The 84,087-nt window shown below is 46.5% G+C and carries 78 protein-coding genes and 1 tRNA gene; 42 read left to right on the top strand and 37 right to left on the bottom strand.

Features of this window, described 5'->3' with window-relative positions; translation table 11 throughout:
- Window positions 1-10: 10 nt before the first annotated feature.
- The 7 genes from LRP50_RS18860 to LRP50_RS18830 all read right to left on the bottom strand — a co-directional run bounded on the left by LRP50_RS18860 (window position 11) and on the right by LRP50_RS18830 (window position 5,021).
- A complete protein-coding gene (locus LRP50_RS18860) occupies window positions 11-484 on the bottom strand; it encodes a DUF3617 domain-containing protein (RefSeq protein ID WP_274166000.1) in 474 nt (157 codons plus the stop codon).
- Between the two features lie 692 nt (window positions 485-1,176).
- Window positions 1,177-1,764, bottom strand: a complete 588-nt coding sequence (locus LRP50_RS18855; protein ID WP_274165999.1) for a hypothetical protein — start codon at window positions 1,762-1,764, stop codon at window positions 1,177-1,179.
- A gap of 148 nt (window positions 1,765-1,912) precedes the next feature.
- On the bottom strand, window positions 1,913-2,248 hold the full coding sequence (locus LRP50_RS18850; protein ID WP_274165998.1) for a hypothetical protein: 336 nt from the start codon (window positions 2,246-2,248) through the stop codon (window positions 1,913-1,915).
- A gap of 462 nt (window positions 2,249-2,710) precedes the next feature.
- The gene (locus LRP50_RS18845) at window positions 2,711-3,280 is read right to left on the bottom strand and encodes a GNAT family N-acetyltransferase (protein ID WP_274165997.1); all 570 of its coding nucleotides are present in this window, start codon (window positions 3,278-3,280) and stop codon (window positions 2,711-2,713) included.
- Window positions 3,281-3,364: 84 nt separating this feature from the next.
- Window positions 3,365-3,697 (bottom strand): DUF7716 domain-containing protein, encoded by a 333-nt coding sequence (locus LRP50_RS18840; protein ID WP_274165996.1) that lies wholly within the window; start codon window positions 3,695-3,697, stop codon window positions 3,365-3,367.
- A 156-nt stretch (window positions 3,698-3,853) separates the two neighbouring features.
- Window positions 3,854-4,306, bottom strand: a complete 453-nt coding sequence (locus LRP50_RS18835) for a GNAT family N-acetyltransferase (RefSeq protein ID WP_274165995.1) — start codon at window positions 4,304-4,306, stop codon at window positions 3,854-3,856.
- 328 nt (window positions 4,307-4,634) lie between these two features.
- Window positions 4,635-5,021, bottom strand: a complete 387-nt coding sequence (locus LRP50_RS18830; RefSeq protein WP_274165994.1) for a DUF2306 domain-containing protein — start codon at window positions 5,019-5,021, stop codon at window positions 4,635-4,637.
- A gap of 761 nt (window positions 5,022-5,782) precedes the next feature.
- On the opposite strand from LRP50_RS18830, the gene LRP50_RS18825 reads away from it, so the two are divergent.
- Window positions 5,783-7,867 (top strand): hypothetical protein, encoded by a 2,085-nt coding sequence (locus tag LRP50_RS18825; protein ID WP_274165993.1) that lies wholly within the window; start codon window positions 5,783-5,785, stop codon window positions 7,865-7,867.
- Between the two features lie 175 nt (window positions 7,868-8,042).
- Here LRP50_RS18825 and LRP50_RS18820 read toward each other — a convergent pair whose 3' ends face one another.
- Window positions 8,043-8,981 carry a hypothetical protein gene (locus LRP50_RS18820; protein WP_274165992.1) on the bottom strand — a complete coding sequence of 313 codons (939 nt, stop codon included), beginning with the start codon at window positions 8,979-8,981 and terminating at the stop codon, window positions 8,043-8,045.
- Between the two features lie 54 nt (window positions 8,982-9,035).
- Complete coding sequence (locus LRP50_RS18815) at window positions 9,036-9,587, bottom strand: luciferase domain-containing protein (protein WP_274165991.1); 552 nt, start codon at window positions 9,585-9,587, stop codon at window positions 9,036-9,038.
- A 114-nt stretch (window positions 9,588-9,701) separates the two neighbouring features.
- Between LRP50_RS18815 and LRP50_RS18810 the strand changes: the two genes are divergently transcribed.
- From LRP50_RS18810 to LRP50_RS18785, 6 genes are all read left to right on the top strand, one after another.
- Window positions 9,702-10,607, top strand: a complete 906-nt coding sequence (locus LRP50_RS18810; RefSeq protein WP_274165990.1) for a LysR family transcriptional regulator — start codon at window positions 9,702-9,704, stop codon at window positions 10,605-10,607.
- Window positions 10,608-10,881: 274 nt separating this feature from the next.
- Complete coding sequence (locus LRP50_RS18805; RefSeq protein ID WP_274165989.1) at window positions 10,882-11,976, top strand: TRAP transporter substrate-binding protein; 1,095 nt, start codon at window positions 10,882-10,884, stop codon at window positions 11,974-11,976.
- Between the two features lie 58 nt (window positions 11,977-12,034).
- Window positions 12,035-12,562, top strand: coding sequence for a TRAP transporter small permease subunit (locus LRP50_RS18800; protein ID WP_017007125.1), 528 nt, complete (start codon window positions 12,035-12,037; stop codon window positions 12,560-12,562).
- Entirely contained in the window at window positions 12,559-13,842 is a 1,284-nt protein-coding gene (locus tag LRP50_RS18795) for a TRAP transporter large permease (protein WP_274165988.1), read from the top strand. Before LRP50_RS18800 ends, LRP50_RS18795 begins: the two co-directional genes overlap by 4 nt.
- Window positions 13,843-14,060: 218 nt before the next feature.
- Complete coding sequence (locus LRP50_RS18790) at window positions 14,061-15,428, top strand: cache domain-containing protein (protein ID WP_274165987.1); 1,368 nt, start codon at window positions 14,061-14,063, stop codon at window positions 15,426-15,428.
- A 53-nt stretch (window positions 15,429-15,481) separates the two neighbouring features.
- Window positions 15,482-16,144, top strand: a complete 663-nt coding sequence (locus tag LRP50_RS18785; RefSeq protein WP_274165986.1) for a response regulator transcription factor — start codon at window positions 15,482-15,484, stop codon at window positions 16,142-16,144.
- 212 nt (window positions 16,145-16,356) lie between these two features.
- On the opposite strand, the gene LRP50_RS18780 is transcribed toward LRP50_RS18785, so the two are convergent.
- On the bottom strand, window positions 16,357-16,992 hold the full coding sequence (locus LRP50_RS18780; protein WP_274165985.1) for a LysE family translocator: 636 nt from the start codon (window positions 16,990-16,992) through the stop codon (window positions 16,357-16,359).
- 272 nt (window positions 16,993-17,264) lie between these two features.
- Window positions 17,265-18,473 carry a NupC/NupG family nucleoside CNT transporter gene (locus tag LRP50_RS18775; protein ID WP_274165984.1) on the bottom strand — a complete coding sequence of 403 codons (1,209 nt, stop codon included), beginning with the start codon at window positions 18,471-18,473 and terminating at the stop codon, window positions 17,265-17,267.
- A gap of 538 nt (window positions 18,474-19,011) precedes the next feature.
- On the opposite strand from LRP50_RS18775, the gene LRP50_RS18770 reads away from it, so the two are divergent.
- From LRP50_RS18770 to LRP50_RS18750, 5 genes are all read left to right on the top strand, one after another.
- Entirely contained in the window at window positions 19,012-19,899 is an 888-nt protein-coding gene (locus tag LRP50_RS18770; protein ID WP_274165983.1) for a contractile injection system protein, VgrG/Pvc8 family, read from the top strand.
- Window positions 19,815-21,008, top strand: coding sequence for a type VI secretion system Vgr family protein (locus tag LRP50_RS18765; RefSeq protein WP_274166003.1), 1,194 nt, complete (start codon window positions 19,815-19,817; stop codon window positions 21,006-21,008). Before LRP50_RS18770 ends, LRP50_RS18765 begins: the two co-directional genes overlap by 85 nt.
- Window positions 21,008-21,583 (top strand): DUF6931 family protein, encoded by a 576-nt coding sequence (locus LRP50_RS18760; protein ID WP_274165982.1) that lies wholly within the window; start codon window positions 21,008-21,010, stop codon window positions 21,581-21,583. Before LRP50_RS18765 ends, LRP50_RS18760 begins: the two co-directional genes overlap by 1 nt.
- Window positions 21,580-21,879: a PAAR domain-containing protein gene (locus tag LRP50_RS18755; RefSeq protein WP_028023329.1), complete on the top strand. Its 300-nt coding sequence runs from the start codon at window positions 21,580-21,582 to the stop codon at window positions 21,877-21,879. Before LRP50_RS18760 ends, LRP50_RS18755 begins: the two co-directional genes overlap by 4 nt.
- Window positions 21,880-21,952: 73 nt before the next feature.
- Window positions 21,953-22,573, top strand: coding sequence for a LysE family translocator (locus LRP50_RS18750; protein ID WP_274165981.1), 621 nt, complete (start codon window positions 21,953-21,955; stop codon window positions 22,571-22,573).
- Between the two features lie 89 nt (window positions 22,574-22,662).
- Here the strand turns inward: LRP50_RS18750 and LRP50_RS18745 are convergent, their stop codons facing one another.
- The 4 genes from LRP50_RS18745 to LRP50_RS18730 all read right to left on the bottom strand — a co-directional run bounded on the left by LRP50_RS18745 (window position 22,663) and on the right by LRP50_RS18730 (window position 26,091).
- A complete protein-coding gene (locus tag LRP50_RS18745) occupies window positions 22,663-23,373 on the bottom strand; it encodes a protein kinase domain-containing protein (RefSeq protein ID WP_274165980.1) in 711 nt (236 codons plus the stop codon).
- 388 nt (window positions 23,374-23,761) lie between these two features.
- Window positions 23,762-24,928: a diaminopropionate ammonia-lyase gene (locus LRP50_RS18740; RefSeq protein WP_274165979.1), complete on the bottom strand. Its 1,167-nt coding sequence runs from the start codon at window positions 24,926-24,928 to the stop codon at window positions 23,762-23,764.
- 75 nt (window positions 24,929-25,003) lie between these two features.
- Window positions 25,004-25,396, bottom strand: coding sequence for a RidA family protein (locus tag LRP50_RS18735; protein WP_274165978.1), 393 nt, complete (start codon window positions 25,394-25,396; stop codon window positions 25,004-25,006).
- Window positions 25,397-25,419: 23 nt separating this feature from the next.
- Window positions 25,420-26,091: a helix-turn-helix transcriptional regulator gene (locus LRP50_RS18730; protein WP_274165977.1), complete on the bottom strand. Its 672-nt coding sequence runs from the start codon at window positions 26,089-26,091 to the stop codon at window positions 25,420-25,422.
- Window positions 26,092-26,431: 340 nt separating this feature from the next.
- Here LRP50_RS18730 and LRP50_RS18725 point away from each other — a divergent pair, with 340 nt between their 5' ends.
- The 4 genes from LRP50_RS18725 to LRP50_RS18710 all read left to right on the top strand — a co-directional run bounded on the left by LRP50_RS18725 (window position 26,432) and on the right by LRP50_RS18710 (window position 30,820).
- Window positions 26,432-27,598: a M24 family metallopeptidase gene (locus LRP50_RS18725; RefSeq protein ID WP_274165976.1), complete on the top strand. Its 1,167-nt coding sequence runs from the start codon at window positions 26,432-26,434 to the stop codon at window positions 27,596-27,598.
- 70 nt (window positions 27,599-27,668) lie between these two features.
- The gene (locus LRP50_RS18720; protein ID WP_274165975.1) at window positions 27,669-28,508 is read left to right on the top strand and encodes a maleate cis-trans isomerase family protein; all 840 of its coding nucleotides are present in this window, start codon (window positions 27,669-27,671) and stop codon (window positions 28,506-28,508) included.
- A 129-nt stretch (window positions 28,509-28,637) separates the two neighbouring features.
- Entirely contained in the window at window positions 28,638-29,612 is a 975-nt protein-coding gene (locus LRP50_RS18715; RefSeq protein ID WP_274165974.1) for a DMT family transporter, read from the top strand.
- Window positions 29,613-29,668: 56 nt separating this feature from the next.
- Entirely contained in the window at window positions 29,669-30,820 is a 1,152-nt protein-coding gene (locus LRP50_RS18710; RefSeq protein WP_274165973.1) for a M20 aminoacylase family protein, read from the top strand.
- Between the two features lie 117 nt (window positions 30,821-30,937).
- Here LRP50_RS18710 and LRP50_RS18705 read toward each other — a convergent pair whose 3' ends face one another.
- A complete protein-coding gene (locus LRP50_RS18705; RefSeq protein ID WP_274165972.1) occupies window positions 30,938-31,825 on the bottom strand; it encodes a helix-turn-helix domain-containing protein in 888 nt (295 codons plus the stop codon).
- A gap of 169 nt (window positions 31,826-31,994) precedes the next feature.
- On the opposite strand from LRP50_RS18705, the gene LRP50_RS18700 reads away from it, so the two are divergent.
- Window positions 31,995-34,769, top strand: coding sequence for a glycoside hydrolase family 3 protein (locus LRP50_RS18700; protein WP_274165971.1), 2,775 nt, complete (start codon window positions 31,995-31,997; stop codon window positions 34,767-34,769).
- Between the two features lie 165 nt (window positions 34,770-34,934).
- Here the strand turns inward: LRP50_RS18700 and LRP50_RS18695 are convergent, their stop codons facing one another.
- From LRP50_RS18695 to LRP50_RS18675, 5 genes are all read right to left on the bottom strand, one after another.
- A complete protein-coding gene (locus LRP50_RS18695) occupies window positions 34,935-36,173 on the bottom strand; it encodes an ISL3 family transposase (RefSeq protein ID WP_274165970.1) in 1,239 nt (412 codons plus the stop codon).
- A gap of 215 nt (window positions 36,174-36,388) precedes the next feature.
- Entirely contained in the window at window positions 36,389-37,873 is a 1,485-nt protein-coding gene (locus LRP50_RS18690) for a caspase family protein (protein WP_274165969.1), read from the bottom strand.
- A gap of 386 nt (window positions 37,874-38,259) precedes the next feature.
- Window positions 38,260-38,955, bottom strand: a complete 696-nt coding sequence (locus LRP50_RS18685) for a hypothetical protein (protein ID WP_274165968.1) — start codon at window positions 38,953-38,955, stop codon at window positions 38,260-38,262.
- An 856-nt stretch (window positions 38,956-39,811) separates the two neighbouring features.
- Window positions 39,812-40,195 carry a hypothetical protein gene (locus tag LRP50_RS18680; protein ID WP_274165967.1) on the bottom strand — a complete coding sequence of 128 codons (384 nt, stop codon included), beginning with the start codon at window positions 40,193-40,195 and terminating at the stop codon, window positions 39,812-39,814.
- An 88-nt stretch (window positions 40,196-40,283) separates the two neighbouring features.
- Entirely contained in the window at window positions 40,284-40,961 is a 678-nt protein-coding gene (locus LRP50_RS18675) for a hypothetical protein (RefSeq protein ID WP_274165966.1), read from the bottom strand.
- Window positions 40,962-41,477: 516 nt separating this feature from the next.
- Between LRP50_RS18675 and LRP50_RS18670 the strand changes: the two genes are divergently transcribed.
- Window positions 41,478-41,669, top strand: coding sequence for a hypothetical protein (locus LRP50_RS18670; protein ID WP_274165965.1), 192 nt, complete (start codon window positions 41,478-41,480; stop codon window positions 41,667-41,669).
- Here the strand turns inward: LRP50_RS18670 and LRP50_RS18665 are convergent.
- Window positions 41,656-41,746, bottom strand: a tRNA-Ser gene (locus LRP50_RS18665). The genes LRP50_RS18670 and LRP50_RS18665 overlap by 14 nt on opposite strands.
- Window positions 41,747-42,300: 554 nt before the next feature.
- Between LRP50_RS18665 and LRP50_RS18660 the strand changes: the two genes are divergently transcribed.
- The 6 genes from LRP50_RS18660 (at window position 42,301) to LRP50_RS18635 (ending at window position 47,857) form a co-directional block, all read left to right on the top strand.
- On the top strand, window positions 42,301-43,329 hold the full coding sequence (locus LRP50_RS18660; protein WP_274165964.1) for an amino acid ABC transporter substrate-binding protein: 1,029 nt from the start codon (window positions 42,301-42,303) through the stop codon (window positions 43,327-43,329).
- An 82-nt stretch (window positions 43,330-43,411) separates the two neighbouring features.
- Complete coding sequence (locus tag LRP50_RS18655; protein ID WP_274165963.1) at window positions 43,412-44,617, top strand: amino acid ABC transporter permease; 1,206 nt, start codon at window positions 43,412-43,414, stop codon at window positions 44,615-44,617.
- Window positions 44,618-44,620: 3 nt separating this feature from the next.
- Window positions 44,621-45,721 (top strand): amino acid ABC transporter permease, encoded by a 1,101-nt coding sequence (locus tag LRP50_RS18650; protein WP_274165962.1) that lies wholly within the window; start codon window positions 44,621-44,623, stop codon window positions 45,719-45,721.
- A gap of 18 nt (window positions 45,722-45,739) precedes the next feature.
- Window positions 45,740-46,489 carry an amino acid ABC transporter ATP-binding protein gene (locus LRP50_RS18645; protein ID WP_274165961.1) on the top strand — a complete coding sequence of 250 codons (750 nt, stop codon included), beginning with the start codon at window positions 45,740-45,742 and terminating at the stop codon, window positions 46,487-46,489.
- Between the two features lie 208 nt (window positions 46,490-46,697).
- The gene (locus LRP50_RS18640; RefSeq protein ID WP_274165960.1) at window positions 46,698-47,363 is read left to right on the top strand and encodes a Bax inhibitor-1/YccA family protein; all 666 of its coding nucleotides are present in this window, start codon (window positions 46,698-46,700) and stop codon (window positions 47,361-47,363) included.
- Window positions 47,364-47,527: 164 nt separating this feature from the next.
- The gene (locus LRP50_RS18635) at window positions 47,528-47,857 is read left to right on the top strand and encodes a TusE/DsrC/DsvC family sulfur relay protein (protein ID WP_274165959.1); all 330 of its coding nucleotides are present in this window, start codon (window positions 47,528-47,530) and stop codon (window positions 47,855-47,857) included.
- Window positions 47,858-47,964: 107 nt separating this feature from the next.
- Here the strand turns inward: LRP50_RS18635 and yccX are convergent, their stop codons facing one another.
- Window positions 47,965-48,237: an acylphosphatase gene (yccX, locus tag LRP50_RS18630; protein ID WP_274165958.1), complete on the bottom strand. Its 273-nt coding sequence runs from the start codon at window positions 48,235-48,237 to the stop codon at window positions 47,965-47,967.
- 130 nt (window positions 48,238-48,367) lie between these two features.
- Between yccX and LRP50_RS18625 the strand changes: the two genes are divergently transcribed.
- The 3 genes from LRP50_RS18625 to LRP50_RS18615 all read left to right on the top strand — a co-directional run bounded on the left by LRP50_RS18625 (window position 48,368) and on the right by LRP50_RS18615 (window position 51,821).
- Entirely contained in the window at window positions 48,368-49,765 is a 1,398-nt protein-coding gene (locus LRP50_RS18625) for a methyl-accepting chemotaxis protein (RefSeq protein ID WP_274166002.1), read from the top strand.
- A 144-nt stretch (window positions 49,766-49,909) separates the two neighbouring features.
- Entirely contained in the window at window positions 49,910-51,097 is a 1,188-nt protein-coding gene (locus LRP50_RS18620) for a class I SAM-dependent methyltransferase (RefSeq protein WP_274165957.1), read from the top strand.
- Window positions 51,098-51,167: 70 nt separating this feature from the next.
- Window positions 51,168-51,821 carry a YccT family protein gene (locus LRP50_RS18615; RefSeq protein WP_274165956.1) on the top strand — a complete coding sequence of 218 codons (654 nt, stop codon included), beginning with the start codon at window positions 51,168-51,170 and terminating at the stop codon, window positions 51,819-51,821.
- A gap of 87 nt (window positions 51,822-51,908) precedes the next feature.
- On the opposite strand, the gene LRP50_RS18610 is transcribed toward LRP50_RS18615, so the two are convergent.
- The 5 genes from LRP50_RS18610 to LRP50_RS18590 form a co-directional block, all read right to left on the bottom strand.
- The gene (locus LRP50_RS18610) at window positions 51,909-53,792 is read right to left on the bottom strand and encodes a propionyl-CoA synthetase (RefSeq protein WP_274165955.1); all 1,884 of its coding nucleotides are present in this window, start codon (window positions 53,790-53,792) and stop codon (window positions 51,909-51,911) included.
- A 155-nt stretch (window positions 53,793-53,947) separates the two neighbouring features.
- Window positions 53,948-55,399 (bottom strand): bifunctional 2-methylcitrate dehydratase/aconitate hydratase, encoded by a 1,452-nt coding sequence (locus LRP50_RS18605; protein WP_274165954.1) that lies wholly within the window; start codon window positions 55,397-55,399, stop codon window positions 53,948-53,950.
- 24 nt (window positions 55,400-55,423) lie between these two features.
- A complete protein-coding gene (gene prpC / locus LRP50_RS18600; protein ID WP_274165953.1) occupies window positions 55,424-56,560 on the bottom strand; it encodes a bifunctional 2-methylcitrate synthase/citrate synthase in 1,137 nt (378 codons plus the stop codon).
- A gap of 88 nt (window positions 56,561-56,648) precedes the next feature.
- Window positions 56,649-57,521, bottom strand: a complete 873-nt coding sequence (gene prpB, locus LRP50_RS18595; RefSeq protein WP_274165952.1) for a methylisocitrate lyase — start codon at window positions 57,519-57,521, stop codon at window positions 56,649-56,651.
- A complete protein-coding gene (locus LRP50_RS18590; protein ID WP_274165951.1) occupies window positions 57,518-58,186 on the bottom strand; it encodes a GntR family transcriptional regulator in 669 nt (222 codons plus the stop codon). The genes prpB and LRP50_RS18590 overlap by 4 nt, the downstream gene beginning before the upstream one ends.
- Before the next feature lie 402 nt (window positions 58,187-58,588).
- On the opposite strand from LRP50_RS18590, the gene LRP50_RS18585 reads away from it, so the two are divergent.
- The 5 genes from LRP50_RS18585 to LRP50_RS18565 all read left to right on the top strand — a co-directional run bounded on the left by LRP50_RS18585 (window position 58,589) and on the right by LRP50_RS18565 (window position 65,109).
- A complete protein-coding gene (locus LRP50_RS18585; protein ID WP_420791239.1) occupies window positions 58,589-61,759 on the top strand; it encodes a chitinase C-terminal domain-containing protein in 3,171 nt (1,056 codons plus the stop codon).
- 310 nt (window positions 61,760-62,069) lie between these two features.
- The gene (locus LRP50_RS18580) at window positions 62,070-63,899 is read left to right on the top strand and encodes an ABC transporter ATP-binding protein (RefSeq protein ID WP_274165950.1); all 1,830 of its coding nucleotides are present in this window, start codon (window positions 62,070-62,072) and stop codon (window positions 63,897-63,899) included.
- 138 nt (window positions 63,900-64,037) lie between these two features.
- Window positions 64,038-64,289 carry a hypothetical protein gene (locus LRP50_RS18575; RefSeq protein WP_274165949.1) on the top strand — a complete coding sequence of 84 codons (252 nt, stop codon included), beginning with the start codon at window positions 64,038-64,040 and terminating at the stop codon, window positions 64,287-64,289.
- Between the two features lie 49 nt (window positions 64,290-64,338).
- Entirely contained in the window at window positions 64,339-64,596 is a 258-nt protein-coding gene (locus LRP50_RS18570; protein WP_274165948.1) for a hypothetical protein, read from the top strand.
- An 87-nt stretch (window positions 64,597-64,683) separates the two neighbouring features.
- Window positions 64,684-65,109 (top strand): GFA family protein, encoded by a 426-nt coding sequence (locus LRP50_RS18565; RefSeq protein ID WP_274165947.1) that lies wholly within the window; start codon window positions 64,684-64,686, stop codon window positions 65,107-65,109.
- Window positions 65,110-65,177: 68 nt separating this feature from the next.
- Here the strand turns inward: LRP50_RS18565 and LRP50_RS18560 are convergent, their stop codons facing one another.
- Both LRP50_RS18560 and LRP50_RS18555 read right to left on the bottom strand, forming a co-directional pair.
- Complete coding sequence (locus LRP50_RS18560; protein WP_274165946.1) at window positions 65,178-65,606, bottom strand: MarR family winged helix-turn-helix transcriptional regulator; 429 nt, start codon at window positions 65,604-65,606, stop codon at window positions 65,178-65,180.
- A gap of 17 nt (window positions 65,607-65,623) precedes the next feature.
- Window positions 65,624-66,247, bottom strand: coding sequence for a cytochrome b/b6 domain-containing protein (locus tag LRP50_RS18555; protein WP_274165945.1), 624 nt, complete (start codon window positions 66,245-66,247; stop codon window positions 65,624-65,626).
- A gap of 147 nt (window positions 66,248-66,394) precedes the next feature.
- On the opposite strand from LRP50_RS18555, the gene LRP50_RS18550 reads away from it, so the two are divergent.
- The 4 genes from LRP50_RS18550 (at window position 66,395) to LRP50_RS18535 (ending at window position 70,347) form a co-directional block, all read left to right on the top strand.
- Entirely contained in the window at window positions 66,395-66,826 is a 432-nt protein-coding gene (locus LRP50_RS18550; protein WP_274165944.1) for a c-type cytochrome, read from the top strand.
- A 249-nt stretch (window positions 66,827-67,075) separates the two neighbouring features.
- Window positions 67,076-67,450 (top strand): hypothetical protein, encoded by a 375-nt coding sequence (locus tag LRP50_RS18545; RefSeq protein ID WP_274165943.1) that lies wholly within the window; start codon window positions 67,076-67,078, stop codon window positions 67,448-67,450.
- A 504-nt stretch (window positions 67,451-67,954) separates the two neighbouring features.
- Window positions 67,955-69,331: a hemolysin family protein gene (locus LRP50_RS18540; protein WP_274165942.1), complete on the top strand. Its 1,377-nt coding sequence runs from the start codon at window positions 67,955-67,957 to the stop codon at window positions 69,329-69,331.
- Window positions 69,331-70,347: a hemolysin family protein gene (locus tag LRP50_RS18535; protein ID WP_337992923.1), complete on the top strand. Its 1,017-nt coding sequence runs from the start codon at window positions 69,331-69,333 to the stop codon at window positions 70,345-70,347. Before LRP50_RS18540 ends, LRP50_RS18535 begins: the two co-directional genes overlap by 1 nt.
- A gap of 111 nt (window positions 70,348-70,458) precedes the next feature.
- On the opposite strand, the gene LRP50_RS18530 is transcribed toward LRP50_RS18535, so the two are convergent.
- The 6 genes from LRP50_RS18530 to LRP50_RS18505 all read right to left on the bottom strand — a co-directional run bounded on the left by LRP50_RS18530 (window position 70,459) and on the right by LRP50_RS18505 (window position 77,274).
- Complete coding sequence (locus LRP50_RS18530; RefSeq protein ID WP_274165940.1) at window positions 70,459-71,433, bottom strand: ABC transporter permease; 975 nt, start codon at window positions 71,431-71,433, stop codon at window positions 70,459-70,461.
- On the bottom strand, window positions 71,420-72,553 hold the full coding sequence (locus LRP50_RS18525; protein WP_274165939.1) for an ABC transporter permease: 1,134 nt from the start codon (window positions 72,551-72,553) through the stop codon (window positions 71,420-71,422). Before LRP50_RS18525 ends, LRP50_RS18530 begins: the two co-directional genes overlap by 14 nt.
- A complete protein-coding gene (locus tag LRP50_RS18520) occupies window positions 72,550-74,094 on the bottom strand; it encodes an ABC transporter ATP-binding protein (RefSeq protein WP_274165938.1) in 1,545 nt (514 codons plus the stop codon). The genes LRP50_RS18525 and LRP50_RS18520 overlap by 4 nt, the downstream gene beginning before the upstream one ends.
- Before the next feature lie 262 nt (window positions 74,095-74,356).
- Entirely contained in the window at window positions 74,357-75,355 is a 999-nt protein-coding gene (locus tag LRP50_RS18515) for a BMP family lipoprotein (RefSeq protein ID WP_274165937.1), read from the bottom strand.
- A 167-nt stretch (window positions 75,356-75,522) separates the two neighbouring features.
- Entirely contained in the window at window positions 75,523-76,611 is a 1,089-nt protein-coding gene (locus LRP50_RS18510; protein WP_274165936.1) for an endonuclease/exonuclease/phosphatase family protein, read from the bottom strand.
- Between the two features lie 150 nt (window positions 76,612-76,761).
- Window positions 76,762-77,274 (bottom strand): hypothetical protein, encoded by a 513-nt coding sequence (locus LRP50_RS18505; RefSeq protein WP_274165935.1) that lies wholly within the window; start codon window positions 77,272-77,274, stop codon window positions 76,762-76,764.
- A 260-nt stretch (window positions 77,275-77,534) separates the two neighbouring features.
- On the opposite strand from LRP50_RS18505, the gene mobB reads away from it, so the two are divergent.
- From mobB to fabV, 3 genes are all read left to right on the top strand, one after another.
- Complete coding sequence (gene mobB, locus LRP50_RS18500; protein WP_274165934.1) at window positions 77,535-78,137, top strand: molybdopterin-guanine dinucleotide biosynthesis protein B; 603 nt, start codon at window positions 77,535-77,537, stop codon at window positions 78,135-78,137.
- A gap of 153 nt (window positions 78,138-78,290) precedes the next feature.
- Window positions 78,291-78,746, top strand: a complete 456-nt coding sequence (locus LRP50_RS18495) for a methylglyoxal synthase (protein WP_274165933.1) — start codon at window positions 78,291-78,293, stop codon at window positions 78,744-78,746.
- A 2-nt stretch (window positions 78,747-78,748) separates the two neighbouring features.
- Complete coding sequence (gene fabV / locus LRP50_RS18490; protein WP_274165932.1) at window positions 78,749-79,942, top strand: enoyl-ACP reductase FabV; 1,194 nt, start codon at window positions 78,749-78,751, stop codon at window positions 79,940-79,942.
- An 87-nt stretch (window positions 79,943-80,029) separates the two neighbouring features.
- Here fabV and LRP50_RS18485 read toward each other — a convergent pair whose 3' ends face one another.
- Window positions 80,030-80,326, bottom strand: coding sequence for a winged helix-turn-helix domain-containing protein (locus LRP50_RS18485; RefSeq protein WP_274165931.1), 297 nt, complete (start codon window positions 80,324-80,326; stop codon window positions 80,030-80,032).
- Window positions 80,327-80,592: 266 nt separating this feature from the next.
- On the opposite strand from LRP50_RS18485, the gene LRP50_RS18480 reads away from it, so the two are divergent.
- From LRP50_RS18480 to LRP50_RS18470, 3 genes are all read left to right on the top strand, one after another.
- Window positions 80,593-80,841: a hypothetical protein gene (locus tag LRP50_RS18480; RefSeq protein ID WP_274165930.1), complete on the top strand. Its 249-nt coding sequence runs from the start codon at window positions 80,593-80,595 to the stop codon at window positions 80,839-80,841.
- A gap of 158 nt (window positions 80,842-80,999) precedes the next feature.
- Window positions 81,000-82,361, top strand: a complete 1,362-nt coding sequence (locus LRP50_RS18475; protein WP_274165929.1) for a permease — start codon at window positions 81,000-81,002, stop codon at window positions 82,359-82,361.
- 196 nt (window positions 82,362-82,557) lie between these two features.
- The gene (locus tag LRP50_RS18470; RefSeq protein ID WP_274165928.1) at window positions 82,558-84,042 is read left to right on the top strand and encodes a carbon starvation CstA family protein; all 1,485 of its coding nucleotides are present in this window, start codon (window positions 82,558-82,560) and stop codon (window positions 84,040-84,042) included.
- Window positions 84,043-84,087: the final 45 nt, after the last annotated feature.

Here is an 84,087-nt window from a genome sequence, read left to right as displayed (position 1 = left end):
TGTTAGGCGATTAATTGCAAGCTCCAATATATTTCCCACTCGAAACCACTTTCAATTTAATTTTAATTGGTCCGTCATGGAATGGCGTTTCAAATTCAGATATTGAGGTTGAGGTTAAGGTTTTCCCATTTAAATTCACTTCACCAACCGTTTTAGATTTCATATCTGTTCCAGTACATGACTCTTCTAATTCCATCTTGTTGGCACTAATACGTTTTATTTCTTTTTTACATACAAATTCTTGATCTGCATCAAGTTCCAATAAATAATCTAAGCTTTTATAACATACTGTTTCTGTCTCCATTCCCCTTTCAAACGTACTCCTCATCATTGTTTCAGCTTCAGGAGGTGCGTCTATTTCTATTATTTCGATTGTAGATGAATTTTCCCATAAGCCTGGTTTGAAGTCATAACTATCAGCACGAAGATGACTTGACGCCAAGATGAGAGCAGTAAAAACACTTATATTCATTAAACTGGTCATTATTGATTCCTTGATATTAAATTTTTAGCGCCTAACCCTGAAATAACACGTGCGAAAGACTGACTTAAAAAACCAATCATACTCTAATTGCTTTGTTATACGAGCCTTGCTTTCGCTCTGAGAAACTTGCTAAAAAACTGATTTACCGATATCTTCTGTAAACTGAGTTTAATTAGGCTAACTCAATTAAGCGAGAAAAATATCATTTTAACGGCAATAAATGCGAAACGAAACAATCCCTTTATCTTGCGCCATTTGTAACACTTGGTTTCAGCCAGCTTGGAACTGATAAACAAAATATCATTGCCACAATTGGGATTAAAAATACTGAGAGGAAAACACAGATGCAGGCTAAAATGAGGAATAACCAAAGAAAAGTTGAAGCGTCAATTAGTTTCTGAAACGCATGAATCTGGGGCAATATTAGTTCAATGCCGAATCTGATAAACGGACACCAAAAGGGAACAAAGAAAAAGTGAAACGCCCTACTTTCACACCAAAAATCTAATGATTCAATCGCTGAACTGAACAAAAAAACTGCACTCGCAGAGTTCGAATAACGGGCGTTTACTATTCCAAACTGATTGAAGCACCTGAATAACAGCGTTTCTATGAAAATATGCGCCACGAGTAAACGTCCCATTTTCATTCGCTTGTTATATGCTTGTCACAGTAGTATCTACTGTCAACATTCATACTCTATGGATATCAACTAGACAATTTTCTTTTTCATGTAAGTGACTTGTAACTTCAGTTTTATAATAACCAAGCATGACATTTAATCCGACCAAAGGAGCGAATAACTTATCAAAACTCCCTCGATAACACCTTGGTTTGTAAAAATTCTGATTCACCTTCCAATTTAAATCTATGAAGATTAAAACTTCATCACCAATATTCAGATAATGAATACGCCAAAGTTGGCCGGGCTTATCTTTTTCAAATATATTACCTTCCCATATTTCATCAACATAGTGATGTCCTTGAACCAGTCCGGAAATATGTATAACGCTTTCATAATTGTCCAAATCCTTATAGTTTACATATTCGTATTTTCGGATTTGAAATTCATTAGGAATTGGAATGAACATAGCAACAGCAAAAACAAAAATGGTTGGCAACTGAAAATGCCCCTTATTTACCTTTCCTTCTAAATATCTACCGTAAAAAAAATTCAAGAATATATAGAAAGCAAGAATAATCAGGACTCTCCCGCTAATTATGTCATATAGCTCGTGAAAAAAATTGAAGGTTTGAGCTGGTGAGTAAATCACTTCCATCCTTGAAGCCTCGCTTGAATCCATCTTGCCATATAACGCCGCGCTCAGCCGCTGACAAAAATGGCGCTGGTTTTGCGGTACGCAAAACGAGGGACAGTTTTGGCAGTCGCTTGTAGCGCCTCAATAGGGCTGTGACTTGACGATGCCATCACCCCCATGATTGAAACTCCAGGCTGAACCTCTCAATCAAATACGGAATTTCTCCAGCCTCTTTTACAATTAACATGCAATCCTCTAGCCTATATACGCCAAGATAAGAGCCGCCTTTACTTTCTATTGGTATATCCAGAAGGATCGTTTTATCTTCATTAACCATAAACTGAAGCGTATTATTTTCTTCGTCAATGATTCCAAAAAAGTTTCTTGGCATGTGTAATACACAATCCATGCTGTGTAGTATTTCTTCTAAGCTAGATTTTCTAGCATCTTTTGATTCTAGAATTTTATCTTCACAGTAGTCACAGAAGAAAACTCTATATTTCATTCTTAATCTCCCTAAACGCCCTAACGTCGTTTTAAGAGGCGAAAAACATTAGCTTCACGCAATAAAACCACCGTAAACGCCATACGTTGATATAACAAAATTTGCGGAGATGTTTTGCGTCCGCCTTCAAAACCTTTGTTATAAAGCTACTATCCAATCTGTTTGAATTGCCGAACCTCGCCTTTTGCCTTTGCAAGCAGCCCTTGGGACACTTGGTCTTTCGGGGCCATTGATGGCTTGTTTGCAACACTTTCAATGGTGAGCGGCGATCCAAAACCAAACCGCTTTTTTTTGAAAAAACAGCAGTGGTTTGGCGCTCAAAGTCGCTGCTTACATGTAAGTACAATTACAGCGTATAACGTCACAATAAAGGACATTTACTAGCCAAAAGTGATTGAAAAGCCTGAATCACAGTGTTTCTATGAAAAAGTGCACCACGAGTAAACGTCCACGTTTTTTTTGTTAATTGTTTATGCGCAATAATGGAAGGTTACTTTCCCATACGTAAAGCAGATCATTCACCGTTTCATTACCGCCTGGTGGTTGCCATAAATTTGTTTCTTGGTGTTTGGCACCTAAACGATGATAGAAGCCACGCGCAGCCGAGTTATCTTCTAAAACCTCAAGATAAACACCTTTATTTTCGAATGCTTCATCTGCCCACTTTGCTGTTAAGTGCAATAATTGTTTACCAACGCCTTTGCCTTTATTCGACTTTGCCACATGAAGGTTATCAATAAATGTTCCCCATTTAGAACTTTCATTGCCAAAAGCACAAATAAAACCGCAGACTTCATCTTTCTCGATGGCAAGCAAAACGTATTGATTACTTTTGGGAGATGCTAGACGCTTAGCCCAAGAGATTTTACGTTCTTCCCAAACATCATTATCAATGAAATCATCAGGAAAGATCCCTCGATATGACTCACGCCAACTTTCAGCGTGTAACTTAGCTAAACTTTCTAAGTCATTAATGTTGGCAACTCTATATTGCATATATTGGTAACCTCCAATGACAACTAACGCTGCCATAAACGGCGAGCGCGTTTTTGCTAGTCCAGCGCCCGAATGGCGCGATGTTTTATGGCTTTGCTATGTGCGACTTCAACAAGCCACCTATTTCTTCTTTCGATAGCAGATGAATGCATCATGCTCAAAGAAATAGACCAACGCCTCAATGAAGCGCTTTGATGAAACCTCTTGGTTTTGTCGGATTATATTGCTCATAACATCCTGAGCATTAGCGACACTTAGAAAATGATTAAAACCTCTTTCTTTAGGGTAAAGTGGCTCATCATTAGCATCACGTAACTCTTCGTCTTCGTCGTTTATAACAAGGAAGCTAGAATTTTCATCTAATGGCTGATCAGATCTAAAGTAGAGCTCTAGCTCCCAGTCGAGACTTTCAACGTTACCTAACAACTCGTTGACACTAACTTTTTCTCTCATGACATTTTCACTTGAAGCATATAACGTCGTTTTAAGGGGCGAAAAACGCTAACTTCATGCAAAAGTGCCACCTTAAACGCCATAAATTCTTTTAACAAAAATTGCCGAGCGTTTTTTGTCCACTTTTAAGACCTTGTTAGCATGACGCCGATCACGTCAAAGTTGGATTTTCGCCAGTATGTCACCGCAGTCATCTTTACCATACTCAACGAATCCTAAACTATCGTATAGATTCTTTGCAGCAGTGTTTTTTGCGCAATAGACGATATGAATAGCTCTAGGGTTTTTCTCTTTTATTTCATCTAAGAGCAATTCCATTAGTGATCGTCCATAGCCTTTACCCTGATACGACTTATCTATCATTACCCTTGGTATATAATACTCACTAGGTTTTTGCTCTTTCATCCACACCGCATTGACCCACTCGGTATACATTGCGAATCCAACCACTTCACCTTCCATCACTGCTGCCCTAGGTTGATAGTCTGGGTTTACAGCCGATTCCGCCATTGAAAATGCATTCGTAGAAACGAATTTTTGTTGTTGTTCACTTAGGCTTAACTTGATGACTTTATATATATTTTGTTTCGTGATTTGTTCTAGATTCATATTGGGTAGAAGGTTTCCTTTTTTTAATGCTAACAGTGTATTAGACCCAAAAATAGTGTGTTTAAACACGCCATTTAGTCCCACAACAACAAACTGCCATTGTACCACCTAACGTAACATTCTGTTTTATATAACTAAGATCCGAGTTCCAAAAGTTACCTTGTTAAATAAAGACAAGTCGGTGTAATTGAAGATTAAGCACCGTCTCCGTCAGTCCTGAGTATTAATCCAGTGTTGAGCCCCTCTGTAGGTTCGCTATTGAGCGTCAGCTAAGGTTTCGCTTAAACGAGTTACCTCAACAACGACCAAGCTCTCCCTTCCCAATTGCCTAAACAAAAAACCACGTATGCAATAGCCGACCCGGCATAAACGCAAACGCGCCTGCAACCAACAAAGCCATCACGTAAAGAATCACCATGGCATTACGGTGTTTCTTTATATCGCCTTTTCTTATGGCGAAGATTGCTTCCGGTACCGTATACAAGGTAACAACGCTGAGAATGTGAATATAGCCAAAGTGATAGAATACTTGCGGACCGACTTGCGCGGGAATGAACAAAGTAGACACGGCTGTGACCATCATTAACAACATATAAACCTTACCCAATTGCCTGTGGGCAGGGCTCCCCTTTCTTCTCACCAACAAATACGTACCGATACAAAATGATGCAACAGCGGTAGCCAAGTGAAAGTAAATCAACACCATGTTGTCCATATTTTAGTCCGTTCCCTCACATACTCGATGAGATGGGTTATTCCAACACTCGATATCAAGTTGATCACCATATCAAACGTGTCACAATCACCGAGTTACATGACTTGTTTTTTCGATTGATATCCAAAGTGATATCAATAATTGTGTGATAATTGGCACGGATTGATGAAACCGAGATTGTCATCTTCTTCAAAATCTCATCAAAAGGCGCCTAAGTATTCAGCCCACAACCACCTCTCATTGCATTGCGCTTGATTTCATAAAAACACATTTATTTATTCTCACCAAGAAGACACCCCTACTACTAATAACTCACACTCAATATATTTAATGGTTAAATGAACAACCGATAGCCTTTTTAACATCGCCAATTTAGCGTCACATGGTTATGATTTATAATTACTTCCCTTAAAATCACCCCACAATATTAATTAGAAACACATACCACTACTACCAGATATCACCCACCACACAAAGCCAGAAAATAAATTAAAAATCCTCCACTTTTTTCAGCAATAAAATAACGGCAAACACATGATATTATTGCTTATAACAATACATTTATGTGTATCTAGAATTTAATACACACCTCAAAGCTTGTCTTGAATTTAATACCCATCAAATTTACTACACACGCATACAAGAATTAATTTTAATTTGTGCTTAAATTAATCTATTAAATTATCCTCACGCATTTATAACGTATCGAGATAACACTCAATAGTTATAAATCAATGTTATAACAGCCAAGGATGAATTCAATGCGCAGTATGAGATTATCTAAATTACAATTCCACTTGCTACTACCTACAGTATTACTCGGTTTGGTTGCATGTTCTGATAACAACTCTACAACCGCTTCATCGCCATCATCGCCATCGCCGACGCCAACAAGTTCTGTATCAGGGACGGTAACAGCGCCGAGTGGTGTGGTTGTGAACTTTAGCCAACCCACGTTGTTTCAACTGTTTTTCCCCCCAGCGTATGCCGCCATTATTGGGCTTGAGCCTGTCTCGAATGCGACCGTTGAATTGATTCGCATTGATGATGATGGGAATCAAGTTGGAGAGGTCATTGCGTCAGCTCCCACCAGTATCACTGGCGAATACAACATAACTTTGCCTTCAGGGGTTAGCCTCGCAGGGAATCTGGTGGTTAGAATTCGTGGTGCAAATACAAATATGAATGCGATAGCCCTTGACCAAAAGGTCAATATTGATCCGGGCAGCCACTATATTTATCAGAATTTAGTTGATTCAGACTTGGTCATGGCGGATCTCGCGGCTAATCATATTGTTACGCTCCGTGGAGTGATCGATGAATTAGATTTAACTGCGGGCACCGATTTAACCGAGACCTTGGCGGCGCTTGATGCTGTTGCTGGTTTTAGAATGAAACAAGAGGTTGCTGTGTTAGCAACTACACCAGGCGATGCCGCTATTTTTGAAGGCTCATGGCGCAATGGTATTTTTGAAATGGCACTTCACGATCACGATGATGGAACGTCTAGCTCCTTCTATACGTCGATGGAGATAGGAGTATTGGATATTGAATCTAACAGCTCTGACAACCTTTCCATTACGCTTGCATCCTATGAATACAACAATGGTATTTTGGGTTTTTATCAAAGTGGCGAAGCAATCGATTCATGGTTGTTTACTGCAACTGAGTTTACGAGCACGCCTGAGGCACCAGAGGTTGTTGATGTGGAAGTCACATCCGATGGAACATTGATTGAAAGGCTAAGCCTTGACGAACATTTGAGCTACGACAATGGTGATGGCCCTGAATTTGGGTTTCGCACATTGCCGTCCACATTCATACTTGCCCCCGGTGGTAGCGATGATGTGAAAGTGGGCATTAATCAAGAGGTTGGTTTACGTTTTCTCACTGTGGACACTGATAACGACGGTAAGTTTGATGCCGTTGACCCAAACCAAAAAGTTGGGGATGAACCTAGTTTGACGTTTGATTTGTTTGTTAAAAACGGGAATGGAATGTCCAATAGCATATTGGATGGCAATATCGGCCTTGTCGAATTTGAGCTATTACTAGATTCAAATAATGCAAAAACAGAAGTCGCAACGGAATCAAGCATTCTATCTTTTGACGGCACAGACGCGTTCTCGACACTTGAAGGCTCTGAAAAACTGGCGGAAATTGTGAGAACGCCAACTTCGGTTGCATTTTCTGACACGCTCTCAGGAGATGATGTTTCAGGTACATATGGCGTGAGCGACAATGGGCAATTAACGCTTTCAATTGACGAAGGCGATGACAACATAACGATAAATGGATTTGTGTCGGGGTCCGGTGATTTGCTAGTAGCATCTCTCGTAGAAAGAACCGAGGTAGCTTCGCCACAGCCAGAAGACCCCCCTCAGGTTGTAGAATATATCCAGTGGCTCTCTATGGGTATTGGACTTGGTGATACCCCACCGTCTGTTGCTGGCGTAAAATACAAACTGTACCCCATGGAACTTGGGTTTACAGAAAATGGCGGTACAGATGTACTAACATTCTCTCATCCCGGCACACTGACGTTTAGTGAATCAGGAACACAAGCAACGCTGATTGGGCAAACGCTCGGTATCACACGCCACGCAGCATTAGGACAAGTGCTTCCTCCCGAAGAGGAACAAGAAACTATTCAAATGACTGCGAACGTTAACCCAGATAGTAGTGTAACCCTCGAGGAAGACGATGGGTCATTAGAGGTCACATTGGATGGATTTGTCTCTGCCGATGGGTCGAGAATGCTGTTATCACTGAAAGCGATTGAAGATGATGGAACACCTGATGCCTATCATGGTTTGGGTTTTGTATTTGCCGTAAAAGAGGACTAAATGTCAACTCGACAACTTTCCTGTATAGGAGTGAGTTGGTTCTTTCTAAATCAACAAACCAAGTAAGCGAACTGCCGCTGGACGATAGGTTCAGCGGCAGCTTCGTCATTATGTCATCGAGGTTGAAAAATGCCTGAGCAGCAAACTCAATCTGCGCATACAAAGTACCGAGATATCAGTTCAGTGCCCCAAGGGTTTCAGCCACCATATCTATGTTACCTAGCCCCTCAGATGGCAGGTAACCGCTACCAGAAAAGCCTGTAAAGGCACTGCGATCTGAGCCGATGAGTTTGTTAATCGTGGTACCTTCATTCGTCACTACAAACACATCTGGCCCTGCGGTGTCTGTAAAGGTTTGATCAATCACTTCATTACTCAAAGCCGTTGCGCGATTACTGCCATCAACAGACCACCAATTGGCAATGAAGTCAGCGCCACCGACATGACACTCTGCTGTTGCTTCCACAACATCGCCAGTAATGCCTAAGGCGTAATCACTATCACCCGGAACGTGAACCTTCAGGTTTGCTGTACTGCATGTATTGGGGTCATTATCCGTGAGCACATTAACAATGCCTTCATTCAAGGCAATATTTTGTAAACCCGCACGTTTCATAGCACCGAAGTAAGCGGGTGATGATGTTTGATAGCTAAGCGTGTAGATGTTGAAATCTGCGCCATTTACACTGTCATTGGAATAGGTGGTTGCTGGCAAGTTCGCGACATTGATAGGTGTACCAACGTGTACAAACGCAACGTTGTCATCTGTGCTCACCGTGTCTTTTGCATCAGTCACTTGAATAGCTTCACACGCGAGCGAACGCACAATCAACATACCGACATCATCCGAACCGTCGAACACAAAACCCATGTCTGTCAGGCTGTTCACCGCCACCCCTTCTGGCACTTGTGCTTGCAAGTCGGCTTTTGCTGCCACAATACCACCTGCAATTTCACGACAGTTCGAGAAGTCGACGTCTGAATTAGTCAAGGGGGCTAGATTTGTGTAGCAGGCGGATAGGCCTAAACATAACGCACCCGCAAGGGCGATACGCGGATTACGAAATGTGTTGGTCAATACGTTATTCGTGCTGTTTTCTGTTTTCGTGTCCATGAAATGACTCCAGTTACATAATCTAAAAATGACATTACGAGAGATAAGCGCCCATTAAAGGGAGGACAGCTGCTGCCCAGTCACGAAGTCAAAGGAGGCTAGTACCAGCTGGTAAACGGTGTCCACTTCAGTGTCTGAGGTGGGGGTATAGATCATCACAAATACTTCCCAGCCCAATCTCTTGTTCGCCCAAGGATGAGGAGTAGCCCATCCTGCTTTTACTGCTTTAACGGCTAGCGCGGGTGATAAAGAGGCATGCAAACTGCCATCTGGGTGCATGTGGGCGAATTCGCGACCACCCACAATGGATTGTGGGTTTGTCAGCGATACATCTTCTTCAATCCAGAACCCCTTTGTCCCTGACATTGAAATCACGGTTTCTCGGATATCCACACCAGGAATGCGTGACACGCGAGCCATGAGATCTCGCAAGTGAGCAGGGTTAGATTCCCCGCCCAATTGAACATGCGGTACGCCGTCTGTGGTGGCTGGAACAGGGCTTGTTCTTATTGGCAATGGCTCAAATTCAGTCGCGAGTGTTGCCTGTGTAGCAATGCTCGAGAAAAAAAATGCAGCGATAAGCAGCGGTGTGCGCGTTAATGTCATGGTGTCTTCCTTCCACATTGAGTCTCGCCAACTCGGCTAAGGACAAAACTACAGCAATCCCATTGGTTCTGTTATCCTGAGTAATTAGAAGTCATAATTCCGGATAACAGAACAATGATTGATTACCTAAAACATATGGCGATATTTGCACGCGTTGTGGACGAAGGTTCTTTCCGCGCTGCAGCAAAAGATCTGAACTTGGCGCCTTCTCGAGTTAGCCAAGCTGTATCTGATCTTGAGGACCATTTGGGTATCACCTTGCTCTATCGCACCACGCGTAAACTCGCGCTAAGTAATGAAGGGCGAATGTTTTATCCGCGTGTTGTCGAAATGCTACGCAACGCTGAAATGGGTTTGGATGAATTGAATGCCTTATCTGTCGAACCGGTCGGCACCTTAAGCCTCTCCTTACCTGCCTACATGGCCTCCTCCCGCCTCTCTACGATCCTTGTGGAATTCATGCGCGAATATCCGCGAGTCTCTTTGTCCATTTCATATACCGATCATCCGGTTGGGCTATTAGAAAGTGGCTTTGATCTGAATATTCGTATGGGCTGGTTAGACGATAGTTCCATGGTGGCGCGAAAACTGGGGGAATATCGAAGGGTATTGGTGGCAGGCGCGGACTACGTGGCTTCGCGTCCAAGCCCCATTACGCTCGACGATGTTCAGTCGTGGGATTGGATCAGTTACAAGCAGCGAAATGAGAACATTGAATTCACCGCGAATGACGAAAAACGTGTCATTCCCTTTAACAACTATCGCCTACAAGTCGACAGTATTAATGCCCTGCTTCATTTTGTGCAGCAAAATATTGGTGTCAGTGTCTTGCCGTGGCACCTTGCAGAAGAAGGCGTGAAGTCAGGAAAACTTATCCATCTGCTGCCTGAGTGGTCACTGGCTCCTTTGGGCTGTTACGCTGTGTGGCCCGATAAATCACGCAGAGCAAACCTCACGTTATTGCTCGCTCGCTTTTTGGCTGAGAAAGAACAGTACTATTCCGTTGCAATACCGCGTTAATCGCCTGTTAAAGCTAGATCACATAAACCATTAAAATAACGGGATTTTCACGCTACAGAAACTACGTAATTCTTACTGGGTGAAAATGAGGCTTCGAAAGAAACAATCAATCACTTACTGTGTAAAAATCAAAACCATTACGTAGAAATACGGAGATTTTGCGCCACCCGCACCCTCTCTTTTTTCGTGCTACGTGCGAAATAACACGGCTATTTTGTTAACAAGATGTTTCGCATTCTTGGGGTCGAACACAACGATCAAAAGGATGTAAATCATGGTCACTGTTACCTCAACCGCGAAAAAAGTGCTGCTCTTGCTCGGCACGGTCACACTGCTTACCACGGCAAGTTTTTCTTCTTATGCTGCCGACAAGGTTTACCGCTTAAAGCTCGCGGAAACCTGGGGGCCAAACTTCCCCATTTTCGGTGATGCCACCAAGAACATGGCGGCAATGGCAGAGAAAATGTCGAACGGTCGTCTTCAAATTCGTATCGACTCATCAAACAAACACAAAGCACCGTTTGGTGTGTTTGACATGGTAAAAGCGGGTCAGTACGACATGGGGCATTCCGCCTCTTACTACTGGAAAGGCAAAGTCCCGAACACCTTGTATTTCACCACAATGCCATTCGGCATGGTCGCCTCTGAACAATACGCATGGTTCTACCACGGCGGCGGCATGGCACTGATGGAAGAGGTGTATTCCCCGCACAACTTACTGTCATTCCCAGGCGGTAATACTGGCGTGCAAATGGGCGGTTGGTTTCAAAAAGAAATCAACAGCGTTGACGATCTGAATGGCTTGAAAATGCGCATTCCCGGCTTTGCGGGCGAAGTGCTTGCCAAGCTAGGCGCAAGCCCAACCAACATTGCGCCGGGCGAGCTCTACACAGCGCTAGAACGCCGCACGATTGATGCTCTTGAGTGGGTTGGCCCTGGCCTTGATTTGCGCATGGGTTTCCACAAAGTTGCCCCCCTTTACTACACAGGTTGGCACGAACCAGCAACGGAATTGCAGTTCCTGTTCAACAAACGTAGCTGGGACAGACTGCCAGAAGATCTGCAAGAAATCTTGCGCGTTGCCATGCGCACTGCCTCTTACGACATGTATATCCAAAACGCCCATGCCAGTGCAGAAGCGTGGGAAACCATGTTGAATGAGTACCCAGATATCCAAGTGAAGCAGTTCCCAGAATCTGTGCTTACTGCGATGAAAACCGCCAACGATGCCTTGCTCGCTGAACATGCAGCGAACGACGCACAAGCCAAGAAAATTCTCGATTCACAAGCGGAATACCTCAAGAAAGCCCGCCGCTGGACCACGATTTCAGACAAGGCATACCTCAACAGTCAGCAGACCGCTGAGTAGCCTTTTGCGCCGAGCAATTGTTCGGCGCCTTTTTCGTTTTGCTTGAACAGGATGTCTTATGCAAAGCCTGATAGTTCTGGAACGGCTCATAAACCGCATCGCCGACGCGCTCGGTTGGATAGCCAGTTCCTTATTTCTCTTATTGATGCTCAATGTATTTTACAACGTGGTAATGCGTTACGCCTTCGACAGCGTGTCTATCGCACTGCAAGAAATGGAATGGCATTTGTTTTCTGCCGTCTTTTTATTGGGCGTGCCTTACGCCGTGAAAGCAGGCGGACACGTGCGCATTGATGTGCTGTATGAACGCTGGAGTGAAAAAACGCAGGCACTTGTTGACCTACTCGGTTGTGTCCTTTTCCTGATGCCGTTTGCGGTTCTCATCGTTTATTTCGGTATCGACTTCGCCAATGAATCTTTACAACTTGGCGAAAGCAGTGGCGACCCCGGTGGTTTGCCGCATCGCTGGATCATCAAAGCCATGATCCCGCTTTCCTTCTTCTTTATCGCCGTCACCGGGTTGGGGTTAATCCTTAACGCCCTCTCGCGTCTTCTTCGCCCAGCCGTATCAGGGAGTCTCCAATGATTGGCATTATCATGTTTGTTGTCGCCCTGTTTACCTTGCTGATCGGCTTTCCTGTTGCCTTTACCTTCGGTGGCATTGCGTTGCTGTTCGGTGTATGGGCAGAAGGTCTCGATATCTTCGCGTTCATGCCGTTTCGGATCATGAGCATCATGCAAAACACCGTGCTCATGGCGGTGCCGCTGTTTGTATTTATGGGCCTCGTGCTACAAAAAACACGCCTTGCGGAGCAATTGCTTGAAGCCATGGCGCGCTTGTTTGGTGGCGTGCGCGGTGGGCTCGCCATTTCGACCGTGTTGGTCGGTAGCCTGCTCGCGGCATCAACCGGCGTGGTGGGTGCATCTGTCGTGGCAATGGGCTTAATTTCATTGCCTGTTATGCTCAAGTACCAATACGACAAAGGCCTCGCCTGCGGCACCATATGTGCGTCCGGCACCTTGGGGCAGATCATTCCTCCGTCTATCGTGCTCATCCTGCTTGGCGATGTGCTCGGCATTCCCGTCGGCGATTTGTTCCAAGCAGCCGTTTGGCCAGGCTTAATGCTGGTTGGGGCGTACATTCTCTACATCCTCTATTTCGCCTTTCGCCACCCTGAAGCCGCGCAAGCCATGGAGCCCATTGAAGGCCAATCACGCAAAGAAGAAATCATCGAAGCCTTGAAAGCGGTCATTCCGCCGCTGGCACTGATCATCGTGGTGCTTGGCTCAATTTTCGCGGGCATTGCGACGCCGACAGAGTCTGCTGCTTTGGGCGGCATTGGCGCGATCCTTCTGTCACTGATCTATCGCCAGTTTTCTTGGAAACTGCTGTATGACAGCGCCTTTGAAACCGTCAAAGTCACCGCCATGGTGTTCGGTATTTTGCTGGGTGCGACCGCCTTTTCCATGGCGTTCACCTACACGGGCGGCGACTATTTGGTTGAAGAGTGGATGCTGGCACTGCCGGGTGAAAAATGGGGATTTTTGATCATCACCATGCTCGTAATTTTGCTGTTGGGCTTCTTTATCGACTTCGTTGAAATCTGTTTCATCATTGTGCCGATCCTTGCCCCTGTTGCGGAACTGATGGGCATCAACATGACGTGGTTTGCGATTTTGATTGCGATGAACTTACAGTCTTCCTTCTTAACGCCGCCGTTCGGGTTCAGCTTGTTCTACCTCAAAGGCTGTGCCCCTGATGGGATAACAACGCGGGACATTTACCGCGGTGTCATGCCCTTTATCTTTATCCAAGTGGCGGTGCTTGCCAGTATTTTGCTCTTGCCAGAACTGTATGGGTTTTGATGTTGGAGACGAGCTAAACCCTTCGCGAGTATCGCCTATGGCTTGACGAATATTGGTAATTCTTGCAACAGTTTGTGGCGGCTTTATACAAGGCAGAGGCTTCGATGTGTAGCAGGCCTACGTGAGAAGCCGATAACGCAGTAGAAAGTCGCCACAAACGCTACAAAAAGGGTTCTACACTGAGGAGAGTCATGGTGGTCACGCAGGGAGAGCAGTGGATGACACTCAAACTTAAAATCATTTTACTGACAGTGATCCCGCTGATTGTCATCAGTTACATGATTGGCTGGATCACCATTCAGCAAGCGGAATCATTGGGAGTGAAAGAAGTTTCCACCTTTCGCGCCAGCATGCTCTCCTCCCGTGAGCAATCGATCAAAGATTACGTAAACCTCGCGACACAAAGCATCAAGCACATATACGATAACGCCGATGCGAATGACGCGGAGGCCAAGCTGCAGGTGCTAGAGATCTTGCGCGAGATGCGTTACAGCGATGACGGCTACTTCTTTGTTTACGATGAAAACGGCTACAACCTTGTTCACCCCATCATGCCGGAGCTTGAAGGCCAAAACCTCATTGGCCTTCAAGATTCAAACGGAGATTTTCTGATCCAAAACCTGATTGCCTCCGCCAAAGCAGGTGGCGGTTTTCATGAGTACCTTTGGCACAAACCGTCTACCGATGAAATCGTGCCCAAGCTCAGCTATTCCGTGTGGTTGCCGAAATGGAAATGGATGGTCGGTTCCGGCTTGTACATTGAAGACATTGGTCATCAAATTGAAGAGGTGAAAACCTCGGTACAAACCAGCATCAACACGACATATCTCGCCATCATTGTGGTACTCATTACCTCCGTGGTGATCATGATCGTGATAGCGTTGGCGGTGAACCTGCACGAACACCGCATTGCCGATGCTCGACTCAGAGAACTCGCCTACCGCACTGTCATGATGCAAGAAGACGAGAAAAAGCACCTCTCACGAGAACTGCACGATGGCATTAATCAGCTATTGGTGTCCGCCAAATGCCATTTAGAATTACTCGCCAAAAGCGTGATCTATCGAAGCGAGGAAAGCGAACTGACCCATCTTCAAAAGAGTGAACGCTCGTTAGTCATGGCCATCGGTGAAGTACGCAGAATGTCTCGTACCCTTCGCCCGACAACGCTCGATGACATCGGTTTGACCGCCGCGTTAGAAAGCCTTGCCGCTGACTTCGCGTCTGCCACCAATATTCAAGTCGAACCTCACCTAGCCCCCATTGATGCAACCCTACCCCCGGATGTGGTCACCACCTTGTATCGCGTGGTGCAAGAATCCTTGGTGAACGTTGAAAAACACAGTGGCAGTTCCCTCGTTGAGCTTGAAGTCACCCAGCTTGGTGAGCGCCTACAACTCATTATTCGAGACAACGGCATCGGCTTTAAAGTGTCAGACGCACTCAAAGGATGCGGCATTGGTTTACGCAACATGCGAGAGCGCATCGAGTTCATTGGGGGTGATCTGGAAATCAGTTCTAGCACCGCAAACGGCACTGAAATCATGGTGTTGTTAGACTTATCAGCAATCACCAAAGACGTGTAATAAGAAACGTTACAGGATCTGGGCGTTCAATGACTTACAGGAGTAGACAGGCCATGAGCCAAGGCACGGACGACATTCGCGTATTACTGGTTGACGATCACCGCGTCGTCATCGAAGGCTTTATCGCAAGGCTGGAAAGCGAACCGGGCATTGCTGTCGTCGGCACCGCCAGCAATGGCGTTGAAGCCCTCGAACAAGCCAAGCTGCTTGACCCTGATGTCGTGCTCATGGACATCACTATGCCGATCCTCAATGGCCTAGAGGCCACCGCCTTGTTCAAGCAAGAACACCCCAACACCAAAATCCTCATGCTCACCATGCACGACAACCGCGAATACATTCTGGAAGTGATGCAATGCGGTGCGTCCGGCTACATTCTAAAAGATGTCTCGGCAGAAGAGATGGTCAAAGCCATTGAAACCGTGCATTCCGGCGCAAGCTACTTCTGCCAATCCGCCAGCAAAGCCCTGTTCAACGCCCCAGAAGAGAGCCCAGTAAAAACCACCACAAAGTCTGTCCTCAGCCGCCGGGAAATCACCGTACTCCTACTCGTCACCGAAGGGAAAAGCAGCAAACACATCGCCCAAGAACTCGACATCAGCGTCAGAACCGTCGAAACCCACCGCCAAAACATCAAACACAAACTCGACATTACTTCGACAGCCGAAATGATCACCTATGCCGTGCAAGCGGGGCTGATTGATGGGAATAAGTGATGGGACTAAGTAGTGAATCTCAGTAATGGAGATAAATAACGGGAATAAATAAATGAGCTAACAGGAGCTTGTTTTTTGCAATCTTGATATCAAACCTATTTTGCTTCTTTCGGATTATTGCCATGCCAACCATCAAGTAACTCTTGTCCAAAAGTGACTTCCGTTTGCATATACAGAAGAAAGGCGCCCAACAAAAACAAACCCTAGGTCAATTAACTTTGATTTTTAACGGCCATTAAGCTTGCACCCATTCCAATGAATAAGCCGCCACTGATTCGCGTAAACCAACGTATACCATTGGGGTTTGAAATCACGCCTTTGGCCTTGTTGGCAATGTAGCCATATGTGGATAATGATAGGAATGAGAAAGCCATGAATATCAGCGTCATTACCACGAACTGCGGCGCGATAGACTGCGTAGTATCGAGAAATTGAGGAAATAATGCGGCAAAGAAAAGAATAGGTTTTGGGTTGGTCGCTGCAACAATCAGCCCTTCTTTAAAAAATGAGGCATTTCCGCGATGTTCTTGCTCAGATTTGTCGAAATTTGGTTGGGCAAGCGGCGTACTGTTTCGAAGTTGTTTAACACCCAAGAACACCAAATAACACGCCCCAACTAATTTTAGAACAGTAAAAAGTGTACTTGATGTCAGCACGATCGCACTCAAACCACTAATGGACAAAGTTGACAGCAACAAAAGCCCAATAATGTTACCAAACGCAGAGGCCATGACAGCACGGGTCCCATTCATTGCTCCATTATACATAGCCAGAATTACAGCAGGGCCGGGACTAATGATGTAGAAGAATGACACTATGCTGTACATCACCAAAATATCGACACTCATTGTTCTCTCCTTGAACATCTGATTGGGGTGGGCAACGTGTTGTCTTGCGATGAGCGTAAATACAACATTTCACCAAACGACTCTCTTAGCATGCACGGCTAATAGGGTAAAGCTCACGTATGAAAACTGCGCCATAATTCAAACATACTATCAGTGCACCAACAAAAAAAGCCACCCAACCCATTCAAGGTAAAGTGGCTTTTTCATCAACAATGGCGGAATAGATAAAACAGCTTCAGCCTACCCCACTGCCGATGGGCAGTAAGTATTAATTACAGCGAAATAAACAAGCCAGCCAATGCTGCACTCATCAAGTTCGCCAAAGTCGCCGCGCCCACTGCACGGAAACCGAGAGTCGCCACATCATGACGACGTTCTGGTGCCATTGCTCCGATAGAACCCAACTGAATCGCAATTGAGCCAATGTTAGCAAAGCCACACAGCGCAAAGGTCACAATCACTTGGCTATGTGCAGAAAGCATTGATTTCACACTTTCAAAATCTAGGAAGGCCACAAATTCGTTCATGATGGTCTTCTGACCAATCAAGGAACCGACTGTCAGCACTTCGCTCATCGGAATGCCAATAACCAGTGCCAACGGCGCGAACAAGACACCGAAGATTCGTTGCAGCGTAATACCTTGATAACCAAACCACTCGCCGATGATTTCAAAGCCTGCGTTGAACATGGCTATCACACTGATAAATGCCACCAGCATCGCACCGACAGCAACCGCCACTTTCACGCCGTTCATCGCGCCAGATGCAAGTGCATCAATCGCGTTGGCATCTTCGCTTTTTTCTAGCTCGAAGTTGGATTGATCCATGGATTGTTGACGCTCAGGCACCAGCATTTTTGCCATTAGCAAACCACCCGGTGCCGCCATAAAGCTTGCCGCAATCAAGTATTTCAGCTCAACACCCATTGCAGCGTAGCCACCCAATACCGAGCCAGCGACAGACGCCATACCGCCAACCAATACCGCGAACAGTTCTGAACGCGTCATCGATGATAGGAATGGGCGAACGACCAATGAAGCTTCACTCATGGACAGGAAAATGTTGCCTGTTGCAGCGACGGATTCAATTTTACTTGTGCCGAGAAGGCGATGAATCGCACCACCCAAGACTTTGATCAACCATTGCATAATGCCGAGGTAGTAAAGCAATGACACCAATGCCGAGATGAAGATGATGAGAGGAAGAACGCGAATAGCGAAGATGAAATCGCCACTAGCAAGATTGCCGAACACAAAACCAATGCCTTGGTCAGCAAAAGAAAGGATAGATGAAACGCCGTTACTCAGAGCAACAAGCGCGGATTGTCCAAAAGGGATATAAAGAACGAGAGCAGCAAAACCGGCTTGAAGACCAAATGCACCCAAAACGGTGCGCCAATTGATATCACGACGACTTTCTGACAATAAGTACGCGCACGCTAATAGAGCCAATATACCGGCCAAACTTATGATGATTTGCATTATGTTACCTTGCTTTAGTATCTGGATTTAGGCGGGCGCTCTAATCCACACGCGTGCGAAGACAACACTATTGGCAGGACATGCTAAGTGGTGTGCTTTACCATCACGGTGAATGAATAAGGCCCGTAAATGCTCACAGTTACGCTGGGCCCAGTTCCGTGGGGCAAGTATCCATTTAGCAGTCGATTGAAAGCTGGTTGAATCTACTTTTCGTTCATGAAAAGTAGCCTCTGTTACCGGTCGCGGAGTATATCCGCATCACATTTCCCCTGACAACCTGTTATTTTAGCAATGAGCCTGCAAATCTCCCTGTTTTCCTCATGGACTCTTTTAAAAACAAATTGCTAAGCGAAGATGATTTGTTTTTTTGTCATTGTATTTGCAAAATAGTTTGACCCGACCCGCAAACAATCTCTCGATTAAATGCGCACTGCACCAGCTAGCATAAGATTAATCATTAACAAAAAATAACGGCACGCATTCCTAAAGGAACTCGATGGTGCCCATAGCGATTGCTGAATTTTAGGGAAGAAAATCTATGCCAACCGCTTATCAGGCCGACGTTCGCCCCATTACCGCCACCATTGATGGGAAAGGCCCCCATATCGTAACAAGCCTTTCAATGAGTGCTGAGATTTCAAACCACAGCACACTGAATGCCTCCCTCGTCTGCGAAGATCTTATCGCCGATAAATCGCTTGGAAAAGTACTTAAATTTGACATTAAAAGTCCGCAAGAATACACGTCATTGCTCGGACTGATCACCACGATTTCGCTACAAGGTTACAGCGAAGAAAAAGAGCTTTACTACTACTCCCTAGAAGCGAAAGACCCGCTTTCACTGCTTGCTTATCGCCGAAATCGAAAAATTTTCCAAAGCATGACCAGCAAACAGATCATCGAAGATGTGCTCAATGAAGCAGGCATAAAAAGTAACGCCAAGCTATCTGTTTCAGGCTCAGGGACAACGCACGAATATTGCACCCAAGCTGACGAAACAGATTTAGCGTTTATTCAGCGTTTAATGAGCTTCGAAGGCTGGCATTATCATTTTGACCATTCAAGCAGCAAGCCCATGATCACCGTGGGTGACAGCAACCAAACATTCAAGGCTATTGCTGACAGTACGTTCACGTACCAAACACCCAACCCGGATCCATCTCGGGAAGTCACCAGTTGGCTAACAACAACGCGTGTGAATACATCAACCATCTCTTTGGGCGATCACAGCGAAACCTTGGCGGAAGCCATTACCAGTGGGGATAAAAAACCTCCAGCTCCGCATTTGTCACTGGGCTTAGCCAATACCATTACGGACAAGGCTTCTCAGACAAAGCCGCCATACGTGATAACGCCAAGCGTCAAATGGAAATTCACGACAGTGGTAAAATCGTTAGCTTTGCCGAATCCAAAGTTGCGACGTTAAGTGCAGGCAATAAATTTAAACTCACCCAACACCCGATCACCACCTGCAATCAAGAGTACGTAGTCATTTCAATTCACACCGAGTACGCGGGCGGTGAAAGTGGCAGGCCATTTGCGTGTTCAAACCGTTTTCAATGTATTCCTTCTGCGACACCATTCCGCCCTGCCTTTATCGACAAGCCACGCATACACAGTATTCATACTGCTACCGTCACTGGCCCAAGTAGTGAAGAGATCTACAAAGATAAATCGGGACAAGTGAAGGTTCAGTTTCACTGGGACACTGAAGGCAAAAACGACGAAAACACCTCTTGCTGGCTTCCCGTGGTTCAAGGTGCTGCGAGTAATGGCTTTGGTATGCAGTTCATTCCACGCATTGGTGATGAAGTGCTTATCAGCTATATCGAAGGTGACCCAGACAGACCCGTAGTATCAGGGTCAATTTATAACACCAAGAATATTCCGCCCTACTCCGCTGCGACACAAAGCGGCATCAAAACTCGTTCAACGCCAAAAGGCAGCAGCAAGAACGGCAACGAATTACGCTTCAAAGACAAGAAAGACAAGAAAGACAAGGAAGAAGTGTTCCTGCATGCAGAACGTGATTTTATGGTCGAAGTGCTAAATGACAGCACGCGTACCGTGACAGGCAAAGAAGCACTCACGGTCGAGAAAACCATCGACATCAGCAGCAAAGAAGCCTTTACCGCAAAAACCGACGACAAATATACGGCAAGTAGCAAAGCAGACATGGCCTTGTCTTCCGACAAAAATGTCAAAGTCGATGCAGGCAGTAATGCCGAAGTCTCAGCCACATCAAAAGTATCGGTAGACGGCCAAACCATCGAGATCAGCGGCAAGACCAAAATTTCTCTGTCAGTGGGCGCGTGTAAGCAGGAAATCAGCAACAGCGGTATCAAACTCGATGCGCCACAAATCAGTATCAATGGCAGCGGAAAAGCGGAACTAAAAGGTGCAATGGTGACCGTTGAAGGGTCAGGTAAAGCCGATATTAAAGGCGCAATGGTCAGCATTAATGGTAGCGCCATGGCAGAGGTCAAAGGCGGGGCTATGGTCCAAATTCAAGGCGCAATTACGAAGGTGAACTGATGAGTTTTGTAAAGATCCCACACCCGTTCGCACAAAACATACTGTGCCAATACGAACCGCAAGATGGCATCAAGCCACTCATTGAACCTGGCATGACCCCTGAGCAATTATTGAATCGCGCCCTGCAAGAGGGTTTGAACGCCGATGCCGTTATCTTCCTCGCCCACGCCTTACCCGTTCGCGAGGCCGTGTGGTGGGCTTGCTGCTGTGCAGGTAGACGCCAAGATTGGGATGAAGCGCAACTTGATGCCATTCGCGCAGCCAAAGCCTGGGTGTATACGCCAGATGAAACCAGCCGCCGCTATGCAGAGTCCACAGCGAATGCAGCAACACTACAAAATGGCGCAGGTTGGGTCGCACAAGCGGTATTTTGGAGTGGCGGCAGCATGACAGGCCCCACGGATCCGGTTGTTCCGCCCCCTGAGTATTTGTACGCACAAGCTGTCGCTGGCTCTATTAACCTCACTGCCATTTTGCCAGACGGTGCAGAAGCAGACGCGCGATACAAACTGTTTATCGAAATGGGTTTAGACATTGCCAACGGCGGTAATGGAAACATAGGAAACGCAGCATGACATTACCTGCAGCCCGTGCTGGCGACATGCACGTTTGCCCAATGCAAACCCCAGCCGTACCGCCAATCCCGCATGTTGGAGGGCCAATATTGCCGATGCCTTGTACCGTGCTTATTGCCAACATGCCTGCTGCAACGGTCGGGCAAATGTGTACCTGTGTTGGTCCACCAGACACCATCACCAAAGGCAGTGCGACAGTATTATTTGGCAACCTCCCTGCAGCGAGAATGGGTGACATGACCGCGCATGGCGGCACGATCGTTGTAGGTATGCCCACCGTCTTGATTGGCGGTTAAGCAAAACGCATAATTGAAACCTGCTACTCAGTCACACGACCAATCGCGTACTTCATGAAACCAAGGATGAACCATGTCGTTATTTTCCGGCTTTGCGTTATTTCTCGCCCTATTGCTATCGGTGATCATTCCAGGGCCAAGCGTGATGGCAGTGGTTTCACGATCGCTGTCCTTTGGCATGAAACAGGGCTTAATGGTGGTTCTCGGTGTGGTAGTAGCTGATTACATCTTCATTTTTCTGGCACTTTCTGGGTTGTCGGCCGTTGCGACCGCCATGGGTGAGTTTTCCGTTTTTCTAAAGTACGCAGGGGCGGCTTACTTGATTTGGCTGGCTTACAAAAGCTGGACATCACCAACATCAGACAGTGACCTCTCCGCACAGGGTGCATCGAAAGCCAAAGGGACTTCCAGCTTTGCCATGGGCTTGGTGATCACTTTATCGAATCCAAAAGCCATCTTGTTTTACATGGGTTTCTTTCCCGCGTTCATTGATGTTCAAGCGCTTTCAGGATCAGGCATTCTGGCCGTATTGATTCTCTCAACGATTGCCGTTGGCGGCGTGTTAAGTGGCTATGCCATCTTGGGTGACAAAGCCACTCGCATCTTCAATGGTCAGAAAGCCAAAGCACGCATCAATAAAGTGTCAGGGGGTATTTTGGCCGCTTGTGGCGTTGTTCTAGCTCTCAAAATATAAACATCCTGACTCACAGGGTTAGAACGAAAAAGCCGAGTCTTATCACTCGGCTTTGAATCTCTGGGCTCAGGACACTAGGTTTTGAAGAACTATGGCTGCTTTCTCAGCCATTCCATGGTCTTATCAATTCGTTGTCTAGCGATCTCGGACAAATCTGCCTTGTCCATTTGTCTTAGCCAGCGGATCAATGCATACCAATCGTCTGAGGCTTCGACAATCCCCTCTCCTTGGGCTTGAGCCTCTGAAGAGAAGCCTTTGCTCATATGCCAAGCACTCAGATTTTTGCGCGACAAGCCAATGGGCATTGCCGCGCCAAAATCAATCAAACACACACGGTTGTCTATTTGATTCCAAAGCACGTTGGAAGGTTTGATATCACCATGGATCCAACCAGCCTGATGACAATGGCACAAGGCTTTTAAAATACCCGGTAACAAGAGCGTAAAGGTTTCAGCCTGATAGGGATTCATATCAATCAACGGCACCATATCAGGGTAATATTCCAGTGCAATGAAACGGGTTGTGGGATAAAGCGCTAGCGCTTTCTGAACCCCTGCTCCCTTGCATGCTGATAGCGCTTCCCACTCACGCTCTAAGCTAGATTTCTCAGAACCTAATGGCGCTCGACGCAACACAACCGTGTCACCCGTTTCAATCTCTGTTGCCAAGTACGCGTTCGGAACAGGCTTCGAACTGAGCTGCTCCGTCAGTGTGAATTTTCTGTCTAACACCGTCCCCACTTGCCAGCTTTCCTGCATCGAAAGGGTATCCGCTAACAACTTTAGATGGTCAGGTGTCATCAAAGCCTCCTTGGGGAATCAACGAATCGTTATACATAAGCTCTTTCCCCAACTGCTGTTTATTGAACAGCAGTTGGGGGAAGAGCAGTAACACAAAATTTCAAAAAACGCGTGATATTCTCTAAGCTTACGCACAAAAATAGCCCGTTGCAGACAAATTCTTCAACACGTGACAAAAACGACAAATGCCACTGTGCTTCGTGCTGCTGTCGAGCTTGGGCACCGTTTTTTCCTGCCAATTCCTGACTTGGCTATAGCAAGGTCGCAGCGCTCCCCCTCTTTCACCACCTCATAGCCATCTCGGATAATCGCCACACGTAACCATCACGTTTAACGAAAAAGGAGGCATTTAGCCTCCTTTTCTATTATCTGTCGCCTATTGGCTTTATCAGAATGACAAGGCTTGCTCGCCTTCCCAAACGATTCGACGGTATCTATCAGGATTGGTATCGCCTTCTGTGCTAAACAGCAGGACAACAGAATCTTCGTCTAAGCCCAACGCTTGTGCATGTTCCTTGCTGTCTTCTTGCATCAGCAGGTACAGCAGACCCATACAGATAGCGCCTGATTCACCACTGGTAACAGGATCATCGCCTGCCAAAGGGTTACCCAGAATACGCATGCCTGTTGCTGCAACGTTATCTTCTACCGACACGAAGCTATGGCTGCAGTCACGCAGGATTGGCCAAGTCACAGGGTTTGGCTCACCACAAGCAAGACCCGCCATGATTGAACTTAAAGAGCCCGTCACGTTGACCATTTCACCTTTGTCGCCAGAACGGAAGATGCAGTCTGCCGCCGAAGGTTCTGCAATAATCGCTTTGAACGTATCCGCACCCAATTTGTCAGCAAGGTAGCCCAATACACCTCCAGCCATCGCGCCGACGCCAGCCTGCAATAGGACGTGCGTGGGTTTTTCTTGTGCTTGCTCAACGGCTTCATCTGCCATTGTCATGTAGCCTTGAGAAATCCATGTTGGGATCTTCTCATATCCTTCCCATGCGGTATCTTGTACTAGCATCCAGCCATTGTCTTCCGCAGTTTGGTTCGCCAAACGCACGGTATCGTCGTAATTAACTTCCGTGACAATACATTCCGCACCCAAGCCACGAATGCGATCAACACTTGCCTGTGGCGAGCCTTTCGGCATGTAAACCACTGCTTTTTGACCCATTTCACGCGCAGCCCATGCCACACCTGTACCGTGGTTACCTGCTGTTGCTGTCGTGAACGTCAGTGGTTTTTCCAATTTGGATGCCACAGTTTTCAAGTCAATTTCACTGATATCAACATTCAGATGTTCAGCCAATTGGCGACCCAATGCATACGAACCTCCCAACACTTTGAATGCGTTTAAGCCAAAGCGTTTAGATTCATCTTTTACCAAAATGGTTTTCACACCAAGGCGCTTAGCCAGTTCAGGCAATGACACCAAAGGCGTTGGCGCGTAACCTTCAATCTGTTGATGGAAAGCGCGTACTTCCTTGGCAACATTATCAGAGAAAATCGGGCTAGTTTGACCGGTAAAGTGCTTATTTTTCGATACTTTCAACATGGCGGATACTTCATGAAAAGAGTGAGGCGTAGTGGGACACGCTAAGTGCCCCACTGCAAGACAGGTGCTTAAGGATTAACGTTTGATAAACGCAATCGCTTCCACTTCAACCAGAGCGTCTTTTGGTAAACGAGCCGCTTGAACGCAAGAGCGTGCAGGTGCCATTTCAGTACCAAACACTTCAGTGTAAACCTCGTTGAATGCCACGAAGTTTTCCATGTCAGATAGGAAACAGGTTGTTTTCAATACCGTGTCGATTGACGCACCAGACTCTTCCAAAATCGCTTTAAGGTTCTCCAGTGACTGACGCGCTTGCTCTTTAATACCACCTTCCACGAATGCCATGGTTTGTGGATCCAATGGCAATTGACCAGAGGTAAAGATCAGATCTTGGAAACCCATTGCTTGAGAGTATGGGCCAATAGCAGCAGGAGCAGAATCAGTGTGGATTTTGGTTTTAGTTGTCATTTTTCAATCTCTTACTTAAATGTTTACGACTTGAACTCGCGCAGATATTTGTAAATTGCATGGCGAGTAATACCTAGCCTTTCTGAAACAATTGCTGTGGCTTCTTTGAGTTCAAAAATGCCGTTTTCAAACAACAGTTTAGTGATGGCTTTATTCTTTCCTTTAAGGTTGATGGAGGCATCAGCTTCCACTTCCACAATGGCGTGGTTTAGCGCCTGATCGATCACTTCATTCGCGCTTGCACTGAAATTTTCACTGACGGACATGGCAGAGTGAGCCATGTCTGGCATCAGGGTTTTAATAATTTCAGGGAACGGAAAAGACAAATTCATGTTGATACAGAACATGCCAATCGGTCGGCCTTCTTCTCCTTCAAGGATGCATGTCGTCGACTTAAGTAACGCGCCATCTTTACTTTCAGTAAAGTAGCTATTCGGCGTCACATTCCCAGTTTTTTCGAACGCTCTTAACATTCGAAGCCCCAGATCTGTGATTGGTGAACCCACGCCTCGCCCAGTGTGATGACCATTCACTATCTTCACCACTGATTTCTCAAGGCTTTCAAAAGAGTGAATAACCACTTCACAGTGAGGCCCGATGAAGTCAGCGATTGTGTCCGCTAGCCGAAAATAGGCCTGCAGCATATCGCGATCTTTAGGCGTAAATTTGGTCGAGAATTCACTGATACTTTCCATGGGCACCGTCGTCTATTTGGTTAACATAAGTTGACTACATTGTCATATGAAGGTGAAAACCATTCAACCTTTAAAATTAAGTTTCGGTAACTATAGAACGCCTAATTTGCCTCTTAATCAACTTAATTTCACATCAAAGTTTAAATATGTTGACTGAAATCACTATTCCGAACAAACAAACACGATTTGAGTGCACTTTAGTTAACGGTGAGCTTGAGGTCACATTATTTAACTCAATTATTCGTAAACTTGCTCGCCATAACGTTACCGAAAGTGAACGATAGACGAATTACAGTTCACTGCGAGTAACTTCAAACGATGAGTAGAGAAGGAAAGTGTAATGATTGATTATCTGGCCCGTGGTTTTGAAGTGGCTGAGTTTGAGGCGCGTACTGCCCATGCTCAACAGATGATGCGTGACATGAAGCTCGATGCAATGATTCTAACGACCGAGCCAAACGTTCGCTATTTCACAGGGTTCTTTACCCAGTTCTGGCACAGCCCTACCCGCCCTTGGTTCCTTGTGATCCCAGCTGAAGGCAAGCCAACCGCCATCATTCCTGAGATCGGTGCAAGCGGCATGGCGGGTACGTGGATTGATAACATCATTACTTGGCCTTCTCCACGCCCTGAAGACGACGGCATTAGCCTAGTTGCGGCTTATCTGAACTCTCTTCCCGCGCGTTTTGGCCGTATCGGCGCTACGCTGGGCATTGAATCTCACCTTCGTATGCCAGTGAACAACTACCTACAACTCACCACCATGGTGAATAAGGAATTTGTTGATGTTTCACTGCAAATGCATGAAATCCGTCAAGTTAAGTCAGCAGCAGAAATCGCCAAGGTAAAAGAAATCTGCCGCATTACTAATGTGGGTTTTGCAAAAGTGCCTGAATACGCCAAAGCGGGCATGTCTGAGCGTGAGATTTGTAAGCAGTTCCGTATCGATATGCTGTTAGAAGGAGCCGATGAATGTCCTTACATCATTGCGGGTTCTGGCCCTGACGGTTATGACAGCATCATCATGGGCCCAACCGACAGAGTCATCGAAGACGGCGACGTGCTGATCATCGACACGGGTGCAAAACGTGATGGTTACTTCTCTGATTTCGACCGTAACTGGGCATTCGGCAGTGCAAGTGAGCAAACCAAAGCTGCCTACCGCGCAGTTTACGATTCCACCACAGCTGGCTTTGAAGCCGCACGTCCTGGCGCAACCACGTCAGACATTTACAACGCGATGTGGAAAGTGTTGGAAGCCAACGGTGCATTAGGCAACGACGTTGGTCGCCTTGGTCACGGTCTAGGAATGGAGCTGACTGAGCGTCCATCAAATACCGCAACCGATAACACCGTACTAAAACCGGGCATGGTCATGACGCTAGAACCAGGCATGGTTTACGCCCCTGGCAAATCAATGGTGCACGAAGAGAACATTGTGATCACTGAGAACGGTGCTGAGTGGCTTAGCGAGCGCGCAGAACCTGAGCTAATCATCATTAAATAACAAAGAATTACCTCTAATAATAACAATAAGTGGGCCGACTTATTCGGCCCCATGACAGATTGAGTACCCTATGAAAACCCTAGATGAATTTAAGCAGTTTGAAATTCCTCTGACGTACCAACCCGCTCCTCGTATTAACCGCACCCACATTGGTCTGGTTCAATTAAGCACAGATCACTCGCTAGAAATGGATTGGGCAAAACTACTTGGCACCCAAGCGGCAGTATTCAGCAGCCGTGTTTATTACTCCAGTGAGATGACACCGGAAGCACTAGATAACATTGCAAACGGCATTGGTGAAGCGTCAGATCTGATCGCTTACGGCTTGCCAATGGATGTCATGGCGTTTGGTTGCACCTCCGCCACCATTATCATTGGTGAAGAACGTGTGGGTCAGTTGCTAACCCAAAACCGTGGAAATATTCCAACCACCAACCCTTGGACTGCTGCAAAAGCTGCTTTCAAACGTCTAGGCGCTAAAAAAATCGCCGTGTTCTCTCCATACCCGACCGATGTGAACTTCCCGCTTTACCAGCAATTGACGGAAGCAGGTTTCGACGTGGTAAGACTGGGCTCCCTTGGCATTGAACGTGATACGGACATCACAACAGTTTCCCGCGAATCGATGCTAGAAGCGCTTGAAAATATGCTGCCAGATTGCGATGCCGATTTGGTCTTCATGTCTTGCACCAACTTGCGCGTGCTTGACCACATCAAAGAGATCGAAGATCGCTTCGGGATCCCTGTGGTATGCAGCAACTCCGCTATGTTCTGGCACGCCATGCACTTATCAGGAAACATCGCTTCCTGCCCAGGCTTTGGCCGCTTACTGAATCTGGATGAATCTCCATACCCAACCTTTGAACAAAGCAAAGATGGTGAAGGAGAAGGCATAGAAGCCGCCATGTAACACGCGCTTTACCAGAAAAAGATTAGCTCTACCGGTTACCGAGCGTTCCCTATTACCTCTGACAGTCAGGCAAATTACTGCCTGTGGGAACGCTCGTCTCAAATTTATTGTTTTTGAAGGAATAAGACTATGAACCGTACAGCAATGGGTTGGGCAGCAGCAATTTTCGTCGGCTTACTTTGGGGTATTCCTTGGATTGTTGGCACGCCAATTTTGGAAGTCATGGATCCTCAAGTCTTGGTATGGGCACGTTACACCGTCGCCTTTATGACGCTGGCAATTATTCTTAAAGTCGGCACCGCCACCGGCAAAGTGGAAAAGAAATGTGAATTCAAACTGAACTGGGCAAACCGTCACGACATTATCTGGACAGCTGCATGTGGCATCATCGGTCAAGGCGCTTTTAGTTTCTTCTCCTTCCTATCTCTTGATTACATTACCGCATCTGAAAACGGTGTGATTCAAGGCTTGATCCCAATCCTAATTCTTACTGTGGGCTTCGTTCGCCATGGCGCTCGCTTCAATACATTACAAATGGTGTCTGCACTGGGTGCGTTCGTCGGCGTCGCGATTCTCGTTATGGACCCAAGCTCTGAAACCAATGGTTTCAACATCGGTCACTTGATCTGCTTCGCGAGTGCAGCAAGCTTTGCCACCATGGCTTACGCTCGCGCTGAGTTGGCACAAAAGTACGGCTCAGTCGCGACCATGTTCCACCAGTTCGTCTTTGCTTCTCTCGGCTTTGGTATGTACCTCGTATTTACAGGTGCCGATTTGAGCTCTGCACTGGGTATTTTCAGCTCCCCATTGCGTATTGCTTGTATCACTATTTTGGGTGTAGGTATCTCAGGCATCAGCTACCTCGTTTACATCTACGCCATGGAGCGAGTAGGTGTTGATGGTACTGGCATGGCACTGAACCTAATGCCTCTGTCTTCCTTTATCCTCGCAGTATTTGCGCTGGGTGAAGCGGTGACACCAATGCGACTGCTAGCAATTATGGTGGTTATTGGCTCCATGATGATGTTCATGAAAGTCGGTAACAAAAAGCCTGACGTTGAAGCTGAAACTCGCAACACCAAACTCAAAGTACAAAAAGCATAAGTTAACTACGTGGCGCTGCTCACTCACGCAGCGCCCCAATTTTCATGAGGAACACCATGACCATTAAACAACTCGTTACTGAATGGCGTCATCACATTCACAAGCATCCTGAATTTGGCTTTGAAGAAGTGCTGACATCAGAAATGGTCGCAAACAAGCTCGAAGAGTTTGGTTTGGAAGTACACAGAAACATCGGTAAAACAGGTGTTGTTGGCATCTTAAAATGTGGAAACAGTGACCGCTCTATTGGTCTTCGTGCTGATATGGATGCACTTCACATTGAAGAAAAGAACACCTTCTCACATTGCTCAGTACACAAAGGTGTTATGCACGCTTGCGGTCATGATGGTCACACAGCCATGTTGCTTGGTGCGGCGCATCAACTGGCTCAAACCAAAGATTTTGACGGTACCGTTTACTTTATTTTCCAACCCGGCGAAGAGCACGGCGTGGGTGCAAAAGCCATGATTGCCGACGGCTTATTTACCCGTTGGAACATTGATGCGGTATACGCCATGCACAACCTGCCAGGAATTCCTGCAGGACATTTTGCGACTCGCCCTCACTCGTTAATGGCGAGCGAAAGTAGTTTTGAAATCGAAGTGATCGCAACGGGTGGTCATGCCGCCATGCCGCACATGGGAACCGACCCAATCGTTGTTGGTGCCCAGATCGTAACGGCAATGCAGACCATCGTATCGCGCAATCTCAGTGCGATTGATGAAACTGCCGTTATCTCCGTGACCGAATTCAAAACCAACGGCACAGTAAACGTTATTCCTTCACGCGTAACCATTAAAGGCGATACCCGAAGCTTTACTGATCAGGCTCTGCATAAAATTGAAAAAGCCATCGAGCGAATTGTGGCGGGTCAATGTATGTCTGCGGGTGTGGAATACGAGTATCACTTCAACAACAGCTTCCTCTCGACTATCAATAGCGCGGAAGAAACCGAGCACGCCGTACGTGCAGCAATCAAAGTGGCGGGTGAAGATAAAGTCAACGGCGCGTGTCAGCCGTTTACCATCAGCGAAGATTTTTCGTTCATGCTTCGTGAGCGTCCAGGCTGCTACATCCTGGTTGGCAATGGTGTGGGTGAATGCGGTGGAACAGCACTACACAACCCCCACTACGATTTCAACGACGAGATTCTGATGTCAGGCGTTCAGTTCTGGCAGACACTGGTTGAAGACCAGTTATCCAAATAACCACAATAGAAACACCCTACGACCTTGCGCCCCCTACGGGCGCTTTTTTTTCACGTTTCCAATACACCCAAACAACCTGAAGAAACAGGATTCAGCGAGGTTTACTGACGCGAGAAACTAGGCTTTTCGCCTCTCGTCCATTGCCAGTTTTCTATAGGCTCTCGGGCTATATCGAAACTGCTGCTTGAAACACTTCGAAAAATAGTTGCTGTCGGAAAAACCGCTACGCTCCGCAATACATTGAATAGTATGGTCGTTGTCGCTATCTAATAGTTTTATCGCATAGCTAAGCTGAACCTTCTTTAAATACTGGTTTGGCGATGAATCCATAAATTGTCGAAACAACCTTTCTAACTGACGCTTACTGATAAATGCTGCTTTGGCGATAGTATCGGTATTGACCTCGGCATCATTGAAGTTCTGTTCAATAAACACAAGGGCTCGGCTCAACGCAATCGTGGTCGGTGGCAAATCACTGCTGCTATCTTGATAAATCCTTGCCAGCCTAATCACCAATTGTTGCATCAAACCCGTCAACACAACCTCAAATGCGGATTGAGATGATTCATATTCCATTCTGATGTCATGCAGCAAGTGGGTGAACGCAAGTAACTGTTGCTTACTCAGTGACAGTTTCGGTTTATATTCCGTCGTTTGTCTGGCAATCGGTTCTATCTTGAACATAGCCTGATACCCAGACAACTGACGCATTGACGGTAGCTCAAAGAATGGCGTTTTCGCGTCAAACATAAGGTTAACGATTTCGAGCTTCTTCACGTCCCTAAAGCCATGCTCAATATCGCCATTGATCACAAACACGTCCCCTTTGCTGATCGCGTACTCGTGCCCCGCTACCGTATGCTTCCCACTCCCACTCATCACAAAAAACAACTCAGCAAAATCATGCTTATGTGAGGCAAAATCGCAATGATGATGTCCGTCTAGATAAGCAAATTTCAGGTGGCTATGCTTTTGATGTGCTCTAAGTTGGTATACGACACTCATGTCGCTAGATTCCTTATTCTGGTCGCCATATTGGTAGTTTCACGCACGTCGCGAGTATACTATTTCTTTTCAATAACGTGAATTTTCAACATGTTTTCAACGACATTATCCAGCTGATTGTCAGAGTACCTATGACGATAGCAAGACTAGAACGGTTGTGTGATTGTATATGAACAAACAAGAAATCAATGATGCACAAAGAAACCTCGTCTCGGTAAGCCGACAAGCTGCCGCTGAAGGCGTCGTACTCTTAAAAAACACTGACTCGGTTTTACCCTTGAAAGAAAAGGATGTGGTGTCCTTGTTTGGGCGTTGCCAAATTGACACCTATCGAAGTGGCACGGGGTCAGGGGGTGCGGTGAATGTTCCTTATGCCATCAGCGTTCTAGAAGGATTTAGAGCCAACAGCGCGATGACCATCAATGAAGATTTGGTAGCCGTGTATCAAGACTGGATAGCCGATCACCCTTTCGATGACGGTGGTGGCGCTTGGGCAGCCGAGCCTTGGTTCCAACAAGAAATGCCTTTGTCAGATGAACTTGTCGCCAGTGCTTCGGCCTGCTCGAACAAAGCAATGGTGTTTATCGGACGAACCGCAGGTGAAGATCAAGACAACGCCGATGAACAAGGCAGCTACCGTTTAACGGATTGTGAAATCGACATGATCACCAAAGTGGCGCATCACTTTTCGAACGTTATCGTGGTCATGAATGTTTCAAACATCATGGACATGTCGTGGTTAAACACGCTGGAAGACAAACAATCGCTCAAAGCCGTGCTTTATAGCTGGGCTGCGGGAATGGAAGGCGGTCATGCGCTTGCTGATATCGTCTCTGGTCAACAGTCCCCAAGTGGTCGTTTAACCGACACCATTGCACATCAACTCTCTGACTACCCATCATCCGCCAATTTCGGACGTAAAGACCGTAACCTTTACGTTGAAGACATCTATGTTGGCTACCGATATTTTGAAACCTTCCAACCCGATTCTGTTCAATTTGAGTTTGGCGCGGGTTTATCCTATACCGCGTTTACTCGTGAGCTCGTAGATTTCTCGATTCAAGGCGAAGGCGCAAAGGCGTTGCTAAGTTTTGACATCAAAGTGAGTAACATTGGTAGCGATTACGCCAGCAAAGAAGTGGTGCAGCTATATGTTGAAGCGCCACAAGGTCAATTAGGCAAGCCCGCAAAAGTGCTAATCGGTTTCGCCAAGACAAAGGTCATTGAGCCAAGCGACAGTGATTCTGTGAGAATCTCCGTGCCTGCAAGCATGCTGGCTTCGTATGATGATAGTGGCGCAACGGGGTATCGTAACAGCTATGTACTTGAATCTGGCACCTACCGATTTTTCTTAGGAGACAGCATTCGCCACGCAAACCATATCGCCGCTGACTACCACGTTAATGCGCTAGTCGTGGTTGAATCGTTAAGCGAAGCGTGTGCACCGGTTGACTCATTTGACCGCATCAAACCCGCCGACAAAAAACCAAGTGGCATTTACGAAACTCACCTCGACACTGTGCCTGTTCGCACCATTTCTTTAGCTGAGCGTATTCATGAAAACATGCCCAAACCACTTGAGATAGTGGGCGATAAAGGCATCAAACTCATCGATGTGAAGCAAGGCAAAGCGAGCTTGAGCGAATTTGTCGCGCAAATGTCACCTGAGCAACTCGCCATGATCGTGCGTGGTGAAGGCATGTGTAGCCCTAAAGTCACGCCGGGCACAGCGTCTGCATTTGGTGGGCTATCCGATTGCTTATTTAACTTGGGAATTCCAGTGGCCTCGGCTGCAGATGGCCCTTCAGGGATCCGCATGGATAGCGGTCACAAAGCCACTCAAGTGCCTATAGGAACACTGCTTGGCTGTACATGGAATGTAGAACTCAACGAAACGTTATTTCACCTAATAGGCAAAGAGTTACGCGCAAACCAGATTGATACGCTTTTAGGCCCAGGGATCAACATTCATCGGCACCCGCTGAACGGTCGAAACTTTGAGTATTTCTCAGAGGATCCACTAATAACGGGTGTCATGGCAGCGGCGCAAACCCGAGGCCTCGCTGATGCTGGCGTCTCAGGTACCATCAAGCACTTTGCAGGAAATGACCAAGAAACTGCCCGTGTCGATGTTGATAGCGTGATGTCTGAGCGCGCACTTCGAGAAATCCATATCAAGCCTTTCGAGATCGCCGTGAAGGAAGGTAAAGCCTCCACCATTATGACCTCTTACAATCCGGTCAATGGGCACTGGGCTGCGTCTAACTACGACTTGAATACAACAATCCTCCGCAACGAATGGGGCTTCACTGGCATTGTGATGACTGATTGGTGGGCGAAAATGAACGACCCGATCAACGCAGGACAGGAAAGCAAGACGTTCACTTCTTTCATGATACGCGCTCAAAACGATCTGTATATGGTGGTAGAACACAACGGTGCAGAATCAAATATCATGGGTGACGATACCTTAGAAGCGTTAGCAAACAACACATTAACCCTCGGTGAGTTGCAACGCAGCGCGATGAACATTTGTCGCTTCATTATGTCCACGCCTGTTATGGAGCGCCCTCTCAAAGCCTATGAACCCATAAAGTCCTTTGCGGCTTTAGATCAAGCACCCGAAGGTTCAATTCATCGCGCCGAGCAAACGTTGAGCCTACACACTAACGTGAATAAATCAGTAACACTTGAGGTAAACGAACCGGCCAGTTATCAATTCCAAGGTGTTATGCACTTTGACCGAGATTCGCTCGCGCAATCAGCATGTAGCTTATTTCTTAACGGCGAATTTGGTATGACATTGCCAACAAATGGGACAGACGGTGAACGCGTGACGGTTGAAGGCCTGCAAGTGAAGCTTCAACCTGGCTTCTACGTGTTAGATATTGATTTTGTTAAGCCAGGCCTAGTGCTAGAAGAAATAACGATTTCGAAGGTGTGAACAATCGTCTTATGAATTGAGCTACACCCCAACGCGACCATTCAAATGGTCGCTTGGTGATCACAAAGTCTGTGGGATGCAGGCTAACTGAAATGTGGACAAAAGTCAGTTAGACCTTATGCTCTAAAGTGATCGCTTCGGATAACTCCAGGGGCTCTTCTCCGCTTACGTGAGCTTGATTTCAGGATAGAAAATAGATTGCGCCTCTTTAATCGATGTTTGCCTTATCTTTAACTTAAAGTATTCGGTATCTCTAACTCCGCGAGCTCTCCGCCTTAGAAGGCCAATAGATACGTTGCCTGCTTCCACACGGGCATTTGTTAGCCTATATTTTGCGTAATTGCAGATGCCGATTCTTCTATCCCAGAGAGCATCAGCAAAATTTATCAGTGATAAAATCCTCGTCTTTTTGGCAAGTTGGCACCAAGTTTCAAGCGCCGTAATCATTGAGTCAAAATCAGGCTCATCCCATAAAGCTTGCAGTTGCTCCTTCAGCATATAAATTGTGCAAAGTGTCTTATTGCTTTCAAGTAAATCATCCAGCCTATCTGACTGTTTATCATTTAATTTTGGGGCATTCTTGAGGAGTAAAAATAACGTCCCCTTCAGCATCTTCTTCTCGTGGTGTGTCCCATTTCTAAACGCTTTATTTCGTTCTTTTCTAATCAGGAGGGAGTAGTTTTGCATCACGTGAAATCGGTCAAACACAATGTCAGCATTCGGGAGAACTTTTCTTACAGCCGATTGATATGACTGTCCCATATCCATTGATACTGCTCGGATCCCATCTCTAGTTTGGAGTGATAACTGCTCAAAAAAATTGATAAGAACATTGGAAGTTCTTCCGTGGTCTACCCATATAAGTTGCCCCGAAACAAGGTCATAAACAACTGTCATATAGTCGTGCCCTTTAGCTCTGGCAACTTCATCGACGCCAATATGAACAAGGCTGGTGATCTTCTCAGGTTCTAACGCTGGTAAGGTGGACAGTAGAAATGCTTTATCGATGTTTTTCACTGTTTCCCAGCGGATGCCTAGGTGTTTAGAAACAGCATGAATACTCATATAACGGCATAATCCACTGATGAAATGGCAAAATCTCTCAGTATAACGGCTACCTTTAACAACAAAATCAGTTGCTTCAATCAACCTTCTACCAAGTCTATCTCGAGTCTGAGCAAGCTCAATTTCTATGACACAAGAACGACCACTCACAGGTAAATCAGATAGCCGACGACGAACATAGTGATCGACGGTGCGCGGCGCACCTGTCTCTGGATCAATCACTTTGAATCGCCTATCACGCTTACATTTGACGAGTACAGAATGGGTGTCCCTTTCAATGGATACAGACTGGACGCATTGGCCTTTAAAGTTAAATAGAGCAGATGATAATAACGACAAACTACAACACTAAAGGTTAAGAAAAGAGCCATTATAAATCTTGCTGTTATAGATTATTTGTTCGTTTTACAGACTCACGTAAGCGGAGAAGAGCCCTCCAGGTACGGGAAAACGAAGTAGACGACTTTGTTGTTCGATAGCATTCTTTTGGCTGCTGGCGCAGCCAAAAGAATGCTATTGCCTATTGACGTTAGAAAGGATCATATGCACGAGGTCTATTCTCCAAAACGTTTTGTTAAAACGTTTACAATGGAACTCTCCGCTTGCTTCAATAGACTACTAATTACATTTTGAATTTCATCATGATCACAAAGTTTACAGTGGGCAATTTGCCACTCTTGTGAATTTCCAAGTTCGCGATTGTTCCAACTCATTTCTTTAAGCCTTTCATACTTACAGAAAACGGTCAGCTTGGATTTTGAAAAAACGAATGTCACAAAAACCTGATACCAAGGTAAGTTTTCTTCAGTCGGGGTAAGTGAAACAACTAATGCAGTTCCAGGAGAAGGAGTTGTTAATACAAAACCATCGATAACCTTTCTATACCTAGTTACTGGTCTATATTCTATACGTTTCTCCCCACTAAATGCGGCGATATGTAGTGATTTGTTCTCGTATACTACCTTTTCCTTATCTTGGTATTTCTCGTCTTTATACGTCACCCTTGCGAAATAGTTATCGTTATTTGACTTTATCCAATTCGCTATACTCTCCGTGTTATTTAAATTGTTGTAGTCACTTTCAACAACAACTTCCACATTGTATAGTTCATTAAATATGACAGACCATTCAAAATTCTGAACCGCTTTAAATAGCTTTGAAAGAGACTGCATACATTCTTCTTCGTTGCAGTAATCTTTTGCTTTATCGCGAATAGCCATAATCAACTTTTCACCTTCTGAAAGCTCAGCTTTCCCTCCCTCCACTACACTTTCTTCTCCTTGAGGAAGTGCCGTAAGTTGTACAACTGGGAGTAACTCCTCCAACTTTTCACTTAGAAGGTCAGATACGTTACAAAATACTTCTGTATTATCAGCTTGCTGCACGAACAAAGGTGTTTGATATTTCTGTACAGCGTTGTCATCAGATATGTACGCCATAATGTCTCTGAAACGAATATCTTTACCATTAAAGCTCTGTAAAGATCGAGCAAAGCTCTTTGTAAAAACGCTGTAGTCAGGCAATGCAATAGATGATTGAGTGTTTGAAGATGAAAACAAAAAGTAAGTTTTTTTGAAGTTATTTGTAGATGACTTCTCAAATACAACCTGCAAATCGTTGTTTGACTTTATGTATTCTGTACCAGATTGGCATGCGTCAACAATTTTCACTGCCAAATTTGGTTTTAAGGACTTTAACATTGAGTCGAGCTCACTATTCCTTAAAGACGTTTGCTCGACTTTCGTTGAACTAAAATCAGAAAAAAGATAAAGAAAATCGTCTCCATAGCGGGTTCCATGCCCTGTATAATAAAAGAATACTTCTTCTATATTATCGTCATTATATTTACGTATGAACGAGGAAAGATCTGACTTTGCTGAGGAACTGTTTGGACTATTATTTAGAATAAGACAGTCATCATACTTTTCAGTTAAATTGATAATTGATGACATTAGATCTAAGTCTCGACTACAGGGCTCTAGACTTGCTTCATTTTCGTAATCGGAGACTCCAATTAACATTGCTAACTTCTTACCCACAGCTACCCCTTTCTTATTGTTTACTTACCTAAGCCCAACGCTTTCTACACGGCCATACTAAATTACCATACAATGCAGCCTCTATCCTATAACTTCTATTTTTAATCAATAGATTAGTAACCACATTGAGAGGTTAGAATACACACTGAAATCTAATTGAGATAACTTGTGGTAAGGTAAACGCGCATTAACAGGATCTGAGTGAGTTAAAGCACTAACAAGGTATGGGGCATAAACGTGCCAGAAAAGATCGGCCTGACACGAGTTTGGACAAAAGTGAGTTGGCACATTTACACACAGTCGTCAACTTCGGATAACTTCAGATAGGGGAAAGCTAAGTAGACCGATCATGTTTTAATAATTTAAAATCCGTAATAAGATGATTTCTAGAGTTTCACCTCTACTAACTTTCCTGTGTCGACCATCTTGAAATTAACCTTATTTCCCTCTTTGTTGTAATTTAGTTTAACTTCATCTTCAAAGCGCCATCGACCCCACTCTTGTGTGTCGACTTGCCATGCAGCCCATAACATGTTCCCACTGGAAACATCGCAAACATAACTCCACGCTGTATAATCAGAGGGTCGGATATACCTTACATATACTAACCCGTCTTGATTCTTATAATTATCAATAATATTTATGGGTTTACTAAATAACTGGCCAATGTACGCTTTACATAGCATGGCTTTTTCGGATAGCAGTAATTCTCTCTTAGGTTGTCCGCCACCTAAAATACTCAAAATAAATATAGATCCTATAGCAGTATAAATAATATTGGACTTTGACTTTCTTATAATAGGCACTAACACTTCGCTTGGGTTATTTCCCATTCTCTCAAACGCTTCATAGCAGGCTTTGTATGTCTTTGGAACCATTGAAGCTACAAACCCTCTCCCGTTGAAAAGCATTATTTCCACATAGAGAGTTTTTTCTGTTGACTCCGAGTCTAATTTAGTAAAGCTAACAATTTCAGGGATTGGGATTAACTTAATATTGTAAAATCCACTCTGAAGCATGTTCTTTTTTAGCTCAAATTTTTCGCCGGAGAAATCACCACGAACAACATGAAGAAATTTCATAAGAGACCCTTAGTTAAACTTCTTAATTATGACCCTGTGAATTATGAAGTTGTAATTTTTTTATTGAACTCGCTCGCATTCACCAAATATTTCATTCATCGTATTGTCAGTATAAAGTCATCAACAATTACTTAAATTTTAGTCGCACTAAAAAGTGCTGAATAGATTGGTTCGACATGAGCAGGGACAGAAGTGAGTTAGAGTAATGGTTCTATGTCACAATTTTCACATAAGCTGAGATTTGGCAAAGAATGGATTGTAATTGTCTAATGATGAACCATATCGCTGCGTCGTCTGTCAACCAGTGGAGGACAGACATCATTGCTGTTTTTGTGCAAGCAGTTTATTTGATAAAATAGCAACAGGCTTGTTCAACAACCAAATAAAGTGCAGACTGCGCGATACTTATTCCTATGTTGATTCTATCTTATCTGCCAAGTAGCTATTAAACATATGAACAAAAAACAGAAAGCCCCAGTACATAATCAAATCACTTTGCGCCTGCTCTACTAGTTGTTCATCATTGGCTCCCAAAAAAGTTGCAAAAAACATGATGAACCCTGTAATGAAGTAGCACTTCAGAAAATGTGAATTTAGCCTCTTATTGTAGTTTGGAACAGTTATTACACACGTTAACTGAGCCACTGAGAAAAAGTTGCAATGGCTAATAAAAAATTATCTATTTGCATATAAATCCATTATTTTCTATTGGATCAATTATTAGATGGTTAACTAGGTAGGATGTCATTAAGTTGGTAATGTAATGTTTCCGAAAGCCACCTAAATTAATAAAGTCAATGCATGGTGAAAATGTCATGCGTTACGAATCCGTCTTAAAGCACTAGTTGATATTTGTTTACTTGAACAAGTCACCATATCCCCAAATGACAGTACCCATAATAGCCAATAAAACAGCCATATATTGGGCTACCTTGAAGATTGGTTGATATTTTTTAGCCAGCGCTGCTTGTTGGCTAAAAGTATGGCCTGATGGGAACACGTGTTCATTCACCTTCATCAAATTATATTCCATCCAAACAGCAAACAAGACCGTCAGCGAGCCACTTCTCTGAAACCATATTGCAGGTTCTTCTGTTTCAGGGATAACGAATGAATACCAAGCTAGAATAGGCGTTATTACTGCCAAGATAAAAATAGGAATACAGTACACTAACTTCCTTTCAATATCTTTACCAGCCCGCTCCATTAACTCATCAATTGTTAAAATTTCTGAATTCAAAATCTCTCCTTACACATAATACTTGCTCAATGGGAAACCAATACATAGTAAAAACACCGCACATTGGATGTCTACCTTGAGGCCTTTATTATGATTCAAGCTCGATAAAATCGATAAATTTTCTCCCTAGTGAAGTACCTTCCGAGCCTAGCCGTGCTTCATGAAACTGTTTAATCCGAACCATACCAAATCTATTTAAATCAGAAATTATCAAATCAACAATAGGGTCATTTGAGCTAATGTCAGTATAGGTATTTTTCCACACATTACGTAAATCTCCCCAGTGAGTATAACTATTAGGATTTGAATTCAATTTCTGAATGTAATGTTCTGGAGTTGCTAAGAAGTGCAGAATACGAAAGTGAAGTGGCGTCATTTCATCGATGAACCGAATGAACATTAACTTTAAGGTCTCATCTATTTCGTCAATTAATACTGTATTTTTAACAGCATTATTTAACGCTTTAATTTTCTCTTCTTGATGAGTTCGGACTGCGATGTTTGAAGCTTGAAGATATGCAGATATAAAAGCATCGTGCTCAGAAAGCTTTTCTGGTGTCAGATCTTCAACCCTTTCACAAAGCTCATCAACTGTACTCGCTAATAAAATAAGCCAATTTTCTTTACGTTTATCTATTGGTGCTGAAAAGACTGTTTCAAATAACGTAGCCAAAGCACCGCCAGCTAATGGTATAACATTGAGCGTAGCTTTTATCCCAGCATGCCCGTAGTCCTTCCATTCTTTACTTTGAGGAAAATCTTCCATACTTACTCCTGAATCATATTATTAGCTCCCAAATGCGGTATTTAAATACCCCATTTTTGGCTTTTCATACATCCAATGAACACCGATCATTAGCATAAACTCATGTTTTTAATAGGATATCATGGTGGGCATCAAAAGAGAGAACGAGAAAATACAACAAAATGAGACATTTCCACACACCTCACGTTTCGCATTAGGAATTCTATCGAAAACTCTTTAGATGAGGCTGATTGACTTGACTTTCTCCAACAAAGAATGGGGCATAAACGAGCTAGATTTTAACCATTTCCAACTCCCCCACTATGCACTGTGCCCATAGCGTTAAATGAATGGGTTTCCGCTTAACGGGTACAACAGCCTTGCACCCTACCCGTTTTCAACATGCCCTTTCGGGTACTGTTCCAAAGGCGTGCATAGCCATAACGTTTCGAAGCCGCTACCAATAATAAAGAGGAGGATGATAAAGCGAGAAGTCAGTATGACGAGTTACACTGACCACGGAGGTAAGAGTTTACCGTGAAGAAAACCCGCACAGGCATGATTCACTCGTTTGCAGACCCAGAGCATGGCATGGCATGGCATGGCATGGCATGGCATGGCATGGTGGGATTTTCAAACCCCGAGATAAAATCACCATCGCTAGAATGCAAAAAGGCCGCTGTATCTTTCGCAAGAACAGCGGCCTTTTCTAATTTGGCGGAGAGATAGGGATTTGAACCCTAGGTGGGCTATAAACCCACGCCGGTTTTCAAGACCGGTGCTTTAAACCACTCAGCCATCTCTCCGTGAGTGGTGCGTATAGTAATGTTCGACGTTGGGTTTGTAAACCCACTAATTATGCATTTTTGTTTGAATGGGTGTTTTTGCGCCACCATGCGCATATCGCATACAGAATGGGGTCTGCATTCAACCACCTAGTCACAAATGAACAGTTGGTTTTTTGCTGAAATGCATAAACATCTCATCAAGACCAACATAATATTCTAGTCAACAAGGAAACTCACAGAAACTCAGGGGAATTGTCAATGTAGCGGCAGGTTGCATATTCATGGGACACATAGACCAATGAATAAAGTAAAAACAACGTGTTACACTAATGACTTGTTCACACTTTCGATCAAAAAAACAAACAATTTCGCCAAGATCATTGCATGGGTCACACCTCTTACTTGTTCGATTTGCAGCCAAGCTAACTGCTCCTATACTGTGGATGTTAACCGCGTGTTAATTTTTAACTTGCCGTGGTTTTACAAGGTTCTCATCATTTTTTGGCTACTTGCCTCTCTTGAACCTTGTCCATGAGTAACAACCAGTTATAACCAAAAAAGGATTGATAGGTATGGTTTCCAAAAAGTCGACATTTGGACTTGCAGTTATCTCAGCACTGCTTTTCTCCGGCACTGCTAGCGCAGAAGGTCAAAGCACTCTAGATAAAGTCAAAAAGGCAGGCGTACTAAGTTGTGGTGTCAGCACCGGTCTTCCTGGCTTTTCTAACCCAAACGCAGAAGGTCAATGGGAAGGTATTGATGTCGAGTTTTGTCAGGCTATGGCCGCGGCAGTGCTCGGTGACAAAAGCAAAGTGAAGTACGTTCCTCTAACAGCGAAAGAACGTTTCACTGCACTTCAATCTGGTGAAATCGATGTACTTTCACGTAACACGACGTGGACACTACAGCGTGACGGTACTCTGGGTCTGAACTTCGTGGGCGTTAACTACTACGATGGTCAAGGCTTCATGGTGAAGAAAGACTTGGGTGTGAACAGCGCACTTGAGCTTGATGGCGCATCAGTTTGTGTTCAATCAGGTACAACGACTGAACTTAACCTTTCTGATTACTTCCGCTCGAACGCGATGTCGTTCAAGCCCGTCGTTTACGATACATATGATGCAACCGTTAAAGGCTTTGAATCTGGCCGTTGTGACACGCTAACGACTGACCAATCAGGTCTGTACGCTTCACGTATTAAGTTGGCTGATCCAAACAGCGCGGAAGTTCTGCCTGAAATCATTTCTAAAGAGCCTCTAGGCCCTGTTGTTCGTCAAGGTGATGACAACTGGTTCAACATCGCTAAGTGGACGTTGAATACCATGATCAATGGTGAAGAGTTCAACATCACTTCAGCTAACGTTGACGAAATGCTGAAATCAAAAGATCCAAACATTCGTCGTATTCTTGGTCTGGACGGTCCTAAAGGTAAAGGTCTTGGCTTGAACGATGATTGGGGTTACCAAGTTATCAAGCAAGTTGGCAACTACGATGAGAGCTTCCAACGCACTGTTGGTACAGACTCTCCGCTTAACATTCAACGTGGCGTGAACGCGCTATGGAATGACGGCGGCATCATGTACGCGCCACCTATCCGCTAATCTATTCGTTTTTACGTATAGCACTTGTGGGGCACAACTCTGTGCCCCTTATTTTAACGTGAAAGGATAGAGGTGCGGCTGTATGGCATCTAAAGAGAATTCGCTTAGCTCATCGGCTACTCGCCCTGAGAAGAAGCAAAGTCTGATATACAATCCAACGTTTCGCTCTGTGGTGTTTCAAGCCGTTGCAATTTGTGCCTTGGTGTTTTTCGTTTACAACATCGTAAACAACGCACTGACAAATCTCGATGCACGCGGTATTGCTACAGGGTTTGGCTTTATGAGCCAAGAAGCGGGTTTTGGCATTGGATTAACACTGATTGAGTACGATGAAACCTACTCATATGGTCGAACCTTTTTCGTTGGCCTATTGAACACTGCGTTGGTTTCTATACTTGGTATTGCATTGGCAACTGTCCTAGGTTTTCTCGTGGGTATCGCGAGACTTTCTAGAAACTGGTTATTGAGCCGTTTCGCCGCAATTTACATTGAGATCTTCCGAAATATCCCCCTTCTGCTTCAGATATTTTTCTGGTATTTCGCAGTACTACAAGCACTCCCGTCCCCGAGACAGAGTATCAGCATAGGTGATTCCCTCTTCTTGAACGTACGAGGCTTGTTTGTTACTCGCCCCGTGTTCGAAGATGGATCAGTATGGATGCTTATTGCTCTTATTGTGGCCGTCGTTTTCAGCTTTGGTTTAGCCCGCTTTGCGAAGAAGAAGCAAATTGCAACAGGCGAACAAACGCCAGTTTTCGCGATTTCTCTCGCTGCTATTGTCGGCTTGCCTTTACTCGCATTCTTCTTCTCTGGTATGCCAGTATCGCTGGAATACCCTGAGCTTAAAGGGTTTAACTTCCGTGGTGGTATATCCATTCTCCCAGAACTCGCGGCACTAACACTTGCACTGTCTATATACACTGCATCGTTTATCGCCGAGATTGTTCGCTCTGGTATTAATGCGGTGAACCATGGTCAAACAGAAGCGGCAATGGCATTGGGCTTACCGCGAAACAAAACACTTCGTTTGGTTGTTATCCCACAAGCCATGCGAATCATCATTCCGCCTCTGACGAGCCAATATTTGAACTTAACCAAAAACTCGTCTCTCGCAATGGCGATTGGTTACCCCGATTTGGTCTCGGTATTCGCTGGTACCACGCTGAACCAAACAGGGCAAGCCATTGAAATTATTGCAATGACAATGGGTGTATACCTAACGCTTAGTTTGTTAACAGCGTTATTAATGAACATATACAACGCCAAAGTCGCGCTGGTAGAGAGGTAACCCATGGCTAAACAACATGAGTTTCAACCAGATTTGCCGCCACCGCCTAGTACGGTAGGACCGATTAGCTGGATGCGTCAGAACTTGTTCTCGTCCCCTCTCAACTCCATCATGACATTGATTCTGGCTTTTCTTGCCGTTAAAGGGTTATGGGCTGTTGTTGATTGGGCTTTCATCAATTCAGATTGGATCGGAACATCCAGAGAGGATTGTTCGAAAGAAGGTGCGTGTTGGGTATTTATCAACGTACGTTTCGATCAGTTTATGTTTGGTTTCTATCCGCAAGAAGAGCTTTGGCGTCCTCAGCTTTTCTACGCAATTTTGGCCATTTTCACGGGTCTTTTGATCTATGAACGCACACCAAAACGCGGATGGATACTTCTAACGTTCCTGATTGCTTTCCCGTTAATGGCCGTGTTCTTGATCTTCGGTGATGTTGCTGGCTTACCAAAAGTGGAAACACACCTTTGGGGCGGGCTGCTGATCACTATGATCATCGCCATCGTTGGGATTGTCGTATCACTGCCGATTGGTGTAATGCTGGCATTGGGTCGGCGTTCTGACATGCCGATCATCCGCAGCCTATGTACTGTTTACATCGAAGTATGGCGTGGCGTTCCGCTGATCACTGTCCTGTTTATGGCTTCTGTCATGCTGCCGCTATTTATGTCTGGCGAATCAGAAACCAATAAACTGGTGCGTGCATTGATCGGTGTGGTCATGTTCTCAGCAGCGTATATGGCAGAGGTGGTTCGTGGTGGTTTGCAGGCGATACCTAAAGGCCAATATGAAGCGGCTGACGCTCTCGGCCTCTCTTACTGGAAGAAAATGGGACTCATCATTCTGCCTCAGGCGTTGAAAATCACCATTCCTTCCATTGTTAACACCTTTATTGGTCTGTTCAAAGACACCAGCCTCGTCCTTATCATTGGTATGTTTGACGTTCTGGGTATTGGTCAGGCTGCGAATACCGACCCGAATTGGCTTGGTTTCGCGACGGAAAGCTATGTGTTTGTGGCATTGGTGTTCTGGATTTTCTGTTTCGGTATGTCTCGTTACAGTATTTATCTAGAAAACAAACTCCACACTGGTCACAAGCGATAGAGAAACAAGGATAGTATTATGACTCAACAAGACGCCCCTGTTATCGAACTGACCGATATGAACAAATGGTATGGTCAGTTTCACGTACTAAAGAACATTAACCTGAGGGTTTCTAAAGGCGAGAAGATCGTTATCTGTGGCCCTTCTGGTTCAGGAAAGTCCACCATGATCCGTTGCATCAACCGCCTAGAGGAACATCAGCAAGGCACCATTGTTGTTGGTGGTACTGAGTTGACTGACGATCTGAAAAACATTGAATTGGTGAGAAAAGAAGTCGGGATGTGTTTCCAGCATTTCAACCTATTCCCTCACCTCACTGTGTTGGAAAACTGCACCCTAGCGCCAATTTGGGTGAAGAAGATGCCAAAAGACGAAGCAGAAGCGATTGCGATGAAGTTTCTGGAACGCGTAAAAATTCCAGAGCAGGCTGACAAATTCCCAGGTCAGCTTTCTGGTGGTCAGCAACAACGCGTCGCTATTGCTCGTTCTTTGTGCATGAATCCAAACGTGATGCTTTTCGATGAACCAACCTCTGCACTTGACCCAGAGATGGTTCGCGAAGTGTTAGATGTTATGGTTGAACTGGCAGAAGAAGGCATGACCATGTTGTGTGTGACACACGAAATGGGTTTTGCCAAAGAGGTGGCAGATCGTGTTATCTTTATGGATGCGGGTGAAATCATTGAAGAAAATGTCCCAGACGAATTCTTCAACAACCCTCAATCTGACCGTACTCAATTGTTCCTGAGTCAGATTCTTCAGCACTAATCACACACATGACGAATGGATTTTGAGTTAATAACTCATTAACATTTGGTTACATGTTGAAGCAGGCTTAGCCGACGGGATATATTAGTATTCTCAAAGGCTAAGCTGTTTTATTATCAGCAATGCGACAATTGTGACTTGAAAAATTGAGCCAAAGGCGCAATAAATGTCGTATGAGAATATATCTGTACCCCATCGGGAGAAAGCTATGAACGATCGTTTTGTTGCTCGCGAGTACTCGCAAGAGAGCCAGTTAGCAACCAACAAAGTGTTGCGAAACACCTATTTCTTATTGTCACTTACCCTGCTGTGGTCAGCGTTGGTCGCTGGTGTGTCAATGGCGGCGAACATGCCTTACCCTGGCATTATCATCACGCTGGTTGGGTTTTATGGCTTACTTTTCCTCATTGAAAAGAAAAAGAATAGCTCAATGGGTATCGTGCTTACTTTCGCACTTACCGGTTTCATGGGTTACACACTAGGCCCTATCCTCAACATGTACGTGGGCGCAGGTCTTGGCTGGGCAATTGCTCCTGCATTGGGCGGTACAGCACTGACCTTTATGGCGTGTTCAGCTTACGCACTGACAACTAAGCGTGACCTATCGTTCCTAAACGGTATGTTGATGGCAGGCTTTGTTGTGCTAATCGTAGGTGTGATCGCGAACATCTTCCTACAGATGCCAATGCTGTCTGTTGCTATTAGCGGCGTGTTTGTTCTGTTCTCAACAGGCGTAATCCTGCTGACGACTCAGTCAATCATCCGTGGTGGCGAAACGAACTATGTGTCAGCAACTGTTACTCTGTATGTATCGATTTACAACTTGTTCCTGAGCCTGCTGCAATTGCTTGGCATTTTCGGTGGCGACGATTAATCGCGCAACAAACAAGCTAACGTAAACGACAAAAGCTCCTTCGGGAGCTTTTTTGTTTTCTGTTTTGATTTCCGATTTACATTTTCCTGCCATTGCCAAATTGTGATCTTGAAGCCTCTCTCACAAGCCGATATGCTTTGCGCGATCGAAACACGAGGTAATCCATGTTGGAATTAAACGGTAAACACATTGAAACCGATGCACAGGGGTATCTGAAGCATTTCTCTGAATGGGATGCTGCACTTGTACCCATGCTGGCTGAACAAGAAAACATTGAGCTGACTGATGCGCACTGGGAAGTGGTTTACTTTGTTCAAGACTTCTATAAAGAATTCAACACCTCTCCAGCGGTTCGCTTACTGGTGAAATCCATGGAGAAAAAGTACGGCCCAGAAAAAGGCAACAGTCGATACCTTTATAAACTGTTCCCTAAAGGCCCAGCAAAGCAAGCAACCAAACTTGCCGGCCTTCCAAAGCCCGTAAAATGCATTTAACGAAAAGAGGCGCTTAATGCGCCTCTTTTCTTTTTATGGTCTTCCTCGCCGCGCGTCAGCAAAGACCATCACCATCACCATCACCATCACCATCACCACAGTTTCAGCTAACGAATCGAAAAGCCGTCAATCAGCTGCCAGTCAACGCGTTCATGTGTCAAACCTGTCACGTTGGCAGTGGTTGGCCCATGCTCTAACCACGCGAGCAATCTGTTCACATTTGTCTCCTCACCACACATTAGCACTGTCACACTGCCATCATCCTCATTGCGAGCAAAGCCACTCAATGACAACCTCAACCCCTCATGAGCAGTGTGAAATCGAAACCCCACCCCTTGAACCCTTCCGGAAACGGTTGCTATAGCACACATTTGAGACATTGGTCACACCCCTATGATTGGTTATTACCGTATGCAACAGTGTAAAATCTATCTGCCTGAGTGCAGCCTTAATGGTCATTTCGCACATCACGCACTTTCTGTTAGCGCACTCTACAAGGATTTACCCATCATGAAAGAAACGCCGTTTCGTTGGATTGACCAATACCTCATCCGACTCAGTTTGAAAGAGAAATTCATGGTGCTCTACGCATGCCTTTTTTCTCTGACTATCGCCACAGGTGTCATCTTTCACTCAGCGTCATCTGCTCAAATTGCAGATGTTCAAAACAAACATAGCGCAGCACTGAATGCGGTGCTGTCTCACTACGATGTCAGTACTAATGACGCAGCGGATATTCTCGCGTCAGCAGGCGTCGCCGTTAGCCCGTCAAACAGCAACTGGGCCCAATCCTCTGTTACAACCTATTCTGCGAAAGCGACCAGCTTTTGGTCGCACATTAGCATGACCGCTATCACCGTGATGACACTGTTGTTTGTCGTCGGCTTGCTCGCCCTGCACTACGTCTCTAGCTTTATTGGTGGCGCTATGTACACGATGAACTCATCGTTACAACGCATGCTAGACGGCGACCTAACTAGCCGCATGAACTTCTTCCCAGTGAGAGATGAATTCAGCATTATCGCTAACACAGTGGATAGCGTGGCAGATCGCGAGCATAGCCTTGTTAAAGCCATCAAGAACGCTTCAACGTTGATGGGGCAAATCTCTGCGGATTTGACCAATCGCAGCACTGAAAGCCAAAGCCTCTCGACAGAACAACGTTCGTACCTTGACTCTCTTGCAAGCGCAACAGAAGAGATGGCGGGTTCTATTCGTGATGTTGCCACTCACGCGGAAGAAACCTCAGGCGAAATCATGGTCGCGGGTGAAGCTTCTCAGCAAAGCCGCAACCAAGTAAACCAAACCCTGCATGCCATTCAAGCTCTGAGCGCGGAGATTGAAGCAGCGTCAAAAGCGGTATCTTCGCTGGAACAAAACTCCAACGAGATTGGTAGCATGGTTGCAACGATCAGCGCCATTTCCGAGCAAACAAACCTACTCGCCTTGAATGCGGCGATTGAAGCGGCTCGCGCGGGCGAACAAGGCCGTGGTTTCGCGGTTGTTGCCGATGAAGTCCGCACCTTGGCAGGACGCACACAACAAGCGACCGTTGAAATTCAACGCATGATTCAAGATTTGGAAAGCAATACCGCTCACCTACGTGGCGTCATGCAGGGCACGGTTGATAATGCCGCAGCAAGCGAATCACTCATGCACAATATTGACCTAGAAATTGGCAATATTTCTGAGCGCAGCCAGCGTATTACCGACCGCAGCACCGAAATCGCGACAGCCGCGAATCAACAAGGCAGCGTTGCGGGTACAATTTCGTCTGATGTGGAGCGTGTTCGTCAGCAAGCATGGCAAGTCAGTGAGATGATCCAACAGACCGCGAATGACGTGACACACCTGCAAAAGCAATCTAACAGTCTCACTTCACTGGTCGACGGTCTTCGCACCGAATAAAACCAAGAGAAAAACAAAGAAAAAGCAGCCGCAATACCAGCGGCTGTTTGCATTCTTGCCCTTCTTCTCTGACAATACCCACCAATTTATAGGCCGCTGTATGCTATTGCGGCTAGCCAGACTTTAGAATTTTAGGAAAAACCAATGAATCCGTCTGTTTACCTGGTTAAAGGCCGTGAAAAATCACTACGCCGTCGCCACCCATGGATTTTCTCTCGTGGCATTCAACGCGTTGAAGGTAAGCCCTCTCTCGGTCAAACAGTGGATGTCTATGATCATCAAGGCCAATGGCTTGCCCGTGGTGCGTTTTCTCCTAATTCTCAGATCCGTGTTCGCGTGTGGTCGTTCGAGCAAGAAGAAATCGATGTCGCTTTCTTCAAAAAGCGCCTGCAAGAAGCACAAGGTCTTCGCGATGTATTAGCTGCGCGTGATGGTCTTACGGGTTACCGTTTGATCGCGGCTGAGTCCGATGGCCTGCCAGGTATTACCATTGACCGCTATGAAAACTTCATGGTTTGTCAGTTACTCAGTGCCGGTGCTGAAGCGCAAAAACAAAACCTCGTTGATGCCATTGTAGAGCTATACCCTGCGTGCAGCATCTACGAGCGCTCTGACGTGTCTGTTCGTAAGAAAGAAGGCTTAAAAGAGCGTACAGGCGTTCTCCACGGAGACATGCCACCGCCATCATTGGTCATTGAAGAGAACGGTGTAAAAATTAACGTTGATATCACGGGTGGCCACAAAACTGGCTTCTACTTGGATCAACGTGACAGCCGTGAAGCGTCTGTGAAGTACGTGAACGGGAAGCGTGTACTGAACTGTTTCTGCTACACCGGTGGTTTTGGTTTGTATGCCCTTAAAGGCGGCGCGTCTGAAGTTATCAATGTCGACGTTTCGCAGCCTGCACTGGACATTGCAAAAGCTAACGCCGAAATGAACAGCTATGACCTGACAAAAGCACAGTTTGTAAACGCAGATGTATTTAAACTGCTGCGTGAATACCGTGACAGCGGCGAACTGTTTGATGTCGTGATCATGGATCCACCTAAGTTTGCTGAGTCTAAGTCGCAATTGACGGGGGCATGCCGTGGCTATAAAGACATCAACATGCTCGCCATGCAGATACTGAAGCCAGGCGGAACATTACTGACTTACTCTTGCTCAGGCTTGATGGATAACTCTTTGTTCCAAAAAATCATTGCGGATGCCGCTCTAGATGCGCACCGTCAAGTTCAGTTCATTGAACGTTTTGAACAAGCAGCCGACCACCCACTCGATAGCGCCTACCCAGAAGGCTTCTATCTGAAAGGTTTCGCCTGCTACGTTAAATAAATATATAAACACATAAACTTTGGCCCACCCTTTTTTTCGTGGGCCTTTTTAAATCATTTAGGGGAACACGATGAAAAGAACGTATATTCTTGCGTCCTTGCTGTCTGCATTGCTGCCGTTGTCTGCAATGGCGAGCGTTACATTGCATGTTAACGATAACGTAGAGTTGTTGGCCTATAACGGTCAATCACATAAAACAACCATGTTCGGCGGCCAAGATCCTGTGGTTTTGGCGAACGGTACTCAACAAATCGCATTCCGTTTTGTTGAAAGCTTCGAAGAGGGAAAAGATATCTCGTTCGCTAAATCAGATGTGCTGGTTGCAACGTTTAACGCCAACGATGAAGATATCTATTTCGCCTTCCCTAAAATAAAGAACAAGCGTGAGGTTCGTGAATTCAACGAAAACCCAACGTTTCAATTGATCGATGCCTCAGACTCACCTATCGCGTTTGAACAAAACAAGTTGATGAAAAGCGGCTTTCAACTAAGTCGTGACTATGTTGCAGAGCTTTCTCGCTTCAACCAAACCGATGAAAGTGCGTCACTCCAACTCACCGTAGTACCGACTGTGACGCCGTCAACCCCGGCTTCACGTGGTGCCAAGGTAGTGCTCAATGACAGCGCGTCAATTGATGAAGTGGAATACCAATTACATTACTGGTTCCAAAAAGCCAGTCCTGAAACCAAGGCGAAATTTAAAGCCTACGTGAATACGCAATAACATCAAAAAGGCCACCTACTCAGGTGGCCTTCTTACTGCATCTACACGTTCATTTATTTCTATAATTTCTAAGACTACACGCTGAAATCACTCTGATAGCATCCGGCTAATGTCATCAAGACTTGCGGGGTCATCAATGGTTGACGGGACGACGTAACTTTCACCATCTGCGATTTGACGGATAATACGACGCAAGATTTTGCCAGAACGTGTTTTCGGTAATCTATCCACAATGATGGCTCGATTGAAACATGCAACCGGGCCAATTTCATTGCGAACTTTGGCTACAAGCGCTTTTTCAATATCACCATCATGTGAGTGATAACCGTCTTTCAGCACGACCAATCCCAGTGGTAATTGGCCTTTCAATTCATCATATACCCCGACCACCGCACATTCTGCAACCGCATCATGCGCACCGACGATTTCTTCCATCTCACCCGTTGATAGTCGATGACCAGACACATTGATCACGTCGTCGATCCGTCCCATCACAAATAGGTAGCCATCTTCGTCCATGTAGCCACCATCGCCCGACACATAGTAGCCAGAAAACTGCTGTAAATAACCCGATTCAAACCGATCATGATTTCGCCAAACCGTGGACAAACAACTCGGCGGCAAGGGGCGCTTAATGGCGATATACCCTTGCTGGTTCGCGACAACAGGTTCTCCTAGTTCGTTAAGGATCTTCACATTGAACCCCGGCGTCGGCATGGTTGAAGAGCCGGGTTTTGTGGTGAAACCCTCAAGCCCCAACGGATTGCACGATATCGCCCATCCCGTTTCTGTTTGCCACCAGTGATCAATCACGGGGCGGCCTGTGTGCGATTCAACCCATTCCAATGTTGGCGGGTCTAGCCGCTCGCCCGCCATAAAGATACTTCTCAGTGACGCCATCGGATAATCAGCAATCAACTTTCCTTCTGGGTCTTCTTTTTTGATGGCACGAAACGCCGTAGGTGCAGAGAACAACACAGACACATTATATTCATCACACACTCGCCAAAAAGCGCCCGGGTTTGGTGTTTTGACAGGCTTCCCTTCAAACATGATAGTGGTGCAGCCGTGTATCAATGGGGCATAAACAATGTAGGAATGCCCAACCACCCAACCCACATCAGACGCCGCCCAATACACTTCCCCCGGTTCAACGTTGTACACGGTCGACATGCTGTATTTCATCGCGACAGCATGACCACCATTATCTCGAACCACACCCTTAGGCTTTCCAGTCGTCCCTGACGTATAGAGAATGTACAAAGGATCGGTAGAATTGACGGGAACGCAGTCATGCGGCGAGGCGCGTTCAAATAAGGTCGCCCAATCTGCATCACGCTCATGATCAAGCGCAGCGGGTTGTTCAGGTCTTTGGTAAACAACAACAGTGTCTGGCTTCCAGCGGCTATCCATTACCGCTTGATCAACCATTGGTTTGTAAGGAATAACCTTGCACACTTCGATTCCACATGACGCCGTCAGTAAGACTTTCGGCTCGGCATCTTCGAGTCTTACCGCAAGTTCATTGGGCGCAAAGCCACCAAACACAACCGAATGAATCGCCCCAAGTCGTGCGCAGGCCAACATCGAAATCGCAGCCTGCGGGATCATGGGCATGTAAATCACAACGCGATCGCCTTTGGTAACACCCAGTTCTGCCAACATACCTGCACATTTGGCGACTTGGTCACGAAGCACTGAATAGCTGTATTGTGCTTTTTTGCCTGTCACTGGCGAGTCATAGATCAGTGCCGTCTGGTCACCTCGTCCATTTTCGACGTGATAATCCAGCGCCAAATAGGCGGTGTTGAGCTCACCATCAGGAAACCAGCGCTCTATGCCATTCGTATCGTTTTCCAATGCTTTGGTTGGCGGCGTAAACCACTGAATACTTTTTGCTTGTTTCAGCCAGAAATCCTCTGGGCTGGTGACGGACTCTTGATAGGCGTTTAGATAGGCTGACATAGTCATGCTCCTTGCCTCGTGCTGAGGTCTTGCCTTTGTACCCACACCATGACATGCACTGTGCACTAGTGAGGTAAAAAGCTTGGCAGCAAACAGATGTCGTTGCTTACTGCCAAGTAACGGTCGTTTCTCAAGCCTTATGCTGGCTTGTTGTTGAAACACTAATTAATGGTAAACATCTCCATAAAGCGGTTTACCGGCATTTCCATCAAGGCATCTTGATTTAAACAAAGCGCGTAAATACTTTCGGCTTGTGCCGCAGGAAAACGGGTAAGCAGGTTGCGCTTAAATTTCTGCTCAAGCACTGGGATCCCTTCTTCTCGACGACGACGATGCCCAATCGGATATTCCACTTCGACCTTCTCTGTGGACGTTCCATCGTTAAAGAAAATCTGAATGGCATTGGCGATCGAGCGCTTATCCGCGTCCAAATACTCTTCGCTGTATCGCTTGTCTTCAACAATGATCATTTTTTCGCGCAATGCATCAATGCGACTGTCTCCCTGATGGAAGCTGTCTTCATAGTGCTCTGCCACCAAGTCACCATGAATGAGAGGAACGGCAATCATGTATTGCAGGCAATGGTCGCGATCGGCGGGATTCGCCAAGTCACCCACTTTTGAAATAATTCGAATAGCCGATTCATGGGTCGTGACTTCGATGCGTTCAATCTCATCGAGACGATTGACGACTTCTGGATGTAACGTCACGGCACATTCAACGGCGGTTTGTGAATGGAATTCAGCGGGGAACGAAATTTTGAACAAGACGTTTTCCATCACGTACGAATCAAACGCTTGGTTCACGCGAAATGATTCACCTTTGAACAACACATCATAGAAGCCCCATTGCTCCGCCGTTAGCACAGAAGGTTGCCCCATTTCACCTTTCATGGTGATCATGGCCAATCTCACGGCACGAGACGTTGCGTCACCGGCAGCCCAAGACTTACGAGACCCCGCATTCGGCGCATGGCGGTAAGTTCGGAGCGCACAACCATCAACCCATGCTTGCGAGAGCGCATCAATCACTTGGTCGCGACTTCCTCCCAGCATGCGTGTTACAACGGCTGTTGAAGCAACACGAACCAGCAACACGTGGTCAAGTCCAACTCGGTTATAACTATTTTCTAGCGCCAATACGCCTTGGATCTCGTGGGCTTTGATCATCGCCGTCAGCACGGCTTCCATGGTCAGCGCGGGCTTACCTTCTGACACGGCTACGCGACTTAAGTAATCTGCTGTGGCAAGAATGCCGCCAAGGTTGTCTGATGGGTGCCCCCACTCTGCCGCCAACCAGGTGTCGTTAAAATCTAGCCAGCGAATCATGCAGCCAATATTGAATGCGGCTGTGATCGGGTCAAGTTCATGTGAAGTGCCCGGAACACGCGCACCATTTCGAACTGTCGTTCCCGGTACCAGTGGTCCCATATGTTTGGTGCACTCAGGAAAACGTAGCGCCAATAACCCACAGCCTAAGGTGTCCATCAAGCAATTACGCGCCGTGTTGTAGGCTTCCGCTGAGTTAATTTCCGCCTCACACACATAATCAGCAATGGTTTGAAGCAGCGCGTCAGGCTCTGGACGTTGGTTTACATCGACATTCATTGACATGTTTCGGTTCCTTCCCTTAATCAGTTATTGGCGTTTTTCAAGTGGCAACCAGTCTTGATGCTCTGGCCCAACATAATCCGCGCTTGGTCTTATAATTCGGTTGTTTTCACGTTGTTCAAACACATGTGCACACCAGCCCGTAACACGGCTCATCACGAAAATTGGCGTAAATAATTTGGTGGGGATCCCCATAAAGTGGTACGCAGAAGCGTGAAAGAAGTCCGCGTTCGGAAACAAGTCTTTCTCGCGCTTCATCACCTGTTCTACGCGCTCAGAAACGTCATACAACATGGCATCGGGCGACGAGGTGGAAAGCTGCTTTGACCATGCTTTGATCAGCGCGTTACGTGGATCAGACTCTCGATAAATGGCATGCCCAAAACCCATGACTTTTTCTTTGTTCACCAACATCCCCATGAGCGCGGTTTCCGCTTCATCAGGCGACGCCCAATGTTCAATCATATCCATCGCCGCCTCATTCGCACCGCCGTGGAGCGGGCCACGCAACGTACCAATTGCCGCAGTGACGCAAGAATGGATATCAGACAGGGTTGACGCACAAACACGTGCCGCAAAGGTAGAAGCATTGAATTCATGTTCGGCATACAGTACAAGCGAGCAATGCATAACACGCGTATGCAATTCAGTCGGCGTCGCGTCGGAAAGCATATCGAGGAAGTAACCAGCAATGGTGTCCTGCTCACTGGCTGCCGTATCAATGCGAACACCATGATGAGAGAATCGATACCAATAACAAATGATGGCAGGCAGATGCGCAAGAATAGTATCTGCCTTGTCTGATTGCTCAGAGAAGTCGAGTTCAGTGTCCAAGTTGCCCAGCATCGAACAGCCGGTTCGCATAACATCCATGGGGTGTGCATCTGCCGGGATATTTTCAAGCACGACTCGCAACGCTTCTGGCAACCCTCTTTTGGCAACGAGTTCATGCTTGTAGTCGCTTAAAGCCTGAGCGTTAGGCAAATGGCCTTTCAATAACAAAAAGGCGACTTCTTCAAACTCCGCGTGATGGGCGAGATCGGTAATGTCATAACCGCGATAGGTTAAACCCGTACCTGTCTTTCCGACTGTACATAAGGCCGTGCTACCCGCACTCTGCCCGCGTAGACCTTCTCCACCCAACGGCTTGTTCTTGTCCGGCATGTCATGCTCCTTGTCATAGACTAATTCATTGTTTTTATTACTTTCCTTACGTTTCTCGCTCTTTCCAATTGCGTTTCAAATATCGGTACTATTCTTTGTCGGCAAACAGCTTATCGAGTTGCTGTTCGTAGTTGTGATAACCCAGGTAGCCATAGAGCTCCTCTCGCGTCTGCATGGTGTCAACCACATTGCGCTGATGACCGTCGGCTTTCACCTGCTGGTAAACGTTCAACGCTGCTTGGTTCATGGCCCGAAACGCCGAGAGCGGATAAAGCACAAGGTCGACACCCACTTCGTCGAGTTCACTCACTGAAAACAACGGTGTTTGACCAAATTCAGTGATGTTCGCTAACACAGGAACCTTTAGTGCTTGGGTGAACGTTCGGTACTGATCAAGGGTATTAATGGCTTCAGGGAAGATCATGTCTGCACCCGCATCCACACAGGCATGTGCCCGTTCCAACGCAGAATCCATCCCTTCTACTGCCAGTGCATCAGTGCGTGCCATGATGACAAAATTGGGATCGGTTCTCGCATCAACCGCTGCTTTGACCCGATCGACCATTTCAGATTGGCTCACGATGGCCTTATTTGGGCGATGACCACAGCGCTTTTGTGACACTTGGTCTTCAATGTGAACAGCCGCTACGCCTGCACGCTCCATTTCTCTCACGGTTCGAGCAATGCTGAATGCCCCGCCAAACCCCGTATCTATATCCACCAGCAAAGGAAGACTTGATGCATCCGTGATACGGCGAGCATCTTCAAGAACGTCGTTAAGTGTTGTTATTCCCAGATCGGGCAAACCAAATGAGGCATTGGCAACGCCACCCCCTGAAAGGTAAATGGCCTGATGCCCTGTTTGTTCTGCTAACATCGCGGTATACGCATTGATCGTACCCATAACTTGTAAAGGTCTGTTGTTTGCGACGGCTTCTCGAAACGTTTTCCCTGCGCTCATGAGGCTTTCTCCCTGTCTGAATTAAGTTGCTTCGCGGCTAATTCCCCACTTCGGCGAATGTGTCTTCGCATTAACATTTCTGCCAATTCTGCATCTCGTTCTTCAAGTGCATTAAGAATCTGAAGATGTTCATCTAGCGCTCGCTCTGGGCGAGACTGAGTCCGAGTTGATTGGGTACGATACATCCGCACAAGATGATAGAGTTCGTCACATAACAAGCTGATTAATTTATTATTTCTACTCGCTTGAATGATTCGGTAGTGGAAATCGAAATCACCCTGCTGATGGAAATATGTCGCACCATCAACATCATCAATATGTTGCTGGTGACGGTGCAATAAGGTTTTCAATGCCTCAATCTCACTGGCCGAAATGTGCATGCAGGCTTGCCGTATTGCCATGCCTTCCAATGCTTCGCGCACCGCATAAATATCAGACAGTTGTGTCGCACTTATCGCCACCACTCGAGCGCCAACATGCGGTACACGCTCGACCAAACCCATTGACTCTAACCGCATCATGGCTTCACGAAGTGGACCACGACTCACGCCCAACTCTCTTGATAACTCCGGCTCAGAAATTTTGCTTCCTGATGCAAATTTGCCACTGACAATCGCTTCGATAAGCCACTCGGTCATCCCTTCTGATTTGGTGACATCTTTCATTGTGCAATTCCTTAGGTGTCGACAATACGTTTCAATACTCACTCGCATAACTCAATACATTGTCGACAATATTTTGGGTGTGATTAATTATTAGCCATTTTCTGGCGATTTATCAAGCTAGATTGTCGACAATCTATGTTAGACATTGGTCTACCACAATGCATTGATGAGTAAATATTCAACGCACAAAATTCATGAATTTGCTGAATGTTTGTCAGTTGAAACTGTGAATCGCTACCAGAAGCGAGAGGCTTTTTTACCCAGTAACTGACTAGAGATCTAAAACTCACCAAAACCACCGTGTCTCATAAATGCAACTCGTCTACTTTATTTATTACGCGATTTAAGTTGCGTTAATTAACAATAAATCAATAAGTAGTATCAATTTTCGAGGTAATTCCAATGGATGTGTCACGCAAGAGCAAAGGCTTCACGCTGTCGGCAGTCGCCGTCGCGTGTATGTTTGCTTTCAACGCGCAAGCAGCAACCGATTGTTCAAATATTGAAGAATGGAAAGATAGTGTCGCCTACGGCGGAGGCTCTACTGTCCAGCAAGATAACACTGTCTACAAAGCTAACTGGTGGACAATGGGTAACAACCCAAAAACGTCTTCCGGTCAGTACCAAGAGTGGAAAGTCATTGATCAGTGCGATACGGGCGGCCCAGTCGATCCACCATTGAATGAAGCTCCTACCGCCTCGCTAGATGCGCCTACGGCTAGCGACAAAATTACGACAGGTGACAGCGTAACGCTAAGTGCATCTGCAGCAGATACAGACGGCACTGTCGCCAACGTCGAATTCTTCGTTGATGGCATTTCTGTTGGCAAAGACAGCACGGCACCATACTCTGTCGCTTGGACTGCCGCTGAAGGCGCTCACACCATTACCGTTAAGGCAACGGATGATAAAGGTGCAGTGACTGAATCAACGGCTCTCAGCATCACCGTTGAAGCTGGCACGGTTGAACCGGGCAATGAAGCACCGACCGTTTCTGTCTCAGTATCTGCGACTGCTGTTGACCAAGGCGCAGTTGTCACCCTGACGGCAGATGCCGCTGATGCCGATGGCTCAGTTGCAAAAGTTGATTTCTATGCCGCTGGCCAGTTGGTTGGCTCTAAAGCTGCCGCGCCATTCACACTTGATTGGACGGCAAATAAAATCGGCAACGTCGCTGTCTACGCAAAAGCGACGGATAACAAAGGCAAATCAGCGGATTCTGCTTTGATCACCGTTAACGTTACCGGTGTTCCTACCGTGTCTAACTGTCGCCCTGAAGGTTTGTTCCAGACGCCTGGCGTCAACGTTCCTTACTGTACCATTTATGATTCAGAAGGCCGTGAAGACATGGGTGCTGACCACCCTCGTCGTATCATCGGTTACTTCACAAGCTGGCGTTCAGGCGATGACCCACAAGCCGCATACCTTGTTAATGACATTCCTTGGGAAGAGCTAACGCACATCAACTATGCGTTCGTCAGCATCGGTTCTGACGGCAAAGTTAACGTTGGTGATGTTAACGACCCAAGCAACGCCGCTGTCGGTAAAGAGTGGGCGGATGTTGAAATCGATCCAGCACTTGGCTTTAAAGGCCACTTCGGTGCACTTGCCACCTACAAGAAAAAGCACGATGTTAAAACACTGATTTCTATCGGTGGTTGGGCTGAAACAGGTGGTCACTTCGGCAACGATGGCAACCGCGTTGCCGATGGTGGCTTCTACACCATGACAACCAATGCCGACGGTTCTATCAACCACGCTGGCATTCAGAAGTTTGCTGATTCTGCTGTTGAAATGATGCGTAAGTATCAATTCGATGGTCTGGACATCGACTATGAGTACCCAACCTCAATGGCAGGCGCAGGTAACCCATACGACAAAGACTTCATGGAGCCACGTCGTGCTTACCTGTGGGCATCTTATCAAGAGTTGATGCGCGTACTTCGTGAGAAAGTCGACATCGCTTCTGAGCAAGACAGCCAACACTACATGCTGACTATCGCAGCGCCATCTTCTGGTTATCTGCTTCGCGGTATGGAAACCTTTGATGTCACTAAGTACCTCGATTACGTCAACATCATGACGTATGACTTACACGGTGCTTGGAACGATCACGTCGGTCACAACGCCGCGCTGTTTGACACTGGTAAAGACTCTGAGTTGGCAGCATGGAATGTCTATGGCACTAGCCAGTACGGCGGCATCGGCTACCTGAATACTGACTGGGCTTACCACTACTTCCGCGGTTCAATGCCTGCGGGTCGTATCAACATCGGTGTTCCTTACTACACCCGTGGTTGGCAAGGTGTCACAGGCGGTGAAAACGGTCTGTGGGGCAAGGCTGCTCTTCCAAACCAAGCTGAGTGTCAACCAGGCACAGGCGAAGGTGAGAAGAACAACTGTGGTAACGGCGCAATTGGTATCGACAACATGTGGCACGATACCGATCCGAAAGGCTACGAAATGGGCGCAGGTTCTAACCCAATGTGGCACGCGAAGAACCTTGAGAACGGTGTATTCGGTTCTTATGCGTCAGCGTACAAACTTGACCCAGCAAATAACCCACAACACCAACTGAAAGGTAACTACGAGCGTAACTACGATGCAGTTGCTGTAGCACCGTGGTTGTGGAATGCCGAGAAGGGTGTATTCCTGTCTACCGAAGACGAAGCGTCTGTCAGCGTGAAATCTGACTACGTTATCGACAAAGGTATTGGCGGCATTATGTTCTGGGAGCTTGCAGGTGACTATGCGTGTTACCAACTAGATGCTAGTGGCAACCGTACCAACGTTGTCGATGCAACCGAGAACGCATGTAAGACTGGCAATGGTGAATACCACATGGGTAACACCATGACCAAAGCCATCTACGACAAGTTTGCTGCTGCAACACCTTATGGTAACAAACTGTCTGACACGGCAATGCCGTTAGAAGCTGTGGACATCACTGTTTCGGTCGGTGGCTTCAAAGTGGGTGACCAGAACTACCCTATCAACCCTAAAATCACCTTCACCAACAACACTGGTACTGATCTGCCGGGCGGAACGGAATTCCAATTCGATATTCCAACGTCAGCTCCGGACAACGCAAAAGATCAATCTGGTGGCGGTCTGAAAGTGATTGCTTCGGGTCACACCAAGTCAAACAACATTGGTGGTCTTGAGGGTAACATGCACCGTGCAGCATTCTCATTGCCAGCATGGAAATCACTGCCAGCAGGCGCGAGCTACGAATTGGATATGGTTTACTACCTGCCAATCTCTGGCCCAGCAAACTACACCGTGAACGTTAATGGTGTTGATTATGCATTCGCGTTTGAATACAGCGATCTTCCTTTGGCTGACCTGACAACAGGCGGTTCAAACGGCGGTGGCAACGGTGGCGATACGGGTACTTGTGACACAGCAGGTCTCGTGGTTTACCCGAACCTACCTCAAACTGACTGGCAGGGTAATCCAAGCCATGCCAGCGCAGGCGACAAAGTCGTAAATGATGGCAAGGTATACCAAGCCAACTGGTGGACTGCATCTGTACCTGGAAGTGACGGTAGCTGGTCTAAAGTGTGTGGCTAATCGCCTCTTAGCACTATGACTAACCCGTAAACTCCATAAAGCCGGCTAATCAGCCGGCTTTCTTTTTTTAGTAATCAAATGCCAGCCTGAAGCCTCACTATCGGCATTCCAATAAAACGAGGCGTCCCATCCGGTTTTCTAATCTTGCTTTCGTATTTTGTTTTCTCGTTCTACTTAAGTGAGTTGAATCTTTAACTGAACGAAAATTCATACAATCGCGCTGCTCTTTTATGCTGTTGCGGCGTATCATAGGCACAGATTTTCTAGCAACATTGTGTTGTTTCTTCTTTCTTCTTTTCGTGAAGGTTCCATGATTTATAAACTTTTTGAACGGGTAACCGCCGCGTTCCCTCAGTCCCAAACGGAACAACCTCCTAATGGGTTGCTGGCGTTTTGCCGTCATTACACCAAGGGGTTTGAGCGTCCACTCGTCGCCATGTCACTACTGACCGCATTAATTGCGGTAGCGGAAGTTTCTCTGTTTGGTTTTATGGGGCAAATGGTTGATTGGCTGACCAGTCAAAATCCAGACACCTTTTTAGAGCAAGAAGGTTCAACCCTAATTGGCATGGGCTTGCTCGTCCTAATCGGTATGCCTTTGCTGGTGACGGTACACTCTCTCGTGTTGCACCAATCTCTGCTCGGTAACTACCCGATGTCGATTCGCTGGTTGGCGCACCGTTACTTGCTAAAGCAAAGCATCAGTTTTTACCAAAACGATTTTGCAGGACGCATCGCCACCAAAGTCATGCAAACCGCGCTTTCCATTCGCGAAACCGTCATGAAGTTGCTGGATGTGGCGGTTTACATCAGCGTTTACTTCACCGCGATGTTAGTCATGGTTGGGCAAGCAGACATTCGCCTGATGATCCCTCTTCTGATTTGGTTACTGGCTTATATTGGCATTCAAATATACTTCGTTCCCCGCCTAAAGGCGGTGTCGACAGAGCAAGCTGACGCCCGTTCACTCATGACAGGGCGCATTGTGGACAGCTACACCAACATCGCGACAGTGAAGCTCTTCTCACACACTGACCGCGAAACAGAATACGCAGAAGAAGGGATGAACACCTTCCTTGATACTGTGTATCGCCAAATGCGATTGGCTACGGGCTTTAATATCGCGGTAGAAATCATCAACTACATCTTGGTGTTTTCTATTGCTGCTATCTCTATTTGGCTGTGGTTGGATTCTGCGATTAGCGTTGGCGCTATTGCCATTGCTGTTAGTTTGGCCCTTCGCATTAACGGCATGTCTAAATGGATCATGTGGGAGATCGGGTCACTGTTTGAAAACATCGGTACTGTGGTTGATGGCATGACAACCTTGTCCAAGCCCGTTGAAGTGAGCGACAAAGCAAATGCTCCCGCTTTGGATGTGCCAAAAGGTGAAATTTCATTCGACGATGTGCGCTTTCACTATGGCGAAGGCAAAGGCGTGATTGAAAAGCTAAACCTCAACATTAAGCCGGGTGAAAAAGTCGGATTAGTCGGACGCTCAGGCGCGGGGAAATCTACGCTTGTTAACCTTCTGATGCGATTCCATGATGTTGAAGGCGGCCAAATCCGTATTGATGGACAGAACATTTCAGCGGTAACGCAAGACTCGCTTCGCGCCAACATTGGCATGGTGACGCAAGACACGTCGTTGTTACATCGCTCGATCCGCGAGAACATTCTGTATGGCAACCCAGATGCTGGTGAAGAGGCAATGCTTGAAGCCAGCCAACGCGCGCAAGCACACCAATTCATTGAAAACCTCTCTGACCCTCATGGCAACACCGGTTACGACTCTCAAGTGGGAGAACGTGGCGTCAAATTGTCAGGTGGACAACGTCAACGTGTCGCCATTTCTCGCGTGTTGCTAAAAGATGCACCGATTCTTATTTTGGATGAAGCCACCTCCGCACTGGACTCAGAAGTGGAAGCCGCCATTCAAGAAAGCTTGTATCAGCTAATGGAAGGGAAAACCGTGATTGCCATTGCTCACCGCTTATCAACGATTGCAGCAATGGATCGCTTGATCGTGCTGGATAACGGCGAGATAGCAGAAGAAGGTACACACCAAGAATTGATTGCTAGCGGCGGCATTTATGCACAATTATGGCAGCATCAAACAGGCGGTTTCATCGGAGACTAACCGCAACATGACTCTTTCGTAATACCATAAAAACAGGCGCTTTCTGCGCCTGTTTTATTATCTGCCCACTCCTGTTTCGCATTTATAAGACACATCTCCTACCCTTATCAGTGAGCAAACTGATTAAAGGAAGGACTCATGTCATTGACCAGATTCACCGTAAAATCTACGTTTATCGCCCTACTTGCGTTCGGTCTAACCGCATGCACAGATTACGATCCCATTCCTGTTAGCCAATGCAGTAAAGTAGTCAGCCATGCTCAGAAAGTACTAGGGGCCATGGCACCTTCTGCCAGTGAATTGATGGGCCAATGTAAGTCAGCCACCGATAGTGAGCGAGGCTGTGTGATCGCAGCAACCAAAAAAGGGCAACTTGCTCAGTGCCTCTAGCAACAAAAGATATCGTATAATGGCCCCGTTTTTATAGCGGGAGCCATTTATGCAACGTTCCACCCTCGTCGGCTTGAAAGTCGGCTTAATCGCCCTTCTCATCTTTATCGCCATGATAGGCACAAGCACTAACGCACCTGCGACAGAGTGGCTAAAAGAAGCGTTCCTCGGTATTAGCTTTACGTTTGCTTTTGGGTTAGGTGCTCCTGAAGCATTGGCCTACGTGCTAACAAGTGTGATCTTTGTTGCGATTTTCTGCGCAGGATACTTTGTTGGTAAGAAGGCATCCGCAAAGCTAGATAAGTAAACACGTCATCAATGGAACACCTTGCCATTCTCTAAGCGTTTAGAATGTAAAGTGGAAGTCGCCTCAGTCAAAATAGGGATCAACATAATGTCAGATTTAAGCAGCCAAAAAGTCAGTTGTTTATGTGGGGAAGTGAGGATTGAAGCCACGGAGATAAATCCCAAGTTTACTGTCTGTCATTGTGAAACATGCAGAACGTGGGGAGGTGGTCCGTTGTTTGCTGTTGAATGCGGAACGGATGTTAAGTTTGAAGGTGTGGAGTCGATTAAAGAGTACAAATCTTCACCTTGGGCAACCAGAGGGTTTTGTCATCATTGTGGCACTCATTTATTTTATCGTTTGAATAGTACTGGCGGCTATAACATGCCTATCGGTTTATTTCCTTTTTTAGAAAAACCCGTGATGACAATGCAGTATTTCAGCGACCAACGCCCTCATTACTATTGTTTTTCTAACGAAACCAAAGAAATGACCAAAGCTGAAATTGAAGCGTATTTCGGCACCTTGAACTAGATAAAACATCGTGACAACAATGGCAGGTTGACACATAGGGGCTATCTAGCCCCTTTATTGTCTTCGAATTATATTTTTTCGACTAATTTTTGCAGTAAACGAATCATCTCTTCGCGTTCCTCAAGGTCTAACGTTCTGAGAAGCTGTTGATTGACGTTGGCAGGAATCGGCAACAGTTCATGCTCTAGCGCTCTACCTTTATCCGTAAGATAAATGCGAAATGAACGGCGACTATTTGGATCAGCTTGACGTTCTACCAATCCAAGCGCTTCTAGCTTGTCCAACGTCCTCGTCGTCGTCGAGTTTTCGACTTTAGATTTGGCGGCAATATCACGCTGAGTCACGCCTTCTTCTTCCCACAAACACATCAGGGTGGGCCATAAAGCGACGGTTAAACCATGCTTCTTTAGCTCATTATCAAAGGTCTTTGAAGCGTCGTTTGCTACAACATTGATTAACCAACCAAAACTACGCTGTCTATCAAATTCGATTTCCATTTCAGACTCACTCACACTCATGCTAACGCAACTATTCCCATAGTAACTGATGTCGCCAATCCTAACACTAACAATGCTCGCCATTGAGAAACAAAAATCACGGCTTGTGCTGAGCTTAGTGGTTTCTGCTTCCCTGTCACCATCGCCCAAGTGAGTGGCTTTGAACGAAACTTGTAAATCAAAATGGCACCAACATGAACAAAAACCAACGCAGGCAATATATAAGCAAGTTGTAGATGCACCATTTCCAACCAGTAAAAGACCGTATCGGTCAACAGCACGTCTGCATGCGGCAAGGCATCAAAAAATCCAGCCAATGCTAGCCCAGAGATACACTGCAAAAATAGCGCAAGAACCAAACTTATCACCATCCAGCCACCACTGGGGTTGTGCCCCGGCTGACTCTTCTCTCTTCCTCTTAGGTAGTTGAAAACATGTTTGGGTGAATGCAGAAACTGTTTGAAGCGACTGGTTTCACTCCCTACAAATCCCCATGCCATACGCCAAATGATCAACGTCATGATCGCCAAGCCCAATTGTACGTGGGGGCCATTACCTGAAAAGCCCGAAAACATTAACACCATAAATAACAGCGCTTGAGCCCAATGGTATAGACGCGTTGATAAATCCCAAACTTTCATTTTTCTGCTCTCAATTTTCTGCTCTCAATAGGGTTAGCTCGAATTCATAAATCCAAATTTACACCACAACCATTGCATACGCAATAATTGCAGTGTAAATTCACCCTCATTGAATACCTACCCTGACCCAACATGAGAACAGCACCCATGAAACAACTGATTATCAGCCTTATCTGCTTTGTCCCATTACTCGTTAACGCACAAGACTACTCACATCAAATCGAAGCACGGCAGCAAGCATTCGCCGACATAGGATCGCTTTCAGACAAGGCAGATCAACTCATAGAAGGCGCTAACACAGATTGGGCGGCGTTGGAATCAACCAGTGCTGAACTCAAAGAACACAGCCAATCTTTATTTGCGCTGTTTCCTTCTGGAAGCCAAGTAGGAAGCAAAGCGCAAGAAAGCGTGTGGAGTAAGCCAGAAAAATTCAATCAGTTGTTAAGTGAAATGGACGAAGGGTTTCAAGCGCTTTATCAATCAGCTAAACAGCAGAATGCGAATGGTGCTGAAAATGGCTTAGAAGCAGCACAAAGCACATGCAGAGGATGTCACCGTACTTATAGAGCGCGCTGGTAACGTTTCATCTTTGGCTCAGCATCTCAGACCCTTAGTGTGGTGTTGCTTAGGTGTTGAGCGAACGATGCATACACCTTCCTTGATAGCACCTTTGATAGCACCTTTCACCCAATAGCCGTTGAGGCCGACGCTTGAAAGGGGTTGTACCCAAAATCACCCATAGGGATCCTGTCTTCAATGTCTTTTGAGATAGCATTTTGGTATAAATCGCTCATAATCTTGCTACAAACACTCGAAGAAAAATTATCTATGACTGATTTTCAATATTATTTTCATGAACTCCCTTGTTTTAGATGTAAAAAAACCGCAGTAAGCACTGATCTTGGTTGGTTAACCGCCGCGATGAAAGATGATGTTGTCGCGCAAATGGCTGCGATTATCAAGCAAAGCAACGATGAATCAGATCTTTCGGTGAACGTGACTTGTACTAAAGACGAAGCGCGTGATTACTTATTACTGAATTTCTACGGTTACTCAGAAGAAGAACTCGCGAATCCAGTTAAAGTGGAAGATGAGCAAGAAGTGGCGGATGAAATCGCTGAGCTGCTGGCAGAAGGTGCCGATGTAGCCGTCTTTGAACATGAAATCACACTACAAAGTTGTACTGATTGCGACATGGGTTAAGCGTCAAACCACGCGTAATCACCAAGCTTAAACATGTTCATCATGCATAACTTGATGGTCTAATTAAGGCGTTATCAAACTAGGATTGATAACGCCTTTTTGGTTCTACCGTGTTTAGTTTCGCGCCATTCGTGAGGGGAAATCATTGATTTCCCCTGTCACCAAAATCTTCGCAAGCATCGCGTTAACGGTTAGAACGAGCGCAAAAACCACAATCTGCGCAGTGATAGTTTGTAACAGACGGTAACGCGATTGAACGGTCAAAGCGTGTAGGGAAGCCTCTGTTGACAGCTAAGGTGGTGTATTTGCTTAGGTGCCAATGTCCGCGGGTGACACTGTCTCATTTTGTTTGCATGGTTTTGTGTGAGTATTCACTAGACTAATTCGTTATTGCGGAAATATACTGCGCGTCCTGTTATTACGTTAGGAATACTTTGTGGACCCCAACTCTAGTCGATTGTGTCAAACCTTACTGGCCTCTTGTCACCAAGGGAGGACGCAACAATGATTGAGACCCTTCTTACCCTTCTGTTCGGCATTCTATTTATCTTGGCTATTATCGCAGCAAACGGCTACTTCGTTGCCCAAGAGTTTGCGTACATGGCCGTGGACAGAGCAAAACTCGCAACTCTAGCTGCCACTGGCGATGAAGCCGCAAAACGCGCTCTCAAGGTGACCAAACGTACCAGTTTTATGCTTTCCGGTGCCCAACTTGGCATTACGGTAACTGGTCTGGTGCTGGGTTTCGCTGCAGAGCCACTTGTTGGCCAGTCACTGGGCGTATTGTTGCAAGGCTTTGGGTTATCGCTAGAGGCGGGTATCGCTCTAGGTACAGTTATCACTCTGGGTGTCGCTATGGTCGTTCAAATGATCATGGGCGAGCTGTACCCGAAAAACCTCGCTATCGCGAACGCAGAGCCAATGGCTCGCATGATGTCCCGCTCAACACTGATTTACATGTCTGTGTTTGGCTTTTTCATCAGCTTTTTCGACAAGTCAGCAAACCTTCTTCTTCGCGCGTTTCGCATTGAACCGGTTCACGACCTTGACGTGAGTGCGTCGGAAGAAGATTTGCACCACATCATCGCTAACTCGCGTGAAACAGGTGATATCCCTGTCGAACTGTCATTGATGATGGATCGTATACTGGATTTTCCAGAGCGAGACGTAGAACACGCGATGGTGCCCCGTTCGCAGGTGGATTGGGTTGAACCGGAAACCACATTGACTGAGCTTGTATCACTGATGGCGCAAGCACATACCCGTTACCCAGTGGTTAACGACGATGACGCGCCTGTGGGTGTAGTTCATCTGCCTGACGTGCTGGCGCGTATTGATGCCGGTCACGCTGACGACACCGTAGAATCAGTGATGCGCCCTGCTACCGTGCTGCCAACGCTGATGAGCTTGCCCGACGCCCTCGACCAGTTGGAGAAATCAACCAACCACCTAGCGTGTATTATTGACGAATACGGTGGCTTTGCTGGCGTTTTAACAATTGAAGACCTTGCGATGGAAATCGTGGGTGAAATCACCGACGAGCACGACGCAGACGCGGCTGATGCGGTTGTTCCACAAAGCGACAACGTATGGCTGATGGAAGGTGACGTTCACATTGACGAAGTGGAACGTGCGATTGGCTACGACCTGCCGAAAGACGATGTAGAAACCATCGCCGGTATGTTGATTGCTGAGCGAGGTGCACTTCCGGCTGAAGGCGAAACAGTGATTATCGAACTGCCTGTCGACCCATCCGAATTTGCTTCCGGCGAGCTGTTTAAGCGCCATCTTGAGGTTGAAGTGTTGCGTATTGAGCGTCACGTTCCAACAGAGGTGCGCGTCAAGCTTGTAGAGAATCCAATTGAGGAGGGTGAAGAATGATGACTGATCCGTTGACTGTCACTCTGGTGACCACTGCCCTCATCATATTGAGTGGCTTCTTCGTTATCATCGAGTTTGCATTGATGGGAGCACGCCGCCACCGCCTAGAAGAAATGGCCGTTGAAAGTGCATCTGCACGTGCTGCGCTGCGCGGTATGAACGACCTCACGCTGATGTTGGCAGGTGCTCAACTCGGTATTACCTTCTGTACCTTTGCTTTGGGTGCAGTTACCAAGCCAGCGGTTGACCATTGGATTGGGCCAGTATTTGCCTCAATGGGCATGCCAGAATGGGCGGTAGATGGTGCATCATTCGGTTTTGCGCTGTTCGTCGTGACCTTCCTTCACCTCGTTGTTGGGGAAATGGCTCCTAAGTCCTGGTCGATTGCGCACCCAGAGAAATCAGCACTGGCGATTGGTCTCGTGGCACGCGCTTACGTGTGGCCGCTGCGTCCACTGCTGAACTGGATTAACCGCATTGCGAACCATCTGGTGAAAGCATCTGGCGTTGAGCCAGTAGAAAGCGCCGCTGTGGGTGGACAAGACATTGATACCATCCGTCAACTCGTAGAGCACTCCGGCAAAGTGGGTACACTGCAGCCGAGTATTCAGAAGCAGCTATCCGGCCTGATTGACCTGAGTTCAATCCCAGTTGAAACGCTGGTAACTGAAGGTCAGGTGATGGCTCATGTCGACAAGCGTGCTAGCGTTGCAGAAGTTCGCAAGGTGTCGATGGAGTCTGGACACATGCGTATTTTAGTATTCGGCAACCGTGGCCTTAAACCGCTTGTGGTTCACGTGCGTGATACCCTGCTGGAACCTGCTGACCGACCTGCACGTGAAGTTGCACGTAAAGCGCATGTGCTTGATGCCAACACACCGGTATACGAAGCGCTGGCGCGTATGCGAGCAGCGAGTGTGCAGATTGCTGTTGTGAGCAAAGGCGACAAGATGATTGGTGTCGTCACGCTGGCAGATATCCTGAAGCGCGTGCTGCCAACGTCAGCCGCGAGCTAATCGTTCAGCTACCTTGTCGTCGTCACGCCTACTCTTTGCTGGTGTGTATACAAAAAAACGCCACCTTTTCGGTGGCGTTTTTGCTTCTATGAAACCTATTTACACGGCTCTTTATCGCTCTTTCTCGTAAGGTCGACCAATCGCTTTTGGTGCAACCGCTTTGCCAATGAATCCCGCTAGCAACACCACGGTTAACACATATGGCAATGCTGAGAAGACTTGGGTTGGCAACACACCAACAAACGGAATGTCTACACCCTGCATTCGCGTTTCCAGCGCGGACAAAAAGCCAAACAATAAACACGCAAACAATGCGTTGCGTGGTTGCCATTTGCCGAAGATAACCGCTGCCAGCGCAATGTAGCCCTGCCCTGCCGTCATTTCTTTACCAAACGCCGCGTTTTGCGCTGTCGACAAATACGCACCCGCTAAACCACACAATAAACCTGCAATAAGCACAGCGCGATAGCGAAGCCAAACCACCGAGATACCTGCAGTATCAATCGCATTAGGCTCTTCTCCTACGGCACGTAGGCGCAAACCAAAGCGAGTTCTAAACAATACCCACCACGTCACGATAACGGCGACAAACGCCAAGTACACCAACACATTGTGCCCTGAGACCACATCGCGGTAAAAAGGCCCTAGCACAGGTACGGCATCACCCAACCATTCTGCACCCGGTAATTCATTAGGTAAGAAACGTTGTTCACTGCTTAAAGAGGGCGTTTGCCCACCGCGCTCAAACCACGCATGACCAAGGGTTATTGTCATCCCTGAGGCAAAGAAGTTGACTGCAAGACCAGAAATGATCTGATCGCCTTTTTGCGTAATAGAGGCATAGCCATGGATAAGTGCGAGCAACATTGAACCTAAAACAGCCGCCGTTAAGCCTAGCCAAGGGTTCCCCGTGACATAAGAAACCGCTGCCGCAACAAACGCTGAAAACAGCATTTTTCCTTCTAGGCCAATGTCCACAACCCCTGCGCGTTCAGAAAAGATACCCGCCATTGCGGCAAAGATCAGTGGCACAGCTAGGCGTAAGGTGGAATCCGCAGACGAAAGTATCCAATTAAACATTTCCATTGGCGGTCTCCTCTTTGTTGGATGCTCGACGCATAAAGAAGCCTTCAACCGGTTTTCTTATCAACCTATCCAATGCTCCAGTGAAGAAAATCACTAGCCCTTGAATCACCATGATCAATTCTGGGTTCAAACTTGGCATTTCAAACTGCAACTCTGTTCCGCCTTGGTATAGCGCACCGAACAATAAAGCGGCGACGATAATACCCGCGGGGTGATTACGCCCCATCAAAGCCACAGCAATTCCAATAAAACCAAAACCACCCGTGAAGTTCAAAATCAGTCGATTTTGTGCGCCAAAAACCTCATTGACTGCCATCAATCCCGCTAAAGCGCCGGAAATAGTCATGGCAATAATGATAATTTTCTTGGCGTCGATCCCCGCATACTCCGCGGCTTGTGCATTCTGCCCAACGACACGAATCGCATAGCCAAGGCGTGTTCTAAACAGCAACAACCAAACCAAATAGGCAACCACGAGAGCTAAGAGGATAGAAGGGTTAAGCAGCGAAAATGGCAGTTCGTATCCCCAACTTGCTGCCAGTTCATACAGTTTGGGGAACACGGCTTCAGGGTTGAAGTAACGAGAGTCCGTCGAGTTGCCACCGTATTTCGCGATATGCTCCACCAGCGCGTAACCCATTACCGAGAAGGCGATGAAGTTAAACATGATGGTGGTCACCACAATGTGCGACCCACGTTTTGCTTGAAGGTAACCCGGTATGGCCCCCCAGAGTGCCCCAAAGGCCGCCGCGACAATAATCGCTAACGGTGCCATCAACCATACTGACAACACATCATCCAGTAACAACATCAATATGCCGATACCTAAACCCGCGATATAGGCTTGACCTTCACCGCCGATGTTAAACAAGCCGGCGTGGAACGCGATGGCAACCGCCAACCCCGTAAACACAAAGTTGGTGGCGTAATACAAGGTGTTGCTCAAGCCGCCATATTCTAGGTTCGTCGCCCCTTGGATCATCACACTAAACGCCGCCGTTGGGCTTTCGCCCACCAGCAATACCACAAGGCTTGAAATAACAAGTGCAACAGCCAGTTGCAGTGCCGGCACTAAAAATACTTTTACCCACGTTGGGGCACTGTGCTGAGAAGTACTCATACTGCACCCTCCTCTTGCGCGGCATTGGCCATCAAAATACCGAGTTGACGTTCGTTCGTGTCTTTTGCGACCACGTCACCGGTAATTTCACCGTCTGCCAATACAATAATTCGATCAGACAATGACATGATTTCTTCAAGTTCTGTCGACACCAGCAATATCGCTGCACCCGCATCGCGAGCCGCGATCAAATTGCGGTGAATAAACTCAATCGCACCAATATCAACACCGCGTGTAGGCTGTCCCACTAGGAGCACATCAGGCTCTCGAAGCATTTCACGCGCGATGATCAACTTCTGCTGATTACCCCCAGAGAAATTGGCGGACTTAAGATGAGGATCCGCGGGGCGAACATCATATTTTTCCATCATGTTCCGCGTCGCCGCTTCAATCGCAGCCGGGTTCAATAAGCCTTTGCCATAAGCAATGTCATTCTGAAAACCCAAAATGGCGCTTTCAGAGGCAGGCATTGCTTTCACTAATCCTTGGCGAATACGGTCTTCCGGTATATGACCCACACTGAGTTGACGCATGATCCCAGCATTTCGCTTCTTCGAAGGGCCAAAGTGCGTTTCGCCCTTGCGCGTTTTTAGCGTCATTTCGCCTTCTTGTGGCGTTGTAACGCCAGACAAAACCGCCAGCAGCTCAGACTGTCCATTTCCAGACACGCCCGCCACACCCAGAATTTCACCTGCGCGTAAACGAAAGTTAAGGTTTTTTAAGCGTTTGACTCCGCGGCTGTCTTTCCAAGATACGTTTTCCACGCGAAGCCTTTCTTCGCCCGGTGTCGCGTCGCCTTTATCAACACGGAGTAATACCTTGCGGCCCACCATGAGTTCAGCCAGTTCATCGACACTGGTGTCCGCCGTATTACGGTGCGCGACCATAGCACCTTGACGCATCACCGACACCGAGTCTGTGATTGCCATGATTTCTTTAAGCTTGTGTGTAATCAAAATGATGGTGACACCCTGCGATTTAAGGGTGTTGAGGATGTCAAAAAACTGTTCAATTTCTTGCGGAGTCAGTACGCCAGTAGGTTCGTCCAAAATAAGAATGCGAGCGCCGCGATACAACGCTTTTAGAATTTCTACCCGCTGCTGAATACCAACTGCTAGCTCGCCTACGATGGCGTCAGGGCTAACGGACAAACCATAGTCGCTTTCAATTTTTTCTAATGCTTGACGCACATTGCTCGAAGCAACGTTCAATAAACTGTGCCCTTCAGCGCCGAGCATCACATTTTCTAGCACTGAAAAGGTTTCAACCAACATAAAGTGTTGATGCACCATACCAATGCCATGAGAGATCGCGTCTTGAGAGTCTTTGATTTTCACGAGGGAGCCATCAACTTCGATAGTCCCAGAATCGGCTTGATAGAAGCCGTAAAGGATAGACATCAGGGTCGACTTACCCGCCCCGTTTTCACCAACGATGCCGTGAATAGTGCCAGGCATCACTTTAAGGTCGATGTCTTTGTTTGCGTGTACTGCACCAAAACGTTTATTGATGTCACGCAGTTCTATTGCGGGGTTTGCCATGCCAGCTCCTTGGCAAGTAATACCAATCAGAACAAGTATTCCGTCATGTTTGCTGGTTAAAAGCGTCAAAGCCTGCGTCAGAGATTTTATCTGTAGAATAACGACTTACCGCAGTCTCTCCCTTGCTTTTAACGATTGTTCCTGTGCAAATATATGACCGCTTACTGAACCCCAATTGATATAAGAAGGTACAACGAAGGCGAACAAAACAAAACGCCCTCTGATGGCCGATTGCTCGATCAGAGGGCGATGAGGTCGCTACTTAGTATTCGCAAGAATCAGAGCTGAAGTAATCGTGAACAACGATTTTTCCAGCAATGATGTCGTCACGGATCTGTTTCACGCGCGTTTCCATTTCAGGCGTCACGAGATCTTTGTTGTACTCATCCAGCGCCCAATCCACACCACCTTCCTTCAAGCCAAGTGCTTGTAGACCAGGAGTGAACTCGCCATTTTTAGCGTCATTGAATGCATCTTGAACGGCAACATCAACACGCTTGACCATAGAGGTCAGCATCACGCCAGGGTGGAGGTAGTTTTGGTTTGAATCCACACCCACCGCGAACTTGCCTTCATCAACAGCGGCTTGATATACACCCACACCGGTACCACCGGCTGCTGCATAAACCACATCAACGCCTTTATCGAACTGCGATTTTGCAAGCTCTGCACCCTTCGTTGGGTTGTTCCATGCAGCTGGGGTTGAACCGGTCATGTTCTGAATCACGTCAGCATCTGCTGCTTGAAATTTCGCGCCTTGCTCATAGCCACACGCAAATTTACGGATCAGAGGAATGTCCATTCCGCCAACAAAGCCGACTTTGTCGTTCTCACTCTTCATGACTGCCAATGCACCAACAAGGAACGAACCTTCGTGCTCTTTAAACACAACAGAACGTACGTTTGGCAGATCAACCACCGCATCGATAATAACAAACTGAGTTTTAGGGAATTGCTTCGCCACTTTTTCTACGATGGGAGCTTGTTGAAAGCCCACGGCAACGATTGGACTGAAACCACGTTGCGCCATACGCAGCATAGCCTGCTCACGTTGCGCTTCATTGGTGATTTCAAACTCACCGTAGCTGATACCCGTGTCTTCTTTAAACGCTTCTGCGCCCGTGTAGGCTGCTTGGTTGAATGATTTATCGAACTTACCACCCATATCAAAAATCACAGAAGGTTTAAACGCGTCGGCTGACGCCGATGCTGACATCAGACCAAGGGTAATTGCTGCTGCCAGTGAGGTGATCGTTTTCATCCTTGCTACTCCATTCATTGAAGAAATCCATAGTTTCGATTCAACGTTAACATTTAACTCACAACACACGGAACCTTAACCACTATCAAAACGATGAAATCTTGAACACTTTCACACCCCACACTCGTTTTTGGGACTTCAAATAGGTATTAGGAGGACAACTCACGTTAAATGAGGCCGATATCAACCCAAACTAATCGATGATCTGAGGAGGATGAAGCACGAACCTTTCTAGCATTACTCGTGAGAAGCGAAAACGTCGGATCGCTCGGGGCAGGCCAAAACACGCCACCTTCGCAGAGGCGTAAATTGCTTGAAGGCAAAACATAATCCAGACGCAGACCTCGCTGATGTGTTGCGCAGTCTTTATGGTGAATATATCGCCCACGAATAAAGTGCTGGGCGCCATAGCTACTTGGCGTAGGCATGGATTGCACGTTCTTATCCGCAAGCAATTGAGTAATTACGCTTTTGTCGCCATCTCCGTTATACGGGTCGGCATTCAGATCTCCCATCACCACGAATGATGAATTCGGGGCTATACCTCCCACCACACCGTTGTCGTCCACCAAATACGATTCATTGTTCAAGATATCGTGTAATAGACGAATTTCATCGGCATTGCGTTTTAGATTTCTCTTTTCTGGCCCGTCAAATACCGGGGGAGTCGGATGGCATGCCACAACGTGAATGGTTTGTTCCCCAACACTGACAGGAATTACCACATGATTTTTCGACGATAGGCGCTGTTTGGCCAGCACCTCATGGTCAAAATAATCCTGCGGCATGCGGTGCTCAGGCATATCTTGCCAAAGGAAACGCTGCCAACTTCGAACATTATTGATGTCTAAGGGAAATTTACTAAGTAACACAAAGCCATACTGCCCGTGATGTTTACCAAAGCCTTGCGCACGCTCAGGCGTGTCAGAGATGTCTTCGCCGTCAAACAGTGCTAATCCGGTATTGGTCGGCGGAAGATACTGGAAAGGATAGGAAATCGGGGGTTGCCCATGTTGCGACACATTAAGGTAGTGCGACTGAAAATGAGCCAACATGCCGTCATCCCCGCCCTCACCTAAATGGTCGAATTCGCAGAGCAGTAATACGTCAGGTTGGCAGTGCTGAATAATAGCGGCAATACGACTGAAACGCGGATGATGGGCTTCTCTCAGCAAACGAAACACATAATCGGGCTTGTCAGCTGACATCGCTACATTAAATGTCGCAAACCGAAGCAGAGGTTGAGGCGTTACCATGTCGTCAGAATCCAGATTTTCGTCAATGCAGATATTGAGACGGAGGGTAACGCACTCTCAATACTATCGAACAGTATTAAGTGATCTTAAGTGTTTCTCATATTAATAAGCCATTACGACAAGACACATCGAAATGGCCAAAGAAAACACCTACGAACAGCTCTGGTGACTGTGTTGCCCCTCCAGCACCATCGTCAGTGCTCGCCGAATCTGTTTAGCATCTGCTTCTGCTCTATGAGGTGCTGGACCTAGTGATTCCAGCGCACTCAAAAAATCTTTTCTGTCGACACCATCATGACGGTGAAGCCAATGGCCGACTTCCGTTAACGTGAACGTTGGTCGCATGTGCGCGGCTTTGTAAAGCCTACCCAGCCAAAACAAATCCCATTGGCTATCGCACAGTACGTCATCGAAATAGCACAGGGTGTTATTTAAATGCGCACAGACATCAAAAACCGACAAACCATTAATTTTTAAACAGTCACGGCTAATGCCATGAATTTCAAACTCTGCGTAATCATCCCAATACTGCCATGCTTCGGGCGAAGAGTCTGGGTTGATAAGTAGGCTAACACTTGCCCCATCGGGCAAGCTAAAACCAACTTCTATCGGGTATGAGGCATCGGTTAAACCTGACGCTTCAAAATCCAAGGTAACCCACATATTATCGCTCCATGATAATTTAGTGTCGTCGATTGATATTTGAGAATGCTATTTAGGTCTGTCAACGCAAGGGACATCCATCATTTGCCCTAAGCAATAAGATCAACCCAGACCAAATACACTCTCCCCTAGAATTTAGCTGTAATATGCAACGACAACGCTAACTGTAGTTTGTCTACGTCGCTGTGCACGTAAAAATGCTGACCTCGTCACAATTATTTTGGTCTTTATCACTTTTTGGAAAGTAGGCGTTAAATAAGATGCAACACTCCCTATCTACCCCAGTTATCGGTTTCGCCGGATTTAGCGGTTCAGGAAAAACCACACTATTAGAGTGTGTTATCCCACATTTAAAAGCCGCGGGGTTACGCGTTGGCCTGTTAAAACACAGCCATCATGACATTGAGCCAGACTCCCCGCGAAAAGACAGCTATCGGCTTCGTTATGCTGGCAGCGATCAATTACTTCTCGCCACCTCAAAACGTCACATGCTTTTTTTCGAATATCACGACACTCCCGAGCGAGAGCCTTCTCTGCATGAGTGCTTGATTCAATTAGATCATTCTCGGCTTGATATCATTCTGGTTGAGGGCTTTCGTGATGAAGTGCTAACGAAAATTGAGGTGTACAGACCCTCTTATGGCAAACCCAAACTGCATGCTGAGGATGCCAATATTGTCGCCGTCGCCAGTGATGAACCTTTAGATTCACTGGCACCGCGTGAGATACATTCACTGAATCTTAACAATGCCGAAGAAATTGCCTTGTTTGTCAGACACTGGTTAGCCAATGCCTCTGATGAGGAAAAATACCTTCCCTATTTCAACGATAAAACGGCGCGCACCGCTCACACAATCGAGTAGATAACCCAGTGAAAAGCGCCTCAATCACCGCGAAATATCGATCCATATCCAGTATTTAACGATCAATGTCTGGAAATAGGGATTATCGTGTCGCTCAAATCCAACAAAGTCACCAAAATGACTCATCATCCCAACAATGGAAAGCAGTATCACATGAAGTCAACCAATCGTACCGTCAGCAAAGTCAAACAAATTGCGCTAGTTGCACATGATCACTGCAAAACGGATCTTTTGCGCTGGGTGAAAGAAAACAAAGATGCGCTTTCTCAACATCAACTCTTCGCTACTGGCACGACTGGAATGATTTTGAGTCGTGAAACAGGCCTTAATATCACATCATTGATGAGTGGCCCAATGGGCGGTGACCAGCAGTTAGGAGCAATGATCTGTGAAAAGAGAATTGATGTGCTGGTTTTCTTCTGGGATCCCCTCAGCGCTGTTCCGCATGACCCTGACGTCAAAGCGCTATTGCGCATTGCGGCAGTATGGAACATTCCCGTCGCGATTAACCGTGCCACCGCTCGCTACCTCATCACTTCTCCACTGATGGACAATGAAGTGCAAGTTGAAATTCCCGACTACAGCTCTTACTTAGAAGAACGCCTTTAACTATGATTATCCAGCCTCAAATTCAAGGGGTCATTGCGCGCAACTGCCACCCCATTGGATGCAAAGCCGCCATTGACGCGCAAATTCATCACGCGCAACAACAGCGACCAACACCAGGCCTGCCTAAGAATGTACTGGTGCTTGGCGCGTCATCTGGATTTGGGCTGGCATCTCGCATTGCTCTGACCTTTGGCCCTGCCAATGCCTCTACGATTGGCGTGTCATTCGAACGCGGCATATCAGAAAAAGGGATAGGCAGCGCGGGATGGTATAACAACATTTATGTAAGAGACGCAGCCAAACAAGCCGGTAGAATGACCTCTAACATTGTCGGAGATGCCTTCTCAGAGCAAACGCGTCAAACCGTGGCCGATACAATTCGCACACAATGCGGCGGAAAAATTGATTTGGTGGTGTATTCCCTCGCTACGGGTATACGCCCAAACCCAGAAACTGGTGAGTTTTGGCGATCTTCCATCAAACCCGTTGGCCAAGCGGTAGACGGCTATTCCATTAATTTTGAGAATAACAGCCTAAGCCATCTCACCCTCCCGCCTGCCAGCGAGCAAGAAATTGAAGATACCGTCAAAGTGATGGGCGGTGAAGATTGGCTAAGTTGGATGCAATTTCTTCAACACAACGATTTGCTGTCTGAGGGTTGTCGTACTGTCGCTTATTCTTACATTGGCCCAGCTCACACTCATGCCATTTACCACAACGGCACACTGGGCCTTGCGAAAGCTCATTTACATCAAACCCGTCACGATATTGATGCGCTGCTGTCAGACATACACGGCAAAGCCGACATAGCCGTTTGCAAAGCGCTTGTTACCAAAGCAAGCGTGTTTATTCCCAGCTTAACACCTTACTTGCTCGCGCTTTACCGCGTGATGAAAGCCAAAGGCTTGCAAGAGGGATGCATTGAACAGATGGATCGCTTGTTCTATCAAAAATGGAACGACGATGAGGATAGAGACGATGAAGGCCTGATCCGCATAGATGATTGGGAACTTCAACAAGATGTGCAAGACGAAGTGAACGCGATTTTGGCGGAGATGACGCCAGATAACTTTGACCAAGTCGCTGACTATACTGGTGTGCTCACGGATTTCTTACAGCTCAACGGATTTGGTTTTCCAGAGGTTGATTACCAAGCCCCTGTGAGTATCGAACAGTTAAAAGCGCTGACACCATAACCGCCGTCTTAACTTGCATCTAACAAATATCAAAAAGCCGCTAAGTTCATTCGCGGCTTTTTTCATTCGTTGGCAACAGCACGATCGCTAAGCTTCCGCTTTCGGGTATTCCAGTGCTTCTCGAATACGGTCTTCATGCTTGGCAACCCAATCACGATTTACTGCGCCCCAATCATGAATTTGATAACCGCCGTTTTTATTTGCGCCAACAAATTGCACATCAATATCGAGCTCTTCCAACGCATCAATCGTGTCTTGCGCGGTGCGTCTTGGCATTCCCGTTTCTTTGATAATGGCAGGCACAGTGTTCACACCTTGATCAATGAGAAAGGCCACCAATAAACGGCGATAAAAGCTGGTTTTGGTTTTGCTTGGTTTACTCAAAAGACACTCTCCTAAACAATTACCTCGAGTGTAAACCCTCACCCGCATGCATAAACTGATTTCATCTGGTTAAGCCCAATACTGTGTTGTATTTCACGCTACGCCACTCAAATACATTGTTCGAAGCAATATCACACTGCCCATAATTCTCTTGTGGAATGCCCAACTTCACTGGCCTTGTTCTCAATATTGACACGCGCTTAACCCGTCAAAAATCACGGATGCGTGCCAGACTACTGATTCGATTTCTTCTAAGGAGAACCACCATGGCGCAACAAAAAACCAAAGTGTCCACGCATGAAACCATGGAACATGCCTATGGTGACGACGTAGAGCACAAACACAATAAAGACCACTTGGAATACCGTGACCACGAGCCTAGCCACGGTCACCACCTGCACGGTGGCGTCGACACTCATAAGGGCACACACCATCATCACCGCACCACACACCACCACCATCATTACTATGGCCCTGTCACCATTGTGATGGGACCGGAAGACGACGAAGATTAACCGCGATACGTTGTTTGAACACTGTGGTAGATCGAACCACCTTGATGCACTGAACACGCATTAAGGTGGCTCGGGTAAAATAATCTATTTTGATACACGTCACCTTGCCCCCTTCCACTACCCTTTGCTGCAACTACCCAAAAGGCGAGAAAGCAATAATGGCTGGCGAAGGCTCTAACGTTATTCTTCACTTCATTGATGTGCTCTTCAACATGGTGTGGCAAATCTATTGGCCACTGGCATTTGGTTTAATTCTCTCCTCTTTCATTCGCAATTGGCTTCCCGTCGAAACCGTTGCCAAGCATCTGGGCCAAACTAATTTTAAAAGCCTGACCTTCACCACGCTTCTCGGCGTTGTCTCATCATCTTGTTCTTACGCTGCGGCTTCCATGTCTCACACGTTGCTGATGAAAAAAGCCACCATTGCCAATGCCATGGCGTTTTTGGTGTCCAGCACAAACCTGATTGTAGAAATGTTCATCGTCTTGGTTGCCTTGCTGGGCTGGACCTTCTTTTGGGGGGAAATCATCGGTGGGTTGATTTTGATTATGGCGATCGCATTCTTGTTTGAGCGCTTCTTTCCCAAAGATGTAGAAACAGAGCTTCGTCAGAAATTAGAGGCAGACCAAAAACCCAAAGTCACCGGGGCCGCCATGAGCGACTGCGGCATGGACATGTCTTCCATGAAACATGAAGGCCATGAACACATGAACATGGCAATGCCAGCCGATAAGCATGATGAGAGCGACTGCGGCATGGACATGTCTTCCATGAAACATGAAGGCCATGAACACATGAACATGGCAATGCCAGCCGATAAGCATGATGAAAGCGACTGCGGCATGGACATGTCTTCCGTGAAACACGAAGGCCATGAACATATGAACATGGCAATGCCGCACAACGCGCCGCTTTCACCCTCCATGGCAAAAATCAGCAAGAGCGCTGGCTTCTTTCACATGGATCTCGCCATGATCGGCAAAGAAATCCTGATTGGTGTGGTGGTCTCTTCGGTGCTGATTGCTGTCGTACCACTTGATGGTTGGCGGGCACTGTTTATCAGCAGTAGCGTTGATATGCCTGCTTGGCTGCACTCATTCCTTGATGTGATCATCGGTATATTTGTCGCAATGATCGCCTATGTGTGCTCGGTCGGTAACTTGTTGTTAGCCGCCGCGCTGTGGCACGGTGGTATCTCTTTTGGTGGGGTCATTGGTTTTATTCTTGCCGATGTTCTGACCATTCCTATGATGCGCGTATATCAAAAATACTATGGCTCTCGACCCACTAAATGGATGATTGGGTTGTTGTTTAGCGGAATTCTGTTTACGGGGCTTTGCATCGACGCGATCTTCACAGGATTTGGTGTATCAGTATCCAGCGAAACCCTCAGACCTCTGATTCAAGATGGCGTAGGTTTTAACTTCACCACCATCATGAACCTTATCTTTATTCCCTTATCAATTTGGTATTACCAAGTAGGCAAAAAAGCCAATGCCGGTATGGGAATGAGCATGTGACAACCAACGGCAAATATTGTATTTGCCGTTTTTTTTCGCGCCCAAGCAACCCAAGAAACAACAAAATAAAAAACCACTCACAGAACCCACCAACCACTTAGCACGCCATAGAACCACTCAACCATCCATCAAATGCACCCTTGCACAACGAAGCGTATGTTTAGCAACGTGAATTAATTCAATAAGGATGATTGCAATGATTTGGTTTCTCACCTGTGTCGCCGCGTTACTGGGTGGCTACTTCATTTACGGTGCGTTTGTTGAAAAAGTATTTGGTATTAACGAACAACGTAAAACCCCTGCCTACACAAAAACAGACGGTGTCGACTTTGTCCCTATGTCCACGCCAAAGGTCTACCTTGTTCAATTGCTGAACATTGCCGGTGTGGGCCCAATCTTTGGCCCTATCATGGGCGCACTGTATGGCCCTGCTGCCATGCTATGGATTGTGGTTGGGTGTGTCTTCGCAGGAGCGGTTCACGATTATTTCTCCGGTATGCTTTCTGTGCGTAATGACGGTGCCTCTGTGCCGACCATCACAGGCCGCTACTTGGGCAATGGCGCAAAACATTTTATGAACATTTTTGCCATTGTCTTATTGCTGCTTGTTGGTGTGGTATTCGTGTCAGCGCCTGCGGGCATGATCACCAACCTGATCAACGACCAAACCAGTCTGACCGTGAGCATGACCTCTATGGTCGTCATCATTTTCGCTTACTACATCATCGCGACGATTGTGCCAGTCGACAAAATCATCGGTCGTTTCTATCCGTTCTTTGGCGCATTGTTGATTTTCATGTCAGTGGGTCTGATCACTGCGATTGGCGTCTCCGACGAACACACCATCATGGGTGGTTTTGAAGTCAAAGACATGTTCAGTAACTTGAACCCAAATGACATGCCGTTGTGGCCTGCGTTGTTCATCACCATTGCATGTGGCGCTATCTCGGGTTTCCACGCGACGCAGTCTCCACTGATGGCGCGTTGCATGGAAAATGAAAAAAATGGCCGCTTCGTGTTCTACGGCGCGATGATCGGTGAAGGTATCATTGCCCTGATTTGGTGTGCGATTGCGCTATCATTCTTCGGTTCACTGGAATCACTGCAAGACGCTGTCGCGAACGGCGGCCCAGGTAACGTGGTCTATGGTGCATCATTTGGTTTACTCGGCGTGTTTGGTGGCATTATTGCTTTCTTGGGTGTGGTGATTCTGCCAATTACCTCAGGCGATACCGCGTTCCGCTCTAGCCGCTTGATCCTTGCCGAATACTTCAACATGGAACAAAAGACTCTTCGTAACCGCCTGCTCATGGCTCTGCCTCTGTTTGTTATCGGCGGCATACTCACGCAAGTGGATTTCGGTATTATTTGGCGCTATTTCGGCTTTGCAAACCAAACCACCGCAGTGATGATGCTGTGGACTGCTTCCGCTTATTTGCTTCGCCATAACAAGCTGCATTGGATTGCCACTGTACCTGCAATGTTCATGACCACAGTGTGTGTGACCTTTATCCTAAACAACGCAGCATTGGGTTTTGGCTTACCAATGAACATTTCCACCATCGCAGGCATTCTGTTCACCCTGTTCGTGACAGGCTATGTGATTAAGAAATCCAAAGGCAAAGGTGAAACTGACTATGCCGATGAAGAGAAACCCGAGGTTGTGACGAAAACTGCCTAACCTCCAATTCACCTAACCGCTAGAGCGATATCAAGAGCCTGCATT

Source organism: Enterovibrio gelatinilyticus, assembly GCF_028683095.1.
Taxonomy (GTDB): domain Bacteria; phylum Pseudomonadota; class Gammaproteobacteria; order Enterobacterales; family Vibrionaceae; genus Enterovibrio; species Enterovibrio gelatinilyticus.
This window is presented reverse-complemented; position numbering and strand designations above follow the sequence as displayed.

Bases quoted from the DNA above. Each gene is read 5' to 3' on its own strand.
- LRP50_RS18625 (WP_274166002.1), top strand. From the start codon at position 48,368: ATGAAAGAAACGCCGTTTCGTTGGATTGACCAATACCTCATCCGACTC.
- LRP50_RS18730 (WP_274165977.1), bottom strand. From the start codon at position 26,091: ATGGAAAGTATCAGTGAATTCTCGACCAAATTTACGCCTAAAGATCGC.
- LRP50_RS18640 (WP_274165960.1), top strand. From the start codon at position 46,698: ATGAACGATCGTTTTGTTGCTCGCGAGTACTCGCAAGAGAGCCAGTTA.
- LRP50_RS18540 (WP_274165942.1), top strand. From the start codon at position 67,955: ATGATTGAGACCCTTCTTACCCTTCTGTTCGGCATTCTATTTATCTTG.
- LRP50_RS18550 (WP_274165944.1), top strand. From the start codon at position 66,395: ATGAAACAACTGATTATCAGCCTTATCTGCTTTGTCCCATTACTCGTT.
- LRP50_RS18585 (WP_420791239.1), top strand. From the start codon at position 58,589: ATGGATGTGTCACGCAAGAGCAAAGGCTTCACGCTGTCGGCAGTCGCC.
- LRP50_RS18700 (WP_274165971.1), top strand. From the start codon at position 31,995: ATGAACAAACAAGAAATCAATGATGCACAAAGAAACCTCGTCTCGGTA.
- LRP50_RS18725 (WP_274165976.1), top strand. From the start codon at position 26,432: ATGATTGATTATCTGGCCCGTGGTTTTGAAGTGGCTGAGTTTGAGGCG.
- LRP50_RS18780 (WP_274165985.1), bottom strand. From the start codon at position 16,992: ATGAGTGTCGATATTTTGGTGATGTACAGCATAGTGTCATTCTTCTAC.
- prpB (WP_274165952.1), bottom strand. From the start codon at position 57,521: ATGAGCGCAGGGAAAACGTTTCGAGAAGCCGTCGCAAACAACAGACCT.
- LRP50_RS18635 (WP_274165959.1), top strand. From the start codon at position 47,528: ATGTTGGAATTAAACGGTAAACACATTGAAACCGATGCACAGGGGTAT.
- LRP50_RS18655 (WP_274165963.1), top strand. From the start codon at position 43,412: ATGGCATCTAAAGAGAATTCGCTTAGCTCATCGGCTACTCGCCCTGAG.
- LRP50_RS18705 (WP_274165972.1), bottom strand. From the start codon at position 31,825: ATGAGTGTCGTATACCAACTTAGAGCACATCAAAAGCATAGCCACCTG.
- LRP50_RS18560 (WP_274165946.1), bottom strand. From the start codon at position 65,606: ATGGAAATCGAATTTGATAGACAGCGTAGTTTTGGTTGGTTAATCAAT.
- LRP50_RS18775 (WP_274165984.1), bottom strand. From the start codon at position 18,473: ATGCAAATCATCATAAGTTTGGCCGGTATATTGGCTCTATTAGCGTGC.
- LRP50_RS18530 (WP_274165940.1), bottom strand. From the start codon at position 71,433: ATGGAAATGTTTAATTGGATACTTTCGTCTGCGGATTCCACCTTACGC.
- LRP50_RS18495 (WP_274165933.1), top strand. From the start codon at position 78,291: ATGAAGTCAACCAATCGTACCGTCAGCAAAGTCAAACAAATTGCGCTA.
- LRP50_RS18605 (WP_274165954.1), bottom strand. From the start codon at position 55,399: ATGTCAATGAATGTCGATGTAAACCAACGTCCAGAGCCTGACGCGCTG.
- LRP50_RS18785 (WP_274165986.1), top strand. From the start codon at position 15,482: ATGAGCCAAGGCACGGACGACATTCGCGTATTACTGGTTGACGATCAC.
- LRP50_RS18855 (WP_274165999.1), bottom strand. From the start codon at position 1,764: ATGGAAGTGATTTACTCACCAGCTCAAACCTTCAATTTTTTTCACGAG.
- prpC (WP_274165953.1), bottom strand. From the start codon at position 56,560: ATGCCGGACAAGAACAAGCCGTTGGGTGGAGAAGGTCTACGCGGGCAG.
- LRP50_RS18615 (WP_274165956.1), top strand. From the start codon at position 51,168: ATGAAAAGAACGTATATTCTTGCGTCCTTGCTGTCTGCATTGCTGCCG.
- LRP50_RS18645 (WP_274165961.1), top strand. From the start codon at position 45,740: ATGACTCAACAAGACGCCCCTGTTATCGAACTGACCGATATGAACAAA.
- LRP50_RS18545 (WP_274165943.1), top strand. From the start codon at position 67,076: ATGACTGATTTTCAATATTATTTTCATGAACTCCCTTGTTTTAGATGT.
- LRP50_RS18815 (WP_274165991.1), bottom strand. From the start codon at position 9,587: ATGACATTAACGCGCACACCGCTGCTTATCGCTGCATTTTTTTTCTCG.
- LRP50_RS18805 (WP_274165989.1), top strand. From the start codon at position 10,882: ATGGTCACTGTTACCTCAACCGCGAAAAAAGTGCTGCTCTTGCTCGGC.
- mobB (WP_274165934.1), top strand. From the start codon at position 77,535: ATGCAACACTCCCTATCTACCCCAGTTATCGGTTTCGCCGGATTTAGC.
- fabV (WP_274165932.1), top strand. From the start codon at position 78,749: ATGATTATCCAGCCTCAAATTCAAGGGGTCATTGCGCGCAACTGCCAC.
- LRP50_RS18830 (WP_274165994.1), bottom strand. From the start codon at position 5,021: ATGGACAACATGGTGTTGATTTACTTTCACTTGGCTACCGCTGTTGCA.
- LRP50_RS18750 (WP_274165981.1), top strand. From the start codon at position 21,953: ATGTCGTTATTTTCCGGCTTTGCGTTATTTCTCGCCCTATTGCTATCG.
- LRP50_RS18860 (WP_274166000.1), bottom strand. From the start codon at position 484: ATGACCAGTTTAATGAATATAAGTGTTTTTACTGCTCTCATCTTGGCG.
- LRP50_RS18520 (WP_274165938.1), bottom strand. From the start codon at position 74,094: ATGGCAAACCCCGCAATAGAACTGCGTGACATCAATAAACGTTTTGGT.
- LRP50_RS18590 (WP_274165951.1), bottom strand. From the start codon at position 58,186: ATGAAAGATGTCACCAAATCAGAAGGGATGACCGAGTGGCTTATCGAA.
- LRP50_RS18800 (WP_017007125.1), top strand. From the start codon at position 12,035: ATGCAAAGCCTGATAGTTCTGGAACGGCTCATAAACCGCATCGCCGAC.
- LRP50_RS18580 (WP_274165950.1), top strand. From the start codon at position 62,070: ATGATTTATAAACTTTTTGAACGGGTAACCGCCGCGTTCCCTCAGTCC.
- LRP50_RS18770 (WP_274165983.1), top strand. From the start codon at position 19,012: ATGCCAACCGCTTATCAGGCCGACGTTCGCCCCATTACCGCCACCATT.
- LRP50_RS18660 (WP_274165964.1), top strand. From the start codon at position 42,301: ATGGTTTCCAAAAAGTCGACATTTGGACTTGCAGTTATCTCAGCACTG.
- LRP50_RS18565 (WP_274165947.1), top strand. From the start codon at position 64,684: ATGTCAGATTTAAGCAGCCAAAAAGTCAGTTGTTTATGTGGGGAAGTG.
- LRP50_RS18820 (WP_274165992.1), bottom strand. From the start codon at position 8,981: ATGGACACGAAAACAGAAAACAGCACGAATAACGTATTGACCAACACA.
- LRP50_RS18610 (WP_274165955.1), bottom strand. From the start codon at position 53,792: ATGACTATGTCAGCCTATCTAAACGCCTATCAAGAGTCCGTCACCAGC.
- LRP50_RS18835 (WP_274165995.1), bottom strand. From the start codon at position 4,306: ATGAATCTAGAACAAATCACGAAACAAAATATATATAAAGTCATCAAG.
- LRP50_RS18845 (WP_274165997.1), bottom strand. From the start codon at position 3,280: ATGGCAGCGTTAGTTGTCATTGGAGGTTACCAATATATGCAATATAGA.
- LRP50_RS18740 (WP_274165979.1), bottom strand. From the start codon at position 24,928: ATGTTGAAAGTATCGAAAAATAAGCACTTTACCGGTCAAACTAGCCCG.
- LRP50_RS18795 (WP_274165988.1), top strand. From the start codon at position 12,559: ATGATTGGCATTATCATGTTTGTTGTCGCCCTGTTTACCTTGCTGATC.
- LRP50_RS18535 (WP_337992923.1), top strand. From the start codon at position 69,331: ATGACTGATCCGTTGACTGTCACTCTGGTGACCACTGCCCTCATCATA.
- LRP50_RS18810 (WP_274165990.1), top strand. From the start codon at position 9,702: ATGATTGATTACCTAAAACATATGGCGATATTTGCACGCGTTGTGGAC.
- LRP50_RS18620 (WP_274165957.1), top strand. From the start codon at position 49,910: ATGAATCCGTCTGTTTACCTGGTTAAAGGCCGTGAAAAATCACTACGC.
- LRP50_RS18515 (WP_274165937.1), bottom strand. From the start codon at position 75,355: ATGAAAACGATCACCTCACTGGCAGCAGCAATTACCCTTGGTCTGATG.
- LRP50_RS18760 (WP_274165982.1), top strand. From the start codon at position 21,008: ATGAGTTTTGTAAAGATCCCACACCCGTTCGCACAAAACATACTGTGC.
- LRP50_RS18570 (WP_274165948.1), top strand. From the start codon at position 64,339: ATGCAACGTTCCACCCTCGTCGGCTTGAAAGTCGGCTTAATCGCCCTT.
- yccX (WP_274165958.1), bottom strand. From the start codon at position 48,237: ATGTCTCAAATGTGTGCTATAGCAACCGTTTCCGGAAGGGTTCAAGGG.
- LRP50_RS18470 (WP_274165928.1), top strand. From the start codon at position 82,558: ATGATTTGGTTTCTCACCTGTGTCGCCGCGTTACTGGGTGGCTACTTC.
- LRP50_RS18720 (WP_274165975.1), top strand. From the start codon at position 27,669: ATGAAAACCCTAGATGAATTTAAGCAGTTTGAAATTCCTCTGACGTAC.
- LRP50_RS18825 (WP_274165993.1), top strand. From the start codon at position 5,783: ATGCGCAGTATGAGATTATCTAAATTACAATTCCACTTGCTACTACCT.
- LRP50_RS18555 (WP_274165945.1), bottom strand. From the start codon at position 66,247: ATGAAAGTTTGGGATTTATCAACGCGTCTATACCATTGGGCTCAAGCG.
- LRP50_RS18510 (WP_274165936.1), bottom strand. From the start codon at position 76,611: ATGGTAACGCCTCAACCTCTGCTTCGGTTTGCGACATTTAATGTAGCG.
- LRP50_RS18475 (WP_274165929.1), top strand. From the start codon at position 81,000: ATGGCTGGCGAAGGCTCTAACGTTATTCTTCACTTCATTGATGTGCTC.
- LRP50_RS18480 (WP_274165930.1), top strand. From the start codon at position 80,593: ATGGCGCAACAAAAAACCAAAGTGTCCACGCATGAAACCATGGAACAT.
- LRP50_RS18790 (WP_274165987.1), top strand. From the start codon at position 14,061: ATGACACTCAAACTTAAAATCATTTTACTGACAGTGATCCCGCTGATT.
- LRP50_RS18715 (WP_274165974.1), top strand. From the start codon at position 28,638: ATGAACCGTACAGCAATGGGTTGGGCAGCAGCAATTTTCGTCGGCTTA.
- LRP50_RS18685 (WP_274165968.1), bottom strand. From the start codon at position 38,955: ATGAAATTTCTTCATGTTGTTCGTGGTGATTTCTCCGGCGAAAAATTT.
- LRP50_RS18745 (WP_274165980.1), bottom strand. From the start codon at position 23,373: ATGACACCTGACCATCTAAAGTTGTTAGCGGATACCCTTTCGATGCAG.
- LRP50_RS18755 (WP_028023329.1), top strand. From the start codon at position 21,580: ATGACATTACCTGCAGCCCGTGCTGGCGACATGCACGTTTGCCCAATG.
- LRP50_RS18850 (WP_274165998.1), bottom strand. From the start codon at position 2,248: ATGAAATATAGAGTTTTCTTCTGTGACTACTGTGAAGATAAAATTCTA.
- LRP50_RS18575 (WP_274165949.1), top strand. From the start codon at position 64,038: ATGTCATTGACCAGATTCACCGTAAAATCTACGTTTATCGCCCTACTT.
- LRP50_RS18505 (WP_274165935.1), bottom strand. From the start codon at position 77,274: ATGTGGGTTACCTTGGATTTTGAAGCGTCAGGTTTAACCGATGCCTCA.
- LRP50_RS18840 (WP_274165996.1), bottom strand. From the start codon at position 3,697: ATGAGAGAAAAAGTTAGTGTCAACGAGTTGTTAGGTAACGTTGAAAGT.
- LRP50_RS18710 (WP_274165973.1), top strand. From the start codon at position 29,669: ATGACCATTAAACAACTCGTTACTGAATGGCGTCATCACATTCACAAG.
- LRP50_RS18525 (WP_274165939.1), bottom strand. From the start codon at position 72,553: ATGAGTACTTCTCAGCACAGTGCCCCAACGTGGGTAAAAGTATTTTTA.
- LRP50_RS18675 (WP_274165966.1), bottom strand. From the start codon at position 40,961: ATGGAAGATTTTCCTCAAAGTAAAGAATGGAAGGACTACGGGCATGCT.
- LRP50_RS18650 (WP_274165962.1), top strand. From the start codon at position 44,621: ATGGCTAAACAACATGAGTTTCAACCAGATTTGCCGCCACCGCCTAGT.
- LRP50_RS18735 (WP_274165978.1), bottom strand. From the start codon at position 25,396: ATGACAACTAAAACCAAAATCCACACTGATTCTGCTCCTGCTGCTATT.